Annotated in this window: 88 protein-coding genes and 1 tRNA gene; 38 read left to right on the top strand and 51 right to left on the bottom strand. The window is 63.9% G+C overall.

Features of this window, described 5'->3' with window-relative positions:
- Positions 1 to 163: 163 nt before the first annotated feature.
- The 7 genes from ABID58_RS04380 to coxB all read right to left on the bottom strand — a co-directional run bounded on the left by ABID58_RS04380 (position 164) and on the right by coxB (position 5,435).
- The gene (locus ABID58_RS04380; RefSeq protein WP_354031652.1) at positions 164 to 385 is read right to left on the bottom strand and encodes a hypothetical protein; all 222 of its coding nucleotides are present in this window, start codon (positions 383 to 385) and stop codon (positions 164 to 166) included.
- Positions 386 to 572: 187 nt separating this feature from the next.
- Complete coding sequence (locus ABID58_RS04375) at positions 573 to 866, bottom strand: GYD domain-containing protein (protein WP_148755051.1); 294 nt, start codon at positions 864 to 866, stop codon at positions 573 to 575.
- Positions 867 to 900: 34 nt separating this feature from the next.
- Complete coding sequence (locus ABID58_RS04370) at positions 901 to 1,302, bottom strand: cytochrome C oxidase subunit IV family protein (RefSeq protein WP_354031651.1); 402 nt, start codon at positions 1,300 to 1,302, stop codon at positions 901 to 903.
- A 9-nt stretch (positions 1,303 to 1,311) separates the two neighbouring features.
- Positions 1,312 to 2,034: a heme-copper oxidase subunit III family protein gene (locus ABID58_RS04365; RefSeq protein ID WP_354031650.1), complete on the bottom strand. Its 723-nt coding sequence runs from the start codon at positions 2,032 to 2,034 to the stop codon at positions 1,312 to 1,314.
- Between the two features lie 16 nt (positions 2,035 to 2,050).
- Complete coding sequence (locus tag ABID58_RS04360; protein ID WP_148755049.1) at positions 2,051 to 2,755, bottom strand: cytochrome c oxidase subunit 3; 705 nt, start codon at positions 2,753 to 2,755, stop codon at positions 2,051 to 2,053.
- Positions 2,752 to 4,527 carry a cbb3-type cytochrome c oxidase subunit I gene (locus tag ABID58_RS04355; RefSeq protein ID WP_354031649.1) on the bottom strand — a complete coding sequence of 592 codons (1,776 nt, stop codon included), beginning with the start codon at positions 4,525 to 4,527 and terminating at the stop codon, positions 2,752 to 2,754. The genes ABID58_RS04360 and ABID58_RS04355 overlap by 4 nt, the downstream gene beginning before the upstream one ends.
- Before the next feature lie 74 nt (positions 4,528 to 4,601).
- Positions 4,602 to 5,435: a cytochrome c oxidase subunit II gene (coxB, locus tag ABID58_RS04350; RefSeq protein WP_354031648.1), complete on the bottom strand. Its 834-nt coding sequence runs from the start codon at positions 5,433 to 5,435 to the stop codon at positions 4,602 to 4,604.
- Positions 5,436 to 5,996: 561 nt separating this feature from the next.
- On the opposite strand from coxB, the gene ABID58_RS04345 reads away from it, so the two are divergent.
- Positions 5,997 to 6,893, top strand: a complete 897-nt coding sequence (locus ABID58_RS04345; RefSeq protein ID WP_148755046.1) for a DUF2189 domain-containing protein — start codon at positions 5,997 to 5,999, stop codon at positions 6,891 to 6,893.
- A gap of 124 nt (positions 6,894 to 7,017) precedes the next feature.
- Here ABID58_RS04345 and ABID58_RS04340 read toward each other — a convergent pair whose 3' ends face one another.
- Positions 7,018 to 7,794 (bottom strand): cyclase family protein, encoded by a 777-nt coding sequence (locus ABID58_RS04340; protein ID WP_354031647.1) that lies wholly within the window; start codon positions 7,792 to 7,794, stop codon positions 7,018 to 7,020.
- Positions 7,795 to 7,841: 47 nt separating this feature from the next.
- Positions 7,842 to 8,831, bottom strand: coding sequence for a fumarylacetoacetate hydrolase family protein (locus ABID58_RS04335; protein WP_354031646.1), 990 nt, complete (start codon positions 8,829 to 8,831; stop codon positions 7,842 to 7,844).
- Between the two features lie 102 nt (positions 8,832 to 8,933).
- On the opposite strand from ABID58_RS04335, the gene ABID58_RS04330 reads away from it, so the two are divergent.
- Genes ABID58_RS04330 through ABID58_RS04310 form a run of 5 tightly spaced genes read left to right on the top strand, consistent with a single transcriptional unit; the run spans position 8,934 to position 12,925 of the window.
- Positions 8,934 to 9,881 (top strand): ABC transporter substrate-binding protein, encoded by a 948-nt coding sequence (locus ABID58_RS04330; protein ID WP_502916379.1) that lies wholly within the window; start codon positions 8,934 to 8,936, stop codon positions 9,879 to 9,881.
- Between the two features lie 11 nt (positions 9,882 to 9,892).
- Entirely contained in the window at positions 9,893 to 10,597 is a 705-nt protein-coding gene (locus tag ABID58_RS04325) for a GntR family transcriptional regulator (protein WP_148755043.1), read from the top strand.
- Positions 10,594 to 11,400, top strand: coding sequence for an ABC transporter ATP-binding protein (locus ABID58_RS04320; RefSeq protein WP_148755042.1), 807 nt, complete (start codon positions 10,594 to 10,596; stop codon positions 11,398 to 11,400). The genes ABID58_RS04325 and ABID58_RS04320 overlap by 4 nt, the downstream gene beginning before the upstream one ends.
- Positions 11,397 to 12,161 carry an ABC transporter permease gene (locus ABID58_RS04315; protein ID WP_354031645.1) on the top strand — a complete coding sequence of 255 codons (765 nt, stop codon included), beginning with the start codon at positions 11,397 to 11,399 and terminating at the stop codon, positions 12,159 to 12,161. Before ABID58_RS04320 ends, ABID58_RS04315 begins: the two co-directional genes overlap by 4 nt.
- Positions 12,158 to 12,925, top strand: coding sequence for an ABC transporter permease (locus ABID58_RS04310; RefSeq protein ID WP_354031644.1), 768 nt, complete (start codon positions 12,158 to 12,160; stop codon positions 12,923 to 12,925). The genes ABID58_RS04315 and ABID58_RS04310 overlap by 4 nt, the downstream gene beginning before the upstream one ends.
- Positions 12,926 to 13,003: 78 nt before the next feature.
- On the opposite strand, the gene ABID58_RS04305 is transcribed toward ABID58_RS04310, so the two are convergent.
- A tRNA-Met gene (locus tag ABID58_RS04305) sits at positions 13,004 to 13,080 on the bottom strand.
- 379 nt (positions 13,081 to 13,459) lie between these two features.
- Between ABID58_RS04305 and ABID58_RS04300 the strand changes: the two genes are divergently transcribed.
- From ABID58_RS04300 to ABID58_RS04285, 4 genes are all read left to right on the top strand, one after another.
- The gene (locus ABID58_RS04300; protein ID WP_502916378.1) at positions 13,460 to 14,836 is read left to right on the top strand and encodes a coniferyl aldehyde dehydrogenase; all 1,377 of its coding nucleotides are present in this window, start codon (positions 13,460 to 13,462) and stop codon (positions 14,834 to 14,836) included.
- Between the two features lie 119 nt (positions 14,837 to 14,955).
- A complete protein-coding gene (locus ABID58_RS04295) occupies positions 14,956 to 16,554 on the top strand; it encodes a GMC family oxidoreductase (protein ID WP_354031642.1) in 1,599 nt (532 codons plus the stop codon).
- Positions 16,555 to 16,737: 183 nt separating this feature from the next.
- Positions 16,738 to 17,250: a CvpA family protein gene (locus tag ABID58_RS04290; protein WP_148755038.1), complete on the top strand. Its 513-nt coding sequence runs from the start codon at positions 16,738 to 16,740 to the stop codon at positions 17,248 to 17,250.
- 176 nt (positions 17,251 to 17,426) lie between these two features.
- Positions 17,427 to 18,209 carry an SDR family oxidoreductase gene (locus tag ABID58_RS04285; RefSeq protein WP_354031641.1) on the top strand — a complete coding sequence of 261 codons (783 nt, stop codon included), beginning with the start codon at positions 17,427 to 17,429 and terminating at the stop codon, positions 18,207 to 18,209.
- A 95-nt stretch (positions 18,210 to 18,304) separates the two neighbouring features.
- Here ABID58_RS04285 and ABID58_RS04280 read toward each other — a convergent pair whose 3' ends face one another.
- A complete protein-coding gene (locus ABID58_RS04280; RefSeq protein WP_148755036.1) occupies positions 18,305 to 18,781 on the bottom strand; it encodes a DUF3775 domain-containing protein in 477 nt (158 codons plus the stop codon).
- 249 nt (positions 18,782 to 19,030) lie between these two features.
- On the opposite strand from ABID58_RS04280, the gene ABID58_RS04275 reads away from it, so the two are divergent.
- From ABID58_RS04275 to ABID58_RS04240, 8 genes are all read left to right on the top strand, one after another.
- Positions 19,031 to 19,873 (top strand): fumarylacetoacetate hydrolase family protein, encoded by an 843-nt coding sequence (locus ABID58_RS04275; RefSeq protein ID WP_354031640.1) that lies wholly within the window; start codon positions 19,031 to 19,033, stop codon positions 19,871 to 19,873.
- Between the two features lie 139 nt (positions 19,874 to 20,012).
- Positions 20,013 to 20,624 carry a glutathione S-transferase family protein gene (locus tag ABID58_RS04270; protein ID WP_354031639.1) on the top strand — a complete coding sequence of 204 codons (612 nt, stop codon included), beginning with the start codon at positions 20,013 to 20,015 and terminating at the stop codon, positions 20,622 to 20,624.
- 23 nt (positions 20,625 to 20,647) lie between these two features.
- Positions 20,648 to 21,829, top strand: coding sequence for a serine hydrolase domain-containing protein (locus ABID58_RS04265; RefSeq protein ID WP_354031638.1), 1,182 nt, complete (start codon positions 20,648 to 20,650; stop codon positions 21,827 to 21,829).
- Between the two features lie 43 nt (positions 21,830 to 21,872).
- A complete protein-coding gene (locus ABID58_RS04260; protein WP_354031637.1) occupies positions 21,873 to 22,742 on the top strand; it encodes an MBL fold metallo-hydrolase in 870 nt (289 codons plus the stop codon).
- 125 nt (positions 22,743 to 22,867) lie between these two features.
- Entirely contained in the window at positions 22,868 to 24,016 is a 1,149-nt protein-coding gene (locus ABID58_RS04255; protein WP_354031636.1) for an alpha/beta hydrolase, read from the top strand.
- Positions 24,017 to 24,081: 65 nt separating this feature from the next.
- The gene (gene mbfA, locus ABID58_RS04250; RefSeq protein ID WP_148755054.1) at positions 24,082 to 25,053 is read left to right on the top strand and encodes an iron exporter MbfA; all 972 of its coding nucleotides are present in this window, start codon (positions 24,082 to 24,084) and stop codon (positions 25,051 to 25,053) included.
- Positions 25,054 to 25,153: 100 nt separating this feature from the next.
- Positions 25,154 to 26,626 carry an amidase gene (locus ABID58_RS04245; protein WP_354031635.1) on the top strand — a complete coding sequence of 491 codons (1,473 nt, stop codon included), beginning with the start codon at positions 25,154 to 25,156 and terminating at the stop codon, positions 26,624 to 26,626.
- 125 nt (positions 26,627 to 26,751) lie between these two features.
- Positions 26,752 to 27,105 (top strand): nuclear transport factor 2 family protein, encoded by a 354-nt coding sequence (locus ABID58_RS04240; RefSeq protein WP_354031634.1) that lies wholly within the window; start codon positions 26,752 to 26,754, stop codon positions 27,103 to 27,105.
- Positions 27,106 to 27,250: 145 nt separating this feature from the next.
- Here the strand turns inward: ABID58_RS04240 and ABID58_RS04235 are convergent, their stop codons facing one another.
- Positions 27,251 to 28,339 (bottom strand): Zn-dependent alcohol dehydrogenase, encoded by a 1,089-nt coding sequence (locus ABID58_RS04235; RefSeq protein WP_148755028.1) that lies wholly within the window; start codon positions 28,337 to 28,339, stop codon positions 27,251 to 27,253.
- A 45-nt stretch (positions 28,340 to 28,384) separates the two neighbouring features.
- Complete coding sequence (locus tag ABID58_RS04230) at positions 28,385 to 30,169, bottom strand: acyl-CoA dehydrogenase family protein (RefSeq protein ID WP_354031633.1); 1,785 nt, start codon at positions 30,167 to 30,169, stop codon at positions 28,385 to 28,387.
- A gap of 223 nt (positions 30,170 to 30,392) precedes the next feature.
- Between ABID58_RS04230 and ABID58_RS04225 the strand changes: the two genes are divergently transcribed.
- A complete protein-coding gene (locus ABID58_RS04225; RefSeq protein ID WP_148755025.1) occupies positions 30,393 to 31,094 on the top strand; it encodes an SDR family NAD(P)-dependent oxidoreductase in 702 nt (233 codons plus the stop codon).
- 116 nt (positions 31,095 to 31,210) lie between these two features.
- The gene (locus ABID58_RS04220) at positions 31,211 to 32,041 is read left to right on the top strand and encodes an enoyl-CoA hydratase (protein ID WP_354031632.1); all 831 of its coding nucleotides are present in this window, start codon (positions 31,211 to 31,213) and stop codon (positions 32,039 to 32,041) included.
- An 85-nt stretch (positions 32,042 to 32,126) separates the two neighbouring features.
- Here ABID58_RS04220 and ABID58_RS04215 read toward each other — a convergent pair whose 3' ends face one another.
- Both ABID58_RS04215 and ABID58_RS04210 read right to left on the bottom strand, forming a co-directional pair.
- Entirely contained in the window at positions 32,127 to 32,750 is a 624-nt protein-coding gene (locus tag ABID58_RS04215; protein WP_354031631.1) for a GNAT family N-acetyltransferase, read from the bottom strand.
- A gap of 69 nt (positions 32,751 to 32,819) precedes the next feature.
- On the bottom strand, positions 32,820 to 33,023 hold the full coding sequence (locus ABID58_RS04210) for a DUF1127 domain-containing protein (RefSeq protein WP_148755021.1): 204 nt from the start codon (positions 33,021 to 33,023) through the stop codon (positions 32,820 to 32,822).
- 110 nt (positions 33,024 to 33,133) lie between these two features.
- Here ABID58_RS04210 and ABID58_RS04205 point away from each other — a divergent pair, with 110 nt between their 5' ends.
- Together ABID58_RS04205 and ABID58_RS04200 are read left to right on the top strand one after the other, a co-directional pair.
- Entirely contained in the window at positions 33,134 to 34,033 is a 900-nt protein-coding gene (locus tag ABID58_RS04205; protein ID WP_354031630.1) for a transcriptional regulator GcvA, read from the top strand.
- Between the two features lie 145 nt (positions 34,034 to 34,178).
- The gene (locus ABID58_RS04200) at positions 34,179 to 35,510 is read left to right on the top strand and encodes an MFS transporter (RefSeq protein ID WP_148755017.1); all 1,332 of its coding nucleotides are present in this window, start codon (positions 34,179 to 34,181) and stop codon (positions 35,508 to 35,510) included.
- A gap of 114 nt (positions 35,511 to 35,624) precedes the next feature.
- Here the strand turns inward: ABID58_RS04200 and ABID58_RS04195 are convergent, their stop codons facing one another.
- The 3 genes from ABID58_RS04195 to ABID58_RS04185 are packed head-to-tail and all read right to left on the bottom strand — an operon-like array spanning position 35,625 to position 38,231.
- A complete protein-coding gene (locus tag ABID58_RS04195; RefSeq protein WP_148755016.1) occupies positions 35,625 to 36,038 on the bottom strand; it encodes a Rieske (2Fe-2S) protein in 414 nt (137 codons plus the stop codon).
- On the bottom strand, positions 36,038 to 37,147 hold the full coding sequence (locus ABID58_RS04190) for an amidohydrolase family protein (RefSeq protein ID WP_148755014.1): 1,110 nt from the start codon (positions 37,145 to 37,147) through the stop codon (positions 36,038 to 36,040). The genes ABID58_RS04195 and ABID58_RS04190 overlap by 1 nt, the downstream gene beginning before the upstream one ends.
- 25 nt (positions 37,148 to 37,172) lie before the next feature.
- Complete coding sequence (locus ABID58_RS04185; protein ID WP_148755013.1) at positions 37,173 to 38,231, bottom strand: amidohydrolase family protein; 1,059 nt, start codon at positions 38,229 to 38,231, stop codon at positions 37,173 to 37,175.
- A 170-nt stretch (positions 38,232 to 38,401) separates the two neighbouring features.
- Here ABID58_RS04185 and ABID58_RS04180 point away from each other — a divergent pair, with 170 nt between their 5' ends.
- Positions 38,402 to 38,884 (top strand): CinA family protein, encoded by a 483-nt coding sequence (locus ABID58_RS04180; RefSeq protein WP_354031629.1) that lies wholly within the window; start codon positions 38,402 to 38,404, stop codon positions 38,882 to 38,884.
- A 165-nt stretch (positions 38,885 to 39,049) separates the two neighbouring features.
- Here the strand turns inward: ABID58_RS04180 and ABID58_RS04175 are convergent, their stop codons facing one another.
- The 17 genes from ABID58_RS04175 to ABID58_RS04095 all read right to left on the bottom strand — a co-directional run bounded on the left by ABID58_RS04175 (position 39,050) and on the right by ABID58_RS04095 (position 60,723).
- Positions 39,050 to 39,325: a DUF1488 family protein gene (locus ABID58_RS04175; RefSeq protein ID WP_187435295.1), complete on the bottom strand. Its 276-nt coding sequence runs from the start codon at positions 39,323 to 39,325 to the stop codon at positions 39,050 to 39,052.
- 86 nt (positions 39,326 to 39,411) lie between these two features.
- Positions 39,412 to 40,029: a tetratricopeptide repeat protein gene (locus ABID58_RS04170; RefSeq protein ID WP_148755008.1), complete on the bottom strand. Its 618-nt coding sequence runs from the start codon at positions 40,027 to 40,029 to the stop codon at positions 39,412 to 39,414.
- 155 nt (positions 40,030 to 40,184) lie between these two features.
- A complete protein-coding gene (locus tag ABID58_RS04165) occupies positions 40,185 to 41,654 on the bottom strand; it encodes an AMP nucleosidase (protein ID WP_354031628.1) in 1,470 nt (489 codons plus the stop codon).
- 212 nt (positions 41,655 to 41,866) lie between these two features.
- A complete protein-coding gene (locus ABID58_RS04160; protein ID WP_354031627.1) occupies positions 41,867 to 43,201 on the bottom strand; it encodes an HlyD family type I secretion periplasmic adaptor subunit in 1,335 nt (444 codons plus the stop codon).
- Positions 43,198 to 44,946 (bottom strand): type I secretion system permease/ATPase, encoded by a 1,749-nt coding sequence (locus ABID58_RS04155; RefSeq protein WP_354031626.1) that lies wholly within the window; start codon positions 44,944 to 44,946, stop codon positions 43,198 to 43,200. Before ABID58_RS04155 ends, ABID58_RS04160 begins: the two co-directional genes overlap by 4 nt.
- A 271-nt stretch (positions 44,947 to 45,217) precedes the next feature.
- On the bottom strand, positions 45,218 to 45,487 hold the full coding sequence (locus ABID58_RS04150; protein ID WP_148755003.1) for a GlsB/YeaQ/YmgE family stress response membrane protein: 270 nt from the start codon (positions 45,485 to 45,487) through the stop codon (positions 45,218 to 45,220).
- Positions 45,488 to 45,726: 239 nt separating this feature from the next.
- Positions 45,727 to 46,404 carry a hypothetical protein gene (locus ABID58_RS04145; protein WP_354031625.1) on the bottom strand — a complete coding sequence of 226 codons (678 nt, stop codon included), beginning with the start codon at positions 46,402 to 46,404 and terminating at the stop codon, positions 45,727 to 45,729.
- 34 nt (positions 46,405 to 46,438) lie between these two features.
- Entirely contained in the window at positions 46,439 to 47,017 is a 579-nt protein-coding gene (locus tag ABID58_RS04140; protein ID WP_354031624.1) for an invasion associated locus B family protein, read from the bottom strand.
- Complete coding sequence (locus ABID58_RS04135; protein WP_354031623.1) at positions 47,014 to 51,201, bottom strand: beta strand repeat-containing protein; 4,188 nt, start codon at positions 51,199 to 51,201, stop codon at positions 47,014 to 47,016. The genes ABID58_RS04140 and ABID58_RS04135 overlap by 4 nt, the downstream gene beginning before the upstream one ends.
- 322 nt (positions 51,202 to 51,523) lie before the next feature.
- A complete protein-coding gene (locus tag ABID58_RS04130) occupies positions 51,524 to 52,402 on the bottom strand; it encodes a helix-turn-helix domain-containing protein (protein ID WP_354031622.1) in 879 nt (292 codons plus the stop codon).
- An 820-nt stretch (positions 52,403 to 53,222) separates the two neighbouring features.
- Positions 53,223 to 54,197 carry an ABC transporter ATP-binding protein gene (locus ABID58_RS04125; RefSeq protein WP_354031621.1) on the bottom strand — a complete coding sequence of 325 codons (975 nt, stop codon included), beginning with the start codon at positions 54,195 to 54,197 and terminating at the stop codon, positions 53,223 to 53,225.
- A complete protein-coding gene (locus tag ABID58_RS04120; RefSeq protein WP_354031620.1) occupies positions 54,194 to 55,609 on the bottom strand; it encodes an amidase in 1,416 nt (471 codons plus the stop codon). The genes ABID58_RS04125 and ABID58_RS04120 overlap by 4 nt, the downstream gene beginning before the upstream one ends.
- Positions 55,606 to 55,803: a hypothetical protein gene (locus ABID58_RS04115; protein ID WP_148754995.1), complete on the bottom strand. Its 198-nt coding sequence runs from the start codon at positions 55,801 to 55,803 to the stop codon at positions 55,606 to 55,608. The genes ABID58_RS04120 and ABID58_RS04115 overlap by 4 nt, the downstream gene beginning before the upstream one ends.
- Positions 55,804 to 55,814: 11 nt before the next feature.
- Positions 55,815 to 56,861 (bottom strand): ABC transporter ATP-binding protein, encoded by a 1,047-nt coding sequence (locus tag ABID58_RS04110; RefSeq protein WP_354031619.1) that lies wholly within the window; start codon positions 56,859 to 56,861, stop codon positions 55,815 to 55,817.
- A 195-nt stretch (positions 56,862 to 57,056) separates the two neighbouring features.
- A complete protein-coding gene (locus tag ABID58_RS04105) occupies positions 57,057 to 57,959 on the bottom strand; it encodes an ABC transporter permease (RefSeq protein ID WP_354031618.1) in 903 nt (300 codons plus the stop codon).
- A 5-nt stretch (positions 57,960 to 57,964) separates the two neighbouring features.
- Entirely contained in the window at positions 57,965 to 58,918 is a 954-nt protein-coding gene (locus ABID58_RS04100; protein WP_354031617.1) for an ABC transporter permease, read from the bottom strand.
- A gap of 146 nt (positions 58,919 to 59,064) precedes the next feature.
- A complete protein-coding gene (locus ABID58_RS04095) occupies positions 59,065 to 60,723 on the bottom strand; it encodes an ABC transporter substrate-binding protein (protein WP_354031616.1) in 1,659 nt (552 codons plus the stop codon).
- 213 nt (positions 60,724 to 60,936) lie between these two features.
- Here ABID58_RS04095 and ABID58_RS04090 point away from each other — a divergent pair, with 213 nt between their 5' ends.
- Positions 60,937 to 62,532 carry an ABC transporter substrate-binding protein gene (locus ABID58_RS04090; RefSeq protein ID WP_354031615.1) on the top strand — a complete coding sequence of 532 codons (1,596 nt, stop codon included), beginning with the start codon at positions 60,937 to 60,939 and terminating at the stop codon, positions 62,530 to 62,532.
- Between the two features lie 207 nt (positions 62,533 to 62,739).
- Here the strand turns inward: ABID58_RS04090 and ABID58_RS04085 are convergent, their stop codons facing one another.
- Positions 62,740 to 64,971: a CHASE2 domain-containing protein gene (locus ABID58_RS04085; RefSeq protein WP_354031614.1), complete on the bottom strand. Its 2,232-nt coding sequence runs from the start codon at positions 64,969 to 64,971 to the stop codon at positions 62,740 to 62,742.
- Between ABID58_RS04085 and ABID58_RS04080 the strand changes: the two genes are divergently transcribed.
- Positions 64,970 to 65,140 carry a hypothetical protein gene (locus ABID58_RS04080; protein WP_354031613.1) on the top strand — a complete coding sequence of 57 codons (171 nt, stop codon included), beginning with the start codon at positions 64,970 to 64,972 and terminating at the stop codon, positions 65,138 to 65,140. The two genes, ABID58_RS04085 and ABID58_RS04080, sit on opposite strands and share 2 nt — an antisense overlap.
- On the opposite strand, the gene ABID58_RS04075 is transcribed toward ABID58_RS04080, so the two are convergent.
- A complete protein-coding gene (locus ABID58_RS04075; protein ID WP_502916375.1) occupies positions 65,133 to 72,608 on the bottom strand; it encodes a VCBS domain-containing protein in 7,476 nt (2,491 codons plus the stop codon). The genes ABID58_RS04080 and ABID58_RS04075 overlap by 8 nt on opposite strands.
- Positions 72,609 to 73,227: 619 nt before the next feature.
- Here ABID58_RS04075 and ABID58_RS04070 point away from each other — a divergent pair.
- Both ABID58_RS04070 and ABID58_RS04065 read left to right on the top strand, forming a co-directional pair.
- Positions 73,228 to 73,980, top strand: coding sequence for a transglutaminase-like cysteine peptidase (locus tag ABID58_RS04070; RefSeq protein ID WP_354031611.1), 753 nt, complete (start codon positions 73,228 to 73,230; stop codon positions 73,978 to 73,980).
- 86 nt (positions 73,981 to 74,066) lie between these two features.
- The gene (locus ABID58_RS04065; protein WP_354031610.1) at positions 74,067 to 75,209 is read left to right on the top strand and encodes a lysozyme inhibitor LprI family protein; all 1,143 of its coding nucleotides are present in this window, start codon (positions 74,067 to 74,069) and stop codon (positions 75,207 to 75,209) included.
- Positions 75,210 to 75,369: 160 nt separating this feature from the next.
- Here the strand turns inward: ABID58_RS04065 and ABID58_RS04060 are convergent, their stop codons facing one another.
- The 6 genes from ABID58_RS04060 to ABID58_RS04035 form a co-directional block, all read right to left on the bottom strand.
- On the bottom strand, positions 75,370 to 76,569 hold the full coding sequence (locus ABID58_RS04060; protein ID WP_148755911.1) for an ABC transporter substrate-binding protein: 1,200 nt from the start codon (positions 76,567 to 76,569) through the stop codon (positions 75,370 to 75,372).
- A gap of 74 nt (positions 76,570 to 76,643) precedes the next feature.
- The gene (locus ABID58_RS04055; protein ID WP_354031609.1) at positions 76,644 to 78,482 is read right to left on the bottom strand and encodes an AMP-dependent synthetase/ligase; all 1,839 of its coding nucleotides are present in this window, start codon (positions 78,480 to 78,482) and stop codon (positions 76,644 to 76,646) included.
- Between the two features lie 49 nt (positions 78,483 to 78,531).
- Positions 78,532 to 79,320 carry an ABC transporter ATP-binding protein gene (locus tag ABID58_RS04050; protein WP_148755913.1) on the bottom strand — a complete coding sequence of 263 codons (789 nt, stop codon included), beginning with the start codon at positions 79,318 to 79,320 and terminating at the stop codon, positions 78,532 to 78,534.
- A 3-nt stretch (positions 79,321 to 79,323) separates the two neighbouring features.
- Positions 79,324 to 80,082, bottom strand: coding sequence for an ABC transporter ATP-binding protein (locus ABID58_RS04045; RefSeq protein WP_354031608.1), 759 nt, complete (start codon positions 80,080 to 80,082; stop codon positions 79,324 to 79,326).
- On the bottom strand, positions 80,079 to 81,230 hold the full coding sequence (locus tag ABID58_RS04040; protein WP_354031607.1) for a branched-chain amino acid ABC transporter permease: 1,152 nt from the start codon (positions 81,228 to 81,230) through the stop codon (positions 80,079 to 80,081). Before ABID58_RS04040 ends, ABID58_RS04045 begins: the two co-directional genes overlap by 4 nt.
- Before the next feature lie 4 nt (positions 81,231 to 81,234).
- The gene (locus ABID58_RS04035) at positions 81,235 to 82,110 is read right to left on the bottom strand and encodes a branched-chain amino acid ABC transporter permease (protein WP_148755916.1); all 876 of its coding nucleotides are present in this window, start codon (positions 82,108 to 82,110) and stop codon (positions 81,235 to 81,237) included.
- Positions 82,111 to 82,384: 274 nt separating this feature from the next.
- Between ABID58_RS04035 and ABID58_RS04030 the strand changes: the two genes are divergently transcribed.
- From ABID58_RS04030 to ABID58_RS04000, 7 genes are all read left to right on the top strand, one after another.
- Entirely contained in the window at positions 82,385 to 83,134 is a 750-nt protein-coding gene (locus ABID58_RS04030) for an ABC transporter ATP-binding protein (RefSeq protein WP_354031678.1), read from the top strand.
- Positions 83,131 to 84,657 (top strand): permease, encoded by a 1,527-nt coding sequence (locus tag ABID58_RS04025; protein WP_354031606.1) that lies wholly within the window; start codon positions 83,131 to 83,133, stop codon positions 84,655 to 84,657. Before ABID58_RS04030 ends, ABID58_RS04025 begins: the two co-directional genes overlap by 4 nt.
- Before the next feature lie 65 nt (positions 84,658 to 84,722).
- A complete protein-coding gene (locus ABID58_RS04020) occupies positions 84,723 to 84,977 on the top strand; it encodes an AbrB/MazE/SpoVT family DNA-binding domain-containing protein (protein WP_354031605.1) in 255 nt (84 codons plus the stop codon).
- A complete protein-coding gene (locus ABID58_RS04015; protein WP_354031604.1) occupies positions 84,974 to 85,378 on the top strand; it encodes a type II toxin-antitoxin system VapC family toxin in 405 nt (134 codons plus the stop codon). The genes ABID58_RS04020 and ABID58_RS04015 overlap by 4 nt, the downstream gene beginning before the upstream one ends.
- A gap of 59 nt (positions 85,379 to 85,437) precedes the next feature.
- A complete protein-coding gene (locus ABID58_RS04010) occupies positions 85,438 to 86,253 on the top strand; it encodes an MBL fold metallo-hydrolase (protein ID WP_354031603.1) in 816 nt (271 codons plus the stop codon).
- A gap of 66 nt (positions 86,254 to 86,319) precedes the next feature.
- Positions 86,320 to 86,841: a hypothetical protein gene (locus ABID58_RS04005; RefSeq protein WP_354031602.1), complete on the top strand. Its 522-nt coding sequence runs from the start codon at positions 86,320 to 86,322 to the stop codon at positions 86,839 to 86,841.
- 246 nt (positions 86,842 to 87,087) lie between these two features.
- A complete protein-coding gene (locus tag ABID58_RS04000) occupies positions 87,088 to 88,140 on the top strand; it encodes an amidohydrolase family protein (protein WP_354031601.1) in 1,053 nt (350 codons plus the stop codon).
- Positions 88,141 to 88,214: 74 nt separating this feature from the next.
- Here ABID58_RS04000 and ABID58_RS03995 read toward each other — a convergent pair whose 3' ends face one another.
- Positions 88,215 to 88,670, bottom strand: coding sequence for a cupin domain-containing protein (locus tag ABID58_RS03995; protein ID WP_354031600.1), 456 nt, complete (start codon positions 88,668 to 88,670; stop codon positions 88,215 to 88,217).
- Positions 88,671 to 88,906: 236 nt separating this feature from the next.
- Here ABID58_RS03995 and ABID58_RS03990 point away from each other — a divergent pair, with 236 nt between their 5' ends.
- On the top strand, positions 88,907 to 89,461 hold the full coding sequence (locus tag ABID58_RS03990; RefSeq protein WP_354031599.1) for a hypothetical protein: 555 nt from the start codon (positions 88,907 to 88,909) through the stop codon (positions 89,459 to 89,461).
- Between the two features lie 10 nt (positions 89,462 to 89,471).
- Here the strand turns inward: ABID58_RS03990 and ABID58_RS03985 are convergent, their stop codons facing one another.
- Both ABID58_RS03985 and pcaB read right to left on the bottom strand, forming a co-directional pair.
- Positions 89,472 to 90,728 (bottom strand): aminopeptidase, encoded by a 1,257-nt coding sequence (locus ABID58_RS03985; protein WP_148755924.1) that lies wholly within the window; start codon positions 90,726 to 90,728, stop codon positions 89,472 to 89,474.
- Positions 90,729 to 90,839: 111 nt separating this feature from the next.
- A complete protein-coding gene (gene pcaB / locus ABID58_RS03980; protein WP_354031598.1) occupies positions 90,840 to 92,201 on the bottom strand; it encodes a 3-carboxy-cis,cis-muconate cycloisomerase in 1,362 nt (453 codons plus the stop codon).
- Positions 92,202 to 92,611: 410 nt separating this feature from the next.
- Here pcaB and ABID58_RS03975 point away from each other — a divergent pair, with 410 nt between their 5' ends.
- Entirely contained in the window at positions 92,612 to 94,171 is a 1,560-nt protein-coding gene (locus ABID58_RS03975) for a winged helix-turn-helix domain-containing tetratricopeptide repeat protein (protein WP_354031597.1), read from the top strand.
- A gap of 181 nt (positions 94,172 to 94,352) precedes the next feature.
- Here ABID58_RS03975 and ABID58_RS03970 read toward each other — a convergent pair whose 3' ends face one another.
- Together ABID58_RS03970 and mddA are read right to left on the bottom strand one after the other, a co-directional pair.
- Positions 94,353 to 94,775, bottom strand: a complete 423-nt coding sequence (locus ABID58_RS03970; protein WP_148754365.1) for a GFA family protein — start codon at positions 94,773 to 94,775, stop codon at positions 94,353 to 94,355.
- A 106-nt stretch (positions 94,776 to 94,881) separates the two neighbouring features.
- Positions 94,882 to 95,670, bottom strand: coding sequence for a methanethiol S-methyltransferase (gene mddA, locus ABID58_RS03965; RefSeq protein ID WP_354031596.1), 789 nt, complete (start codon positions 95,668 to 95,670; stop codon positions 94,882 to 94,884).
- A 134-nt stretch (positions 95,671 to 95,804) separates the two neighbouring features.
- Between mddA and ABID58_RS03960 the strand changes: the two genes are divergently transcribed.
- Positions 95,805 to 97,355 carry a winged helix-turn-helix domain-containing protein gene (locus tag ABID58_RS03960; protein WP_354031595.1) on the top strand — a complete coding sequence of 517 codons (1,551 nt, stop codon included), beginning with the start codon at positions 95,805 to 95,807 and terminating at the stop codon, positions 97,353 to 97,355.
- A gap of 20 nt (positions 97,356 to 97,375) precedes the next feature.
- Here the strand turns inward: ABID58_RS03960 and ABID58_RS03955 are convergent, their stop codons facing one another.
- From ABID58_RS03955 to ABID58_RS03945, 3 genes are all read right to left on the bottom strand, one after another.
- Positions 97,376 to 97,957 carry a DUF2147 domain-containing protein gene (locus tag ABID58_RS03955; RefSeq protein ID WP_148754368.1) on the bottom strand — a complete coding sequence of 194 codons (582 nt, stop codon included), beginning with the start codon at positions 97,955 to 97,957 and terminating at the stop codon, positions 97,376 to 97,378.
- Positions 97,958 to 97,989: 32 nt separating this feature from the next.
- The gene (locus tag ABID58_RS03950) at positions 97,990 to 98,652 is read right to left on the bottom strand and encodes a DUF3313 domain-containing protein (RefSeq protein ID WP_354031594.1); all 663 of its coding nucleotides are present in this window, start codon (positions 98,650 to 98,652) and stop codon (positions 97,990 to 97,992) included.
- A 253-nt stretch (positions 98,653 to 98,905) separates the two neighbouring features.
- Positions 98,906 to 99,574: a TetR/AcrR family transcriptional regulator gene (locus ABID58_RS03945; RefSeq protein ID WP_354031593.1), complete on the bottom strand. Its 669-nt coding sequence runs from the start codon at positions 99,572 to 99,574 to the stop codon at positions 98,906 to 98,908.
- A gap of 216 nt (positions 99,575 to 99,790) precedes the next feature.
- Between ABID58_RS03945 and ABID58_RS03940 the strand changes: the two genes are divergently transcribed.
- Positions 99,791 to 101,341: an ABC transporter substrate-binding protein gene (locus ABID58_RS03940; protein WP_354031592.1), complete on the top strand. Its 1,551-nt coding sequence runs from the start codon at positions 99,791 to 99,793 to the stop codon at positions 101,339 to 101,341.
- Positions 101,342 to 101,465: the final 124 nt, after the last annotated feature.

Here is a 101,465-nt window from a genome sequence, read left to right as displayed (position 1 = left end):
CTGAAAGCGACCAGCGAAAGATTTGGCAGCTTGCGCTGCCAAAAAAAATGCGCTCGTCATCTTGACGACCGGCCGGCTAATGGGTGTCACCGTAATTGCGTAATTGCAATGGACTTCCGGCGTGCACCGTACGGGATTTGTGGCGTTGACCGCGATGGCGTGCTCATCCACCCGGTTCCGGCGGCCTCTCTCGTCGAAGGACGTCCTCGGCGAAGGCATGTGAGGGATGACGGGTGTCGCCACGCCGGTTTTGCGGGCGTACGTACATGATGACCGCTTCCGGAAACTCTGCCTTCACCTTCAGCGCGGCGGCGAGCGCGTCCTGTGCATCCAGGACGACATGGTCTGCCTTTCCTTCCAGCTTGAGCCCAACAGTAAATTGCATCCACAAACCTCCACGCCTTGAACCTCCACGCCTTACGCCGTTGCGGCGTCCTTCCGAAGCTCTTCCGGCCGGCACGGTCCCGGGCCAGAGCTTTTTCCGTTCCGATAGAATCGTAACGGAAGCTCTAGTTTTTTGTTTTGACGCGTTTTCTTCACGCGAACCGGTATCCACTTCGCTGGAAAACGCTCTAGCCCAGCGAGTTGATGATTTCCCGGTAGGCGGCTTCGGGAAACGCCTTCAGCGTGCGCGTCCGGACGTTCCCCTGCATCCCCAGCTGCAGGCTGAAGCGCGCCGCGACGGCGTCGTCCGGGGCTTCCAGGATGACGACCATGTCATAGTCACCCATGGTCAGGTAGAAGGATTTGATCTCGCCGCTCATGTCCTTGAGAGCTTTCTTCGCAGCGTCCAGACGGCGTGGCGAGTCCTTCGCCTTCAGGATGCCTTGCTCGGTCCAATTTGCAAGCATGACGTAGGTGGTCATGGCCGTCCTCCTTCTGGCACGAAAGCAATGGTAGCTACGCCGTTGGGGCGAAAAACAAGACCCGGAGCAGATGCGTGTAGTCGGCTTCGAACACCATGATCGCCACGAAGACCAGCACCAGCACCGGCGGCAGCAGGATCGCGTAGGCCAAGGCCAGCCGCTCCCAGGCCATGTGCATGAAGACCGCAACGATCAGGCCAGCCTTCAACACCATGAACAGCAGGATCAGCGACCACCGGAGATGGCCATGGAGGCCGAAATAGTCGACGAGATAGGAGCAGGTGCTGAGAACGAACAACCATCCCCAGACCACGAGGTAAAGCTTGATCGGATGCTGCTGGCCCTTTGTCTGCGTGGTTCCTGATGCAAGTGCGTCATGCACGTGAGCTTGCGGCGTGTGTTGCTGCGCTTCCAGATGTACCGCGACGTTTGTCATGCTGCGACCTCACCAGAGATAAAAAAGCGCAAAGATGAACACCCACACCAGATCGACGAAGTGCCAGTACAGGCCGGTGATCTCGACGATCTCGTAATGCCCCTTCCGGCTCGTGAAAAAGCCGCGCCTCTCGACATCGAAGTCCCCGCGCCAGACCTTTCGCGCAATGGCGATCAGGAAGATCACGCCGATCGTCACGTGGGTGCCGTGGAAGCCGGTGATCATGAAAAAGCTCGATCCAAACTGCTCCGCACCCCACGGGTTGCCCCAGGGCCGCACGCCCTCCCTGATCAGCTTGGTCCATTCGAACGCCTGCATTCCGACGAAGGTTGCGCCGAATGCCGCTGTGGCCAGCATCAAGGCTGCCGTTTTCACGCGATCGCGGCGGTAACCGAAATTGACCGCCATCGCCATCGTCCCGCTGCTGCTGATCAGGATGAAGGTCATGATCGCGATCAGGATGAGCGGGATTTTCTTGTCCCCGATCGTGAGGGCGAAGACCTCGCTGGGGTTGGGCCACGGCACGGTCGTGGTCATTCGCGTCGTCATGTACGACAGCAGGAAGCAGCTGAAGATGAAGGTGTCGCTGAGCAGGAAGATCCACATCATGGCCTTCCCCCAGGAGACGTTCTTGAAGGCGCGCTGATCCGAGGACCAATCGGCGGCGATGCCTCGCCAACCTGCAGGCTGCGCCGGCGGTTCTACGTTGTTGATCAGCGCCGTTTCTGCCATCTGGTCTTTGCCTTCCCTAGCTCAGCAACTGGCGACAGATGTCGACGAAATTGTCTGTCCAGCCCGTCAGCAAGCCGAGCAGGACCAGCCAGACCACCAGCAGGAAGTGCCAGTAGATCGTGCAGAGTTCCACGCTCAGGCGAATTTGGCTCGCCTCGGCGCCACGTAATACCTTGGCCGTCGTTCTGCCGAGGGCCACCAGGCCGCCCATCAGATGCAGCCCGTGCACCGCGGTGATCAGGTAGAAGAACGAATTGGCTGGATTGGACGCGAGGAAGTACCCGGCGGCACTCAGCTGGCGCCACGCCAGCAGTTGCCCGACAAGGAATGTAATGGCGAACGCTCCACCGGCACACAGGCCGACGCTTGTGACGTCGATGTCGTCGCGGCGCGCGGCCATATACGCCCATTGCAGTGCCACACTGCTCAAGACCAGGACGCCGGTGTTGAACCACAACAGTACCGGCACCGGCAGCGTACGCCAGTCCACCAGGTTCATCCGCATCGAGTAAGCGCTGATGAAGAGCGCGAACAGCGAGCCGACGACGGCAAGAAACACGCCCAACCCGATCTTCGCCGGCGGCAGGGACGAGGTGCTCTGCTCGCGAAGATCGACGATCAGCCCTTCCTCCAGCCAGGGCTTGGCTGTCAGCCGTTGTTGCGAGAGCCACCATCCCGCAATTGCGGCTATTCCGGCCATGAACAGGATGATGGCGCTCATGCGTGGGCCCCTTGCGCCGACAATCCGGCCGGCGGTTCATTCTGCGCCACGAAATCCCTGGCGGCGCCGGGGACGCTGTAATCGTAGGCCCAGCGATAGACGATCGGAAGCTCCTTGCCCCAGTTGCCGTGCCCCGGCGGGGTTTCCGGCGTTTGCCATTCCAGCGACGCGGCGCCCCAGGGATTGCCGCCCGCCTCTTTTCCTTTGAGCAGGCTCCAGATCAGGTTGAACAGGAACACGAGCTGGGCGAAGCCGACGATCAGGGCCGCCACGCTCATGAACGCATTGAGGTCATGGGCGGATGCCGGAACGAAGGCCGTTTCGCCGATGTCATGATAGCGGCGGGGCATACCCAACAGGCCAAGATAGTGCATGGGGAAGAAAATCGCATAGGCGCCGAGGAACGAGACCCAGAAGTGGAATCGTCCGAGCACCTCATTGAGCATTCGTCCGGTGACCTTCGGGTACCAATGATAGATTCCGCCGAACACGGCCATGATCGGCGCAATGCCCATCACCATGTGAAAGTGGGCGACAACGAACATCGTGTCCGACAACGGAACGTCTACGACCACGTTGCCGAGAAACAGGCCAGTCAGGCCGCCGTTCACGAAGGTGATGATGAAGGCCAGCGCGAACAGCATCGGGATGGTGAGATGAATGTCGCCGCGCCAAAGGGTCAGCACCCAATTGTAAACCTTGATCGCGGTCGGGATCGCGATGATGAGCGTCGTGGTGGCGAAGAAGAACCCGAAATACGGGTGCATCCCGCTCACATACATATGGTGCGCCCACACGACGAAGCTGAGGGCGCCGATTGCCACGATCGCCCAGACCATCATGCGATAGCCGAAGATGTTCTTCCGGGCATGGACGCTGATCAGATCGGAAATGATGCCGAAGGCCGGCAACGCCACGATGTAGACTTCAGGATGCCCGAAGAACCAGAACAGATGCTGGAACAGGATCGGGCTGCCGCCGCCATATTTCGTCAGCGTGCCCATCTCGACCAGCGTGGGCATGAAGAAGCTGGTTCCCAGCAGGCGGTCGAGCAGCAACATCACCGAGGCGACGAACAGCGCCGGAAAGGCCAGCAGCGCCATGACGGTGGCCGTGAAGATGCCCCATACCGTCAAGGGCAAACGCATCAACGTCATGCCGCGCGTGCGCGCCTGCAGCACGGTCACCACGTAATTCAGCCCGCCCATGGTGAAGCCGATGATGAACAGGATCAGGGAGGCCAGCATGAGAACGATGCCCCAGTCCTGCCCGGGAGTACCGGAGAGAATCGCCTGCGGCGGGTACAGCGTCCAGCCGGCGCCGGTGGGCCCGCCGGGCACGAAAAAGGTCGAGACCAGCACCATGACCGCGAGCAGGTAGACCCAGTAGCTCAGCATGTTCACATAGGGGAACACCATGTCCCGCGCGCCGACCATCAGCGGGATGAGATAGTTGCCGAAGCCGCCGAGAAACAGCGCGGTGAGAAGATAGATCACCATGATCATGCCGTGCATGGTGATGAACTGGAGATACTGGTTCGGATCGATGAACGAAAACGTGCCGGGGAATCCGAGTTGCAGCCGCATCAGCCATGACAGCACCAGCGCAACCATTCCAATGGACATCGCCGTGATCGAGTACTGGATGGCGATGATCTTGGCATCCTGCGAAAAGACGTACCTCGTCCACCAGCTTCTCGGATGATAGAGCTCGACCTCGCCCACTTCGGCGGGCGGGATGCCTGCGACTGTGTCAAACGGGACATCGACCATCGGAATTCCCTCCTTGGTCTCTCTCTTCAGCGAAGAGTTCGCCCTCTGCTATGCGGCGCTCCTCGCCGATATTTTCATTCGCTCTCTTTCGTGTAAGCCGCTTTCGCGACATCACGCTGCCCGGAGAGCTCGGCGAACGAGTGCTGCTTCTCCAGCCACGCGTGATAGTCTTTCTCTTCCTCGACGATAACCTTGCTCCGCATCTGCGCGTGCGCGGCACCGCAGAGCTCCGCGCAGAGAACGTCGAATGTTCCGGTGCGCGTTGGCGTGAACCAGTAATACGTGACCGAGCCCGGTATCATGTCCATCTTCGCCCGAAACTCGGGCACATAGAAATCATGCAGGACGTCAATCGAGCGGAGCAACACCTTCACCGGTTTCCCAAGCGGCAGGTGCAAGTCGTCATTTTGAATGACGACATCGTCTTGGCCGGCGGGATCGTCGGGATTCAACCCCATGGGATTTTCGGCACTGACATTGCGGGCATCGGAAGTCCCGAGCCGGCCGTCCTTTCCGGGAAGCCGATAGCTCCATTGCCATTGCTGTCCCATGACCTCGACCTCGGTCGCATTGGCCGGAACCGTGACGAACTGGTGCCAGACGACCAGGCCGGGTGCGAGCATGGCGGCGACGCCGATTGCAGTCCCGACGCTGAGCCACCATTCGAGCCTCTTGTTTTCGGGATTGTAGGCTGCGCGCCGTCCCTCCGTGTGTCGAAAGCGGAAGACGCAATAGGCCATGAATGCGACGACCGCGAAGAAAACCGCGCCGGTGATCCAGAATGTCAGGGTGATGGTGTCGTCGATGTAGCGCCAGTTTGAGGCGAGCGGGGTCCACCACCACGGGCTGAAAATGTGAAACAGCACCGAGGCGATTGCGACCAACAGCAGTATGATTGCTACAGCCATCCCTCATGCATCCTTGCCGCTAAAGGCTGTGGATACGAACCAGAGGGCGGAGCTCACGTCTGTCGCGATGGCGAAATCACATCCGCCTTCGTCGTGCCTCTTGCCTCGCCCATTCAACCGGTCGCGATGTCAACGCTTGACACAGAGGACAGTCACGACCGCAATCTCGTCGGAGCTGAAGGCGTTCAGTGTCTTTAGCATGATACCCGTCGAGCCCGGCGTCAATAGAGTCAATAGAGGAGTATGCCTCGCATTTGTCTCGCGTGCGCTGGCCCGAATGCAACGCAAGCCGGAGCACCTGCAGGCACCACCCGTCGATGATGCACTGCAGCAGATTGGTTTTTGTGCGGAAGCACAATTCACTCAACTGCGGACGCTACTTGCTTCTATCGCATATCGCGCTAACTTCAGCGTACCGGTCGCGACAGATGTCGTCCGGCAAAGCTCCTTCACGTTGAACCTGATTTGCCGGGATCGATCGCGATTTTCGCGCACGAGACGGATGCGCGTGTTTTAAGTGCGCACCGTTCCCCTGCGATCAGAAGCAAGGAGATCGGCGCCATGACCACGGTATTCGCAAGACCCAAACTGCAAGTGTTTGGCGTCTCTACCCCCTTCGTCGTTCGCAAGATCAGCCTTTCCGATTTGGGCAATGCGCTACGCCTGGGCTGGGAAGACTTCAACGCCGTCCCAACTCACGCCATCGTCCTGTGCGTGATTTATCCCGTCCTCGGACTTGTCCTGTTCAGACTTGTCATCGGCTATTCGGTGCTGCCGCTACTGTTTCCGCTGGCCGCGGGCTTTACGCTGATCGGTCCGTTTGCCGCGCTCGGCCTCTACGAGCTCAGCCGCCGCCGCGAGCGCGGAGAGCAAGCCGCAGCGTGGGACGCCATGCAGGTGCTGCGCGCGCCATCTTTCGGCGCCATGCTCGAACTCGGCGTCCTCCTGCTGGTTCTGTTCGGGGTCTGGATCGGCGCCGCGAACGCGATCTACGTTGCAACCTTCGGCCACGCTCCGGCTGCAAGCATCCCCGACTTCGCAACGCGTGTTTTGACGACGCCGGAAGGATGGTCGCTCATCATCGTCGGCTGCGGCGTCGGCTTCCTGTTCGCCGTCGTGGCCCTGTGCGTCAGCGTTGTGTCGTTTCCGCTGATGCTCGACCGGCATGCGACTGCGATCGACGCAATCCGGACGTCGCTGCGGGCCGTGAGGGAGAATCCAGTTCCAATGGCGGCTTGGGGTCTGGTAGTTGCGGCATTGCTGGCGATCGGCTCGCTACCGTTCTTCGTCGGTCTCGCCGTCGTTCTGCCCGTGCTCGGTCATGCCACCTGGCATCTTTATCGGAAGGTGGTCGAGCCCGATCCAAACCCGCCGGAAGAACAGCCCCGCCCACCGATAGGACACCGCTATGCGGCGGATTTCCCGGCCTCACTCTTCCCGTGGAGCCGCGAACGCTAGCCGGAGGCAGCAACGAACGGTCGCACCATCACCGTGCTCGAGGAGGCGAGGCGGCGCCAGGCTGAGCGCGTTGCCTCCAGAACAAAAATGGCACGCGTGATGGGAGCTATTTTCGTATCGGAGCCTAGCTCTCCAAAATCGCGACCGCTCGCGTCCATCCTGCCGAGGCTCGCTCGATTTTCACGGGGAAGCATGACACCTTGAAGCCGGTCGACGGCAGCAACTCGAGATTGTGCAGCTTCTCGAGATGGCAATAGCCAATATGGCGGCCGGCCTTGTGGCCTTCCCATATCAGGCTGGCGTCCCTCGTCTCGGCGTATTTCTTCGCGGTATGAACGAACGGCGCGTCCCAGCTCCAGCCGTCGATGCCGGTCAATCGCACACCGCGCTCGAGCAGGTACATGGTTGCTTCATAGCCCATCCCGCAGCCCGACGTGACGTAGTCCTGCCGGCCATATTTGACGCCGGCGCTGGTGTTGACCACGACGATCTCCAACGGCTTCAGCTCATGGCCGATGCGCTTCAGCTCAGCCTCGACATCCTTGGCGGTTGCGACATAGCCGTCGGGCAGGTGCCGGAAGTCGAGCTTCACGCCGGGCTGGAAGCACCATTCCAGCGGCACCTCGTCGATGGTCCAGGAACGCTCGCCGCGATTCATGGTCGGGTGGAAATGCCAGGGGGCGTCGAGATGCGTGCCGTTGTGGGTCGAGAGGCTGACCTGTTCCACCGCCCAGCCTTGCCCGTCCGGCAGATCCTCGGCCTTCAGTCCGTCGAAGAACTGCAGCATGCGCGGCAGGCCCTGCCGGTGGTCGATATACTGGATCGTCGGATGATTGCCGGGCGGGTCGGCCGGCACATCGTTTTGGAGGGGGACGGAGATGTCGATCAGCTTGCTCGTCATGGCGCTTCCTCGTTGACTGTTTTGGTTGGCGGCCTTCAGGCGTCCCTTCAGACTTCCTGCCGCTCGACGCGGTTCTTCAAAATACCGATCTTCTCGACCTCGAGCTCGATCGTATCGCCATGCTCGAGAAACCATCCGAGCTCGAGGCCGCAGCCATTGCCGACCGTGCCGGAGCCGATGAATTCGCCGGGCATCAGCGTCTCGTCCTGGGTGACATGGGCGATGATCTCCTCGAAGGAAAACAGCATGCCCTCGGTCACGCCTTTCGAACGGGTCTCGCCGTTGACGCGCGCTTCCATCTTCAAATGATAGGGATCGCCGATCTCGTCCGGCGTCACGATCCAGGGACCCATCACGTTGCCGCCGTCGAAGCTCTTGCCCTTGGCCGGGCCGAGCCGTCCCTCCATCTCGATACGCTGCGCGTCGCGCGCGGAGAAATCGTTGAAGATGGTGTAGCCGAAGATGTGATCCTTCGCCTTCGCGGCGGAGATGTTCGCGCCCTTGTTTTTGGTGATGATCCCGAATTCGAGCTCGTAGTCCATGACCTTGCTGTAGCGCGGCCATTTCACCGTGGTGTTGGTGCCGCGGACGCTGAAGCGGTTGGTGATGTAGAAGATCGGCTGCTTGCGATAGACCTCGGGCAACTCGCCGAGCGGCTCGGCGTCGATGCGCGCCAATTCCGCCATGTCCCCCTTGGCGCGCGCCGCGAGCTTCCGCTGCCCGCGTGGCGCCTGGAGGATATGCAGCGCAAACGACATGCCGTCGCGCATCTGTCGCGGCTCCGGCACCGGAGCGAGAATGTCGACGGCAGCGACCGCCGCTGACAGCGTCGCGTCCTGGCCGTGCTTGTCGAGCAGGGCCCGGGCCCGATCGAGCGCGCGCGGCCCGGCGTCGATCAATGCCAGCATCGAGCCGAAGGCCGGATCGGCTTGGCCGTCCCGCGCGGCGGCGGCGGCGAGGTCGAACAGCTGGCTATCATTGGCGTGGACGGCTCCGATTTTCTCCTGACCGGCAGATCTGAACGTTGCGAGCTTCACCTTGGGTACCCCTTGCTATCGTCAAGAATATATGATCAGATAAAATATCGATAAACAAGACTGAAAAATACAAATCGGGAGAGGGCGGTGAGGCGAAAGAAAATAAGGGAGACGTTGACCGGTCTCGCGCTCGGCCTCGGAGTGGGCCTTGGACTGTTTGTTGCCTTGACGGGACCAGCGCTTGCGCAGGCCAAGATCCAGATCGGCTGCACCGCAACCTCCGACTGCGCCTCGGCCATGGTCGCGGTCGACGAAGGCATCTTCAAGAAGCATGGGCTGGACGTCGAGATGACGCCGATCGCGATCAACTCCAACATCCCGGCCGCGATCCTGTCGAACTCGATTCAGGTCGGCGGCCCCACCTCCACCGTCTTCCTCCAGGCCGTCGACGGCGGCCTCGACCTCGTCGCGATCGCCGGTGCCTCGGTCATGAACCCGACCTCGAACACCGCGATCGCCGCCTTCGTCCGCAACGGCGTCACCATCAAGGAGCCGAAGGATTTCGTCGGCAAGAAGGTCGGCGCGCCCGGCCTGAATGCCTTTCTCCATGTGCTGTTCGTGAAATGGCTGGTGGAGAAAGGCGTCGCCCCCAAAAGCGTCAATTTCGTCGAAGTCACCTTCCCGACCATGGCCGACATCATCAAGTCCGGCGGCGTCGATGCGGTGCTCACCGCCGAGCCGTTCGTCACGCGCATGACCAATGCGGGGATCGGTTCGGTCGGCGCGCGGTACGGCGCCGAGCTCGGCCGCACCGACCCGATCATCTTCTATGCCGCGGCGCGCGACTGGGCGGAGAAGAATGTGGCGACGGTAAAGAAGTTCCGCGAAGCCATCGCGGAGGCTGCTGCAATCGTCAACAGCGATCGCGACAAGGCCTCCAACTCGATCGCCAAGTTCACGAAGCAACCACTCGAGCTCGTCAAGGCGACACCGCCGAACCAGTCCGAGCCGAATCTCAAGCCGGAAAACCTCGCCTGGTGGATCGACGTGATGTCGTCGCAGAAGATGCTGCAATCGAAACTCGACACCGCGAAACTGGTGCTGAACTGAGGACATTGGCGATGCCTGCCCCCGAGCGCACTCTCGAACGTCCTCCGGCGGAGGCCGGCACCTTGAGCGAGCGCGCCGCGAACCTCATCGAGCAGGACATCCTTGCCGGAGATCTCGCACCGGGATCGCGGCTCGGCATCGTCGATCTCGTGCAGCGCTACGAGATCGGCGCCACCCCCCTGCGCGAAGGCTTGTCTCGGCTGATGTCACGCGGCCTGATCGTCGGCATCGGCCAGCGCGGCTTTCGTGTCGCCGAAGTCAGCCACGACGATCTCGCCGATATCACCTGCATGCGGACGGCGGTCGAAATCGAGGCCGTCAGGCTCGCCATCCTCCACGGCGACGTCGCCTGGGAGGCCGGCATCGTTAGCGCGCTGCATCAGATGCGGCGGCATATCGAGCGCACCGGCAATGAATTCCGCGAGGGCGCGGCCGATTTCGATCGGCTGCACAAGGGCTTTCATACCGCCCTGCTCGCGGCCTGCGGCTCACGGCGCATGCTGGCCGCCCATTCCGACCTCTACGACCAGGCCTATCGCTACCGCCGCATCATGATGCGTGCCATCGACAGCGGCGAGGAGTTCATACGGAGCCACCAGATGCTCGCCGACCGCGTGCTCGCCCGCGACCTTGCCGCCGCGCAAGGGATGCTGGCGGCGCATCTGCACTCGACCATCAATTTCGTCTATCCGCCGACAAGCGGGGAGCAATCATGAGTGTCGTTGCCAGGCTCGACGAGGCGCGCGCGGCGCGACGGCAAAAAGCGCTGATCGCGTTCAACGCCACGACGCTGCGGCTCGGCGGCAAGACCATCATCGAGAACCTCGATCTGGAGGTGCGGCCGGGCGAATTCCTCTGCATCGTCGGCGCCTCCGGCTGCGGCAAGACCACAGCGCTGCGGCTCGCCGCGGGCCTCTATGGCCCGACGAGCGGCGCAGTGACCTTCGACGGCGAGCCGATCACCGGGCCGCGCCGCGAGGTCGCGATTGTTTTCCAGGATTACGGCAAGGCGCTGCTGCCGTGGCGGACCGCGGCCGGCAACATCTCGCTGGCGCTGGAAGCCTCTCGTGTGCCGGCACGCGAGCGCAGCTCGCGCATCGAGGCGCTGCTGCGCAAGGTCGGCTTGCCCGGCCACGCTGACAAATATCCGACCGAAATGTCGGGCGGCATGCAGCAGCGCCTGCAGATCGCGCGCTGCCTTGCACAGGAGCCGACGACGCTGCTGATGGATGAACCGTTCGGCGCGCTGGATGCGATGACGCGCCAGGGGCTGCAGGACGAGGTCCTGTCGCTGACGCAAACGAGCCAAACGACCGTGATCTTCGTGACCCACGATCTCGACGAGGCGATCTACCTCGGCGACCGCATCGTCGGCCTGCTGCCGCATCCGGGCCGGATCGGCATCGAGCTCGCCGTCGACCTGCCGCGCCCTCGCGACCAGTTGGCCACCCGTGAGCATCCGGAATTCCTGCGGCTGCGCCGGCAATTGTTCGACTTCATCAAGGCGACCGAACATTGAGCCTCGACCGCGCCAGGCCCTTGCTGCTGCCGCTGGCTCTCATGCTGGCGTTCGAGCTCTGGGCGCGCCTCACCCAGCTGCAGAGCGACAGCCTGGCCCCGCCCAGCGCGATCCTCGCGGCGCTGGCCGGGGCGCTTGCCGATCTCTCGATTCCGATCGCGACCCGCGACACGCTGTTCGCCGCCTTTTCCGGACTGGCGATCGGCAGTGCCATCGGGCTTTCGCTCGGTATTACCTTCGGCATCTCGCGCCCCCTCGACCGCCTGATGGAGGTGACGGTCGAGGCAATCCGCCCAATTCCCTCGATCGCGCTGCTGCCGATCACGCTGATCGCGCTGGGCTTCGGCTACCGGATGGAGATCGTGATCGTGGCGTTCGCCTGCATCTGGCCGATGCTGATCATGACGCGCAGCGCAGTGCGCAGCATCGAGCCGCGATTGATCGAAGTGTCGCGGGCCCTGCGGCTGAGCGCGACGCAACGGATCGCGAAGATCGTGATCCCGGCCGCACTGCCGCGGATCTTTGTCGCCTTTCGCCTGTCGGCTGGTATCGCCCTGATCGTCGCCGTCACCGTCGAGATCGCCATCAATCCGATCGGCCTCGGCGCCGGCATCATGCTGGCGCAGCAGGCGCTACGCGCCGACCTGATGCTCGCCTATCTGCTTTGGATCGGCGTGATCGGCTACGCGCTGAACATGCTGTTGATTGCGGCCCAGCGCCGCCTGTTCGGCCGCGCCGCGCTCGCCGGAGACAATCCATGAACCGCGCCGCGATCCTCTGGCGTGTCGCAAGCATCCTCGTCGCGGCCGGCTTCATCGCGGCGTGGCAGCTCATCGCCAATCTGCGGCTGGTCTCACCGGTGTTCCTGCCTGGTCCGGACCGGGCCTGGGCTGCCCTGGTGCGCGGCTTTTCGAGCGGCGATCTCGCAAGCAAGCTCATCGGCACGCTCGAACACATGGCCTATGGCTGGCTCGCCGCCTCGATCGCCGGCATTGCGCTCGGCGCGCTAGTCGGATCGTCAAGGATGATGCGCGCCTATGTCGCGCCGTCGCTGGAATTTTTGCGGCCCCTGCCGGTCTCCGCGATCATCCCGGTCGCGATCGCGATGCTCGGGCTGACGCAAGGCATGGCGCTGTTCGTCATCGCCTTCGGCGCGATCTGGCCGATCATGCTCGCAACCATCCACGGCTTTGCCGCGGTCGAGCCGCGGCTCTATGAGGTCGCCCGCTCGCTGCAGATGTCGCGCGCCGCCGTCATCGGCAAGATCGCCCTGCCCTCGGCATTGCCCGACATCCTCGCGGGCATGCGGCTCAGCCTGACGGTCGCGCTGATCCTCTCGGTGGTCTGCGAGATCCTGGCCGGACTCGACGGCCTTGGTCAGTGGGTCCTGCTCTCGGCACGTGCGTTCCGATCCGCCGACCTCTTCGCCGGCGTCATTCTGCTCGGTGCGACCGGATATTTGACGTCGATTGCGGTGTCGCTCGTCGAGCAGCGACTGCTCGCCTGGCAGACTGCGGCCCGATAGCGTGGCGATCACATCGCCAGACAAAAACGGCCCGCGTGATGCGGGCCATTTTCGTATCGAAACCGGTCATTCCGAATTTGGTTGCGGGGATAGGATTTGAACCTATGACCTTCAGGTTATGAGCCTGACGAGCTACCGGGCTGCTCCACCCCGCGTTAAACCGTTGCTTTGCCTTCGTGAAAATGCCGGGGACGGCGGATCAGGGCCGACGCTGCTCGCGTGGCTTGCTTCTCCCGTCCCGAAGGCTTCCTTGGAAGGCAACCCCGGGCAAAGCCCGTCGGGTGCAGGGGGTATGTACCAACCCGAACCGCCTTTGGAAAGGGCCGAGGGGACGTTTTTTTCGACTTTATGACAGGTCGCGGGCGCGGATTCCGGCCGGTTTGCCACGCACTTGCCAGAAGTTCCACAAACGGCCAGCTTGCGGCAACAAAACAGGGGCGAAACGCCGATTTGGGGAGGACCGCCTTGAACAATACGTTGGATCGCCCCCTGGTGAGCGCCCCGCTGGCGGCGCTCACGGACAGCTTCCAGGCCATGATCGCGCGGTCACGGGCCGAGCCGGCGCCTGACCTCGCCGCACGGCTCGACCGGCTGGCGCGGCTGCGCGCCGTCATCGCTGACAACGAGGAGCGCTTCCGGCAGGCGATCTCGGCCGATTTCGGCCACCGCTCGGCGGTCGAGACTGATATCGCCGAGACGATGATGTTGCTCTCCGAGATCCGGCACGCGACAAGACATTTGAAAGGCTGGATGACGCCGCAGCGCGTCGCGACAGCGCTGCAATTCCTCCCCGCGCGCAACCGGCTGATGCCGCAGCCGCTCGGCGTCATCGGCATCATCGCGCCCTGGAATTATCCGCTGCAGCTGACGCTCGCACCCGCGATCGGCGCCATCGCCGCCGGCAACCGCGTCATCATCAAGCCGAGCGAGCTCGTAGCCCATTTCTCCGCGCTGTTGAAGGAGGCGGTCGCCGAGAGGTTCGATTCGACCGAGTTGCTGGTCACCGGGGTCGAGGACGAGATCGCAAAGGGTTTTGCGACGCTGCCATTCGATCACCTCGTCTTCACCGGCTCGACCCGGGTCGGGCGGCTGGTCGCGGAGGCGGCGGGGCGCAATCTGACGCCTGTCACGCTCGAGCTCGGCGGCAAGTCGCCGGCGATCGTCGATGTCTCCGCCGATCTCGACGAGGCGGCCGAGCGCATCGCCTACGGAAAACTGCTCAACGCCGGGCAGACCTGCATCGCGCCGGATTATGTGCTGGTGCCGGAGGGCGCATTGCAGGCATTCGCCGAGAAGGTGCGCACGCAGATGCGGCGCATGTTCGGCACCGATCCTGTCAACAGGGACTACACCTCGATCGTTTCCGACCGGCACTATGCACGGCTCGAAGCGCTGGTCGCGGATGCCGCGCAGCGTGGCGCAAAGATTCTGCAGCCGGCCAGGGCCGACGACCCCAACTGGAAGGCGCACCGCAAATTCCCGCCGACGCTGATCGTTGGCGCGACCGAGGAGATGGCGGCGATGCAGGAGGAGATCTTTGGCCCGGTGCTGCCAGTGCTCGGCATTCGCGATCCGGCCGACGCGATCGCCTTCGTCAACCGCCGCGACCGGCCGCTCGCGCTCTACTGGTTCGGCAGGGATCGCGACGCGCGCGACGAGGTTTTGGCGCGCACCGTCTCCGGCGGCGTCACCATCAACGACTGCCTGTTTCACTTCGCGCAAATCAACCAGCCGATGGGCGGCGTCGGCGCATCCGGCACCGGCGCCTATCACGGCGAATGGGGCTTTCGCAGCTTCAGCAAGCTGAAGCCGGTGTTTTATCGCTCAAAATTCAACCGTCTCGCCGATCTCCATCCGCCCTATGGCGGCAAGATCGCGCGGCTGGAGAAGATGATGCGGTTCATGTCGTAGCTTCCCGTCATTGCGAGCAAAGCGAAGCAATCCAGACTGCCGCCGCGGAGGGATTCTGGATTGCTTCGCTGCGCTCGCAATGACGACAACAACAAAAACCATTACTTGGGGAAACATCAGTGACTGACACATTCGATTTCGTCGTCGTGGGCGCGGGCTCCGGTGGTTGCGCCGTGGCGGGGCGGCTGTCGGAGGATGCGGCGACATCCGTGGCGCTGCTCGATGCCGGCGGACGGAACGACAGTTGGCGGATCACCACGCCCTTCGGGCTCGCTCTGCCGCACAAGGCGGCCAATTGGGCCTTCGACACGGTGCCGCAGAAGGGATTGAACGGCCGTATCGGCTATCAGCCGCGCGGCAAGGGCCTCGGCGGCTCCTCGGCGATCAACGCCATGGTCTACATCCGCGGCCACAAATGGGACTACGACCACTGGGCCTCGCTCGGCAATGCCGGCTGGTCGTATGCGGACGTGCTGCCCTATTTCAAGCGCTCGGAGAACAATTCCGATTTCGACGGCGAATATCACGGCAAGGGCGGCCCGCTGCATGTCAACAGGTTGCGATCGGACAATCCGATCCATGAGATTTTCCATCAGGCCGCACGCGAGGCACAGTTCCGTATCCGCGAGGACTTCAATGAAGAGGACCACGAAGGGCTCGGCAGCTACCAGGTGACGCAGCACAGGGGCGAGCGCTGGAGCGCGGCGCGCGCCTATCTGCAGCCCCACATCGACAAGCGCGCGAATCTGCGCGTCGAGACGGCGGCGCATGCGACGAAAATCCTGTTCGAAGGCGGACGCGCGGTCGGCATCGAATATGTGCAGGGCAAGCAGACGAAACAGCTGCGCGCGCGCCGCGAGGTGATCCTCGCCTCCGGCGCCTTCCAGTCACCGCAATTGCTGATGCTGTCGGGCATCGGCGACGGCGAGGCGCTTGGCGCGCACGGCATCGGCGTCGTGCATCATTTGCCGGGCGTCGGGCGCAATCTGCAGGACCATCCGGATTTCGTGTTCGTCTACGCCTCCGACTATCCGCACTTCGTTCACTCGTCGCTCGGACGGTTGCCGTCCCTGCTCCGCGCCATACAGCGGTACCGCAGGGAGCGACGTGGCCTGATGACCACCAATTTCGCCGAGTGCGGCGGCTTCCTGAAGACGCAGGCCGATCTCGACGTGCCGGATATCCAGCTGCACTTCATCATCGCGATGCTCGACGACCACGGCCGCAAGAAGCACAAGGAGGCAGGTTTCTCGTGTCACGTCTGCCTGTTGCGGCCGAAGAGCCGCGGCAGCGTCTGGCTGAAAAGCGCCGATCCGCTGGCGGCGCCGATGATCGATCCGAACTTTCTGGGCGAGGCGGAGGATCTCGAGACCATGGTCGCGGGCTTCAAGACCACGCGGCGGCTGATGGAGACGCCTGCGATGCGCGCCTTGCAGAAGCAGGACATGTTCACGTCCGACGTGAGAACGGACGACGACATCCGCGCCATCCTGCGCAATCGCGTCGACACGGTCTACCACCCCGTCGGCACCTGCAAGATGGGCACGGACGCAATGGCCGTGGTCGATCCGAAGCTGAAGGTGCACGGTGTGGACGGCCTGCGTGTCGTCGATGCCTCGATCATGCCGACGCTGATCGGCGGCAACACCAATGCGCCGGCCATCATCATCGGGGAAAAGGCGGCGGATATGATCAGGAGCGAGGTGCGGGTGAGTTAGCGACGCAATCTCCACTTGGTCGTCCCGGCGACAGCGGAAAGGACGATTTCTTCACTCACCTTGAATAAGCCTGAAATGGACGCCCCCTTAGCTGCTGGAGCGAAAAGATACAGACGATTTTAGCGATCTGAAACCGGAACGACCGGTTCGGCGTTCATTCGTTCCATCGGCAGGGTTGCGCTCATGAATAGCTTCGATTTCGCGGTCTATGCGGCGCTCGCACTCGCGATCGGCTTTGGCTTCAGGACCGGCTTGCTCCGCAGCGCCATGACCATTCTCGCCTATCTCCTGGCGGCCCCCATCGCGGTTTCGCTGATGCCGATGATCGCGCCGCAGATCACGGGCAATCCGAATGCGCCGCAATTCCAGAACTGGATCTGGTTGTTCGGCATCTTTCTGGTGGTCGGCATGTTGCTCGGATATATCGGCCGTTTCGTGCTTGAGGACACGGTCGGCGACGCCGGCATCGGCGACCGCCTCGGCGGCGCCGCGCTCGGCGCCGTCCGGGTCGGCCTTGTCGCCACCACGCTGGTGCTGGTGTTCGACCAGATCGTGCCGGCCAACCGCCAGCCGCCCTTCCTGGCCGGCTCGCATCTGCGGCCGCTGTTCTCGGCGGTCGGGCAGATGGGCTTCAAGTCGCTGCCGCCGGAGGCCGCCGCCGCGATCGACCGCCTCAAGCAGGAGCGGCGCATCTGACTGTTTGGGCATGATCTTTTCGGAAAACCGCTACACACTTTTCCGGATCATGCCCGTTTGCATCGCCGCAGCCCGCGCCATGCATTTTGATGCGGGCACGTCCCTTATCAGCGGCATCACTCTTGGCTAGAGTGCCGCCCGTCCAAAAACCTGCCTGACATTACGGGAGTGAAACAGTGGATCTTGGGATCAAAGGTCGCCGCGCCATCGTCTGCGCATCCAGCAAGGGCCTGGGGCGCGCTTGCGCCATCTCGCTGGCCGAAGCCGGCGTTGACGTCACGCTGACCGCGCGCGGCGCCGAGGCGCTGAAGAAGACGGCCGACGACATCCGCAAGGCCTATCCCGCCGTGAAGGTCACCGAGATCGTCGGCGACATCACGACGCCTGCGGGGCGCGAAGCCGTGCTGAAGGCCTGCCCCGAGCCGGACATTCTCATCAACAATGCCGGCGGCCCGCCGCCCGGCGATTTCCGCAACTGGACCCGCGACGACTGGATCAAGGCGATCGACGCCAACATGCTCACGCCGATCGAGCTGATCAAGTCGACCGTCGACGGCATGATGGCGCGCAAGTTCGGCCGCATCGTCAACATCACCTCGGCCGCGGTGAAGGCGCCGATCGACATCCTCGGCCTCTCCAACGGCGCGCGCGCCGGCCTCACCGGCTTCATCGCCGGCCTGTCGCGCAAGACCGTGATCAACAACGTCACCATCAACGGCCTGCTGCCGGGCCCGTTCGAGACCGATCGCCTGACCGGCACCGCGAAGGCCGAGGCCGACAAGCGCGGCACGACGCCCGAGCAGGTCCTGGCCGAGCGCGCCAAGCTCAACCCGGCCGGCCGCTTCGGCCAGCCCGACGAGTTCGGCTATGCCTGCGCCTTCCTTTGCGGCGCCAAGGCCGGCTTCATCACCGGCCAGAACATTCTGCTCGATGGTGGTGCGTTCCCGGGAACGCTGTGAGAGCGGTCATCTCGCCTGCGATAGTGGGGAGAGTCCAGCCATGACGATGCGGGAGCTTCAGCGCCCAAGCGCGAGTCATGTGTTATCGAGGATCATCACCGCCGTTTGGTGATCTCGTCCTCGTCCCGCTCGCTGGGATCAGAGGAATCTGCGGTGAGCTGCTCGTCGGTCCAGTCGATGCCGAATGCGTCGAGCCCGTCGGCGAGCAGATCGCCCAGCATCGGCTCGCCGAGCAGGTATTGCACCGTTTCACGGCGCGGGCTGCGATACTCGGACCGTGCCTCCACAGCACGGGCGCGCAAATCGTCCCAATCATCGATCGCGCCGTCGCCGCGACCGAGCCAGGTCAGCGCGACGAGATCGAGCTGCTCGTCCTCGTTCAAGGCAATCATGAAGCCGCCGAGCTCGTTGCGGACCGGATCGGAGCCGTTGTCCTTCAGGACGTCGACTGCGTCGTCATCGGTCGGGTTCGAGCCCGAATCCGGATCGGTATCCGCCTCCTTGACGTCGAATTCGCGGGCCTTTTCGATGATGAAGGCGACCTTCTCGGCGGAAATGGCAAGCTCTGGCATGGGCTCCCCTTTGGCTCGTCCTGGGTTCCGCGATAACGCCGCACCGCTCCAGATGATCCATTGCGCCTGATGGCGGAAACTCGCATCAGCGAAAGAATTGGTGGGCACGGCGCTTCGCGCCTTTGCCCCACCCTACGATCACCCGAATTGAGGGGCTGCAATGCGCCCCGTTTTGAGCGGTTGAATTTCCCGCCGCGCTGTTCCATGAAGCTATTTAACCGATCAGTCCATCCCAAGGGAGAAACGAGAATGAAGCTTGTTCGTTACGGCGAGAAGGGTGCGGAAAAGCCCGGCCTGATCGACAAATCCGGCCAGTTGCGCGACCTGTCGGCGCATGTGAAGGACCTGACCGGCGAGGCCTATTCGCCAGAGTCGCTGCAGAAGCTCGCCGCCATCGATCCCGCCTCGCTGCCCGCCGTCTCGGGCAAGCCGCGGTTCGGCGCGCCCGTCACCGGCATCTCGAAGTTCGTCGCGATCGGCCTCAACTACAGCGACCACGCCAAGGAGACCGGCGCCGCCATTCCGAGCGAGCCGATCATCTTCATGAAGGCCAACACCTCGCTGTCCGGTCCGAACGATAAGGTCGAGAAGCCGCGCGGCTCGACCAAGCTCGACTGGGAAGTCGAGATCGCCGCGATCATCGGTACCCGGGCAAAATACGTCTCGGAAGCCGATGCACTGAACCACGTCGCCGGCTATTGCGTCTGCAACGACGTCTCCGAGCGCAACTTCCAGACCGAGCGCCTGGGTCAGTGGACCAAGGGCAAGTCGCACGACACGTTCGGCCCGGTCGGTCCCTGGCTCGCCACCAAGGACGAGATCAAGGACGTGCAGAACCTGTCGATGTGGCTCGACGTCAACGGCCAGCGGCGCCAGGCCGGCTCGACCAAGACCATGATCTTCTCGATGGCCAAGTGCATCTCCTATGTCTCGCAGTTCATGACGCTGCTGCCGGGCGACATCATCACGACAGGCACCCCGCCCGGCGTCGGCCTCGGCATGAAGCCGCCGACCTTCCTCAATGTCGGCGACGTCATCACGCTCGGCATCGAAGGCCTCGGCGAGCAGCGCCAGGAGATCGTTGCGGCGTAAGCCGCGCCGTCGCCATACCGTCATTGCGAGGAGCGAAGCGACGAAGCAATCCAGGCTGTCTCCGAGGAAGCAGTCTGGATTGCTTCGCTTCGCTCGCAATGACGGAAACCAATTGCCGGTCTCCCGTAGGACATTTCCGATGAAACTCTCCTTCTCCGCCGCCTCGCCGTTCGCCCGCAAGGTGCGCATTGCTGCGATCGAGCTTGGGCTGATCGACAAGATCGAATTCACGCCCGCAACGGTCGCGCCCGGCACGGCCAACGAGGACTATTCGCGCATCACGCCGCTGAAGAAGCTGCCGGTGCTGATCACTGATGACGGCGACGTCATCCTGGATTCCTATGTCATCGTCGAATATCTCAACGAGATGGCCGGCGGCAGCCTGATCCCGGATTACGGTCCGCGGCGCTGGAAGGCCAAGACCAATCACTCGCTGATCAACGGCATGCTCGATTCCATGCTGCTGTGCCGCTACGAGAAGATGGTGCGGCCGCAGGGCCTGCAATGGCAGGCGTGGTCGGACGATCACTGGAACCGGGCCTGGACCGGCATGGCGCGTTTCGAGAACATGCCTGACGTGCTGAACGGCCCGTTCGACATCTCGCAGATCGGCCTCGTTTGCGTGCTCGGCTACGCCGACTTCCGCTTCGCCGATTGCGGCTGGCGCAAGGCCTATCCGAAGCTCGATGCCTTCCATCAGAAGATGCTGGAGCGGCCGTCGGTGAAGATCTCGGTGCCGCCAGCGGCGTAGCGGGATATGCCTGGAGAATGACGATGCGCGATCAATTCTCCCGGTTCACAATTCTCGGCGCGGGCCTTGTGCTCGCGCTCTCCATCTCAGCCACCAATCTACGGGCCGAGCCTGGACAACAAGGCCAAGCCTGTGGAGCGCCGTCATCGATCGACGATGGCTGGGAGATCGCCTCGCCCGACAGTCTCGGCATGGATGGCGCGCAACTCTGCGGCATCGCTGCACGGCTCAAACAACGCGCGACCTCGGTCCATTCGGTTGTCGTCGTGCGCCACGGCAAGCTCGTCTTCGAGCAGTATTTCCCCGGCTACGACCAACCCTGGGGGCAAACGGAAGGCCAGCACGAATTCACCGCGACGACGAAGCACGACATGCGTTCGGCATCGAAGAGTGTCGTTTCGACGCTCGTCGGCATTGCGATCGATCGCAAGCTGATCGAAGGCGTTGATGAACCTGTGCTCAAATTCTTCCCCGACCGTCAGGCGATGAAGCAGCCGGGCTGGGAGGCCATTAAGCTGCGCCATCTGCTGACGATGTCCTCGGGGATGAAATGGGACGAAGCGCGGGCCTGGACCGATCCGAACAACGACGAGCCGCATCTCACGTTTGAAGCCGATCCGATCGGCTATGTGCTCGCAAGGCCGGTCGCTGCACCGCCGGATGTGCTCTGGACCTATAATGGCGGCGGGACTGAACTGCTCGGCAACATCCTCGAGCGCGTCTCGGGCAAGCCGCTGGAGGCGTTTGCCCGCGAGGTGCTGTTCCAGCCGCTTGGGATCACCGATCTCGAGTGGAAGGCCTATAAGAACGGCAAGATTGCAGCGGCCGCGGGCCTGCGCTTGCGGCCGCGCGATGCGGCGAAGATCGGCCAGCTCGTGCTCAATCGCGGCCAGTGGAACGGCCAACAAGTTGTCTCGGCCGACTGGATCGCGCAATCGATCACGCCGCGCTTCCAGGCGATCGGCTATTTCGGCGGCACGCTGTTCTACGGCTATCAATGGTGGATGGGCCGCTCGCTGGCCGGCAGCAAGGAAATCAAATGGGTTGCCGCCTTCGGCTGGGGCGGCCAGCGCATCTTCATCGTGCCCGAGCTAGATCTCGTCATGATGACCACCGCTGCCCAATACGGCCAGCCCAAGGAAGGGCTCGCCGCGATCGACATCCTCTCCAACATCGTCATTCCATCCGTGCGCGACGCACGCTGAGTGCAAGAGAAACGAATAAGGGAAGCGAACAAGGGAAGCGAGCATGAGCCTGAAATTCACCGTCGGCGATCTCACCATCCATCGCGTCATCGAGCAGGAAGCGCCCTTCTTCCCGGCGCTGGACTTCATGCCCGGCCTGACGCCGGAGGTGCTGGCCGAGAACCGGGCGTGGATGCGGCAAGCCAAGGCGCTCGACGACCGGGACACGCTGATCCTGTGTTTCCAGTCTTACGTGATCAAGACGCCGCATCACACCATTCTGGTCGACAGCTGCATCGGCAACGACAAGCCGCGGCCACAGCGGCCGGCATGGAACATGAAGACCGACGACAACTATCAACGCGGGCTCGCCGCGGCGGGCGTCTCCGTCGACGACATCGACTTCGTGATGTGCACGCATCTGCATGTCGACCACGTCGGCTGGAATACGCGGCTGGAGAACGGCCGCTGGGTGCCGACGTTCCCCAAAGCGCGCTATGTGTTCGCCAAGCAGGAATACGACCATTGGTTCGCGGAGAATGCGAAGACGGAGATTCCGCCCTTTGCCGACAGCGTGCTGCCGGTGGTCGAGGCCAAGCGCCACGAGCTGGTCAGCAACGATCACCAGATCGGCGATCACGTCCGCATCGTGCCGACGCCGGGCCATACGCCCGGCCACATCGCCGTCGCGATGGGCCGCGGCAGGGACGACGCGGTATTCTCCGGCGATCTCATGCACTCGCCGCTGCAGACACTCTATCCGGAGCTGTCGATCAAGTTCGACGTCGATCCGGCCAAGGCGGCCACGACGCGGCGAAGCTTCCTGGAACGCTATTGCGACACCGAGACGCTGTGCTGCACCGCGCATTTTCCCTCGCCGTCGGTGGGGAAGATCAGGCGCAAGGGTAGCGGCTTCGTGTGTGCGGCGGTGTGATTGGGCTGACGCCGTATGGTGGGCAAAGCGTGCCCACCATGCCAAATGCGCCAGGGAATGGTGAGCACGGCGCGCGAAGTGCGCGCCTTTGCCCACTCTACGATTCCACCCGCGTGGAGAAAGCAATGACAGCACTTCCCGACATTCCCCTCCCCGCCGGCATCCGCTCGCGATATGTCGACGGCATCAACGGCTTGCGGATGCATGTGCTCGAGGCTGGCTTCGAGACCAGGGGCCGTCCCTGCATCCTGCTGCTGCACGGGTTTCCCGAGCTCGCGTTCTCCTGGCGCAAGGTGATGCCGGCGCTCAGCGAGGCCGGCTATCACGTGCTCGCGCCCGACCAGCGCGGCTATGGCCGCACGACCGGGTGGACCGCGGATTACGACGGCGATCTCACCCCATTCTCTCTTCTCAACCTCGTCCAAGATGCGCTCGCCCTGGTGTCGGCGTTCGGCTACAGGCAGGTCGATCTCGCCGGACACGATTTCGGCAGCCCGGTCGCGGCGTGGTGCGCGCTGATCCGGCCCGACGTGTTTCGTTCGGTGACGTTGATGAGCGCGCCGTTCGGCGGAGCGCCGGCGTTGCCGTTCAACACGGTCGATGGTCCCGCGAAGCCACCGGTCGAAGATCCCGTGCATCGCGAACTCGCCGGGCTGCCGCGCCCGCGCATCCACTATCAATGGTACTATGCGACGCGCGCCGCCAACGCCGACATGCAGCACGCGCCGCAAGGCGTGCATGATTTTCTGCGCGCCTATTATCATCACAAGAGCGCGGACTGGATCGACAACAAGCCATATCCGCTGAAATCATGGTCGGCAGGCGAGCTTGCCAAGCTGCCGACCTATTACGTGATGAACCTCGGTGAGACCATGGCCGAGACGGTCGCGAAGGAGATGCCGTCGCCGGCCGCGATCGCCGCCAATCAATGGCTGCCAGACAGCGACCTCGCCTATTACAGCGCCGAATATGCCCGCACCGGATTCCAGGGCGGCCTGCAATGGTATCGCTACGGCACGTCAGGCTTGCTCAACAACGAGATGCAGCTGTTCTCGGGCCGCAGGATCGACGTGCCCGCGTGCTTCATCTCGGGCAAGCAGGATTGGGGCACTTATCAGCGCCCCGGCGTGTTCGAGGCAATGCAGGGGCGCGGCTGCACGAAGATGCTCGGTTGCCATCTCGTCGACGGTGCCGGCCATTGGGTGCAGCAGGAGCAGCCCGCCGAGGTCAGCCGGCTGCTGCTCGACTTCCTCGAAAAGGCCCGCGCCGCATGATTTGACCCGGGAACCGCGTCGCATTATATAGTTTAGAATAGTTCTAAACTAATGGGACAGGCCGCGTGAAGAATTTTGCCGATCTGACCGAGCGCGAGGTGCTTGCGGTCGCGATCTCCTCAGAGGAGGAGGACAGCCGCATTTACATGTCCTTCGCCGAGGATCTCCGGGAACGCTATCCGGATACGGCCAAGATCTTCGAGGAGATGGCGGAAGAGGAGCGCGGCCATCGCCACATGCTGCTGGAGATGTACGAGCAGCGCTTCGGTCCTCATTTGCCTCCGATCCGCCGCGAGGACGTCAAGGGATTCCTGCGCCGCCGCCCAGTCTGGCTCACCAAGAACCTCTCGCTCGACACCATCCGCAAGGAGGTCGAGACCATGGAGATGCAGGCCGAGCGGTTTTACGTGAAGGCGGCCGAACAGGCGCAGGATACCGGGGTGCGCCGCCTGCTCGGCGATCTCGCCGAAGCCGAGAAAGGTCATGAAGAGACCGCGGCAAAGCTGGCGGACCAGATCCTCAAGCCCGGCGTGCGCGCCGAGGAAGACCGCACGCGGCGGCGGATGTTCGTGCTGCAATATGTGCAGCCGGGCCTCGCCGGCTTGATGGACGGCTCGGTCTCGACGCTGGCGCCGCTGTTCGCGGCGGCCTTCGCCACGCACCAGAACTGGCAGACGTTCCTGGTTGGCCTCGCCGCCTCGATCGGCGCCGGCATCAGCATGGGATTTGCCGAAGCGCTGTCCGACGACGGCTCGCTGACGGGCCGGGGCTCGCCCTGGCTGCGCGGCATCACCTGCGGCGCGATGACGACGCTCGGCGGGCTCGGTCATACCATGCCCTATCTCGTGCCGGACGCATGGCCCAACGCATTCTGGATCGCGACCGCGATCGCCGGCATCGTCGTGTTCTTCGAACTCTGGGCGATCGCCTTCATCCGCGCGCGCTACATGGATACGCCGTTCCTCCAGGCCGTATTCCAGATCGTGCTCGGCGGCGCCATCGTGCTGGCGGTGGGGATCTTGATCGGGGCGGCATAGCAGCCTCGGCATTCCCTCGCATGGCAATCGCGATCAAACGGCGGTTGCGGCGTTCGGCCAAACTGCGCATCATCCCTTCAGTGAAGCGCAGGAGCATGTCGTGGCGAAATCGGAATGGAGTTACAAGAGCGCGGTCGAGCTGTCGGCCGCATTGGCGGCGAAGAAGGTCTCCGCCGTCGAGCTCACGCAGGACGCGATCGACCGCATCGAACGGCACGACGGCAAGGTCAACGCGATCTGCGTCCGCGATTTCGAGCGCGCGCTGAGCGCCGCGCGTGATGCGGATGCGGCCCTGGCTCGCGGCGAGCGCAAGCCGCTGCTCGGCCTGCCGATGACGGTGAAGGAATCCTACAACATCGCCGGCCTGCCGACGACCTGGGGCATTCCCGCGCAGAAGGACTTCATTGCCAAGGAAGACGCGCTGCCGGTGACGCGGGTGAAGGACGCTGGCACTGTCATCGTCGGCAAGACCAACGTGCCGCTCGGCCTCGGCGACTGGCAAAGCTACAACGACATCTACGGCACCACCAACAACCCCTACGATCTCGGCCGCACGCCGGGCGGTTCGTCCGGCGGCTCCTCGGCGGCCCTCGCCGCAGGCTACGGCCCGCTCTCCATCGGCTCCGATATCGGCGGCTCGCTGCGCGTGCCGGCCTTCCATTGCGGCGTCTACGCACACAAGCCGACCTTCAACCTCGTCGCCATGCGTGGCCACACGCCGCCGCCGCTGCCACCGTTGCCATTCGAGCGTGACCTCTCGGTGATCGGCCCGATGGCACGCAGCGCCGCCGATCTGTCGCTGGTGCTCGACGTGATGGCCGGGCCCGATCCGATCGATGCAGGCTTCGCCTATCGGCTCGAATTGCCGGCGGCACGGCACATCGCCTTCAGGGATTTCCGCGTGCTGGTGATCGACACCGATCCGGTGCTGCCGACCGGCACCGCCGTGCGCGGCACCATCAACACGCTCGCCGATAACCTCGCCAAATCAGGCGTCAAGATCGAACGCAGCAGTCCGCTGCTGCCGGATTTTGCGGCCTCGACGCGGCTCTATATGCGCATGCTGATGTCGTTCCTCGCCGCAAGTTTTGCGCCCGACATCTATGCCGGCGCCAAGGCGGCGGCAGCCGCGCTGCCCGAGGGCGACAACAGCCTCGCCGCCGAGCGGCTGCGCGGCATCGCACTCAGCCATCGCGACTGGCAGATGGCGAACGGCGGACGCACCCGGTTGCGCGCGCAATGGCGCGAGCTGTTCAAGACGTTCGACGCCGTGATCTGTCCGGTGATGCCGACCGCCGCCTATCCCCACGACCATTCGCCGGATCAGGAAACCCGCCGCATCACAATCGACGGCAAGGAGCACGTCTATCCCGACCAGCTCGCCTGGCCCGGCATCGCCACGCTGCCCGGCCTGCCCTCGACCGCGATCCCGACCGGCTTCGCGCCGGATGGGCTGCCGGTCGGCGTCCAGATCGTCGGCCCATGGCTCGAGGACCGCACGCCGCTGAAGCTGGCCGAGCTGATCGAGCGCGAGTTCGGCGGGTTCGTGCCGCCGAAGATGTTTGATGATTGATGCCGCCGCGTCATTGCGAGGAGCCCTTGCGACGAAGCAATCCCGTCCGCATCTGCGGAAACATTTCTGGATTGCTTCGCTGCTCTCGCAATGACGGAGTAGATAACTGAGGACGGATAAATATCATGAGCCAGGACCTCGAACAGCTCACCGCACTCAACCGTGACTATGTCGCATCTGTGCAGAACTGCGACGTCAAACGCTTCGACGAGATCCTGGCGCCGGAGTTTTACTGCTCCAATCCGGACAAGACGCTGGTCGACCGCACCGGCTTCCTGGAGCAGACCGCGCGGCCGGTCGCGATCCGCGATCTGCATGCGTTTGACGTCATCATTCGCATCATGGGCGACTTCGCGATCATTCACGCGGCAACGAGCTACACCACCGCGGATGGTCAGCAGGCGACCGGGCGCTACACCGATTGCTGGGCGAAGAAGAACGGCAAGTGGCTCGCGGTGTCTGCGCACGTGTCGCGGTGAGCGGCCCGCATCGCCGCCCCACTCTCCGCCGTCATGCCCCACGAAGGCGGGGCATCCAGTACGCCGCGGCGTCTCGGTTTAGCAACGACGGTCTCTGGAATACTGGATCGCCCGGTCAAGCCGGGCGATGACAGCGTAATCGGCGCTAGCTATCAAACACAATCACGCTGCGCAGCGTCTTGCCGGCTTTCATGTTGGCAAAGCCCTCGTTGATCTCGGACAGCTTCAGCTTGGCCGAGATCCAGTCTTCCAAATGCAGCCGGCCGCGCAGGTAGAAATCGACCAGACGCGGCATGTCGACGCGGAAATGGTTCGAGCCCATTGACGAGCCCTGGATCCGGCGTTCGCGCAGGAAGTCAAAACCGTGCAGCTCGATCTTCTGGCCGAACGGGATCATGCCGACGATCGTGGCGGTGCCGCCGGAAGCGAGCATGCCGAACGCCTGCTCCGCGGTTTCCTTGCGGCCGAGCACCTCGAAGGAATGATGGACGCCGCCATTGGTGAGGTCGCGGACCTGCTTCACGACGTCGCCGTCGGCGGGGTTGACGATGTCGGTGGCGCCGAGCTTGGTCGCGAGTTGGAGCTTTGCCGGATTGGTGTCGATGGCGATGATGCGGCCGGCACCGGCGATCTGCGCACCGTTGATGGCGGCCATGCCGACACCGCCGCAGCCGATCACGGCGACGGTTTCGCCGGCCGTCACCTTCGCCGTGTTCACCACCGCGCCGTAGCCGGTGATGACACCGCAGCCGATCAGCGCGGCGAGATCGAGCGGCATCTCCTTGCGGATTTTGACGATCGCGTTCTCGTGCACCAGCATCTGCTCGGCGAAGGAGGAGAGGTTGAGGAACTGGTGCAGCTTCTCGGGCTTCGACCATTGCATGCGATTGGAGACGCCCGGCAGCAGCTTCACCGTGGTGTCAGTGCAGAGCACCGTGCGCCCCGTGGCGCAATTGTCGCAGGTGCCGCAGAACACGGATAGGCACGTGACGACGTGGTCGCCCGGCTTCACATAGGTGACGTCGGAGCCGACCTGCTCGACAATGCCGGCGGACTCGTGTCCGAGCACCGCGGGCAGCGGATGCGGGTAGAGGCCTTCCATGAAGTGCAGATCGGAGTGGCAGAGCCCGGCGACTGACGTGCGGATCAGAACTTCGCGTGGGCCGGGCTTCGGCAGGCTGACATCCTCGATGACCAGCGGCTTGTTGACTTCATGGAGGACGGCGGCCTTCATCGAGCACTCCCTATCGCGTTTTTTGATTTGATCGTGGCCCGCAGCCTACGCTGCCAGAACCAGTTCGCCAACCTCGCTCATGCCGGCGTCGCGGTCACCGAGCAGAAGTGCTGCGATCTTGGCCTGCGTGGCATTTTCCGTCAGCCGGAACGGATCGCCCGGCACGACGCGATGGTCGATCACCAGCCGCGACAGCAGCAGCCGGCGCGCGTCGCCGCGCATGTCGTGGATGCGGTGCGCCTCCCAGGCGAGCGCAACGGCGCTTGCGACGTGATAGAGCAGGCTCGTTGCGCGCCGCGCATCGGCCTCGTTCTCTGACTTGCCTGCGACCTCGCGCGCGAAGCCGACGGCGCGCTCGACGAGGCCGCGCAAATTGTCGCGCCAGGCCTGCGGCACCGAGGCGCTATCGTCGAGGCGTGCGTGCAGATCCGCATTCAGCGCGGATTCTGCGCCGTGGCGGCCAACGGCACGCCTCAACGCATCGATGGCGACGATGTTGCCGGTGCCTTCCCAGACGGAGCCGAGATGCGCATCGCGCAGCAGGCGCGGCGTGGCGAATTCCTCGATATAGCCGATGCCGCCGCGCATCTCGAGCGCGTCGCCACAGACTTTTCGCGCATCGCGCGTAGCGCGGAATTTCAGGGTCGGGGTCAGAATGCGCAGCAGCGCCGCCGCATCCTGGCTGCCGGCTTCCGCACGATCGAGCGCATCGGCGGTGAGAAAGCTCATCGACAGCGCCTGCTCGACCGGCAGCATGATTTTCAGCATCTGCCGTCGGCCGAGCGGCAGGTCGATGATGCGGTTGCCGAACACCACGCGGTTCTTCGCCACGGCAAGCGCGTCATGGTAGGCGCGGCGCATCAGCGCGGCCGATTTAACGCCGTTTGAAAGCCGCGACGAGTTCACCATCTCGGCCATCTGCACAAAACCGCGGTCGAGCTTGCCGACCGCGTACGCAATCGCGCCTTCGAGCTTGATCTCGCCGGAGGCCATCGAGCGGGTGCCGAGCTTGTCCTTGAGACGCACGATCCGGTAGTGGTTCTGCGAGCCGTCGTCGAGGAAGCGCGGCATCAGGAACAGGCCGACACCGCGCGTGCCGGGGCCGGCGCCTTCGGGGCGCGCCAGCAGCATCACGACTTTCGCGTCTGCATTCGAGCAGAACCATTTTTCGCCGGTGAGGCGCCAATGGTCGCCCTCCTGCACCGCGCGCGTGGTCAGCGTGCCGACATCGGAGCCGCCTTCCTTCTCGGTCATGAACTGGCCGCCTTGCGTCAGCTTGCTCATGTCGGTCGAGGTTAGGCCGTCCAGATATTTTGCTTTCAGCGCGTCGCTGCCGAAATTCGCCAGCAGCTTTGCACAGCCGTCCGTGACGTTGATCGGGCAGCCCATGCCGAATTCGGCCTGGTTGAACAGGAAGGTGAAGGCGTGCTTGGCCACCACAGGATATTTGTCCGGCCAGCCCATGATGCCCTTGCGGATCGACAGCGCGTGGATACCGAATTCGCCGAAGGCAGCGTTCTCCAGCTCGCGATAGGCCGGGTGATATTCGATCCACTGCACGTCGCGGCCGAACTTGTCGCGCTGGTGCAGCAGCGGCGTGTGTCGGTCGGCGAGCCGCGCACAATCGTCGAGATGGCCGCCGGCGAGCTCACCGAGGCGATCGAGATGCGGCTCGATGTGGCGGAATAGCGTCTCCGGCAAATGGATGCGCAGGAGGTCCGTCAGCGCCTGATCGGCGCGGTAGAAATTCATGCCAGTGGTATCGGGCGCCAGCAGGCCGGGTGGTGCGGCCGTGACATTATTTGGCTGCGCTGTGGCCGGCTTGTGCATGATCGTCCTCTTCGTTTCCGCCCGGCGCCAAATTCTTATCGCTTGCCGCTTGGGATGATGTCGATCATGCTCCCATCGCGAGAGGCGATAAAGCCGCAAATTGTCAGGGAGGCATGATCGCCGTGAAGGAGCAATTCGCTCTGCGGAATTGTGATCGAGCCGGCTGGTTGTCCGCGCGGCGGATGCATAGATCAGCGGCGTCCCGTCCCCGAGAGATCACGCCATGGAACATCCGAAATACAAGATCGCCCTCATCGTCGGCGCCGGCGAAGGCCTGAGCGCCTCGCTGGCACGGCTGCTGTCCGCGCAAGGCATTCGCGTCGCGCTTGCCGCGCGAAAGATCGAGAAGTTAGGCGCGCTCTGCAGCCAGACCGGCGCGAAGGCCTATGCCTGCAACGCCACCGAGCCTGAGGAGGTCGAACGCCTGTTCGGTCTGGTCGAGCGCGAGATCGGCACGCCGGATCTCGTCGTCTACAATGCCTCTGGCCGCGCGCGTGGCACTTTTGTCGATCTCGTCCCGGCGGATGTCGCGAATGCGATCGCGGTCAGCGCCTATGGCGGCTTCCTGGTGGCCCAGCAGGCGGCCAGGCGCATGGTACCAAGCAAGCATGGCGCGATCCTGTTCACCGGTGCTTCGGCCAGCGTCAAGGGCTACGCGCAATCCGCTCCGTTCGCGATGGGCAAGTTCGCGCTGCGCGGGCTGGCGCAGAGCATGGCGCGCGAATTGTCGCCGCAAGGCATCCATGTCGCGCATTTCGTCATCGACGGCGGCATCAAGAGCGCTGCGCGCACCGAGCCGGCCGACAAGCCGGATTCGATGCTCGATCCCGATGCGATCGCGGAGAGCTACTGGAACGTGCTGCAGCAGCCGCGCAGCGCCTGGAGTTGGGAGCTGGAGCTGCGGCCCTGGGTGGAGAAGTTTTGAATCGAGTTGCCGTAGGGTGGGCAAAGGCGCGTAGCGCCGTGCCCACCATCGATAACGAGAACAACAAATGGTGGGCACGCTTCGCTTTGCCCACCCTACAAGAGTAGGGAGCGACCATGACCACGGAAACCACCGTCGACACCGGCACCAGTGAACTGCTCTGCGTCATTCGCGACCGCGTCGCCGTCATTACGCTGAACCGGCCGGAGGCGCGCAACTCGCTGTCGGACACGCTGACGCCGGCGCTGCGCACGATGATCCGGACCTGCGGCGAGAACCCCGATGTCGGCGCGCTGCTCATTACCGGCGCCGGCGAAGCCTTCTGTGCCGGCGGCGACGTCAAGGGCATGGGCGCGCATCGTGATCCCAAAAAGCTGGAAATGTCGCTTGAGGACCGCGTCGCCGATCTCCAGGAGCGGCAGCGGCTGCTCACGGGAGCACTGGTGTCGGTGCGCAAGCCGACCATCGCCGCACTCCCTGGCCCCGCGGTCGGCGCCGGGCTTGCGCTCGCTATGGCCTGCGACGTCCGCATCGCCGCACAATCGGCCTTCGTCGCCACCGGCTATGCCCGCATCGCGCTTTCCGGCGATTACGGCATCGCCTGGCTGTTGACGCGGCTGGTCGGCACCGCGCGGGCGCGCGAGCTGCTGTTCACCGGCGATCGCGTCGACGCCGCGCGCGCCGAGGCCATCGGCCTCGTCAACCGCGTCGTGCCTGACGACAAGCTGCAAGCCGAGGCCTTCGCCCTGGCAAAATCGCTCGCCGAAGGTCCGCGGCTGGCGCTGCGCTACATGAAGGACAATCTCGACGAGGCCCTGCTGTTCGATTTCGAAACCGCCCGCGATCACGAGGCCGAGCGCCTGATCCGCCTCACCACGACCGCCGATCACAAGGAGGCGGTGCAGGCGTTCATCGAGAAGCGCAAGGCGGTGTTCACGGGGAAGTAGGCGCCTCAATCACAGCGACGCGTTTTGCGTGAGGGGCAAAAAAAAGCCCGGCTCAGATTTGACTTGAGCCGGGCCCGGAGTGGTGTCAGGCCGAGGCTGAGGGGCTATCGGCCTGACGGGAAAGTGCGGCGAGACGCCAGCTGGCGCAGGGAATGTCCTTCGGCGCGACGTGGATCTCCTTGTCGAAACGCACCAGCTTCCAGTCGTCAGGATGACTGACGAAGGCGAAACCGGATTTGCGCGCGAGCGAGATCATGGTCTGGTTGGAGCGCAGCGTATCGCCGAAGATGTGCTCGGCGCCAAGCGAGGCGGCGCGGCATTCGAGGTTCTTCAGAAGCGCGGTGGCAATGCCGTGGCCCTGCCAGCGATCGTCGACCGAGAGGCCGAACTCCAGCGTCGAGGTCTCGACATGCAAGGCGTAGCGCGCCTCGGCAACGATGGTCTCGAAGCCGTCGACCATCCTGGTCGCGACCACGGTAAATCGTTCGCGCTCGCCGACCTGAAGGAAGTCATTCAGCAGCCCCTTCGGCAGTTCGCTGAGCGCGCCGAAGAAACGGTTGTAACGGGAGCGGGTCGAGAGCGAGCGGAAATAGTGCTGGAGCTCCTCGGTGTCGCGCGGCTCGACGTAGCGCACGTTGATTGCGTCGCCCTGCCGGGTGCGCAGCACGTCCGAATATTGCTTCAGATCTTCAAGCCGGAGGGTGCTCATGACACGTGCCCTAGAGAAGGAGGGACCGCCGGCGCCCCTGTGATCAGGCGGCGCCGGCCTGGCGGCCTATCAGGCCCGCCAGAAGGGTTTCTCAGCCTCAAAGGCGATATCGCTCCAGGACAGGCCGACGTCGTGGAGATCGCGGGCGGTCCAGTTGCTCAGTTCGCGACGGGTCCGGTAACGCTCGTGCCAGACATGGAGTGTTTCGCCGATCTGGTAGAGCAGCCCAGGCGCATGATGATTTGTCATCGAATTGTCAGTGCAGGTAGACATTTTCAGCTCCTCGAGCTAAATTTGGACCGAATATCCTCCTGCGCGCGTGCTTCGACAAACGACAATTTGTACCTCTTCGCATGAAATAAGCTCATGCATCATGCTGCCAAATGACTGCCAGATTGCCCTCCCTGAACGGATTGCGGGCGTTTGAGGCCGCCGCGCGCCATCTCAGCTTCACGCTGGCGGCAAGCGAGCTGAATGTGACACAGACCGCTATCAGCCATCAGATCCGCCGGCTCGAGGACGAGCTCGGCATCCGCCTGTTCATCCGGCAGAACCGCGCGCTGGCGCTGACGCCGGAGGCGCGCGACTACCTGCCCGGCGTCCGCGCCGCCTTCAACGACCTCCGGCTTGCGACCGACCGGCTGCTGCGCAAGGACGACGACAAGGTGCTGACGGTCTCGACACTGGCCTCGCTGGCGGCAAAATGGCTGCTGCCGCGGCTGACCGATTTCCAGGAGACACATCCCGGCATCGACGTGCACATCACCACCTCGACCAGTCTCGTCGATTTCCAGCGCGACGATGTCGACGCCGCAATCCGTTATGGCCGCGGCCAATGGCCGGGCCTGCGCGCCGACTGGCTGATGGCGGACGAGCTGTTCCCGGTGTGCAGCCCCTCGCTGCTGCGCGGCGACAAGCCGCTGCGCCAGCCGGAGGATTTGCGGGGTTATCCCCTGCTGCACACATCCAACGCCAACAGCGACGACTGGCGGCTGTGGCTGACGGCGGCGGGCCTCCCGGCCGACATCGCCAGGCAGCCCGGCATCACCTTCGACATGATCTTCATGACCATCCAGGCCGCGATCGACGGCATCGGCGTGGCGATGGGGCGGACCTCCTATGTCAGCGACGACATCGCCAAGGGCCGGCTCGTGGTCCCCTTCAAGATCGCGCTGCCGGCGGATGCGGGCTTCTATCTGGTCTCGCCGGAGGGCCGCCGCGAGGCGCCGAAGCTCGCCGCGTTTCGCCAGTGGATGATCGCTGCAACGCAGAATAAAGCCTGAAAAATCATCAGCTTCCGCAGCAAATTCAGTTGACTCGCAACGCCTCGCGCGAGATGGGGTAAGACAGATTGTCACAGCAACGATCTGTCGCCTTGCCGTGAAAATGAGTTCCGGTCCGGCCACGTCTTCCAGGGGAGTAACGTCAATGGCTGGACCAGCAGCATCAACCAATCCGCCCGAGATCAAATCGCGCATCGGCGCGATTCTGCGCGCAACGAGCGGCAATTTCCTCGAACAGTTCGACTTCTTCCTGTTCGGCTTCTATGCCGCCGCGATCGGCAAGGCGTTCTTCCCCTCCACCAACGAGACCGCGTCACTGCTCAACACCTTTGGCGTGTTCTGGCTCGGCGCGCTGATGCGCCCGGTCGGCGCGATCGTGCTCGGCGCCTACATCGACCGCATCGGCCGCCGTCAGGGCCTGATCGTGACGCTCGCTATCATGGCGATCGGCACGGTCGTGATCGCATTCTGCCCGAGCTACGCCACGATCGGCATCGCAGCGCCTGTGATCGTCCTGGTCGGACGCCTGCTGCAGGGCTTCTCCGCCGGCGTCGAGCTCGGCGGCGTGTCGGTCTACCTCGCGGAAATCTCCACGCCCGGCAACCGCGGCTTCTACACCTCGTTCCAGTCCTCGAGCCAGCAGGTCGCGATCTTCGTGGCGTCGATCCTCGGCTATCTCCTCTCCGAGGTGATGCCGGCTGACACGGTCGCAGCCTGGGGCTGGCGCATTCCCTTCTTCGTCGGTTGCATGATCATTCCGCTGATCTTCTTCCTGCGGCGCACGCTGGAGGAAACGCCCGCCTTCCTCGCCATGAAGAAGCATCCGACGGCGAACGAGGTGTTCGCCTCCGCGCTCGCCAACTGGCGCATCGTCATCCTCGGCATGATGATCGCGGTCCTGACCACGACGACGTTCTACTTCGTCACCGTGTACACGCCGACCTTCGGCAAGACCGTGCTGAAGCTGTCGTCGCAGGATGCGCTGCTGGTCACGTTGCTGGTCGCAGTCACGAATTTCATCTGGAATCCGGTCGGCGGCGCGCTGTCCGACCGGATCGGCCGCAAGCCGGTGCTGCTCGGCATCGCCACACTGGCGCTGCTCACCGCCTATCCGGCACTGAGCTGGCTGGTGGCGGCGCCGACCTTCGGCAAGCTGCTCGCGGTCGAGATGATGTTCTCGTTCTATTTCGGCATGTACAGCGGCACGATGCTCGGTGCTCTCGTCGAGATCGTGCCGGCACACGTCCGCACCACCTGCTTCTCGCTCGCCTTCGCGCTCGCCGCCGCGCTGTTCGGTACCTTCACGCCGTTCGCCTCGACCTTGCTGATCGACTACACCGGCAACAAGGCATCGCCCGGTCTTTGGCTGATGTTTGCGGCCGCGCTTGGTATCATTGCCGCGTCGATCGTCTATCGCGGCGGCCGCCAGGCGGTGACGACGTATGATACGGCGGCGGAGCCGGTGGCGGGTCATTGATGGTCATTCCGGGGCGCGCGTAGCGCGAGCCCGGAATCCATTTCTCCGAGCATTCCTGACGCACGATGGATTCCGGGCTCGGTCCTACGGACCGCCCCGGAATGACAGTGGGGGCTACAGCTCCACCACCACGTAATCGCTCTCGACCTTCACCGTGATCGTCTCGGCGACATACGGCCCCTTCACCACGCTCGCACCGGGCTCGACATGGGCCGGATAGGCCTTCGCGCGGAAGCGGCGGGGGTCGCAATAGGATTGGCCGGTGCGGATGTCGAACTCCCAGCCGTGCCAGGGGCAGCGGATGATCTCGCCGAGTTTCGTATATTCGATCTCGCCGGGATCCCTGGACTGCGCGAGCCCGATCAGCGGGCCCTCGCACAGCGCCGCGCCCTGATGCGGGCAGCGGTTCATCAGGCCGAAATACTCGCCCTTGACGTTGAAGACCGCGATCGGCCGTCCCTCGATCTCCAGGAATTTTCGCGTGCCCGGCGGAAGCTCATCGACCGCGGCAATCACATGCCTCGCCATCAACTGATTCCGTAGAGCTTCCGGGCATTGCCCAGATAGAACGCCTCGCGGTTGGTGTCGCTGACGCCCGCCGGTAAGACACGCGACGGCTCGTCATAATCCCAATGCGGATAGTCGGTCGCGAACAGCAGCCGGTCCCAACCGAGCCAGTTGATGACGTCGAGCAGATCCTCGCGCCGCTCCGGATCTTCCATCGGCTGCGTGGTCCACCACACCTGCTCGCGGATATATTCCGACGGCGGCCGTTTTACGTGCGGCACCTCGCTGCGCAGCCGCTGCCACGCCTTATCGAGCCGCCAGGCCAGTGACGGTGCCCAGCCAAAGCCGGCTTCGATCATCACCATCTTTAGTTTCGGGAAGCGCTCGAACACGCCTTCCAGCACGAGGCTGGCCAGTGCCGATTGCTGGCACTGCGAGTGGCCCACCATCTCCTCGATGTAATAGGACGGCCAGCCCGATGGCGTGATCGGGTTGCCGCCGAAGCCGAAGGCATGGACGCCGACAGGAAGGCCGGCCTCTTCCGCGGCCTGATAGATCGGCCAGTAGCGGCGCTGACCGAGCGGCTCGACATTGCGGCTGAGCAGCAGCACCTGCACAAAGTTCTTGTCACCGGCGCGCTCGCGAATCTCGGCAGCGGCCGACAGGCCATCCTCATTGCCGACGACGATCGACGCCTTCAGCCGCTTGTCCTTGCTGGTCCATTTGTCGATCTGCCAGTCGTTGATGGCCGAGCAGAGCGCGGCCGAGAGGTCGTGATTGCGGATGCCTTGCCCGGTATTGAGCGGATTGAGCACGCCGAGTTGCACGTTGTTGGGATCGAGCAGTTGCTTCTGCATGAAGGACAGCGAGGAGCCCTGCGGGCCGCCCTCCGGCGGATAGGCATCGCGGCGCGAGGCATTGGGCTGCGCCTTCGGATAGGGCGGGCCTTCCATCATGCCCTGATAGGCATGAACGCCGTAGATCTCGAGGTGATGCTGCCAGCGTTTGGCCAGATAGGGATAGAGCTCGGTCCGGGTCGCGCGCGCCGGATGGATGTCGCAGTCGGCTATCGCGGTCTTCGTCGTCGGGGGGGAAGCGGCCTCTAGGCTCTCGCGGAACTGGATATTCATCGCCTTGCCTCCTTTGGCAGCGGGCTCACGTCAGGCGGGGATAGGTTGCATGCGGATTGTCGATCATGATCTTGCGCACGAGATCGGGGGACAGACCTTGAGGCAGCGCGTCCAGGCCATCGAACTGCCAGTGCGGATAGTCGGTGGAGAATAGGACCAATTCGTCGGACTGCATATGCTCAAACAGGCGAATTAATGTCGCTTCGTCCGGCGGCGCATCAAATGGCTGTAACGAGAAGCGGATGTTGCTGCGCACAATTTCCAGCGGCGCACGATCGACCCAGGGCGTCTCCATCCGTACCCCGCGCCAGAACTTGTGCAGGCGCCAGAGAAAGGGCGAGATCCAGGAGACGCCGGACTCCAGCATCACCATCTTCAGCCGCGGATATTTGGCGAAAACGCCCTCGACGATCAGGCTGGTGAGCTGGGTCTGAAACGCCTGGGCCTGACCGACATAATCCTCGATGTGATAGGAACCCCACCCCACCGCGGTCGGCGGATTGTGATAGGCGGAACCGGCGTGGATCCCGACCGGAAGGTCGTGTCGTTCCGCCGCCTCATAGATCGGCCACAGCGCGCGCTTGCCGAGCGGCGTGTCGCCCATCACCAGCATCAGCACCTGCACGAAGCGCTTGTCCTGCGCGCAGCGCTCGATCTCGGCGACTGCCTTCTCGACGCTTTGTGTCGGGATCACGATCGAGCCGCGCAGCCGGGAATCGCGATCGAGCCATTCCTTCGCGAGCCATTCGTTCAGCGCGCGGCAGAACGCGGCCTGCAAATCTTCCGAGAACACCATCTGCACGCCGTAAAGCGGGTTGCAGATGGCATACGTCAGCCGGAACGGATCGAGCACATGCCGCTGCATGTCCTCCAGGCTTTCGCCCGGCTTGCCATTCTCGGGACGCCAATCGGGCCGCGCCACGATCGGCGAGTTTTTCGGGTAGGATTGCGAGACGAGATCGACCATGCCGCGCGTCGTCACCTGATCGCGCCAATAGTCGTTCAGGTACGGCAGCAGGCTGGTCAGATGCGGCACGGCCGGATGCACGTCGCAATCCACCCCGCCGGCGATCAGGGACGCCATGACGCCTCTCTTCTCACGTTTCCTCGTCGTGTCTTGTCGCGGGCGGCGCTTGGCCGCTTCGCCTTGTCCGCCATTCAAGCAGGCCTGCCCTCCGCCCGCAACTCGGCCAAGGCTTCTGTCATATGCTAGGAAGGCTGGGCTCGGTTGCGAAGGAATAAGGGATGATAGTGATGAACGAGCTCGTCGGCATTGCGGAACAGGTCGCAGGCAAACTGGTCGCGCGCAAGCAGACCATTGCGGTCGCGGAATCCTCGACCGGCGGCCTGATCGCAGCGAGCCTGCTCGCGGTGCCCGGCGCCTCTGCCTATTTCCTCGGCAGCGCAGTGGTCTACACCCGCGATGCCAGGCGCGTACTGATGGATATTTCGGACGAAGGAATGAAGGGCTTTCGTTCCTCCTCGGAGCCCTACGCGAAACTTCTGGCCGAACAGATGCGCGGCCGCTTCAGCTCCGACTGGGGCCTGTCCGAGACCGGCGCAGCCGGCCCCACCGGCAACCGCTATGGCGACGCTGCCGGCCATAGCTGCATGGCGGTCGCGGGGCCGGCAGCTGAGGTGATGACGCTGGAGACGGGCAGCAGCGACCGGTTCGCCAACATGCAGCTGTTCGCGGCGACGGCGCTGAAGTTGTTGCTGAAGAAGCTGGAGGGATAGCTGCCTAGCCGTGCGAGTGAGAATTGAACAGTATCGCCACAAGCACCGCTGTCATGCCCGCGAAGGCGGGGCATCCAGTACTCCGCGGCCCATCGATTCAATCACGACGGTCTCGGAGTACTGGATCGCCCGCCTTCGCGGGCGATGACACCGGAGTAAGCGACCTCACCTTCCCAAATGCCGCGTAAAAATCCGCACCACATAGCCCTTGAATCGCGGTGCCTCGTCGTAAAGCTCTGAGGCCAACCGCTCGATCGTCTCGCGCAGCGACATGAACTGCGCCTGGCGGGCGCTGCTTTCGGTACCCTGCATGCCCGCAAGCTCGTCCATCGCGGCATCGCTGATCTGGCAATGCACGACGTCGCCGTCATTCGTCATGGTGAAGCGGAAAGCCAGACGTTCGAGGTCGTGGCCGATGATCCTGTCGCGCGCCAGCGGCATCCAATTGTCCCGTTCGCACCCCCGAACGGGACAATGCAAAAAATCCGGCGGCTTGTCACCTTGGCCGCAAGAAGAACCGCGGCTCTCTAATAGACGAGCGCAGTCCCGGTCGGCTTCTCCAGCGCCGTGGCCAACGATTTGTACTCCTCGCAGTCCGTCCCGCAGATGGCTGCAATCCGGCTCAGATGATAGAGCGCCTGCTCGCGGTTGCCTCGCTCGAGCTGCCACAGCCCGTAATACTGCCACGTCAGGACGTGGTTCGGATCCGCCTTCAGCGCGCGCTCGTACCAGACCTGCGACTGCTCGTAGTCGCCAAGCTTGCGGTAGGAGTAGCCGATGAGGTTGGCGACGTTCGGATGGTCGTCATGGCCAAGCGATTTCAATTGCGCGATCGCGCTCGCATAGTCATTGCGCTCGTAGATGGTGTCATAAGCCACGCGGTAGCCGGTCGCGAATGCGGGATCGTCGATGCTGGACTGGTTGTTGGGTTTCCTGTTCTTTTGTGTGGCCTTTGTTCCCGGCCGCTTCGGATAGGTCGGTTGGGCTGTGCTCGGAGCTGAATAGGTGCTCGCAAAAGGATCCATGCCTCCGCCTCCGCCGCCTCCGCCACCGCCCCCTCCACCACCTCCTGCGGCATATGCCGGGGAAGCCAGCAGTGCCGCAAACGTTCCCAGAGTAACGAACCTGATCATCGTTCCGATCATTTCTGTCTCCTGTCTCGATCCAAGCGGCCCCGGACCAATTGATAACCCTGCGTTGGCTTCGATATTCCGTGGCGCAGTGTTAACGGAGACGTCGACGCTCGTAAGACAGCTCCCCTGTCCTTCCAGGAGAGCTAAGTGCTCTACTGATAAGCGCTCTACTGAAACGCGACTTCGGCAAAGCTGCGCAGCTTGCGCGAATGCAAGCGCTCCGACTCCTGCTGCTTCAGTCGTTCCAGCGCCTTGAGACCGATCTCAAGATGCTGGCCGACGCGGCGGCGGTAGAATTCGCTGGCCATGCCGGCGAGCTTGATCTCGCCATGCAGCGGCTTGTCGGAGACGCAGAGCAGCGTGCCATAGGGCACGCGGAAGCGGTAACCGTTGGCCGCGATCGCGGCCGATTCCATGTCGAGCGCGACTGCGCGCGATTGCGACATGCGGCGAATGACCTCGGGCCCTGATATCTCCCAATTGCGGTTGTCGACGCTGGCGACCGTGCCCGTGCGCATCAGGCGCTTGAGCTCGAAACCTTCCAGGCCGGTGACGTCCTCGACCGCCTGCTCCAGAGCGACTTGCATCTCGGCCAGTGCCGGGATCGGCACCCACAGCGGCAGCTCGCGATCGAGCACGTGGTCCTCGCGCACATAGCCATGCGCCAGCACGTAGTCGCCGAGCCGCTGGGTGTTGCGCAAGCCGGCGCAATGCCCGAGCATCAGCCAAGCATGCGGCCGCAGCACCGCGACGTGATCGGTGACGTTGCGCGCGTTGGACGGACCGGTGCCGATGTTGATCAGGGTGATGCCGCGATAATCGGGCGCGACCAGATGGAAGGCCGGCATCTGTGGCGTGCGCGTAGGCGCGTCTCCGGTGGTCGCCCCGCCAGCACGCGTGATGACGTTGCCCGGCGCAACAAAGGCTTCGAGCCCGGCCTCACCGGACTGAAGCCGCTGCTGACACATCTGCGCGAAGGCATCGACATAGAACTGGTAGTTGGTGAAAATGACAAAGTTCTGGAAATGCTCGGGATCGGTGCCGGTGTAGTGATAGAGCCGGCGCAGCGAGTAGTCGACGCGGGCAGCGCGGAACAGCGACAGCGGCTCGGGCGCACCCGGCTGAAGCTCGAACGTGCCGTCGGCGATCGAATCGTCCATGGCGGCGAGATCAGGCACGTCGAACGCATCGCGCAGCGAGCGCGTAACCGGCGAATTCTCGCTGGTGCTGATGGCGGCTTCGATATTGATGTCGCGGCGATAGGCGAAGTGGATCGGGATCGGCTCATTGGACTCGCCGATCTCGACGGGAACGCCGTGGTTCTGGATCAGGAGGCCGATCTGCTCCGTGAGATAAGCGCGGAACAGATCCGGCCGCGTCACGCTGGTCTCGTGCACGCCGGGTCTGGCGACGAAGCCATAGGAGAGACGCGAGTCCAACCGCGCATACGTCGCGGTGGTGAGGCGGACGAAAGGATAATAGGCGCGCACCCGCATCGTGATCGCCTCGCCTGAGACATAGGCTTCGAACCGGTCGCGCAGGAACTTTGTGTTGCGCTCGTAGATCTCTTCGAGACGGGCGACGGCAGGGCCGGCGTCGGTGAAGGATTTTGTGGTGATGGAGGGCGGGGTCTGCATGGTTCGACGCGGGGTTGTTTGGCGCATGCCGCATTATAGCAAGATTGCAGTCTCGTAGGGTGGGCAAAGCGAAGCGTGCCCACCATCATCATTGCTGCGTGAAAATGGTGGGCACGGCGCGTTGCGCCTTTGCCCACCCTACGAGACCGAGACTGCCGCTCGAGATCCCGGATGCGCGCCAAGCGCGCTCCGGGATGACGCGCTTTCGCGCGTCACTTCTCGCGGAACGCCCGCATGAACTGATCGTGCAACGGCTTCAAGAGGTACGACAGCATGGTGCGATCGCCGGTCTGGACGAAAGCTTCCACCGGCATGCCGGGGATCAGCTTGGAGTCGCCGAGCTTGGCGACCTCTTCCGCCGACAGCGAGACGCGGATGGTATAATAGCTCTGGCCGGTGCGCTGGTCGGTGGTCACGTCGGGCGAGACGCGGCTGACGACGCCGGTGAGCTCGGGCGTGGTGCGCTGGTTGAAGGCGGAGAGGCGCAGCAGCGTCTTCTGGCCGATCTGGAGCTTGTCGATATCGACCGGGTTGACCTTCGCCTCGACCTGGAGGTCGTCGGCCTGCGGCACGATCAGCATGAGCGCATCGCCGGCAGTGACGACGCCGCCGACGGTGTGCACCGTCGATTGCAGCACCATGCCGTCCTGCGGCGCGCGAATGTCGACACGACGGAGCTGGTCTTCGGCCGCGACCTTGCGCTCGATCAGCTCGCCGCTCTTGTCGTTGGTCTCGCGCAGATCCTTGGAGACCTCGCTCACCATGTCCTTGTCGACCTGGATGATCTGAAGCTCGGTCTCGGTGATCTTGCCTTTGGCCTGCGCCCGTGAGGCGATGTACTGCGCGCGCTCGCCGTTGAGGCGGGCCGAGTCGCGCTCGAGCGTGGTCAGGCGCGAGATCTGCACCAGGTGCTTGTCATAGAGATCGCGCACGCCGATCAGCTCCTGCTGCACCAGCGAGATCTCTTTGTCCTTGGCTTTCTCCTGCGCGGAAAGACCCTCAATCTCCTCGTTGAGCTGCTGGATGCGCTCGCGGAGCTGGGCCTTCTGGCCGGCACGGCCGTTGACACGGACGTCGAACAACTTGGTTTCGGCAGAGAGCAGCGCCTTGACGTCGGGATCGTCGCCGCGATCGAGCAGCGATGGCGGGAATTCGATCTTGTCGAGACCGCGCTGCTCGGCCTGCAGCCGTGCCGCACGGGCCAGCGCGGCGTCGAGATTCTTGGTGACGATGGCGAGGTTGGCCTTGGTGACGGTGTCGTCGAGCCGCACCACGACGTCGCCGGCCTTGACCACGTCGCCGTCGCGGGCGCGCACCTCGCCGACCACGCCGCCGGTCGGGTGCTGCACCTTCTTGACGTTGGATTCGACCACGATCTGGCCCGGCGCGATCAACGCGCCGGAGATCTGCACCATGGAGGCCCAACCGCCGAGGCCGATGGCCAGGACCAGCACGATCGAGATTCCGAGGATCAGGTGAAACCGGATCGACTCCCGCACCGTCCTGGTCGCGGCGGGCTTTGTCCCGCCGACCGTCATCGTGCTCATGGTTTGGCCACTCCGCCTTCGCTGACGATCTTGATCGGCGCCGGCGGCGCGACGCGGGGCTGGAGCACCTGGGCGAGCACTTTCTCCTTCGGACCGAAGGCCTGCATGCGGCCGTCGCGAAGGACTAGTACCTGGTCGACCGCCTCGACGCCGATGGGCCGGTGCGCCACCACGATGACGATGGCGCCGCGCTCGCGCGCGCTGCGGATCGCGCGGGTCAGCGCCTCGTCGCCTTCGGTGTCGAGATTGGAGTTCGGCTCGTCCAGCACGATCAGGAACGGATTGCCGTAGAGCGCGCGCGCCAGCGCCACGCGCTGCGCCTGGCCTGCGGACAGCGACGTGCCCTGCTCGCCGACTTGCGTATTGTAGCCCTCGCGCATCTTGATGATCATCTCGTGTACGCCGGCTTCCTTGGCCGCGGAGATGATGCCGTCGGACGTCGCCTCCGGATCAAAACGGCCGATGTTCTGCGCGATGGTGCCGCCGAACAGCTCGACGTCCTGCGGCAGATAGCCGATGTGACGGCCGAGCACGTCGGACGACCATTGGTCGAGCGCCGCGCCGTCAAGCCGGACCTTGCCGCGGACCGGATACCAGACGCCGACGAGTGCGCGGATCAGCGAGGATTTGCCGGAGCCGCTCGGCCCGATCACGCCGAGGCCGTTGCCGGCCTCGAGCACAAAATTGACGTCCTGGACGATAAGGCGCTGGTCGCCTGGAGCAACCATCGCCACGCCTTCGACCGAGAGGCGGCTGGTGGGTGCCTGCAACTGGGTCGGCGTCGCCTGCGCCGGCATCTGTTCCAGGAGGCGGCTGAGGCGGTGCCAGCTCTGGCGTGCCGCGACGAAGGATTTCCAATGCGCGATCGCGAGATCGACCGGCGCCAGCGCGCGGGCCGAGAGGATCGAGCCCGCAATGATGATGCCGGCGGTCGCCTCCTGATGGATGACGAGATAGGCGCCGACCGCGAGCACCGCCGATTGCAGCATCATGCGCAGCACTTTTGCGACGGCGCCCAGGCCGCCGGCGACGTCGCTCGCACGCTGATTGCCGGCGAGGTATTTTTCGTTGGCCTCGCTCCAGCGCGCGTTCAGCCGGCCGGCCATGCCCATCGACACCAGCACCTCGGCATTGCGGCGGCTCGACTGGGCGAGATCGTTGCGCTGGGCGGCAAGGCCCATCGCATCCTTCGCCGGCTGGCGGGACAGGAACTCGGTGACCAGCGTCAGCCCGACCAGGATGATGGCGCCGACCAAGGCGGTCACGCCGATCATGACGTGGAAGGCGAAGCAGATGGCGAGATAGAGCGGCAGCCAGGGCAGGTCGAAGAACGCGCTCGGGCCCATGCCGCCGAGGAACGAGCGGACATTGTCGAGATCGCGCAGCGGCTGCAGCCCCTCGTTGCGGCTGCCCACCAGCAGCGGCAGACGTACGATGGTGTCGAACACGCGTTTGTTCAGGGCCTCGTCGAGCGCGGTTCCGACCCGTCCCAGGATGCGGCTGCGGATCATGTCGAGCACGCCCTGCGCCATATAGAGACCGCCGGCGAGTACGATCAGGCCGACGAGGGTTGGAATGCTGCGGCTCGGCAGCACCCGGTCGTAGACCTCCAGCATGAAGATCGACCCGGTCAGATAGAGCAGGTTGATCATGCAGCTCATGAAACCGACGCCGATGAACGCCGTGCGGCAGGCACGCAGCGCGTCACCGAGCTCTGAACGGCGGAGGCCGGGAACGGCTGCCATCAATCTGATCTCTTTCGGGTAATGGGGCAAACCCCCTGATTTCCAGAGTCCTGATTACAAAAACAAATCGAGGCGTACGCGCCCCGGATTAATATCGGGTTCTCCCCGCATGCAGTGCAATCGAATTAATCCGGGCCTCGCCACATCTACCCAGGACGGCCCAATCCGCAAGTCCCGTATTTCACAGTCTTTGCGGCTTTTTATAGCAAAGACAAGCGCCTCTCCCCAAAGCGCACGGGGAGAAGCGCTTGGTTCCGATCGATCGAACCGGTTAGAGCCGGCCGCCGCCGCGCACCAGCCGCACCACCAGCAGCAGGATGATGGCGCCGATGGCGGAATAGATGATCTCCGAGACCAGTCCGAGGCCGAGATGGATGCCGAGCTTCGGGAACAGGAACGTCGCGACGAACGCACCGGCGATGCCGATCACGATGTCGCCGATGATGCCGAACCCGCTTCCTCGCACGACCTTGCCGGCGAGCCAGCCGGCAACCAGGCCGACAAACAGGATGACGATGAGGCTTTGGCCAGAAATATACATAAGTTGAAGTCCCTCTCCGTGAACGGGCCCATGGAACCGGAACCGGGATGAATGGGGTCTGAATGGTGTTCCCGGAGGGACCGCTCAGACAGGAATCGCGAAAACAACCCCATGCACAGTAGAATGAGCGCGGCCGAAATGGCCCCGGCGAATCGCCATAACCCCATGCCGACGCGACTGATTTTTGTCATGAGGAGCAATCGCTCCTGACATCGGCACGTGCCCCGATTTGGCGGCGGCTACCCGGCTACGCGCAGTGTCGTTACCGCAACACAGGCGTTGCCGAAAGGAACGAGCACCACTTGCGCACCGTTCGGCAGCGCGATCGTCGCGAGACCACCGAGCGCGCCGTTGTGACCGTTGAGCTTGGCGAGCTCGTCGGCAACGATCGAGCAGCTCTCCGTCCGGGGCGTCACCCGCACCAGATTGCCTTCGCAGGACGCTCCGACCGGTGCAGCAAACACGACACCAGCGGCCCGCTGATTGGTGTTGCCCTGGGTGGCCTGGTCGGGCGCAAGCGCGACCAGCGCCTGTACTGAATGCGAATTGCCGGCCTTGGCGTCCCACTGCGACTGCGCGGTGTAGTTGGAGTTCGTCGCGAGACCGCGGCCGAGCGTCCCAAACAGATTGGCGCATGTCACGATGTTGCCCTGCCGCGCATGATCGTCGAACACGGTCGGTTGCTGCCCCGCCTGCTGCGGCGGAGCGGATGCTGCGGCAGCCGGCGCCGTCTGCGTCTCCTGCGGACGCGGCTTGCGTGGTTGCGGCTTCGCGGCGGGCTTCTTGGCCGGCGCCGGAGCTCCGAGCTGCAACGGTATAGGCTGCGCCTCGGCAGGCTGGACCTGCTGGGCATATCCCACCACAGCGGCCGCACCGAGCGCTGCCATGACGACAGCCACGAAAATCAGGGTCGGCATTTTCAGTCGCATCGGCGTATTCATCCTCCTTGTATCATTTCAGTTTCGCCAATACGCCGGACAACCCATCCAGCGGCGCCTCCAGTACGATCGGCCCTCCTTGCGGAAGCTGAAAGGACACACGGCACAGCGTCGCCGCGCGGATGTGGCGCCTGAGCACGTCGCCGATCGCAACCGTGGCGAAGCAGAAATTGGCGTCGCAGTGATCGGTCTGGGCGACGATTCGGTCCGGGCTATCGCCCATCGCGAGCTCGACATGCGTGCCGACCCCCGCAGCTGCGGGAATGCGCATCGTCATCAGCGGCTTGCCGTCGGCGGTCGCAATCAGCGACCAATTGAAGGCGACCGTGCCCTGCGCGTTGACGATTGATTGCGTAACGTTGCAGACGCGACGCCTGGATTTGAGGCTCTCGTCGCAAATCAAGGTCCAGTTCCTGAACGGCTGAATCATCCGCCTGAACTCGCCGAGCGTCTCACCCTCCGGCACCACGACATCCGAAGGCTTCACGGCGTAAGCCGATGGCGGTGCGGGCTGCGCGGATGCGCTCACCGCCGCCTGAAGCCAGATCACCAGAGCCAGGCACGCCAGCCGCCGCGTCGAGGTCAGGGTCAATTGAGCGTCAGGCTCACGCCGGCGCTGACGCCCCAGTCGCCCCCGGCGGTGGTCGCCGCCGCGTTGCTGCGCAGCCGGCCGTTCTCGCTGGTGTAGCCAATGCCGAAGGCCAGCGCGCCCTGGCTGCGCCAGATGCCGCCACCCGCCGATGCGCTCACCTTGCCGGGGCGGTCGTCATAACGCAGCGACGCGGCGGCCATGCCGATAGCGGCCGCACGCCAGGCGTCCTGCCGTACCTCGCCGATCCGGCCGTTGAGCTGCTCGAAGGCGCTGTTGAGCTGGTTGAGGTTGACCGCATCGGTGCCGGCGACACCCGCCGCCACATTGCTGATCGTCACCGGCGCGCCGCTGCCGCTGTTCAGCGTCAGCTTGTTGGTGGTGTTGCCGGCGCCGTCGGTGTCGTAGCGGATCGAGCTCGACGCCACCGCCTGGAGCTGGCTGACGTTGACCGCGTCGGTCGCGGCCGAGCCTGCGGCAACATTGGTGAGGCGGCGTTCGGCCCCGGACGAGCCGACCGACACTTCGCCGGTCGCCACCCCCGCAACGCTCTTGCCGACAACGGGCGTATAGGCCGCATCGCTCAGATTGGCCGTGGTGGTCGCGTTCGCACCGAGCGCCAGCGAGTTGGCCTGCGTCGCCTTGGCGCCGACGCCAATCGCGACCGAATTGTCCGCCGATGCGGCGGAGCCGTTGCCCATCGAGATCGCATTGGCCCCGCTTGCGACCGATTGCGGGCCGATCGCGACGCTCTCGGCACCGGCCGCAGTGGAATCCGCGGCCGTCGAATTGGCGTGGAAATATTTGACGCCACCACCGCCGCTGCTGATGTTGCTGACGGTGGTGTAAAGGCCGTCCAGCGCGACGTTGGTGGCCCAGAGCTGCGAGCCGTTGATCGCGTCGGTCGAGGTCGAGGTGATCTGTCCCGCCGCGACGTTGGTGACGGTGCGCTCCGAACCGGCGCCGCCGACGCTGACGGTCGATGTCGGCGCCGTGCCGGCGAAGTTGTAAGTGGTGCCGCCGATCGTCGTGCTCGTGGTCTTGACCACCGTCGAGGTGGTCGAATTGGCGCCGAGCGCGACGTCCCCGGCCTGCGCCGTCGCCTTGGCGTTCGGACCGAGCGCAACGCTGGTCGGGTTGGACGTCTGGGATCCCGCGCCGATCGACACCGATTGGACGCCGTTGGCCTGCGCATTGGTTCCGAACGCAATCGAATCGGCGAAGCTGGACAGCGAATTCTGGCCGATCGCGATGCCGCCGGGTGCGGTCTGCTGCACGGTCGCGCCGAAGCCCATGCCGATGCCGTTGTCGCCATTGACCACGGTCTGCGGGCCCACCGCGACCGAATTGTTGCCGACCGCCAGCGAGTCGGCGAGCGTCGAGTTGGCGTGGAAATATCTCGTGGTCGTGGTCGCGAACGAGGTCAGTGCACCGGTCAGCTGCCGCACGGTGACGGCATCGCTGCTCTGGGTGCCGTCGGCCACGTCAGTGATCTGCCGATAGCTCGTCGCATTGCCGACCGAAACCGCGCCGAGCAGCGCGAGATCGGTGGTGTTGTAGGGGATGATGGTGCCGCCGATCGTGCCGGAAGTCGGCGCGACCGCGCGGTTGGATATCGACCCCGAGCCGATCGCCACGCCATCGGCAACCGTGGCCTGGGTGTTGAAGCCCAGCGCAGTCGCTCCCGCAGCGCTCGCCGACGCCGCAACGCCGGCAGCCATCGAATTGGTCCCAGTCGCGCCGTTATTGTTGTAGTTGGCCTGCTGGGTGCCGCCGTCGTTGACACCATAATAATGCGTCAGGCCGTTGCTGACGACGGTCGAGAGGCTGTCGATCGCGGAGGTAGCGGCCCACAGCTGCGAGCCGTTGATCGCGTCGGTCGAGCCGTTGCTGATCCGGCCCGCCGCGACATTGGTGATGGTGCGCTCGTTTCCGACCGTGCCGACGCTGACCGTCGAAAGCGGATTCGTGCCGGCGAAGGCGTAATTGGTGCCGCCGATGTTGACGCCGGGCGTGCCGACCGCCGTGGTGGTCTGGCTGCCCGAGCCGAGCGCGATATCGTTGGCTTTCGCGGCGGTCGCGCCGTTGCCGATCGAGACCGAGCCGCTGCCGGTGGCGGTCGAGACCGGTCCGATCGCAACCGAGTTGGTCCCCGCCGCGGACGAATCCGCCAGCGTCGAATTGGCGTGGAAATACTTGATGCCGCCACCGGTGTTGATGTTGTTGACGGTGGTGGCGAGGCCGTCGACGGCCTGGTTGGTGGCCCAGAGCTGCGAGCCGTTGATCGCGTCGGTTGAAGAGTTACTGATCCGGCCCGCCGCGACATTGGTGATGGTGCGCTCGGCGCCAAGCGCACCGACGCTGACCGTCGAGTTCGGCGTCGTGCCGGCGAAGCTGTAGGTGGTGCCGTTGATCACGGTGTTCGGCGTGCCGACCGCCACAGCGGTGACGCTGCCGGAGCCGAGCGCGACATCGCCGGATTTTGCCGCCGCCGTTGCGCCGTCACCCAGCGCGATATTGCCCGCAAGACCGGCCGCGCCCGCCGTGGAGCCGTTGCCCAGCGCCACGGAGCCCTGACCGATCGCCTTGTTGTTGTTGCCGATCGCGACGGCGCCGGCGGCCTGATTGGCGGCGGTGGCGGTCGCGGTGCCGTCACTATTGGCGATGTTGTTTGCACCGCCGGTGAAGGCGCCCGTGCCGCTGGCGTAACTCGGATCGCCGATCGTCACGGCGCCGTTGCCATAGGCGACGTTGTTCGCGCCGATGGAGACCGCCTGGCCGCCGGTCGCCACAGCATTGGTGCCCAGGGCGACCGCGTTGGCGGAACTAGCCGCGGCATTGTTGCCGATGGCAATAGCGCTGGCCGCCGACGCATTGGCCTGAAATCCCGCGGCAAAGGCATTGACGGCGCCGGCGACGGCGCTAACGCCCGTGGCGATCGAATTAGCACCACTCGACGCCGCGTTGTTACCGATCGCGACGCCGCCTGTCGCCGCGTTGTTGACGATTGCGCCCGATCCGATTGCGACCGAGCCCCCGGAGCTCAGCGCCTGCGCCTGATTACCCAGGGCAACGCCGAAATTTCCTGACGCCGTGGCGAGATTGCCGGCCGCCAGTGAGCTGGTACCCGACGCGACCGACTGGACGCCAACCGCGGCGGCGTTGCCGCCGCTCGCGTTGGCAAGGTATCCAAGGGATGCGCTGCCGACCGCGGAGGCTTTCGCCCCGTTACCGATGGCGGTGGCTTGATTTGCTGACGCTGCGGCGGACGTACCTAACGCACTGGCTCCCGTCCCCGTTGCGGATGCGCTCGAACCGACGCTGGTCGACCACGCGCCCGTCGCGGTGGCGGTTGTGCCGAGCGCAACTGCCTCGAACGTGAAGCCGCTCGGCGCGGTCCCGCTGGCGTTGGCATTCACGCCGATGGCGATCGGAGAACCGCCACCGGTTCCGGCGCTTGCTTTGGAGCCGACCCCGATGGCCGTGCCCGAACCGTTCGAAGATGAGGCGGTGGAGGACAATCCAATCGCGATCGAGGCACCACCGGAAGCATTGGCCGACGAACCCAAGGCAAGGGAACTTGCCCCACTTGCCGTGGTGTTGACACCGAAGGCGCTCGATCCGTCCGCAGTGGCGTGCGCGTTTCCGCCGACCGCGAGGGCATTGACGCCGGTCGCGTTTGCAAAGACACCCATGCCGATCGCATTGAGCCCATTCACAGAGTTGGCGTAGCCCACGATGATCGAACCATCGCCGGTTGCGCTGTTCGCATCGCCGAGCGCCAGCGAGTTCTGGCCATTCGCAGTGGTGCTAGTGCCGATGGCGGTCGCATTGGCACCGGCTGCGTGGGCGCCGCAACCAAGAGCAGTGCTGCCTGCGGTTGCAGCAGTGGGACTGGTGCAGTTGGCGGGGTTGCTCAAGACCCCATTGCCGATGGCAACCTGGGCAAGCGCCGCCTGGGGAGCCATGACCGCCACCACGACAAGCATCGCACCGACCGTTGCTCCCGCCGTCAGCATCCCAAGCCGCGGCCCGTTGCGCTTCACCCTGAGCGCCCGACGCAGCACCGCCCTTAGCCGGCGCAGCAATGAATAGCTGCTCGCATCATCTGATGCGACCCAGTTCCGGACGCAGCCGGCGCGCTCTTGAAGCTTCAGCGATTCGGTTGAGTTGCGTGCGACAGCCATGGTGCGCCCCCTTGTGACAGCTTGTCCAACGCGAGGGTCGCCGCACCGAAGCGCGGATCTGTCGGACACACATCATCGACGTGTGAAAATGATCGCGCATCGCGCGATCACCATCCGGTCCTGGCCGATGGCATATCAAGCTAAACGAGCGCATCTTGCCACCCAGCGCTCGCCCGGCTGCCATCAAGTTGCCCCCGAGTCGTCATGGTAGAAAAGGATAGACACAATTGGGTCAACGTCACTCGGCAGCGCGTCCAAATAGCTGGCAGATCGTCTCACAAGTTGAACGATCAGCACGGAACCCGCGCGATCTCATCACAATTCAACCCGCAATTGATCCGCCGCGCGCCCGTTCGCGCGCCACGCGCGGGCTGACGCCGAATTCACGTCGGAAGGCGCGCGTGAAATCCGACGCCTGCTTGAAGCCGTGGCGATAGGCGATCTCCTGCACCCGTTTGTCCGCGCTTGCGACCAGTTCCGCATGCGCGGCACGCAGACGCCTGCGCATGATGTAGCCGGCCACCCCGCCGGCGCTTTCGAAGGCACGGTAGAGGTTCGAGCGCGAGACCCGCAATTGTTCCGCCACGCGATTCGGCGTGAGGTCAAACTCGCCCAGATGCGCCTCAATATACTCGCGGGCGCGCTCGAACAGGATCGATTCGATGGCGCCTCGCCCCTGCTCCAGCCTGGTGCCGGACAGCTCGATACATGCGGCGATCATGCTCGCCGTCGCGCGTCCAGCCTGCCTCAACTCGTCAGATGACATCTGGATGACACGCATTTCGAGCCGATCCAGATAATCGGCCAGCAGCTCGATCAGATTGCCGGTCAGGATGGTGTTGCAAACGCTGTCGATCTGCTCCGCCACGCGCTCGAATGCGTCCCGCCGCAAGCCAATCACCAGACTCTCATAATCCGAGATGCGGCCGCGGAAGTCGTCGTCGAGCGAAATGATGAACATCGCTCCAGGCCCGGCATGGATTTGCCGCTCGCCGGTCTCGAACCAGGCTTCTCCCGAGCGCACACGGAACAACCACCAGATATCGACCGGGGATGGCGCGAAAACGCGCGCGAAGGTTTGAGCCGTAAACCGTCCGGACGTAAACACGACATCTGCCATGTTGCAGGTCAGGTATTCGACCTCGAATCCCCGTGCGGGATCGTGGCCTTCCGGTGGCGCGACATCGAGCAACGAGGCCATGCGCGTTTTCCAGACGTCAAACTGTTCCGGCGCAGGATAGGGCCGGGTCGAGAACAGCCGCGGCGGCGCTGGCGCTCTATCCCTGACATCCCGGGGCTCGCGTGGCAGGGGAACTGGTTCCAGGAGCCTTGCTGCGCTCGACGGCCTGCGATCATCTTGTTGCATGTATTTTCGCCTCCGCTGCGCGACCAACGTCGGCCAAACGGAAGCGTATTCCCCAAGGTTGTGTCGCCTGCGTCTGACAGGCCGGCGAACTTCAGCGAGATAAGATAAAGGAGCGGCATCCCATGTGGGACATCACCTGCTTACGCCGGACGCTCCAGATAGGGCCGATGCAGGTTCCTGCCGCAGTCGCGCCCCACATGGCATTCATCATGATCGCGTCGTTGCCCTACCCGCTCGGAAGCTTCGTCACCGATTCGTCTGGCTGATCTAGAGAACAATCTGGGCGAGAGCCAGAGGGGCGGCAACGCGCATCGTGAAGAAACTCAAAATTGACTTCATGCGATGCCGTTGGGCAACGTATCCTCGTGCGATCTTCCTAAAATTTTCTCGATTCAGCGCAGAGACCAAAAGCATGGTGCCACAGAGGAACGACCTCAGCACGATCGGTGGTGGCGAAATCCACGCAAGCGATCTCGTTGTCGACGCGTGAGTACATTTGCCTATTGATGCGGCAATCCATCGCATCGCGCACGCGAAACCAATCCGTGCGACGCGCATGCCGCATGATGCGGCATTCATAGACAATTCCCCCGTCCGCTTCAGTTCGCCACGAATACTCTGTCGGCCAGTCGACTACGGCCGGAGCAACAGCTTGCTAGGACGCAACCACCGCCTCCGCCAGCACGCACCGTGCCGCTCGGCCCGGCGCAACCTCCACATTCGCCGGCAATTGCGCGATGCAGCGCGGCTGCGCCACGGCGCAGCGGGGGGCGAAGGAGCAGTTGTGGGGCATTTCGGCCAGCGATGGCGGGGTGCCGGGGATGGTCTCGAGACGCTGCCCCCGCTTGGCGCCGTGGATGGTCGAGGCGAGCAGGCCCTTGGCATAGGGATGGACCGGGGAGCGGACGATGTCGCGCAGGCTGCCCTGCTCCACGATCTGGCCGGCATACATCACCGCGACGCGGTCGCAGATCTCGATAGCGACGCCGATGTCGTGGGTGACGAAGATGACGGACATGCCGAACTCGCGTTGCAGCTCGCGCAGCAGCAGCAGGATCTGGATCTGCACGGTGGCATCGAGCGCCGTGGTCGGCTCGTCCGCGAGCAAAATCTTCGGACGGCAGGCGAGCGCCAGCGCGATCATCGCACGCTGGCGCATGCCGCCGGACATTTCGTGCGGATAGGCATCGAGCCGCCGCTTGGCAGACGGGATGCGCACGACCTCGAGCATCTCGAGCGCACGCGCCGTGCCCTCCGCATACGACTTGCCCTCGTGGCGCACGACGCTCTCGGCGATCTGCGCGCCGATGGTGTAGACCGGGTCGAGCGCCAGTGCCGGCTCCTGAAAGATCATCGAGACGGTCTGGCCGCGGAACGACGACAGCTCCTCGTCGTTCATCGCGAGCACGTCGCGGCCCATGACGTTGACCTTGCCGGAAATCTGCGTGCGCTTCTTCGGCAACAGCCGCATCAACGCGCGCAGCGTCACGCTCTTGCCCGAACCGGATTCGCCGAGCAGGCCCAGCACCTCGCCGTCGCCGAGCGAGAGATTGAGATCGTTCACGGCATAGACCGTGCGCTCGCCGGTGAAGCGGATGTTGAGGCCTGATATCTCGACGAGCTTTGTCATGACGGCAGCTTGGGGACCCGGTCGTGGTAGTCGGTGACGCGCTGGAAGGCGGCGCCGATGGTCAGCAAAGTCGCTTCATCGAAGGAGCGGCCGATCAGCTGCATGCCGACAGGCAGGCCGCTTTTGGTGAACCCGGAGGGAACGGTGAGCGACGGCAAGCCCAAAAAATTTACCGGACGGGTGAACAGCGTCAGCCGCTGCAGCAGCGCCGGCGCGTTCGGCCCGCCGCCGACGTCGCTCTCCTCGATGGTCGGTGCAGGCACCGGAGATGCCGGTGCGATGATCGCATCCACGCCTGCGGCCGCGGCATTGTGGGCGGCGAGTGCCGGGCCGCGCCAGCGCATCGCCTCGAGATAGGTGATGGCGGGCACGGCGAGACCGTTCTGCAGCCGCATCAGCACCTGCGGACCATAATCCTGCGGACGTTCGATCATCCAGCGCTTGTGGAAGGCGGCAGCTTCCGCCGCGAGCACGAGCTGGCTTGCGGCGGACAATTGCCGCTGATCCGGAAGCTCGACTGTGAGGATGTCGGCGCCCTCGCGCTTGAGCACCGCGATGGTCTCGTCCAGCACGCGCGCGACCTCACTGTCGAGATCGTCGACATAGAACGAGGCGGGCACGCCGATCTTGAGGCCCTTCAGCGAGCCTTTGGTTGCCGCGACATAGTCCGACAGCGGCTCGTGGCTTGCGGTCGAATCCTCGGGGTCGGGACCGGCCATCAGCGCCAGCAGCAGCGCGCAGTCCTCAGTGGTGCGCGCGAGCGGGCCGACGGTGTCGAGCGATTGCGACAGCGGCATCGCGCCGGCGCGGCTGACGCGGCCGACGGTGGTCTTCAGACCGGTGACACCGCAGAAATGCGCGGGCATACGGATCGAGCCGCCGGTGTCGGAGCCCAGCGCCGCATAGGTCAGCCGCGCTGCGACCGACGAGCCGGAGCCTGACGACGAACCACCGGTGATATGCGCGACGTTCCAGGGATTGCGCACCGGGCCGTAATGGGCGTTGTGGCCGGTCGGGCCATAGGCGAACTCGGCCAGATGCAGCGTGCCGAGGCGAATCTGGCCGGCGTCCTTCAATCGCTGCAAGGCGGTGGACGTCACGGTCGGCACGAAATCGCGGCGGATCAGCGAGCCGCAGGTCGAGACGTGGCCTGCATCGTAATACATGTCCTTGTGCGCGAGCGGAACGCCATGCAAGGGACCTCGGAGCTCGCCTTTGGCGAGCGCGGCGTCGGCGGCATCGGCCGCCTTCAACGCAGCTTCGGACTCGATCGACATGAAGGCGTTGAGATGCGGCTGCCACTGCGCGATGCGATGCAGCAGCGCGCGCGTCACCTCATGCGAGGACACCTGCTTCATCGCGATCGCGCGCGCGACCTCGGTGAGCGTCATCAAGGCAGGCTCGGTGCTCATTTCGACACCTTCTGCGTCTGCGCGAGCGGATAGAGCGCGGGCTCGAGGTCGAACGGCAACGTGCCGGCGATGGCGGCAAAGCCTTCGAAGGCCGGTCCAATGGAATTGGAGATGCGCGTCGCGATCTCGTCGTTCACGGGAATACCGGCGACTTGTGCCGTCGCCTGGATCTCTTTTGTCGTCGGTCTCGTCATGCGGTTTCCTCTCAGGGCGCGCGGCTATGGCCTGAACCCGGAATCGCCATGTAGCACGCGGCCTCGTGGCCCATATTATCCAGCGCGGTGAGCTTTGGTGCAGCAATTGCGCAGAGCGGCTCCGCAAACGCACAACGGGTGTGGAAGCGGCAGCCCGCGGGCGGATCGATCGGATTGGGTGGATCGCCCGTGATCGGCGGCTGCTCGGTGCGCCTATCGGGATCGGAGGACGGCATCGCGGCCAGCAGCGCGCGCGTATAGGGATGCGCGGGCGCGTCCCAGACCTGGTCGACGGGGCCGAGCTCGACCACCTCGCCGAGATACATCACCAGCACGCGGTCGCTGATGTAGCGGACGACGTTGAGGTCGTGGCTGATGAAGAGATAGGTCAGGCCGAACTCGCGCTTGAGATCGGCCAGCAGGTTAAGCACCTGCGCCTCGACGGATTTATCGAGCGCGGAGACGGCTTCATCCAGAATCACGAGCCGCGGCGAGAGTGCGAGCGCGCGGGCGATGTTGACGCGCTGGCGCTGGCCGCCGGAGATCTCGTGCGGATAGCGGTTGGCGAAATTTGCGGGCACCAGGCCGACTTTGCCGAGCAGCTCGCGCGCCAGCGCACGCGCGGTGCCATCGGCCATGCCATGGACCTTGGGGCCGAACGCGATCGATTCCTCGATGGTCAGGCGCGGATTGAGCGAGGCGTAGGAATCCTGGAACACCATCTGCATGCCGCGGCGGAGCTCGCGCAGCGACAGCGACTGCCCGACGGACATGCCGTCATAGATGATGTCGCCGGCATCGCGCGGCATCAGATGCATCAAGAGGCGCGCGGTGGTCGACTTGCCGCAACCGGACTCGCCGACGATGCCGACGGTCTCGCCCTTGGCGATGGAGAAGGAGACATTGTCGACGGCGCGCACGGTACGTTTCGGGGCGAACAGCCCACCACGTACCGGAAAATGCTTGGTCAGGCCATTGACCTGGAGCAACGGCTGCGCGACGCCGCCGACGTCCTCGACCGGCTCCAGCATGGCAACGGAGGTGCTGGTGTCGCTCATGCCCGCGGCCTCCTGCCTCTCCCCGTCGGAGCAAGGCCATCACATATGGCCCGTACTAAAGCCTCCACGCCGTCATGGCCGGGCTTGTCCCGGCCATCCACGCCTTGCCACACGGGACGAAGAACGTGGGTGCCCGGGACAAGCCCGGGCATGACGACCTCCCATGCCGCGCCATTGCTCTTCTGCATCATCATCTCAGTTCCTGATGTCCATGGCGCTGCGCAGGCCGTCCGAAAGCAGGTTGAAGCAGATCGAGACCGCGAAGATCATCGCGCCGGGCAATGCCGCAACCCAGGGATTGACGTAGATCGCGGTGCGGAGCGTGTTCAGCATCAGGCCCCATTCCGGCTCCGGCGGTTTTGTACCGAGGCCGAGGAAGGATAAGCCTGCCGCCAAAATCATCGAGACCGAGATCAGGCTGGTGGCATAGACGAAGATCGAGCCCAGCACGTTGCCGAGGATGTGCACGCGCATGATGGTGAAGGGCCTGGCGCCGGAGGCGCGCGCGGCTTCGACGAAATCCATGTTGCGCACGCCGGTGGTGACGCTCTCGGCGACACGGGTGATCTGCGGCACGAACACGACGGTCAACGACACGATGGAATTGAGGATGCCGGCACCGAGCGCGCCGGAGATCGCGATCGCCAGCAGCACGGAGGGGAAGGCGTAGAACACATCGATCGTGCGCATGATCGCGGTGTTGAGCTTGCCGCCGACATAGCCGGCGACAAGCCCGAGCGAAGTCCCGATGCCAAAGGCGAGGATGACAGGCAAAATGCCGATCACCAGCGACAGCCGCCCGCCATAGATCAACCGGGCCAGCATGTCGCGGCCGAGCTCGTCGGTGCCGAGCGGATAGCCTGCCGTGCCGATGTGGCGCAGGCGGCGGATCATCGAGCCCTTGTAGGGATCTTCGAGTCCAAGCCAGGGCGCGAGAATGGCGGAGACGAAGATCAGCAGCAACACCAGCGCGCAGGCCATGCTGACCTTGTCGCGCAGGATGCGCCGGCCGACGGTCGCCCAGTAGCCGCGCGCCTTGGTCGCGGGCGCGGCCTGAAGCGCGGCGTCGCTGGTCGCGGACAACGGAAGCTCGCTCATCGCCGCTAGCCCCGCTTGATGCGCGGATCGATCACGGCTTGCGCGATGTCGACCAGCAGATTGAGGAAGACGAAGAACAGGGCCAGAACCAGGATCGTGCCTTGCAACAGCGGCAGGTCGCGCTGGAAGATCGCGGAGTTGAGCAGAAAGCCCGAACCCGGCCAGGAGAATACGGTCTCGATCAGGATCGAGCCACCAAGCATGTAGCCAAGCTGAAGTCCCATCACGGCGAGCGCGGTCGGCGCGGCATTCTTGATGACGTGGCGGAACACGCCGGTTTCGTGCAGGCCTTTGGCGCGCAATGCCTCGACGAAATCCTGCGAAAGGATATCGCCGGTGAGCGCGCGCACGGTGCGGGTGACGATGCCCATCGGAATCACCGAGGTCGTGATCGCCGGCAGCACGAGATATTTCAGGTGCGCCCAATCCCAGGCCCAGGAGCTAGAGCCGTTCGGCCCGGCGCCGACCGCGGGCAGCCAGTTCAGCTCCACCGAGAAGATGATGACGAGCACCATGCCGAGCCAGTAATGCGGCACCGAGACGCCGGCGATGGCAAAGGAGGTCGCGAGCTTGTCGATCCAGGTCTCGCGGAAATAGCCGGCGATCAGGCCGAGCAGGACGCCCATGGTGAAGCCGATGATGGCGGCCGCAATCGCAAGCGTGACGGTGTTGCCGACCGCGCGCATGACCTCGGCGAGCACGGGACGGCCCGTCGCAATGGAATTGCCGAGGTCGCCATGCAGCGCGCGCAGCAGCCACAGGCCGAACTGCACCGGCAGCGGACGGTCAAAGCCGTAGGCGGCGCGCAGCTGCGCCGCGAGCTCCTGCGAGGCATCGGCCGGCAGCACCGCGACCAGCGGATCGCCCGGCGTGATATGCACGAGCAGAAAGCACACCAGCGCCACGCTGATGACGATCGGGATGACATAGACGATGCGTCTGGCGATGTAGGCGAGCACGTCGGGTTTACTCAGGTTGGCGCGTAGATGCCGTCATGGCCGGGCTTGTCCCGGCCATCCACGTTCTTCTCTTTAGAAAGACGAAGCAAGAAAGACGTGGATGCCCGGGTCAAGCCCGGGCATGACGGATAGATAGAGTGATCACCTCACGGCGTCATCGAGATCGGCGAGAAGTCGATGAACCAGCTCTTCGGCTGGATCACACCTGTCACTTTCGGGCTCATGGCGCGCGGGCCGACGTCGTGGGCGACGTAGAGGAAGGCTGCATCGTCGACGGAGGCTGCGTGCAGCTCGGCGAGCGCGGCGTCACGCGCGGCTGGATCAAACGTCTGCCGCGCCTTCTTCACCAGCTCGTCGAACTTGGGATTGTTGATAAAACCCCAATTGTTCGAGACCGGCGGCGCCATCGACGACTGCAGGAAACGCACCAGCGCGAAGAACGGGTCCATCGCCGCATAGGTGACGTTGGTCGCGTTCGAGCCGTTGGCGCTGGGATCCTTGACACCGCGCCGCCAATTGGAGAACAGCGTATTCCACTCGATGACGTCGAGCTGCACGTCGAAATAGCATTCGGCAAGTGCCTGCTGGAGATATTCGTTCATCGGCAGCGGCTGCATCTGGCCCGAGCCGGAGGTCGAGGTCTGGATCTTGACCGCCAGCTTCTTGTTCGGACCGAAGCCTGCCTCCTGCATCAGCTTTTGCGCTGCCGGCTTGTCATACTTGATCTCGAAGGTCGGCTTGCCGCGCCAGGGATGACCGGGCTCGAAGGTGCCGGTCGCCGGCACCATGAGACCCGCAAGCAGCCCGTCCTTGAGCCCTTCACGATCGACGCAGAGATTGGCGGCCTTGCGGACGCGAATGTCGTTCCAGGGCGAGCCCTCTACGCGCGAGAACTGCCACGGCCAGACATGCGGCTGCTCGTTGGCGTAGAGCTTGAAGCCGCGCTGCTTGAGCTCGGGCAGCGCATCCGGCGCCGGTGCCTCGACCCAGTCGACCTGTCCGGAGAGCAGCGCCGCAGTGCGCGCATTCGCCTCCGGCATCGGCAAGAGCAGCATCTTGTCGACCTTGGGCACGCGGGCCTTGTCCCAATAGTCCGCATTCTTCACCAGCTCGAGCCGCTCGCGCGGCGTGAAGCTCGCCATCTTCCACGGGCCGGTGCCCGCGGCGTCCTTGGCAAAGGCAGTCCAGGCGGCCTGCGACTTCGCCTTGGCGTCGGCGCCTTCGGCCTTGTCGTAGAAGTGCTGCCACTTTGCCGGGCTCGCCATGAACAGGTTGGTGAGGTTGATCGGCAGAAAGCTGTCGGGCTCCTTGGTGGTGAGCTCGACCGTCATGTCGTCGATCTTCCTGGCGGATACGAGCGTCGGCATCCGCGTGGCGGTGGCACCGACCTGGCTCGGATCGAATTGCGGCGCGTCCTGCTTCAGGACCTTGTCGACGTTCCAGACCACCGCGTCGGCGTTGAACGGCGTGCCATCATGGAAGGTGACGCCGGGGCGCAGCTTGAAGGTCCATTTGGTCTTGTCGGCATCGTCGACCTTCCACTCGGTGGCGAGGCCGGGGATCACCACGCTGGCCTTGTCGGCGGAGGAGAGATCCCAGCCCGTGAGCGCGTCATACATGGTGACGCCAGTGAAGCGATTGCCTTCAAAACCCTGATCGGGCTGACCGAGCGTGCGCGGAATATCGGCAGCCGTCATGCCGATGCGCAGCACGGTTTCGGCGCTGGCCGCGCGCGGCCACGCAGCCGCAGTCGTCAGGGCCAGCGCCGCAATCAGCGCCGCGCGTGTCGTCGTCTTGATAAGCATTACCTCAGTCCTTTTGCGGCTTTCGATGATTAATTTTGATGCAAACGTATGCAATGGCTATGCCAATGGGGAAACTTATTCTGCAAATTGCCCCTGCGACGACAAGTCCTTGTGATCGAGCAGCCATGGAGGCATCGCACTGCCTATTCTGGCATCAAGATTGCACGTTTGGCTCCGAATTCTCCCATGAATTTTCCCTTGGAGCTTTGGGCCATGCGTATCCGATTATCGACTTGTCTCGCCGTGCTTGTGCTGGCGTCATTCGCAATCCCGGCGCGCGCTGAAACGGTGGTGCGCTACGGCATCTCCATGGCGGATATTCCGCTGACAACGGGTCAGCCCGATCGCGGCGCCGGCGCCTATCAGTTCACCGCCTATACGATCTACGATCCGCTGGTTGCGTGGGAAATGGATGTTGCCGACCGTCCCGGCAAGCTGGTGCCGGGACTCGCGACGGAATGGAAGGTCGACGATGCCGACAAGACCAAATGGCGCTTCGCGCTCCGTAGGGGCGTCAAGTTTCACGACGGCAGCGAATTCAACGCCGATGCGGTGATCTGGAATCTCGACAAGGTGCTCAACGACAAGGCGCCGCAATTCGACAAGCGGCAGAGCGCGCAGGTGAAGACGCGGCTGCCTTCGGTGGCGAGCTACGCCAAGATCGACGATTCCACAGTGGAGATCACCACCAAGAAGGTCGATTCCTTCTTCCCCTATCAGATGCTGTGGTTCCTGGTCTCGAGCCCCGCGCAATACGAGAAGCTCGGCAAGGATTGGGACAAGTTCGCCAGCCAGCCCTCCGGCACCGGCCCGTTCAAATTGACAAAACTGGTGCCGCGCGAGCTCGCCGAGCTCAGCAAGAATCCGGACTATTGGAACACGAAGCGCATTCCCAAGGTCGACAAGATCGTGCTGGTGCCGATGCCGGAAGCGCTGACCCGCACCAACGCGCTGCTCGCAGGGCAAGTCGACCTGATCGAGACGCCGGCGCCCGATGCCGTGCCGCAGCTGAAAGCGGCCGGCATGAAGATCGTCGACAACGTCACGCCGCATGTGTGGAATTATCATCTGAGCGTGCTGCCGGGCTCGCCCTGGACCGACATCCGCTTGCGCAAGGCGCTCAACCTCGCGATCAACCGCGACGAGGTCGTCGGCCTGATGAATGGGCTGGCCAAACCCGCCAAGGGCCAGGTCGATCCGTCGAGCCCGTGGTTCGGCAAGCCGAGCTTCGACATCAAGTATGATCTTGCGGCTGCCAAGAAGCTGGTCGAGGAGGCCGGCTACCCCAAGGCGAAGCCGCTGAAAGCCACCTTCATCATCGCGCAGGGCGGCACCGGCCAGATGCTGTCGCTGCCGATGAACGAGTTCCTGCAGCAAAGCTTCAAGGAGATCGGCATCGACATCGACTTCAAGGTGGTCGAGCTCGAGACGCTCTATACGCACTGGCGCAAGGGCGCGGCCGACGAGATCAACGCCGGCATCACCGCCAACAACATCGCCTATGTCACCTCGGACCCGCTCTACGCCATCGTCCGCTTCTTCGCCTCCGACCAGATCGCACCGGTCGGCGTCAACTGGGGCGGCTACAAGAACCCTGAAGTCGACGCGCTGATCAACGAGGCCAAGCAGACCTTCGACACCGCCAAGCAGGACGATCTGATCGCGCAGGCGCACGCCCTGATCGTCGACGATGCCGCGCTGGTCTGGGTCGTCCACGACACCAACCCGCACGCGCTGTCGCCGAAGGTGAAGCAGTTCGTCCAGGCGCAGCACTGGTTCCAGGACCTGACGACGATCGGGGTGGAGTGAGACGGCGCGCGCCTCATGAACGCGGTCGTGTCGGCCTTCGCCGGGACGACCGCCGTGAGCTATTGCGCGCAAACGCCTCAACAGTCTCGTCATTGCGAGCGGAGCGAAGCAATCCAGAATTGCATCCGCGGAGACACTCTGGATTGCTTCGCTCCGCTCGCAATGACGGAGTGTATGGGCGACCACGGAGCCCACACACTCGCAGCCCTACTTCGTCAGCAGCGCAAACGCTCCCGTCCAGCCTTCCGGCGGCGGATCGATCTTGAAATCCTTGATGCGCGCCTCGTACAGCTTGAACAGCTTTTCCAGCGTGTCGGCGTCCTCGCTGCGGCGGCCGCGCTCGATGGCCTCGAGTGCGCCGTGCCAGTCGCGGTTGCGGTAGCAGCCGAGCATCTCGATGGTGATGTTGCGCAGGCGCTGGAACGCGGCCGACTGCATCACGTCCTCGCGGCCGGCGATGGCATAGATCACCTCCGGCTCGCTCTTGCCCTTGACCATGATGAAGTCGAGCTCGAGGATCGCAAACTTGTCCTTGGCGGCGAGCGCCGTGCGGGAGCCGACGATGATCGGAAAACCGTATTCCTTGGTCTGGCCTTCCAGGCGTGACGCCAGGTTCACGCTGTCGCCGAGTACCGAATAGTTCTTCTTCAGGTCGGAGCCCATGTTGCCGACCACGCCGATGCCGGTGTTGAGACCGATGCCCACGTTGAGCGGGATATAGACGTGGCCGCCCTCGGCGGCTTCTTGCTCGCGCTCCTTGTTGACCACGTCGATCTTCTCGAGCATCTGGATCGCGGCCTCGCAGGCGTTGACCTGGTGCTCGGCATCGTCGAGCGGCGCATTCCAGAATGCCATGATGGCATCGCCCATGTATTTGTCGACGTAACCCTTCTCTTCGATGATCACGTCGGTGAGCGGCGTCAGGAAGCGGTTCATCAGCGTGATCAGGCCCTGCGGATCGTGCTTGTAGCTTTCCGAGATGGAGGTGAAGCCGCGCACGTCGGAAAACATGATCGTCAGCTCGCGCTCCTCGCCGCCGAGCACGACTTTCTCCGGCGATTGCGCGAGCTGCTCGACCAGCACGGGCGACATGTATTGCGCGAATATGCCGCGGATCTGCACGCGCTGCCGCTGCTCGCGCACGAAGCTCGAGAAGATGAACGTCAGGTAGATCGCGGTGGTCGACAGCAGCGGATAGGTGAAGTCGATGAGGTAGCGGTATTTCCAGTAGAAGAACCAGGACGTGCCGACCAGGATGGCGGCGAACATCGCGCCCGCGATCACCAGCCGGACGGGGCCGAGATTCGGGGTAAAGATGATGACGAGGACGCCGATGATCGTCGCAGTGATCAATTCGACACCGAGCGCGTAGTTCGGCCGGGAGATCGCCGCGCCAGTCAGCACGCTTTCGAGCACCTGGGCGTGAATCTCGACACCCGGCATGGCCCGCGACACCGGCGTGGTCTTGATGTCGTTCAGGCCGACCGCGGAGGTGCCGATCAGCACCAGCTTGCCATTGATCTTGCTCGGCGGCACCGTGTTGTCGAGGACGTCGGCCGCCGACACGTAGATCGAGGGATCTTGGCGGGCATAGTGCACCCAGAGTTGACCGTTCTCGTCGGTCGGGATCTCGACGCCCTTGAGGCGGATGGCGCGGATGCCGGTCTTGTCGGTGCGAACCAGCAGAGTGGGCGTCCCCGTGACGACCCGCAGGATCTCAAGGCTGAGCGAGGGCATGATGTTGCCCTGGGCGAGCATGATCATCGGCACGCGCCGGATCAGGCCGTCGCGCTCGGTTGGAATACTGAACAGGCCGCGCCCCACTGCGACTTTCTCGATGACAGGCACGTTGCGAAGCAGACCGGGGAATTCGAACAGGAAGCGTTCGGCGTTTTCTTCGCCGACCGTAGCCACACCGGTGAAGGGCAGCGTTTTGTCGACCTCAGACGTGACCTTCTGCTGCCCCGTCTCGCCCAGCACCACGCGCGAGCGCTTGATCGCTTCCGAGAGGATCTGGTCGTTGCTCGGCAGCTCGCGCAGCTTGGTGCGGGTGGCGTCGTCCAGATAACGCATCTGGTTTGCGACCAGATCCGGATTGAGCCGGTCTGCTTCCGAGAACACCACGTCGAAGCCGATCACCACTGCGCCGTTGCTGGTGAGGTTGACGATCATGTCCGCGATCCGCGTCCGCGACCACGGCCATTGGCCAAACCTGGCGAGACTCTTGTCGTCGATGTCGACGATGGTGACCGGCCGCACCGTCTTGTGACGGGGATCGACCAGCTGGAACAGGTCGAAGGTGCGCAGCCGCAATTCCTGCACCGGCGGCGGATCCCAGACGCGCAAGCCCGCAAAGACGATCAGCAGCGCAAGGCACACCAGCCGCGCAAAGCCGAACTTTCGCGCGAACCACCGTCGCAGGATTTTGAGACGTTTCATGTCAGTCGAGCTTCCTGCCGCGCATCACGTCTTCAAGGCCGATCATGGGGCCTCGGCGCGCGATTGGCTATTCCCCAGGACGAAGGATTATGGATTTTTTGCCGCGGTCAAGATGTGCGTTCATCGCCCGCAAGCCGGCCGCACGCCGGAGGCGGCACCCGTCAGGTGATATGGAAGATGAAATCGCTGGCCTTGAGTGTCGCGGTCATGCTCTTCAGCAACAGCTGCTCATGCTCGGTGACCGAACTATCGCCCGCGCCGATCTGCTGCTGCCACGCAACCAACGTTTCGCCGTTCTGCTGGGTGATGCTGAGGTTGCCGATGGAGCTGACGCCCGAGAACTGGCGCAGGTCGATCCTGTCCACGCCTTCGATGAAATCGGTGATGGTGTGCGCGTAGTCGGCCACGGGATGCCCCTCGTCGTCATACCCGGCCGAGCCCGGCGCGAAGACGAACTGGTCCTTGCCGCCGCCACCGGACAGCGTGTCGCCGGTCGTCGTCGCGAAGATGACGTCCTTGCCGCTGGTGCCGTTCAGCGTGACGCCATGGCTGGCGTCGCCCTCGTTGAAGATGAAGTTGACGGTGTCGGAGAGACCGGTGGTCTTGTCCGTCACCGTCAGCGTGATCTGGTCGGCGTCCGGCGGCGTTTCGCCGGCACTGTAGGTGACACCGTTCTCGAAGGCCGTATTGATGTCGTCGAGCGTGCCGCAACTCGGTGACAGATCGACACTGCTGCCCGGCGCATGCGCGGTGACTGCCGTGACCTTAAACTCGTCCGTCGACGCGCCGGAATCGGTGTCGGTGACCGAGAGATTGGTGATGGTGTCTGTGCCGAGTTCTCGATCATGCGAGACGTAGAAATGGTCGGTGTCGATGACAGGCCCGCCTGCGGGCGCGCCGTCGACCTTGACGGCGACATCGTTGGTGAACGTCTCGGTGTCGCTTAGCGGCCCTGAGAGACCGGTCGCCCGATCGACCACGGTGCCGCTCACATGCAGGCTGAACTCGCCGGCGTAATCGGTTGGCGTCGTCAGGGTCAGCGCGGACGTGCCGAGCGAGGCGATATCCGGCGCACTGACCAGCCAGTGGCCGGCTTCGTCGCCGATTCCGGCCTGCCCGACCGAGAACGTCGTTCCGTCCGGGAAGCCGGACAGGTCGAGCGCCATGTGCTCCGACCCGTCGGTATCGGTGACGGCGGTGAGGCTCGGAAGAGCGATCGCCGTGCCGTGTTCGCCCTCGAAAGCATTGGAGATCGTGACATTGCTGACGGTCGCGTCGTGCTGGCCGTCGTTGGCCTCACGGTTGGTGATGGTGACGAGATTGCCGGCGGCATAGTCGGTGAAATCGGATGTGAAGGTGCCGACGGTCTGGCCCGTGCTGTGATCGACGATCACCACGGTCTGATGTGAGCCGTCGTCGGTAATGGTCGCGTCGTAGACGGTGCCCTGGCTGAGGCTCGCCGAGAGGTTGACGTTCGCGCCCGTGGCATTGTTGGTGATAATCAGGCCATTGCCCCAGCCGAACATGAAGGACAGACCGTTGGCCGGTGAGCCGTACGTGCCGGTCGTCCCGTCGGTGCCATCGGTGACCGCGACATAGGGACCGACCCCGTCGTCGAGGCTGAAGCTCAGGCTGGCATGCAGCGGCGTGGCGGCCGTCGGGGTAAAGCCGGAGGTCGTCTCCAGGTAGCCGTGATCGTGCAGGACCACGCCATTGGCGGTCGGCGTGACCGACGCATCGTCGTCGGTGCCGGGCACCGACGGCAGCACGACGTTCCAATGGGAGTTGTCAATGCTGATGCCGGTCAGGCTGTCGGCAAGGTAATTCACCGCCAGCGCCTCGAACGCCGGCGGATCGGCGACCGGTGCGACTTCGGTGTTGAGCGTGGCCGCCGTGGTGGACACGCTGGAGCCAACCGCGGCGATGTCGATCGAAACCGGGCTAAGGCCGCTGCTGCCACCATTATACGTGTCGTCCAGCGCATGCACATCGAGACCGCCAGGCACGCCGCTGTAGTTTGCGGCCGGCACGAAACGGATCAGCGCGTCGGTGGCGAGCACAAGGGCGCTGGTGTCGCTGACGCCGGAGATGTCGATCCACTGATTGCTGCCGGCAACTTCGTATTGCCAGACGCCCTGCGATTCGTCGGCATGGTCGGCGGTAACTGCGACAGCCTTGAGGTTCGCACCGGCATCAGCGTCGTGAAAACCGGTTGTGAAAAGCGCGCCCACGGTGGATCCGGCCGGGGCCACAGCATCCTCGCTGACCGCATCGAGCGTCGCGTTCGAGATCGTCGGCACGTCGTTGGCACCGGTCACGTTCACGGTGAATGTCGCCGTGCCGGTCGCGCCATGCGCGTCCGTGGTCTGGACCGTAAACGTATCGGCATAGGGTCCGGCCGACAGCGCGTTGATCGCGGCCGCGTCGGGGGCGTAGTCGTACGTGCCGTCGGCGTTCACCGTCAGCGAGCCGTAATGGCCCGCCACGGAGCCATGATTGTCGGCGCCGACCGCCGAATAGACCAGCGTCGCCGTTTCACCGTTATCCACATCGGCCCCGGCCAGCGTGCCGGTGAGATCGGAGAAGGTGTCGGTCGCAGCCGTGTCCGTGAGCGCTCCAGCGGTGACGTCGGCCAATGTCGGCGCGTCGTTTGTACCTGTGATGGTGACGGTGACGTCCTGCGAGACGTGCGCGCCGTGATTGTCGGTGAAGGCGACGGTGTAGACCTGAGTGATAGTCTGGCCCTGGGCGAGCGACTGCAGCGTCGGGTCGCTGTCGTCGAGCGAGAAATGCCAACCCAGCGTCGCGCCATTGCTGGCGTCGCTATTCGATTCGGTCACCGACGGATCGATCGTGAAGCTGCCGATATGCGAGTTGCTGTCAAAGTCCGGCAGCGCCGAGCTGAGGGACGACGACTTGAACACCGCCGCCGCAGTGTGCGTATCGATCAGGTCGATGTCCTGGATCGCAAGCGTGCCGTCGATCGACAGCGTCGCGCTCGCATCCTCGGTCACCGCGCCCTCGGCCGCTGCCTCGCCGCTCGTGATCGTCGGCGCGTCGTTGGCACCGTTGATCGTGACGGTGACGTCCTGCGAGACGTGCGCGCCATGATCGTCCGTGAAGGTGACGGTATAGACCTCGGTGATCGACTGGCCCTGGGCCAGCGATTGCAGCACGGCGCTATTGTTGTTGAGACTAAAGTGCCAGCCCAGCGTCGCGCTGTTGTCGGTGTCGGCGCTGAACTCGGTCACCGAAGAGTCGATCGTGAAAGTGCCGAGCGAAGTACCGTCGCTGAAGCCGGGCAGATGCGCGCTCGATGTCGACGACTTGAACACGGCCTCCGCTGTGTGTGTGTCGATCAGGTCGAGGTCCTGGATCGCAAGCGTGCCGTCGATCGACAGCGTCGCGCTATCATCCTCGGTCACCGCGCCCTCTGCCGCTGCCTCGCCGCTCGTGATCGTCGGCGCGTCGTTGGCGCCGTTGATCGTGACGGTGACGTCGTGCGAGACGTGCGCGCCATGATCGTCCGTGATGGTGACGGTGTAGACCTCGGTGATCGACTGGCCCTGGGCCAGCGATTGCAGCACTGCGCTATTGTCGGCGAGGCTGAAGTGCCAGCACAGTGTCGCACTGTTGTCGGCGTCGGTGCTGAACTCGGTCACCGCCGAGTCGATCGTGAAGGTGCCGAGCGAGGTACCGTCGCTGAAGCCAGGCAGATGCGCATCCGATGTCGCCGACTTGAACGCTGCCGTTGCCGTATGGGTATCGATCAGGTCGAGGTCCTGGATCGCCAGTGTCCCGCCAACCAGCAGCGTCAACCCCGTATCTTCGGTCACCGCGCCCTTTGCCGCCGCCTCGCTATTCGTAACGGTCGGAACGTCATTGGTGCCTGTGATCGTGACCGTGACGTCTTTGCTGACCGTCGCACCCTGATTGTCGGTGAAGGTGACGGTGTAGACCTGGGTGATAGTCTGCCCTTCGGCCAGCGACTGCAGCACCGGGTCGTTGTCGGCGAGGCTGAAGTGCCAGCCCAGCGTCGCGCCATTGTTGGTGTCGCTGCTGGACTCGGTGACCGACGGGTCGATCGTGAAGGTGCCGATGTTCGTGGTGCCTTCGGTGAAGCCCGGCAGATGCGCGCTCGATGCCGACGACTTGAACACCGCCGCCGCCGTGTGGGTGTCGATCAGGTCGAGATCCTGGATCGCCAGCGTGCCGCCGGTCGACAGCGTCGGCGTAGCGGCATCCTCGGTGACGCCGCCCGTTGCGTCGGCGTTGCTGCTCGTGATGGTCGGCGTGTCGTTGGTGCCGATGATGGTGACCGTCACGTCCTGACTGACCGTCGCACCGTGATTGTCGGTGAAGGTGACGGTGTAGACCTGGGTGATGGCCTGCCCTTCGGCCAGCGACTGCAGCACCGGGTCGTTGTCCGCGAGGCTGAAGTGCCAGCCCAGCGTCGCACCGTTGCTGGTGTCGGTGCTGGACTCGGTCACCGACGGGTCGATCGTGAAGGTGCCGATGTTCGTGGCGCCCTCGGTGAAGCCTGGCAGATGCGCGCTCGATGCCGACGACTTGAACACCGCCTGCGCGGTGTGGGTGTCGATCAGGTCGAGATCCTGGATCGCCAGCGTGCCGCCGGTCGACAGCGTCGGCGTAGCGGCATCCTCGGTCACCGAGCCCGCCGCGGCCGCAGCATTGCTGGTGATGGTCGGCGTGTCGTTGGTGCCGGTGATGGTGACGGTGACGTCCTGGGTCACCGTCGCACCGTGATTGTCGGTGAAGGTGACGGTGTAGACCTGGGTAATGGTCTCGCCCTGGGCCAGCGACTGCAGCACCGGGTCGTTGTCCGCGAGGCTGAAGTGCCAGCCCAGCGTCGCGCCATTGTTGGTGTCGCTGCTGGACTCGGTCACCGACGGGTCGATCGTGAAGGTGCCGATGTTCGTGGCGCCCTCAGTGAAGCCCGGCAGATGCGCGCTCGATGCCGACGACTTGAACACCGCCGCCGCCGTGTGGGTGTCGATCAGGTCGAGATCCTGGATCGCCAGCGTGCCGCCGCTCGACAGCGTCGGCGTAGCGGCGTCCTCGGTCACGCCGCCCGTTGCGTCGGCGTTGCTGCTCGTGATGGTGGGAACGTCGTTGGTGCCAGTGATCGTGACCGTGACGTCCTGGGTGACCGTTCCTCCGTGATGATCGTCGACGGTGACGGTGTAGATCTGGGTAATGGTCTGGCCTTCGGCCAGCGACTGCAGCACCGGATTGCTGTCATCGAGCGTGAAGCTCCACCCCAGGGAGCCGACCGTGCTGACACCGGGGCTCTCGCTCACCGCGGTGAGGGCGAACGCGCCGATCTGCGAGGTGCCTTCGCTGAAACCGGGCAGATGCGCGCTTGACGTCGTGGACTTCAGAACGAAACCCGCGGTGTGCGTGTCGGTGAGGTCGGGATCGTTGAAGGTAATGGTGCCGCCCGCCAATAGCGTAGCCGCCGCATCTTCCTTCACCGCACCGGTCACAGTCGTTAATGCCCCGACGATCGTCGGCACGTCGTTGGTGCCCTCGACGCTGACGTCAGCGCCATTGATGGAGACGGTGATCGGCGTGCTGACGACCCCACCGTGCCCGTCATCGACCTGGATCACGTAATTGAGGACCAACGTCTCGCCGTCTGCGAGGAAATCGAAAAGGTGGTCAGTGACGCTGTAGGTCCAGGTGGCCGAGCCGTTATTGGCATTTCCCGCGCCCTGCACCACGCTGAGCGGAACCTCGACGGCAGCGATCGCGGCTTTCTGCTCAGGCGTCAACGTCGCCGTGACATCGTTGCCATGCGCGTCGAGATATTTGAACGGATGGGCGGACGAGAGCGCCGCGCTCACGATCGGCCGATCTGTCAAATCGACGTCGGTGAAGGTGACGGCGCCCGTGATAGTGTCCAGAGCCTCGTTGCCGGTCCCGACCTTCTCGATGACGGTTCCACCAGACGTCGCGATGGTGGGCTTGTCGTTGGTGCCCGTGATCGAAATGGTGATCGGGATAAACGTGGTTTCAGGGTTGACCGAGAAATTGTTGTCGATGCGCACCATGTAGGTCAGCGTCAACGTCTCGCCGGCGGCCAGGAAGTCGAAGACGTGGTCGGGCATCGTGTAGGTCCAGACCGCGGAACCGTTGTTGTTGTTGGCCCCGTCGGCGACGACGCCGATCTGGATCTGCGTCGCTGCGATGTCCTGCTTCTGCAGTGCGGTGAGCGAGCCGGTGACATCCTGCTGGCCAGCGTTCTCGTAAACGAAGTTCGGCGCTTGAGCGAGATTCACCGAAACCGTCGGCCGGTCGCCGAGATTGAGATCGACGAAAGTAATCCGGCCGGACACCGTGTCAGCACCCACGGTGTCGCCGGTTGTGTCTGCGTGATCGGCGGTCGCGTTCGCGTGCTCTTTCAGCGAGAACGATGACGTGACATTGCCGTTGGCATCGAGGCTGCGCGCCTGTGGCGGCCCGGGAAAACGATCGGCCCCCTTGTCCGTCCCGCCTTGCCCAGAGCCGCTACCATTGTTGACCGTGTTGGTGAAGGTCGCGGTCGCTGTCGCACCGGTGTCCGTCTTGATAAATACGATGTTGCCGTTCTGCGTGATGCTGTCGGTGAAGTTCGTGGTCAGCTTGGTGTTGGTGTTGTTGTCCGTGAACTTCAGCGTGAACACGTCCGTGATCAGCTTCTGCACGTCCGGCGACAGCAGCCCGTTGGTGATTGAGACGTTGCCGCCGCTGATCTGGATCATCTGGCCGGCCTGGTTGACCGTCGCGATCGGCAGCAGCGTCAGCTTGTCGAACAGGATGTAGGAGCCGGTGGTGCCGTTCGGCTCGACCAGCACCTGGAAGTTCGCCTGCGGCTGCGGATCGCCGCCGCCCGAGGGAACGACGAAATTGATCTCGGTCAGCACGGCCGTGCCACGGATGCCCATGGTGGCGACCGGCGTGTCGATCTTCATGTCGCCGTGCTTGGCGGTCTCGCCGGCGACGAAGGTGATGGTGCCCGCGACCAGGCTGAGCAGCGAGGAATTGTTCGACCCGTTGGGGTCGTAGACCATCTCGTTCAGCACCATCCGCGCGTTGGAGGACAGGCCGAACACGGTGCCGTCGATGAAGGTGACGCCAAGCGTCGAATCCGAACCGGTCGAGACCACGTCGCCCTTCTCGACGTTGTCGCCGTTGTTCAGGATGACCGAGACGCCGTTGCGGATCGCGGTCGCGCTGCCGGTCAGCTTGGTGACGTGGCCGATGACCTGCGCCGCGGCGGCACCGGGCGCGGCCTGCGCATACTGGACGTGACCCGTAAGCGCGTTGACGATGTCGCCGGTGAGATGGGCGCCGTCGGGCGAGGCGATCGCCGCGCGCTTGTCGCCCCTGAAATAATCGTGAACGACGAACTCATGGCCGTCGTGCGACAGCACGAGATCAACACCCGTACGCTTGAACTCGCCGTTGAAGATCAGGTTGGGGTCGGGAATGACGACCGCGCCTTCGGGCACGTGGCCATGCCCCGTGGCGGTAAAGGATTTGGCGGTAAAGGAATCGACGTGATGGGAGGCGGGCGAACGGGAACCCTGGCTATCCAAGGAGAGCGCGCCGTCAAATTTGCCAGCGTAATTCAATCGGGCACCGTAAAAAGGGTTAAAATCTAAGTAAGTATCGAGCGCCTAAGCTTGCATAGCATTACCAAGTCCTTAGCGAAACCATCTATTGCTTGTGTGATTTCGCATCACTTGGCTGCCGGCGACTATGCCTACGGCGACATCGATGGATAAGGCGAAGTATTTTTTCGAATATTTTGAAGTCGAATCCGGCTTATTGCGCACATTTCCAGTCGTCCAAAGTAATCGGTCGTACAGATCCGACGCCAGATACTTGTGTCATCTTTTCTTCGTGGTGCCCCGCAACATCCTGCGGCAAATACGGAGTTAAATCTGTGATCCAACTAACAGAGCCCGTGAAATAGCGGGCCGTTAGCCATAGGTGCAGAATCGGGCCACCCACAACTTCTGCCTGCAGTTTAATCGATTTCGCGATAGCGAGGCTCCTCTTAGCCGGCAAATCGTAAAATTTTACGCAAGTTGGGCAGGCCCGGTTCAGCCTGCCCCTTGGTTTTGGCGTCCCGCCCAAGCGCGTTAAGCAGAACAAAACGGCCCAGCTCGCACTATCTCCGCGAAAGCAACAAGCCCGGCACGTCAAGGTCGAGGGGGACCTGGCGAAGCCCGGATAAGGGGATGTCAGATGGAGACCGCTGCTCGCTCGCGCGCCTGGCGCGCTATCGTTGTCCTGTGCGGATTGATCCTGCTCGGGTCGGCTGCCGACCTTCGTGCCGGCACATTGCTGTCGCCCGGCGCAGGCGTGCTCGTGCGCAAATCTGCCGAGCCGTTCGGCGTGTTCGCCTTCGCCATTTCCACCGGTGGCCTGCGGCAGAAATGGTTCGCGTTGAAGGAGAAGCTCGACGACGACATGGTGCAGCTCGCGCTGTGCGATGGCGACCGCGACAATTGCGCCTCGCCCGCGGCGCTGAAGCTGCTCGCCATCATCGATCAGGCCCGCACCCGCGACGGCCGCGCGTTGATCGGCGAGACCAACCGCGCCATCAACCTCGCCATCCGCTCCGAAAATGATGGTGCCGAGGACATCTGGAGCTCGCCGCTCGAGACCTTCCAGCGCGGCGCCGGCGATTGCGAGGATTACGCCATCGCCAAGCTGGCCGCGCTGCGGCTTGCCGGCGTCGCCGCGGAGGACCTCCGCCTCGTTGTGGTGCGCGACACCCGCAACGGTGAAGGCCATGCGGTTGCCTCGGCAAAGCTCGACGGCCACTGGCTGATGCTGGACAACCGCCGCATGGCGATGGTCGAGGATGACGACGCGCGCAACTACCAGCCGCTCTATGTGCTCTCCCAATCCGCCGTGCTGAAATATGCCGGCGAACCCGTGCGGGGCGAGAGTCAGCGGGTGTCGATGGTGTCGGCCGAGGCCGACGCGCGCTGATCTTGCTGTAACTCCCCGCCACAAACCCATTTCGCCGCACGATCCGAGACGCTAGCATGGCCTTGGCCAGGCTGGGGGCAATTGGAATGCGGTTGATCGTGCTGAGTGTGCTTGCACGGCTGGCGTTGCCGGCAATGCTGGCATTGCCGGTCGCGCCAGGCTTTGCGCAATCCGGCCCATCCGACCGCTCCGTTGCCGACAGGCTGCCGCTGTTTGCCAGGAATAACTGCCAGCAGATCCGCGACCCCGGCAATCAATTGTTCTGCGGTGATGCCGAACTGTCTGTCGCCGCCGAGAAGCTCAACGCCGCCATCGAGGCGCGGCTCGCCCGCCTGCCCGATCGCCTGCCTGCAATCGAGGAGAATGCGATCTGGATCCGCCAGCGCAATCTCGGTTGCGGCATCGTCGGCCAGACCGCGATCCACGCCGACGATTTCGACCGGGTGAAGGCCTGCCTTCTCAAGGTGACGGAGGAACGGGCCGCGATCGTGCGAGATCCGGATTTCGACTGCCTTGCGGCCAACACCGCCGCCGGCGCGCTGATCTGCGCGGATCCATCGCTGGCGCTCACCGAGACCGAGCTCAACAGCCAGGTGCTTGGCCTGATCGGCAAGCTGGACCCGACCGCGGCGCGCTTTGCCTTCGCCGAATACGGTCGCTGGACGCGAGAGCGCGATCGCAAGTGCAATCTGGTCGGGAAGGAGAACGTGCCACCTCAGGAGCTTGGCTCCGCGGAAGATTGCCTCGCCGACCATCTGAAGCGCAGGACCGACGAGATCGCGGCCGCCAGGGGCGATCCGAAGAAGGTGTTCGGCCGGCAGGTCGCAGCCAGGGAGCCCGACACCGATGCCGTCGATTTCTGCGCCGCGCGCATCCACGCCGCCAATTCGTGCGGCAATTTCCTCCGCATCAACCGCGTCGACGCCATCGACAGCCAGGTGACCGGTCAGGAGGCGCAGGTCACGGGCGAGATCGAGATGGTCGTGCTGGCGCCGTTCACCACCTGTAGCAAGGTCGCCTCGACCTGCACCGGCACCTGCTGGGACGCCAGCACCGGCCGTCCGCAAGCAGGAGCCACCAACAAGGAGCGCTCCGCAGCAGCGTTCAATGTCACGCGCCGCCTGAGGATCCAGCGGACCTTTGCCTTCGTGAAAGCTGCCGACGGCTGGCGTTGCCGCGAGGACGAGCTGGCGCCGGTGAACTCGGGCACTGCGGGCGGGGGATCGTAGTTGCTTTCCTCTCCCTCTCCCCGCTCTTGGCGGGGAGAGGGCCGGGGTGAGGGGCTGCCTCCGCGATCACGGCGAGAGCTGGACTCGCGGAGAGCCCCCTCACCCGGAATTTGCTCTCGCAAATTCCGGCCTCTCCCCGCAAGCGGAGAGAGGCGAGAGATCAAAACATCAGATTGTCCTTCACCAGCACCCAGCGGCCACCCTTGACCTGCTGCACCTGGGTGATGGTGTTGGCGAGGTGGTCGGTCTTGGAGAATTTGGTCGGCGGTGAGTTGAAGATGTCGAGGAATTTGTCACCGGACTCGAGCGAGTCCAGCATCTTCTGTCCAGTCAGATCCTTGCCGGCCTTGTCGGCATAGAACGCAAACGTCATCACCGCGTTGTAGCCGATGATCGCCTGCGTGTTGGCGTCGGTGTTGAACATCTTCTTGTAGTTGATCAGCCAGTCGTGGACCTTGCCCTTGGCAGTGTCCTCATAGGGAATCTCGAAGCCCGAGGCCGCATAGAGTCCCTCGACCGCCTCCTTGCCCAGCGTCGGGACCTCCAGCACGTTGGTCGGCGTGGCGCCGAGGAAGGTGACGTCCCAGCCGAGCTTCCTGGCTTCACCCATCGCGCCGATGGTCTCGCGGATCACGGTGCCGAGCACGACGAGATCGCAGCCGTCGGACTTCATCTTGGCCACTTGCGCGCTGAAATCGGACGCGCCGCGCTTGTAGCTCGTGATCGAGGCGGGCTGCATCTTCATCGCAGCAAGCTGCTGGTTGAAGCCGTCGAGCACATTCTTTCCGTACTCGTCGTCCTGATGCATGATGCAGGGCTTCTGAAAACCTTTCCACTCCACCATGTATTTCAGCGCGGCGCGGGTGCTCTCGACGTAAGGCAGCAGGTTATTGAACTTGAGCCGCTCCTGCGGCTTGGCCGGATCGAACTTGAAGGTGAACTCGGCAGCCGTCAGCGGAAACAGCTGGGGCACGCCGGCGTCGAACAGGATGTCCTGCGCGGCGAGCACCGTCGGCGAGCCCATCGGACCGATCATCGCGAAGATCTTGTCGCGCTCGACCATTTTCTGCGAGGCGAGCACCGCCTTCTTCGGATCGTAGCCATTGTCTTCAAGGATCATCTTGATCTTGCGCCCCTGGATGCCGCCGGCCGCATTGATCTCCTCGACCGCCATCTTCATGCCGTTGGAGACCGGCACGCCCCAGACCTTGATCGGGCCCGACAAATCCTGATGAGTGCCGATGACGATCTCGCCCGCCGAGATGCCCTCATTGGTGACCTTGGTTTGCGCTAGGGACGGCTGACAGGTGAGCGCGAGCGCGCCCACAGCAAGGCCGAACGCCTTCAACGATTTCGACATTGACGTCTCCTCTCCTTGGGCCCGTATGATGCGAAGGGCGGGGCCATCATTCCTTCGCTGATTTTCTTTGCGCACTAAGCCACCGCGCGCGCGAGATACATTGCGTCGATCTCTGCGGCGTAGCGCTTGTTCACGAAATTGCGTTTCAGCTTCATGGTTGGCGTCAGCTCCTCGTCCTCCGGGGTGAGCTGGCGTTCGATCAGGTGGAATTTCTTGATGGTCTCGGCGCGCGCGACGTTCGCGTTGACGCCTTCAATCTCGTGCCAGATCAGGTTCTGGATCTCGCTGGCCCGGCACAGGCTGGCGTAATTGGTGAAAGGGATGTCGTGATCCTGGGCGAATTTCTCGACATTCTCCTGGTCGATCATCACAAGGCAGGTGAGATAGGGCCGCTTGTCGCCGATCACGACGGCGTCGGAGATGTAGGGCGAGAATTTGAGCTGGTTCTCGATCTCCGACGGCGTGATGTTCTTGCCGCCGGAGGTGATGATGATGTCCTTCATCCGGTCGGTGATGCGGACGAAGCCCTCATGGTCGATCGTGCCGACGTCGCCCGTGTGCAGCCAGCCGCGGTGGTCGATGGTCTCGGCCGTCTTCTCGGGCTGGTTCAGATAGCCCATGAACAGGAAGTCGCCTTTGATCAGGATCTCGCCGTCGGGCGACAGCGCGACCTCGCCCCAAGGCACCGCCGTGCCGACCGAGCCGAGCTTGATGCGCGACCCCGGCATCATGGTCGCAACCCCGCAATTCTCGGTCTGGCCGTAGACCTCGTGGATGTCGATGCCGAGCGCGAGATACCAGCGGATCAGATCCGGTGCGATCGGCGCCGCGCCGGTGAAGGCGATACGGCAACGGTCGAGCCCGATCATGCGGCGGATGTTGCGAAAGGCGAGCTGGTAAGCGACGAGGTTGGCGAGATGCAGCACCAGCGACGGCGCCTTGCCCTCGATCCGGCAATCGACCATGCGATAGCCGATCCCGATGGCGCGGCGATAGACCCATTGCTGGAGCGGCGTCGCGTCCTTCAGCGCGATGGTGATGACCGAATAGAATTTCTCCCAGATGCGCGGCACGGCGAGGAACACGGTCGGCTGCACCTCGCGCAGATTGTCCGGCACGGTCTCCGGACTCTCGGCAAAGTTCATCACCGAGCCGAGCGCGACCGAGATGTAATAGCCGCCGATGCGCTCGGCGACGTGGCAGAGCGGCAGGAAGATCAGCCGATCCTCGTCCTCGCGCGCCGGAATGAAGTCGTTGGCATGCCGCATCTGGTGCGTGACGCTGCGGTTGGCATGCATGGCGCCCTTGGGCGGGCCTGTCGTGCCGGACGTATAGACGAGGATGGCCAAATCGCCGGCGCTGCGGCAACTGATCATCTCCTGCCACAGCGCCTCGCGGCCGACCATGTGGTTGCGGCCGAGCGCGCGAAACTCGTCGAGCGACATCACCATGTCGTCGGAGAAGCCGCTGAGGCCCTCCATGTCGAACACGACGATCCGTTGCAGGCTGGGGCAGCGTGCGCGGCAGCCGAGGATCTTGTCGAGCTGCTCCTCGTCCTCGGCGAAGATCACCCGCGTCGCGGAATCGTTGAGGAGATATTCGACCTGGGCCGACGCGTCGGTCGGATAGATGCCGGAGGAGACACCGCCGGCGCACAGGATTCCCATGTCGGCATGGACCCATTCGGGCACGGCGTTGGCGACGATGGAGCCGACGTCGCCGGGCCTGAAGCCGATCGCGTGAAGGCCGTAGGCGATCTCCTTGGAGATCTGCAGCCATTCGCGCCAGCTCGTCGGCTGCCAGATGCCGAATGTCTTCTCACGGATCGCGGGCCTGTCGCCGCGCACCTCTGCTGCGCGCAGGAAACTTCTCGCGATCGTATCAGCGACCGTCAGCACCGCCGGTCGGGCCATGCGCGTCTCCTCGGTTGTCGCCTTAACGCAAACGCTTCATCGCCAAGTATCATCGCCAGGTCTTCTTCTTTTTCCAGCGCCGCTCGCCTCGTGCGCCGGCTTCCTTGGCGCCAAGGTAGAATTCCTGGATGTCCTGGGAATGCATCAAGCGGTCGCAACTGTCGTTCATCACGACGCGCCCGATCTCCAGCACGTAACCATAGTGCGCCGTCTCCAGCGCCACGCGCGCATTCTGCTCGACCAGCAGGATCGACATGCCCTGCTCCTCGTTGACGCGGCGGATGATGGTGAAGATCTCCCTCACCAGGATCGGCGACAGGCCGAGCGACGGCTCGTCGAGCAGCAACAGCGTCGGCCGGTTCATCAGCGCGCGGCCGATCGCGAGCATCTGCTGCTCGCCGCCCGAGAGCTGGCCGGCCGGCTGGTTGATGCGCTCCTTAAGCCGTGGGAAGTATCCGTAGACCCGCTCGAGATCCTCGGCGACGCCGTCGCTATCCCGGCGCGGATAGGCGCCCATCATCAAATTCTCGCGCACCGAGAGGAACGGGAACACCTCGCGCCCTTCCGGCACATGACTGAGGCCGAGGCGAACGATGCGATCGGCCTCCATGCGCTGGATTGGCTTGCCCATGAACTCGATCGAGCCCTTTTGCGGATCGAGAATGCCCGAGATGGTCTTCAGCACCGTGGTCTTGCCGGCACCGTTGGCGCCCAGCAGCGTGACGATGCGTCCGCGCGGCACTTCGAGCGAGATGCCGCGGATCGCCATGATCGGCCCGTAATAGCTCTCGATGTTGGAGAGCTTCAGGATGATGTCGGGTGCCGGGGTCGCATCCATGCATCAGGCTCCCAGATACGCGGCGACGACATCGGGGTGCTGCTGAACTTCAATGGGCGAGCCCATCGCCAGCACGCGGCCGTAGTTCAGCGCGATGACGCGGTCCGAGACGCGGTTGACCAGCGACATGTCGTGCTCGACCATCAGCACGGTCACGCCGAGCTCGCTTTTCATGTCGCGGATCCAGAACGACATGTCGTCGGTCTCCTCGAGGTTGAGGCCGGAGGACGGCTCGTCGAGCAGGATCAGCTTCGGCTCCGAGCAGAGCGCGCGCGCGAGCTCGATCACCTTGCGCACGCCGTAGGGCAGGCCCGAGATCAATTTGTCACGATACGGCTCGAGATCGAGGAACTCGATGACCTGCTCGACCCGGCGGCGGTGCACCTTCTCGTTGGCACGCACGCTCGGCAGGAACAGCAATTCCTGCCAGAGCTGCGTGGTGGAATGGCGGTGGCGCCCGACCAGAAGGTTGGACAGCACCGTCGCATTCTCGAACAGCTCGATGTTCTGGAAGGTGCGCGCGATGCCGAGTCTTGCGATATCGTAAGGCGGCTCTTCCGTGATGTCGTGGTCCTCGAAGAAGATGCGGCCCGAGGTCGGCCGGTAGATGCGCGAGATCAGATTGAAGATCGAGCTCTTGCCCGCACCGTTTGGTCCGATGATCGAGAGGATCTCGCCCTTCTCGACCGCAAACGAGACCGCATCGACGGCCTTGAGGCCTCCGAAATGCAGCGACAGGTTCTCGGCGCGGAAATAGCTCATCGGTTGCGCTCCGACTTCACGTAAATCTTCTGCCGCTTGAAGGTGGCGCGCTTGTAGAGCGGGAACAGCTGGAAAAAGAGCTTGATCTTGAGCCAGCGGCCGTAGATGCCGAGCGGCTCGAACAGCACGAACAGCATGATAATGATGCCGTAGATCGCGCCCTTCAGCCCGTTCAGCGAGGCAAAGGCCGCGACCTTGGACTGGACATTCGCCACGGTCGCCGTGCCCGCGCCGAACATCGCGGCGATACCGGCGATGATGCCGGGCATGTCGTCCTTGAGGTAGGTCAGGAACGGATCGAGCATCACGATGAAGATCGCGCCCAGCACGGCGCCGTGCAGGCTGAAGGTACCGCCGATCAGGATCACGATGATGAACTCGATCGAGAGCTGCAGCGTGAACATCTCCGGCGAGATGAAGGAGAGCTTGTGCGCGAACAGCACCCCGGCAAAGCCGGTAATCGCCGCCGAGATAGCAAAGGATTTGACTTTGTAGAGCGCGACGTTGACGCCCATGCTGCGCGCCGCGGTCTCTGAGTCCCGGATCGCGACGAAGGCGCGCCCCGTCGGCGAGCGCAGCAGATTGAGCGTGCCGACGATGGTCAGCACCAGCACCGCGAGGCAGAGGAAATAGAAGGTCGGACTGTCGCGCGAGACCGTCGCGCCGAGCAGCGACAGCGCCTTGACCCGCATGCCCTCATTGCCGTTGGTGACGCTCTCCCAGCGCGCCAGAATCTCCTCGACGATGAAAGCGAAGGAGATCGTGGCGATGACGAGATAGATGCCCTGCAGTCGCAGCGCCGGAAAGCCGACCAGCGCGCCGATACAGCCGGTCAGGACGCCTGCGGCGAGGAAGTAGACTGGAAACGGCACATTATATTTCTGGAGGTAAGCGGCCGTGTAGGCGCCGATCGCGAGGAACGCTGCATGCCCGAGCGAGGCCTGCCCGGTAAAGCCGGTCAGGATCATCAGCGCCACGCCGACGGTCGCATAGATGCAGACGAACACGAGCTGGCTCATCAGATAGCTGGAGAGCACGTAAGGCGCGATCAGCAGCACGGCGAGCAAGAGGCCATAGGAGACCACGTAGCCGGAATGCGGGAAGAGCTTGATGTCGTCCTCATAGTCGGTCTTGAACAGGAAGCGCATGCGCTCAGACCTTCTTGCGGGCGTGAAGGCCGAACAGGCCTTCGGGCTTCAGCAGCAGCACGGCCAGCAGCACGATGTAGGGCGCGACGTCCTTCCAGCCCTCCGCCAGATAGAAGCCGGCCATGCTCTCGATCACGCCGATCAGCACGCCACCGACGACGGCGCCGGGGATCGAGCCGAAGCCGCCGAGCACCGCGGCCGGAAACGCCTTCAGCCCGAGCACGAGGCCGACATTGGAGTGGATGAAGGTGATCGGCGCCAGCAGCACGCCGGCGCAGGTCGCCACCGCCGCGCTGATCGCCCAGACGATCGAGACCACGCGCTTGACCGGAATGCCCATGTAGTACGCCGCCAGCATGTTCTCGGAGCTTGCGCGCATCGCGGTGCCGAGCGTGGTCTTGTTGAAGAACAGCCAGAGCAGCGCGCACAGGATGATCGTCGCTGCGATCACCGAGAGCTTGTCATGGGCGAGCACCAGCGAGCCGATGCGCAGTACGCCCTGGCTGAACGGCGTCTCGATCTTGAAATCGTCGGTGCCCCAGATCATCCCGGCGACCGAGCGCAGGAAGTAGCCGAGGCCGATGGTAGCCATGATGATGGAGAATTGCGGATAGCCGAGGATCGGCCGCACCACGATCCGCTCCGCCAGCATGCCGAACAGCGCCATTGCGGCCACCGCACCGGCGAAGCCGATCCAGTAGTTCAGGCCCATCATGCCGATGAAGGTGAAGGCGAAGAAGCCGCCCAGCATCATCAGATCGCCCTGGGCGAAATTGACGACCTCGGTGGCCTTGTAGACGAGCACGAACCCTAGTGCGATCAGGCCGTAGACACAGCCGAGCGCAACACCGCTGACCAGCTGCTGAACGAAATCCAGCATCGCCGCGTCCTCCCGATGCAACCAGCGGTTCTTGACGACCGCCTTGCCGCATCTTGTGTCCAGCCGCTGCGCAGTCGTTTCGCCGCGTCAGCCGCCATTTGTCCCGGCGCCAATTCAGCCTGAACCGCCAAGCCCTGTCAACAAACGGTGACTTGCCCTTAGTCCAAGCCTTGGTCCAAGGCGGATGCCGGATTTTGCGGCAGCGCGATTCACCGTGCCGAAACATCTTCGGGTCATGGTCGCGACCGATGCAAAACCGGATGGTGTGGCCGTCATGAAGCCGGACAGCTCGGCACTCGAAGTCTTGGGGTTAACGAAGCGTTTTGACCGTTTGGCGGTCGATAGCCTCGATCTCACCATCCATGCCGGCGAATTCTATGCGCTGGTCGGCCCCAACGGCGCCGGCAAGACCACCACTTTGCGCATGGTTGCAGGCCTGCTGCGGCCCGATGACGGCGGCGTTTCGATCTTCGGCATCGATGCGCTTCAAAATCCCGTCGCGGCCAAGCAGGTGATGGCCTGGGTCTCCGACGAGCCCATGATCTATGACAAGCTCACCCCGCTCGAATATCTCGAATTCGTCGCCGGCCTCTGGGGCATCGCGCCGTCCGTTTCGAAACCAGTCGCCGAGGAGCTCCTGAACTCGCTCGGGCTCGAACCGCACCGGCACGAACGCTGCGAGGGATTTTCCAAGGGCATGCGCCAGAAGGTGGCGCTTGCCGGTGCGCTGGTGCACGATCCCCGCCTCATCATTCTCGACGAGCCGCTGACCGGGCTGGATGCCGTCTCCGCCCGCCATGTGAAGGGCCTGTTGAGCGAGCGCGTCCGTGCCGGCTGCACCATCATCATGACCACGCATATTCTGGAGGTCGCCGAGCGCATGGCCGACCGCATCGGCGTGATCGCGGCGGGCCGCTTGGTCGCCGAGGGCACGCTCACCGAATTGCGCCAGCAGAACGGCCATGCCGACACCAGCCTCGAAGATCTCTTCATCGCACTGGTGACGCTGCAGGAAGCCGCATGAGCTCGGCGACCGCTCTTTCGTGGTTTGCCCGTCACGAGCTTCGGCTCGCCTGGCGCGAATGGTTCGCCATGATGACGGGTGGCCGGCGCAGGCGCGCCCGTGCCGCTGTGATCGGCCTGCTGTTCTTCGCCGCACTGCTGCACGTGCCAGCCTGGGCCGTGATCGGCCGCTTCGCCAATTTGCAACTGCCGCTCGACAAATCCTCGCTGATCGTGATCTCGGCCACGATCTTTCTGGCCTGGACCTTGATGCTGTCGCAAGCGATCGAATCGGTGACGCGGGTGTTCTATGCCCGCGCCGATCTCGACCTCATCATGTCCTCACCGGCGACACTGGCCAATCTGTTCTCGGTGCGCATCGCCGCGATCGCGCTCACCGTCACGGCAATGGCGCTGTTGTTCTCGACGCCGTTCATCGACGTGCTGGTGATCGGCGGCGGGCCGCGCTGGCTCGCGGCCTTCGGCGTGGTCGTCGCGATGGGCCTGTCGTCGGCGGCGGTCGCGATCGCCGTCACCATCCTGCTGTTTCGCCTGATCGGCCCGGCGCGCACGCGCTTCGTGGCCCAGATCCTGGCTGCGATCATCGGCGCGGGCTTCGTCATCGCGCTGCAGGTCGCGGCGATCATCTCCTACGGCACGCTGTCGCGCTTCACCATCCTGACGTCGGGCACGCTCGCCGCCCACGCGCCCGACGTCGACAGCATCTGGTGGTGGCCGGCGCGGGCGACCATGGGCGACGGCGAGGCGCTGCTGCTCCTCCTCGCACTCGGGCTGGTGCTGCTCGGATGCGTGATGGCGGTCTTCTCGGGTCGCTTCGCCGACACCGCGATCGACGCTGCCGCCTATGGCACATCCAGCCGTAAGCGCGCGAAGGAACGTCCGTTCCGCGGCGGATCCCGCCAGCAGGCGCTGCGACGCAAGGAGTTCGTGCTGCTCTGGCGCGATCCCTGGCTGATCTCGCAGACCCTGATGCAGCTGCTCTATCTGGTGCCGCCGGCGCTGCTGCTGTGGCGCAGCTTTGCCGACAGCTCAGCGGCGCTGACGCTCATCTCGCCCGTCATCGTGATGGCCGCGGGTCAGCTTGCCGGCGGGCTCGCCTGGCTGACGATCTCCGGCGAGGACGCGCCCGATCTGGTCGCGACCGCGCCGCTGACGCCCACAAGCGTCATCCGCGCCAAGATCGAAGTGGTGCTGATCGCGATCGCCGTCATCTTCAGCCCGCTGGTGGCGGCGCTGGTTTTCGCCTCGCCGTTCCAGGCTGCGATCACGGCCGCCACGATCATCATCAGTGCGGCCTCCGCCACCGCGATCCAGCTCTGGTTCCGGATCCAGGCCCGGCGCAGCCAGTTCCGCCGCCGCCAGACGTCTTCGCGGCTTGCGACCTTCGCCGAGGCCTTCTCCTCGATCGGCTGGGCCGCCACCGCCGCGCTGCTGCTCACGCTGCCGACCGCCGGCATCGTCAGCGGACTGATCACCGCGGGCCTGGTGGCGATGACCTGGAGGTTCAGCCCAAGGCGGGAGTGAGGGACGCCCCTTGAAAGTAAGGATGAATTGCCTTACTTGTTGATCTCAAGGATTGAGGGATTCCCATGAGCACGCTCACCGTCACGGCAAAGGGGCAGGTTACGCTGCGGAAAGACCTCCTGGACCACCTCGGTGTGCATCCCGGCGACAAGATCTCGATTGAAAAGCTCCCCGGAGGACGAGTTGAGGTGAAGGCAGCTCGGCCCACCGGAAAGATTTCGGACGCCTTCGGCTTCCTGAAAGGAAAAACGAACGGTCGATCGCTGTCTATCGAGGAGATGAACGAGATCATTGCTGACGGCTGGGCCGGCAAGAGATGAAGATAACACCCGACACCAACGTCCTGGTACGGGTTCTGGTCGGGGATAATGCCGAACAGAGCAAGGCCGCCGAAGCCCTTCTCAAGAAAGCAGACGTAGTGGCCATCTCGATCTCCGCATTGTGCGAATTGGTCTGGGTCCTCTCGCGAGGCTACAAAACCTCCGCTGTGAATATCGCGGCTTCGATCCGGCACTTGATCAATGCCTCCAATGCGGTCGTGGACCGGCCGACAGCCGAAGCAGGATTGGCGCTCCTCGATGCCGGGGGCGATTTCGCAGATGGCGTCATCGCCCACGAAGGCAACTGGCTTGGAGCCGATACTTTCATGTCCTTCGACAAGAAGGCCGTGAAACTGATTGAGGCAAGCGGTGGATTGGCGCGGCTGGCCGGCACCACATGACGCGAGGATAATTCGTAGGTACACTCAGCAGATCGTCGATGAACGGCGGGCGGTTCTGCATGTTTCGGCCATGGCTGACGGCTTTTGCGTTTCTCGGCTGGCTGGCTACACCTGCCCTCGCCCAGCAGCCACCTCAACGCAGCGAGTGCCTGGCGATGGCGAATGCCGCGCCCCGCGCCACGCCGGTCGCCTTCCGGCAGGCAGCCGCCGCGGCCGAGGTCGAGATCACCTATGCCGGCCACTCCACCTATTTCATCGACACGCCGGGCGGGGTGCGCATCGCGACCGATTATAGCGGCGCCTATCAGGTCGGCCGGCTGCCCGATGTCGTCACCATGAACCGGGCCCACAGCACCCACTATTCGCTCAATCCCGACAAGCGCATTCCCCACGTGCTGCATGGCTGGGGCGAGGACGGCAAGCCCGCGGTTGTTTCGGAACGCATCGGCGATACTTTCATCCGCAATGTCACCACCGACATCCGCCGCTATTTCGGCGACGATTCCGGCACCGATATGATCCGCGACGGCAACTCGATCTTCATCTTCGAGGTCGCGGGCCTCTGCATCGGCCATCTCGGCCATTTGCACCACAAGCTCGACGACAGCCATTTCGCCCAGATCGGGCGGCTCGACATCGTGATGGTGCCGATCGACGGTACCTACACCATGTCGCTCGACGGCGTCTCGGAGATCACCAAGCGTTTGCGCGCCTCCGTGGTACTGCCGATGCACCGCTTCGCCACCCCGCTCGACGAGTTCATGCGCCTGATCGGGCGACAGTTCGAGATCGACCGCCGCACCGAGCGTTCGTTGCGGATATCGCGGGATACTCTGCCGACGACGCCGACGGTGATCATCCTCGACGGGGTCTGACGCCGCAATTTTCTCCAAGCCGGCTGTGGTGCGTTAGTGCTGATCTCCTTGCAACAGGAGATCGACATGGCCGACTTTGCGAGATTTTTGCACGCGGACGGACCCAACCCCGAGCACGCGGCGGCGCTTCAGCTCTATGGCCGCTTCGTCGGTGATTGGGATGCCGAGATCACCGCCCACGGCGCAGACGGAACGAAACACATCGCACCCGGCGAGATCCATTTTGGCTGGGTGCTGGAGGGCCGCGCCATCCAGGACGTCTGGATCATTCCCCGCCCCGCGGGCGCGCCGGCCTTCCCGGTCGCCGGCAATTGGTACGGCACGACGCTGCGGGTCTACGATCCCTCCATTTCCGCTTGGCGGATTTCCTGGTTCGATCCGGGCCGGAGCGTGTTCCGCCAACAGATCGGCCGCCCGCACGGTGAGGACATTGTGCAGGAAGGCACGACCGAAGCCGGCGACCTGACGCGCTGGAGTTTTACCGAGATCACCGTTGATTCCTTCCACTGGCTCGGTGAGGTCAAGCCTGCCACCGCTGCCGATTGGAGGCTGGTGGTCGACGTAAGGGCGACGCGGCGGGAGGACTAAGGCCGGATCGATTTTCGCATCGATGAAGCCTCGAACTCGCCGCACAGCGCCGGGTGAGCGACTATCTGGGGGACTGGCCCACTCTGGAGAGACCCTCTCCGCAGCCCTCTCCCGCAAGCGAACCGCAAGCGGGAGAGGGAGCGCACCTCCTCCGCCGCTGCCATGGTGCTCTGAGCAACACGCGCTGCTGCGTGACGAGATCAGGTGCTAGGCTCCCGCCATAAAAAACAGAGGGAGCGAACGTCGATGGCTGCAAGCGGTCTGCCTGCCAACACCAGCGGGCTATTCGTCGAGCCGCGCGAGGACTGGCTCGCGCTATATCAGGAGGAGATCATTGATCCCTCGCGGCCGATCGTCGATCCGCATCATCATCTCTGGAATCGCGGCCATCGCTATCTGATCGAGGAGATGGCCGCCGACATCGCCTCCGGCCACAACATCATCGCCACCGTCTATGTCGACTGCCGCTCGATGTATCGCGCGCATGGGCCCGAGGCGTTTCGGCCCGTGGGCGAAGTCGAGTTCGCCAACGGCGTCGCCGCGATGAGCGCGAGCGGTGGTTACGGCAAGGCCGCGATCTGCGCCGGCATCGTCAGCCACGTGAATCTGCTGCTCGGCGATGCGGCCAAGCCCGTGCTGGAGGCGGAGATCGCCGCCGGCAATGGCCGCTTCCGCGGCATCCGGCATTCATCCGCCTGGGACGAGGACCCCGTTGTCGCCGGCATGTATGCGAACCGGCCGAAGGGACTGTTGCAGGACCCGACTTTCCGCAAGGGATTTGCCTGCCTTGCGCGCCTGAACCTCAGCTTCGATGCCTGGCTGTTTCATCCGCAGATCGGCGAGTTGACCGAGCTGGCGCGCGCCTTTCCGAACACCAAAATCGTGCTCGACCATTGCGGCGGGCCGGCCGGGGTCGGCCGCTTTGCGGGACGACGCGAGGAGGTGTTTCCGCAGTGGCGCGCCTCGATCCAGGAGATCGCGAAATGCGAGAACGTGGTGGTGAAGCTCGGCGGGCTCGCGATGTGCCTGCTCGGTTACGACTTCCATCTGCGCGCCAAACCGCCGTCATCCGAGGAACTCGCCGCGGCGTGGAAGCCTTATGTCGAAACCTGCATCGAGGCATTCGGGCCGAAGCGCGCGATGTTCGAAAGCAATTTCCCGCCGGACAAGGGCCAGTGCAGCTATCAGGTGATCTTCAACGCGTTCAAGCGCATCGCGGCACCCCTGAGCGAAGCGGAGAAGACGGCGCTGTTCTCGCAGACCGCGACCGACGTCTACCGGCTCGAACTGCCGTCATGACGCGAAAGAGGGGCCGGGATGTTGGTCCCGCCCCCTCTTCCGTCGTGGCCGCTGGGAAGCGTCCTTGAATGAGATTAGCCGGCGCCCATCAGTGTCGCGGGACGGCGCTCGCCGGGCGAGAGGAACATGCGCTTCAGCTTGTTGACGGCGCGGATCATGAAGCCGATCACGGCCGGATTGGTCTTGCGGCAGAAGGCGATCTTCTTGACGTGGCCTTCGACATGCCATTTGGCATGCGCGCCATCGCGGAAGAAGACGACGTCGCCGACGCCGTAGCGCTTCGGCGGCATGCCGTCGCTTTCGAGCACGATCGAGCCTTCCAGGATCATGATCGTCTCGTCGAAATCATAGTACCAGTTGAAACGGCCTTCGGTGCAGGACCAGATGATGGTCGAGGAGGTGCCGTCGGAGCTGGTCGACAGGATGTGCGAGCGCGAGACCGGGTTGCCCTCGATGATCCAGGCCGGCTCGATCGGCCGCAGCTCCAGATCCACATTGCAACTACCGATTTCAATCAATGCCCGCGACATCTGCTTCCCCTGGAGGTAGAATATGATTAACCGGGTTTAAATCCCGGCTTGTTTCGAATGACCTCGGGACGCTAGTAGCCAGTTTTTAATTCTTCCTTACGCAGGCCCCGATAATCAGCCGCAAGTTGCAGATGCGAAGCGGTTAACGTCGAGATTTCCGTGCAAATTCGTGCACATGAACCCATCTTTCCCGGGGTGCGACAAATTGCGCGAAGCGACTTGGAAGGAGCCCATCGATGCCCCTGACCCCAGAGGTTCTGACTGCCCAAGGCGAGGTCGTCGCCTGGCTTGGCAGCCTCGATGTCTCGTTCGCGACGGACGAGGAGCCCTGGTTCACGATCGACGGCGTCGAAAGCCCCCGGCAGATCGGCAGTGACGGCTCAGGCGGCGCCTTCATACTGCTGCCGCCGCAGAATGTACTCTACGTCTCATCGGAAGGACGCGCGGGCGTTATCGCAGACAGTTTCGACGCGTTCATCCAACTCGTCGTCGCCCGCCCCTATTGGCTCGACATCCTCAAATTCTCCGCCGGCGGCGATCTCCAGGAAATGCGGCGTGCCGCGGACGCGCTGGAGGCGACACTCGACGACGAGGACGACGTCAACGAGGCGAGAGAGGAGATCCGCTCCGCGCTCGACCTGCCGGAGGCGAGCGATCCGGTCGGCGCACTCTACGAGGCCGTCGCGGCTTCCGACGCCATCGTGCGGGCCACCGACGGGAGCCCGTTCACGACGCTGTTCAACCGCTTCAGCATCGACAGCAACCCGATGCTGCGCAACGCGGCAGCGTGAGCGGAAAGCCCTACTTCGCCCACTCGCCCTTGCGGAACACCGGGACCTTGCTGCCGTCGGCCAGAATGCCGTCGATGTCGGTCTCGGCCGAGCCGATCATCCAGTCGATATGGATCAGGCTCTGGTTGCCACCTTGCGCGGCGATCTGCTGCGGGGTGAGCTGCGCGCCGTTGACGAAGCACTTCGAGTAGCACTGGCCGAGCGCGATGTGGGACGCAGCGTTCTCGTCGAACAGCGTGTTGTAGAACAACAGCCCGCTCTGCGAGATCGGCGAGGAATGCGGCACCAGCGCCACTTCGCCGAGCCGGCGTGCGCCCTCGTCGGTGTCGAGCACCTTGTTCAGCACCTCCGCGCCGCGCGAAGCCTTGGCGTCGACGATCCTGCCGTCCTCGAAGCGCACCGCGATGTTGTCGATCAGCGTGCCCTGGTAAGACAGCGGCTTCGAGCTCACGACATGGCCATAGACCCGCCGGCAATGCGGCGTGGTGAAGACCTCTTCGGTCGGAATGTTGGCATTGCAGCTGATGCCGTTCTTGGAGAGCGAGGCACCGCCCTCCCATTCATGGCCATCAGCCAGGCCGATGGTGAGGTCGGTGCCCGGCCCTGAATATTGCAGTGCGCGGAAGCGCTGGCCGTTGAGCCAGTTGGTGCGCTCGCGCAGCACCGCATTATGACTCGCCCAATTGGCCGTAGCGTCCTCGCGATCGACGCGGGACGCCGCGAAGATCGCGTCCGCGAGCTTGCCGACCGCGACCTCTTCGGGATCGTTCGGGAAGACCTGCTTCGCCCAGGACGGGCTCGGATAGGCGATGATGTTCCAGTTGGTGTCGAAATTGACGATCTTTTCCAGCGCCGGCTGATACGCCATGGAATTGGCCTTGCTGGCGCGCGCGACCTTGGAAGCATCTTCGCCCGACAGCAGCATCGGATTGTCGCCGACAATGGCGAGACGCGCAGTGTTGTTCGAGAACGCCTTCGCCATGCCCTCGTAGAGCCAGTTGGCGGCGCGATCAAAGCTGTTGTCGTGGCCGTGGCGATAGCGCGCCAGCGTCATCTCTTCGTCGGAGAGGATCGGCGTCACGATGCCGGCGCCGGCCTTGTAGGCGTGCGCAGCGATGCGGCGAACCAGCGGCAGCGCGATCGCCGGCGCCGTCAAGAGAAGGTCTTGTCCCGGCCGCAAGCCCAGTCCCACCTTCACCGCCACCTCGGCCAGCCGGTCGAGTTTCACGGGGTCGATGGAAGTCACGGAATCGCGTTGATCGGTCATGCCGGGTCCCCTGTCGGAATCTCTCGTTCAATCTAAGTCTAGCATCTCAAGACACAAGTGTGCGAGCGTCTTGCGAGACGTGAAGATACGGAGTTTCACGCAGCTTGGTTTTCAACGCGTTGCCGATTTCAGCACCCGGTCGACCATATCAGGCGCCAGACCGAGGTAATTTTTCGGCGAAGTGAGGGCCTCGATGGTCGCGCGATCGATCTGGGCTGCGACGCGCGGATCGGCCGACAGCGCGTCGGCGAGGCTGATGGCCGTCTCGTTGGCGAGCAGGCAGGCGTCATAGACCACGTCGTGTGCATCCTGCCGGCCGATCTGCGGCGCCAGCCCCATCATGACCGCTTCGGCCACAATCAGACCGCGACTAAGGGCGAGGTTGTCGTTCATCTTTGCCTCGTCCACGATGAGGCCGGCGAGCGCGAACTTCGCCTGATGAAGGGAGCCTGCGGTCAGCACGAAACTTTCGGGGATCGCCATCCATTCGGCGTGCCACGGACCGGTGGCGCGCTCGAAATCCTGCACCATGGCATCCAGCATCAACCCGGCGTGCTGACGTACGGCCTTGGATGCGGCGAGCATCAGCTCCGAGGAGATCGGGTTGCGCTTCTGCGGCATGGTCGAGGAGGCACCGCGCCCCTTGACGAAGGGCTCGTAGACCTCGCCGAACTCGGTCGAGGCCATGATCATGATATCGAGCGCGATCTTGCCGAGCGAGCCGGTGACGAGCGCGAGGAAATTCACGGCTTCGGCGAAGCCGTCGCGCGCGACATGCCAGGTGGAGGCGGGAACGCCGAGCTTCAGCTCGGCGCAGAGCGCCTCCTGCACCTCGAACCCCTTGTCGCCCAGCGAGGCCAGCGTGCCGGCGGCGCCCGCAAACTGACCGACGAGAACCCGCGGCTTCAATTGCTCAAGACGCTCGGCATGGCGGTCGAACATCGCGAGCCAGATCGCGGTCTTGTAACCGAAGGTCACCGGCAGCGCCTGCTGCAGGTGGGTGCGGCCGGCCATCGGCGTGTCGCGATGGCGCTTGGAGAGATCGGCAAGGATTTTGCGCAGCTCGGCGATATCGCGCTCGACAATCTCCAGCCCCGCGCGCAATTGCAGCACCACGGCGGTGTCCATGATGTCCTGCGTGGTCGCGCCCCAATGCACATAGCGGCCGGCCTCGCCGCATTGCTTCACCATCTGATGCACCAACGGGAGGATCGGGTAACCGACGATGTCGGTCTCCTGCCGCAGCAGATCGAAGTCGAGCGCAGCGACATCGGTGCGCGCCGCGATCTGGTCGGCGGCCTCCTGCGGGATCACGCCGCATCGCGCCTCCGCCTTCGCCAGCGCCACCTCGATCTCGGCATAGCGCGCGACCAGCGCGACGTCGGAAAACACCTCGCGCATCGCAGGCGTGCCGAAGGCATCGCGAAACAGCACGGAGTCGAGCACGGTGGTCGAGGCGGGAAAAGCGGGCATGGGCGTTTCTTTGCGGCTGGCTTGGTTTATGTGGCGACAGCTTACGCAGGATATCCAGCGGAGCAATGAACATTCACTGTTGGACACACGGCCAATGTCGTCCCGACAAAAGCCAGCACATTGGTGAGATGTCGCGCTCGCTGTCTCAGCACCGTCATCCACACTGTCGCCGCGGCGGGATTCTGGATTGCTTCGCTGCGCTCGCAATGACGGCGACGCGAGTCGCATTCCTGTCCACACTTTAAGTGGTCACCTTCTAACTCAGGTTGCATTCCTCCGCGCAAATGGCATAGCAGCCATCTGGCCTCGCGGTGAACCGAACTGACCTTCCCGCGGACTCACAGACTTCAAGTCGAATCCCATTTGATTTCATTATTGCCTGATGTCGTTGTGAGGTCTGAGTTTTCGACGTGCAGTTTCTGTTCCAGGACCACCTTCTCGATACCGACCGGCGCGAGCTGAGTCGCGAGCAGGTTCCCGTGTCCGTGGAACCGCAGGTCTTCGACCTCGTGGTCCACCTGATGGAGAACCGCGACCGGGTCGTCAGCAAGGACGAGCTGATCGACAAGATCTGGCACGGCCGCAGCGTTTCCGAATCGACATTGACCAGCCGGATCAATGCCGCGCGCAAGGCGATCGGCGACAGCGGCGCGAACCAGGCGCTGATCCGCACCATCGCGCGCAAGGGCTTTCGCTTCGTCGGCGACGTCGAGACCAAGTCCGCCGCGGCAGCGATGGAACCGCGCCGCAGCGTCACAACGTCGCACGAGATACCTGCGCTGCCCGACCGCCCCGCGATCGCCGTGCTGCCCTTTACCAATATGAGCGGCGACCGCGAGCAGGACTATTTCTCCGACGGCATCAGCGAAGACATCATCACCGCATTGTCGAAGCTGCGCTGGTTCTTCGTCGTCGCGCGCAACTCCTCCTTCGTCTACAAGGGCCGCGCCGTGCATCTCCACGAGATCGCGCGCGAGCTCGGCGTACGCTACGTGCTCGAAGGCAGCGTGCGGCGAAGCGGCGATCGCGTGCGCATCTCCGCCCAGCTCAACGATGTCTCGACCGGCGGCCATCTCTGGGCCGAGCGCTACGACCGCGAGCTTGCCGACATCTTTGCCGTACAGGACGAGATCACCGAAGCCATCGTCGCCGCGATCGAGCCGCAGCTCTACGCCGCCGAAAATTTTCGCGCCCAGCAGAAGCCGCCGGGCAGCCTCGACGCCTGGGACTTCGTGATGCGCGCGCTGTCGCATTACTGGCACATCACGCGCGAGGACAATGCATCGGCGCAGGCGCTGCTCGAGCAGGCTATCGCGATCGACCCCGCCTATGGCAAGGCGCTGGGCCTGCTCGCCACCAGCCACATTTTTGGTGCGCATATGGGCTGGGCCGATATGGCCGCGACTGTCCCGGTTGCCGAACGCGCGGCGCTTGCCGCGGTCGAGGCCGATCGCGACGACGCCTGGGCCCATCACGGTCTCGCCTATGCCTATCTGTTCCGGCGTCGCTTCGACGACGCGCTGGCGGAATTCGAGCTGACGCTGACGCTCAATCCGAATTTCGCGATGGCCCACGCCTTCTACGGCGTCACGCTATGCTACGCCGGACGCTGGCAGGACGGCGATGCGGCTGCACGCCGCGCGCTACAGCTCAGCCCGCGCGATCCGCTTGCTGCGATCTATTGCGGCGTTGCCGGCTACGCCCAGTTCATCGGCCGCAATTACGAGGACGCCATGCAGATGGCGCGGGAATCGATGCGGCAGCGGGCCGATTTCGTCGGCGCGCATCGCGTGCTGACAGCGGCCGCCGGCATGTCCGGCGATCCCGCACTCGCCGCCTCCGCGCTGGAAGGATTGCGACGCACCCAGCCCGGCATCTCGCTCGCCTGGATCACGCGGGAGCTGCCGATGCTGCGGGAAGAGGACCGCGCGCATTATCTCGAAGGATTTCGGCGCGCGGGGATGAGGTAGATCCTTCTCTCCACAATGACGGTGCACCCTCGCCCCTTGTGGGAGAGGGTGGCTTCGATGCGTAGCATCGAAGCCGGGTGAGGGGTCTCTGTCCTCACGAGCAGTCTCGCGATTGGAGAAAACCCCTCATCCGGCGCTTCGCGCCACCTTCTCCCACAAGGGGAGAAGGGAAGAAGGCCCGCTACTCCTGCACCATCTCGCCGCTGCCGCCGAACTCGGCGGGAAAATCCTTCAGCTTGGGCAGGCCGTCGCGCATCGGCAGCACCGTCTCGGAATAGTTGACGTGGACGCCGGGCGTGAAGGCGAGCGTCGGGATGGTGGCGGTGAAGACGTCGATCAAATCGAGCGGCGGGTGGTTGGTCATGAGATGACCGCCGCACTTCCCGCAATATTTGCGCTGGCTGAGCGGCGTCTTGACGAAGGTCTCGACGTTCTGCGCGCCTTCGGTGATGCGCACGGCCTCCGGCTTCCACAGGCTGAAAGCGTTTACCGGTCCGCCCGACCACGAGCGGCAGGAACGGCAGTGACAATAGCCCATCGCCGCTGGTTCGCCCGTGACCTCGACCGTGACCGCGCCGCAGAAGCAGTGTCCGACATGTTTCATCTTGGTTGTCTCCTGAGGTGGAAATTGGGATTCAGATCCTTGGATAGCGAATGAAGTCCTGTCGCGCGTCCTCCGATCGGCGGACGCGCGACGGAACACACGGCGGCTAGACTGACCGGCGCCAGGGAATAAGCATCGACACCCGTTGTTTGTACTGCCGGTATTCGTCGCCAAAGAGATCGACGAGATCGTGCTCCTCCAGCGCGATGCCGACGAAGATGTAGGCCGTGGTCACGGCCGCGAACAGCAGATGGCCTGCGGTCATGGTCGGTGCCGCCCAGAAGGCGATGATAAAGCCGAGATAGATCGGGTGACGGACGAATTTGTAGAGCAGCGGCGTCTTGAACCGCGGCGGCGCGGCCTCCTTGCCGACGAGATGGTTGGTCACCTGATGCAATCCGAACAATTCGAAATGATTGATGATGAAGGTCGAGATGAACACCAGCACCCAGCCTGCGAACGACAGCGTGACCAGCGTCACGGCAAGATCCGGATCGGCGACGTCCCATATGACCGACGGCAACGGTCGCCACTGCCAGAACAGGAGGAGCAATGACAGGCTCGCCAACAGCACATAGGTCGAGCGCTCGACCGGCTTGGGGACGAATCGGGTCCACCACGCCTTGAAGCGCTGGCGCGCCATCACGCTGTGTTGAACGGCGAACAGCGTCATCAGCAGCAGATTGATGATCACGGCTTCGGCCGTCGGCGTGTCGGTGCCGGTGTCGATGGTCTTCGGCACCACCAGCCCCATCACAAAGCCGATCGCGTAGACAATCGTAACGAAAAACACGAGATACGCCGCAATTCCGTAAAGAAAGGCGATGAACTTGAAAACTCTCGAGCCCGAAACGTCGGGGCGCAGGGAATGAACCTGATGATCAATTTGAGTCATAAGCAGCTCCGTTGTGCCAAAACATCGGCACTTCATTGGTCGCTGCACCATGCCGCATCGGACGTGCCCTGACTTTCGCGGACGGTTGATTTTCGCCTGAGACGACTTTGATTTTTGCTTGAGACGACAGAAACGTGCGATTTCTCTTTGAAAACAATGTGCTCGACGGCAACCTGCGGGAGCTGACCTGCGGCGGGACGGCCATTCCGTTGCAGCCGCAAGTGTTCGATCTCCTGCTTTATCTGGTCGCGGAACGCGCGCGGGTGGTCAGCAAGGATGACCTGATCAGCCAGATCTGGAGCGATCGCATCGTCTCGGATTCCGCGCTGAACAGCCGGATCAACGCCGCGCGCAAGGCGCTGGGAGACGATGGAGCGACGCAGCGGCTGATCAAGACGATTCCACGCAAGGGCTTTCGTTTCGTCGGCGAAGTTCGGGAAGATCTGGCAGCAAAGCCTGTTCCGGCCGAGGTCGCACCGGGTTCCCCGCGCGTTGCCGCCGACCGTCCGGGCATCGCGGTGCTCGCCTTCGAGAACATGAGCGGTGATCCCGCCCAGGAATATTTCGGCGACGGAATCAGCGAGGACATCCTCACCGCGCTGTCGAAGCAGCGCTGGTTCATCGTGATCGCCCGCAACTCGTCCTTCACCTACAAGGGGCGCGCGGTCCACATCAAGCAGATCGCCGAGGAGCTCGGCGTCCGCTACATCGTCGAGGGCAGCGTGCGCAAGGTGGACAACCGCGTGCGCATCACCGCGCAGCTCAACGATGCCACCACCGGCGGGCATCTCTGGGCCGAGCGCTACGACCGCGAGCTGGTCGACGTCTTCGCCGTGCAGGATGAGATCACCGAGCGGATCGTCGCGGCGATCGAGCCGCAGATCCACGCCGCGGAGAATTTTCGTACGCATCGCAAGCCTCCATCGAGCCTTGATGCCTGGGACCTGCTGATGCAGGCGCTGTCGCATTACTGGCGGATAACGCCGCAGGACCACGCCGCGGCGCAGAAGCTGCTCGAGCGCGCAATCGCGATCGATCCGGATTACGGCCAGGCGCTGGCGGTGCTGGCGGCGAGCCACATGTTCGGCGTGCATCTGGGCTGGGCGGAGCTCGCCACGACGGCGCCGATCGCGGAGAGCGCCGCGCTCGCCGCGATGCGCTGCGACCACGAGAATGCCTGGGCCCATGCCGCGCTCGGCAGCGTCTGCTTCTCGACGAGCCGGCTTGCGGACGCGCTGTCCGAGTTCGAGCAGGCGCTCGCGCTCAACCCGAACTTCTCGCTGGCACAGGGCTATTACGCGCTGGCGCTGTCCTATGCCGGACGACCTAGCGACTCGTTCGAGGCGGCGCAAAAGGCGATCAGGCTCTCGCCGCGCGATCCGTCGCTGGCGATCTATTACGGCATCGCCGGCTATGCGCGCTTCACCGAGCGGCGGTATGACGAGGCGATCGCGCTCGCGCGCGAGGCGATCCGCCATCGCGGCGATCTCACCGGCGCCTATCGCGTGCTCGCCGTTTCCGCCGGCATGACCGGCGACGGCGCGCTCGCGGATATGGCGCTGGGAGAGCTGCGCCGCACCCAGCCCAACATCTCACTGCATTGGATCGCGACGCAACTGCCGTGGGCGAACGATGCGGATCGCGAACATTATCTGGAGGGGTTTCGGCGCGCGGGGTTGAGGTGATCGGCGCGACTGACGCGCGGCTATTTCGTTTTGGCTTCCGTCTTGACCTGTATCGGCTTCGGTGCGGGCGCGGCGGCCCACTCCTTGTCGGCGCGGGGGCCGTTGAGGTCGCCGGTCAGGCCGACCAGCTGGCCGGGCTGCACGTCGAGGGTCTGCTGCCAGGTCTGGGTCTGGCACAACAACTTGATCAGGCAGCCCTTGAGCTTGAGGCGGTCGGCGGACTCACGCCAGAGCGAGACCGAATAGAACTTGCCGTCCTCGGCATTGTAGATGTCGCCGGCGAACCGGCCATCGGACGTCGCCTGCAGGCCCATGATCAGCTGGTGGCCGAGCAGCGCGCGGGGGCGCTTGTCGGGGTCGGGATTTTCCTTGTCGCGGTGAGGCTGCCCGCGCTTGTCGGCCGGCTCCTTCATCCAGACGATGAAGCCGCAGATGCGGTCGCGCGTCGGTCCACATCGCTCCAGCCTGATACGCGCGCGACCGTCCTCGACGAGCCAGGTGCCGCTGGGATCATTGGGCGTGACGGCGCCGGCGCGGCCGCCGAGCACCATCATCACGACGGTGATGGCGACGCGCAGCACGAAGCGAAGGAGAAAGTTCATCAGCGGCACCTTTCGTTGGCTGGGTTTGAGCGTCAGTTGAGTTGTGCCATCAGCGCGTCGGCGCCCTTATCAAGGCCGGCGGTGGCGGCCGCGAGCGCGCCGACGCTGGCCTTGATGTCGTAGGCGCCGGGGTATTGCTTGGTGACGTAGGCGCTGATCAGGCGCGAGGTTGCGGCGTCGAAGATCTCGACGCCATAGATGACCGAGCCGGTCATCATTCCCTCGCCATCACGCGCGGCCTGCACGCCGTTGTAGACCGCGCCGGCCATGTCGAAACGCGAAAGCGTGCCGAGCACGGGCGTGTTGGTGACGGCGCCGGTGAGCGTGAGCCTGATCCGAAGCGTGTTCGGCCCGCGCTCACGCACCACGGCGAAGCGGCCTCGCAGCCGATCTGCGAAGCAGTTCTGCATGTAGGCGGCGAGTGTCGCCTTGTCCTTGTCGGAGATGTCGCCGAACTGATGGTCCTTGCCGCGGTAGACCACGACCGGATCGAGCATCACTTTATGATAAGCGTGCCAGTCGACCGGTGTGGAGTAGCGGTAGGGCACGCGGCCGGAGCTATCCGACTTGTCCGGGGCCATGTAGGCCGAGGACGCCATCTCCGAATAGGGCACGGGCGCAACCGAGGCGCAGCCGGCGACGGCCGCGCCAAGCACCAGCATTCCCAGACCGCGCAGGGCGATCGAGCGATCCATTGCAGAAACTCCTTTTGCGGCTCGTCGAAAGGCAAAGGCGACCGCAGCCGCGTGTGGGGCCAGACGCGGCTGCGGGGCTCACCATTGCCAACCCAAGGCATCGTCCAGGGCCAATTCAGAAGCCTGGGGCCGCCTCAGTGTTGTTATATATAAAACCGACCAGTTGGTTTGTAAACTGCGAAGATGACACCTGGCACATTTGGCCGCAGGCGCAGCTTTGGGCAGCGGCCGGTTGGAATTTGTTAATGATGAATCAGGCGCGTTTGCGCGGGGTTGCGGCCTTTGCCGCCGGTGCTGCGCCGGACTTTGCGGCGCGTGCCTTGGTCGGCTGTTCCTTGGCCGGCCGTTCCTTGGCCGGCTGCTCGACGCCGGCCCATTGCCCGTCGTCGAGCAGACGCGCAAACAGGCGATCATGCTCGTCCTTGCTGAGCGGCGACATGCCGAATAGCGAGCTCAAAAGCAGTCCACGGGCCGCAGCCCAGCGCAACAGCGCGAGATCGGGATCGGCGGACTCCGCCTTGATGGCCGCCACTCTCTTCATCTCCCGCTCACGCGGCAACATCATCAGGCCGGGGTTCTCGACCATGGCCGCAACGAGCGCCAGCGCGGCGGAATTCGGCGACGTGGCCGCTTCCCGCACGGTGGCGAGCTGGGTCGCCAAATTGGGATTTGCCGAGGTTGCGCTCACCTTCGCCATATAGCCGGTCGAGAATTCCTCGAAATGCTCCATCTGCCGCTCCAGCAGCGCCTTGAGCACAGCTTCCTTGGTGCGGAACTGGTGCATCACGCCGCCCTTGCTGAGACCACTCTCGCGCGCGATGGCATCGAGCGTCAGCCGGCCGGGCCCGTCGCGCGCAATGATCCTGATCGCCGCTTCGAGCGCAGCGTTGCGGGATCGTTCGGAGCGTGTGGCATTGTCCATGGCCGACTTGTCTCCGTGACAAGAACATGAATCAAGTGAAAACAGGACGCGCTGTACATTTTTTGTGCGAACACTGTCGAGACTTTCATCTTGCGGCGCCGAATGAGACTATGTGAGCCTCGATGGTGGATGGGGACTGGGATGGGCCGGCCGTCGCTTCGCGCGCGAGGACGTTGCGAAGCGTTTACGGCTGGTCTCGCTTGAGAAAGATACGACATGTCGAAACGAGTGTTGCTTGGTCTCCTGCTGGCTTGCGGGCTCACGGCCTCGGCGCTGGCGCAAGAGCCCAAAATGGGGGGCACGATCAATGCCGTGATCCAGCCCGAGCCGCCCGGCCTGATGCTTGCGATGATCCAGAACGGTCCGACCCAGATGGTATCGGGCAACATCTTCGAGGGCTTGCTGCGCTACAGCCCCAAGCTCGAGCCGGTTCCGGAGCTCGCCGAGAGCTGGAGCGTCAGCGAGGACGCCAAGACCTACACCTTCAAGCTCAGGAAGGGCGTCACCTGGCATGACGGCAAGCCTTTCACCGCGGCCGATGTGCTGTTCTCGGTCGAGATGCTGAAGCAGACCCATGCGCGTGCCCGCAACAACCTCGCGCAGGTCGACAAGGTCGAGGCGCCCGACGATTATACTGTCGTCTTCACGCTGAAGCAGCCGTTCGGCCCGTTCCTCGGCATCTTCGAGGTCGGCTCGATGCCGATGGTGCCGAAGCATCTCTATGACGGCACCGACTGGAAGACCAATCCCTACAACAACGCGCCGGTCGGCACCGGCCCCTTCATGTTCAAGGAATGGCAGAAGGGCTCGTTCATCCGGCTGGTCAAGAACCCGAATTACTACGAGAAGGGCAAACCCTATCTCGACGAGATCTACTGGCAGATCATCCCCGACGCCGCCGCGCGCTCGGTGGCCTATGAGACCGGCAAGGTCGACGTGCTGCCCGGAGGCTCGGTCGAGAATTTCGACGTGCCGCGGCTGTCCAAGCTGAAGGACACTTGCGTCACCGGCGCGGGCTGGGAGTTCTTCTCGCCGCTGGCCTGGCTGTGGCTGAACAACCGCCAGGGGCCGCTCGCCGACAAGCGGGTGCGGCAGGCGATCATGTATGCGATCGACCGCGATTTCGCCAAGGACGTGATCTGGAACGGGCTCGGCAAGGTCGCAACCGGTCCCTCGGCCTCGACCATCAAGTACTACACCGATGACGTGCCGAAATATCCGTACGATCCGGCCAAGGCCAAGGCGCTGTTGAAGGAAGCCGGCTACAAGGGCGAGAAGATCCGCCTGCTGCCGCTCGCCTATGGCGAGACCTGGCAGCGCTGGGGTGAAGCCGTAAAGCAGAACCTCATGGACGTCGGCATGAACATCGAGACGATCGCCACCGACGTTGCCGGCGGCAACCAGAAGATCGGCGACTGGGATTACGATATCGCCTTCACCTATCTCTACCAGTACGGCGATCCCGCACTCGGCGTCGGCCGCAACTACGTCTCAAGCGCCATCGCCAAGGGCCAGGTGTTCAACAATGTCGAGGGCTACTCCAATCCGGAGATCGACAAGCTGTTCGCCGATGGCGCGGTCGCAACGCCAGACTCCAAGCGCAAGGAGATCTACGAGAAGGCGCAGAAGATCCTGGTCGAGGATGTGCCGGTGGCCTGGATGCTCGAGCTGCAATTCCCGACCATCATGCGCTGCAAGGTCAAGAACCTGATCACCACCGGAATCGGGGTCAATGACGGCTTCAAGGACGCATGGCTCGACAAGTGAGTCCTGCCCTCTTCTTCACCTCTCCCCGCGTGCGGGGAGAGGTCGAATGTGCGCATAGCGCACATTCGGGTGAGGGGGAGTCTCCACGAGTCCAACTGCTGATACCCTCGCGGAGAGTCCCCCT

This window comes from Bradyrhizobium sp. S3.2.6 (genome assembly GCF_040546885.1).
Taxonomy (GTDB): Bacteria; Pseudomonadota; Alphaproteobacteria; order Rhizobiales; family Xanthobacteraceae; genus Bradyrhizobium; species Bradyrhizobium cytisi.
The sequence above is the reverse complement of the archived record's forward strand: the minus strand, read 5'-3'. Positions and strand labels throughout refer to the sequence as shown.

Bases quoted from the DNA above. Each gene is read 5' to 3' on its own strand.
- ABID58_RS04380 (WP_354031652.1), bottom strand. From the start codon at position 385: ATGCAATTTACTGTTGGGCTCAAGCTGGAAGGAAAGGCAGACCATGTC.
- ABID58_RS04375 (WP_148755051.1), bottom strand. From the start codon at position 866: ATGACCACCTACGTCATGCTTGCAAATTGGACCGAGCAAGGCATCCTG.
- ABID58_RS04370 (WP_354031651.1), bottom strand. From the start codon at position 1,302: ATGACAAACGTCGCGGTACATCTGGAAGCGCAGCAACACACGCCGCAA.
- ABID58_RS04365 (WP_354031650.1), bottom strand. From the start codon at position 2,034: ATGGCAGAAACGGCGCTGATCAACAACGTAGAACCGCCGGCGCAGCCT.
- ABID58_RS04360 (WP_148755049.1), bottom strand. From the start codon at position 2,755: ATGAGCGCCATCATCCTGTTCATGGCCGGAATAGCCGCAATTGCGGGA.
- ABID58_RS04355 (WP_354031649.1), bottom strand. From the start codon at position 4,527: ATGGTCGATGTCCCGTTTGACACAGTCGCAGGCATCCCGCCCGCCGAA.
- coxB (WP_354031648.1), bottom strand. From the start codon at position 5,435: ATGGCTGTAGCAATCATACTGCTGTTGGTCGCAATCGCCTCGGTGCTG.
- ABID58_RS04345 (WP_148755046.1), top strand. From the start codon at position 5,997: ATGACCACGGTATTCGCAAGACCCAAACTGCAAGTGTTTGGCGTCTCT.
- ABID58_RS04340 (WP_354031647.1), bottom strand. From the start codon at position 7,794: ATGACGAGCAAGCTGATCGACATCTCCGTCCCCCTCCAAAACGATGTG.
- ABID58_RS04325 (WP_148755043.1), top strand. From the start codon at position 9,893: ATGCCTGCCCCCGAGCGCACTCTCGAACGTCCTCCGGCGGAGGCCGGC.
- ABID58_RS04320 (WP_148755042.1), top strand. From the start codon at position 10,594: ATGAGTGTCGTTGCCAGGCTCGACGAGGCGCGCGCGGCGCGACGGCAA.
- ABID58_RS04310 (WP_354031644.1), top strand. From the start codon at position 12,158: ATGAACCGCGCCGCGATCCTCTGGCGTGTCGCAAGCATCCTCGTCGCG.
- ABID58_RS04300 (WP_502916378.1), top strand. From the start codon at position 13,460: ATGATCGCGCGGTCACGGGCCGAGCCGGCGCCTGACCTCGCCGCACGG.
- ABID58_RS04290 (WP_148755038.1), top strand. From the start codon at position 16,738: ATGAATAGCTTCGATTTCGCGGTCTATGCGGCGCTCGCACTCGCGATC.
- ABID58_RS04280 (WP_148755036.1), bottom strand. From the start codon at position 18,781: ATGCCAGAGCTTGCCATTTCCGCCGAGAAGGTCGCCTTCATCATCGAA.
- ABID58_RS04275 (WP_354031640.1), top strand. From the start codon at position 19,031: ATGAAGCTTGTTCGTTACGGCGAGAAGGGTGCGGAAAAGCCCGGCCTG.
- ABID58_RS04270 (WP_354031639.1), top strand. From the start codon at position 20,013: ATGAAACTCTCCTTCTCCGCCGCCTCGCCGTTCGCCCGCAAGGTGCGC.
- ABID58_RS04265 (WP_354031638.1), top strand. From the start codon at position 20,648: ATGCGCGATCAATTCTCCCGGTTCACAATTCTCGGCGCGGGCCTTGTG.
- ABID58_RS04260 (WP_354031637.1), top strand. From the start codon at position 21,873: ATGAGCCTGAAATTCACCGTCGGCGATCTCACCATCCATCGCGTCATC.
- ABID58_RS04255 (WP_354031636.1), top strand. From the start codon at position 22,868: ATGACAGCACTTCCCGACATTCCCCTCCCCGCCGGCATCCGCTCGCGA.
- ABID58_RS04240 (WP_354031634.1), top strand. From the start codon at position 26,752: ATGAGCCAGGACCTCGAACAGCTCACCGCACTCAACCGTGACTATGTC.
- ABID58_RS04235 (WP_148755028.1), bottom strand. From the start codon at position 28,339: ATGAAGGCCGCCGTCCTCCATGAAGTCAACAAGCCGCTGGTCATCGAG.
- ABID58_RS04230 (WP_354031633.1), bottom strand. From the start codon at position 30,169: ATGCACAAGCCGGCCACAGCGCAGCCAAATAATGTCACGGCCGCACCA.
- ABID58_RS04225 (WP_148755025.1), top strand. From the start codon at position 30,393: ATGGAACATCCGAAATACAAGATCGCCCTCATCGTCGGCGCCGGCGAA.
- ABID58_RS04220 (WP_354031632.1), top strand. From the start codon at position 31,211: ATGACCACGGAAACCACCGTCGACACCGGCACCAGTGAACTGCTCTGC.
- ABID58_RS04215 (WP_354031631.1), bottom strand. From the start codon at position 32,750: ATGAGCACCCTCCGGCTTGAAGATCTGAAGCAATATTCGGACGTGCTG.
- ABID58_RS04210 (WP_148755021.1), bottom strand. From the start codon at position 33,023: ATGTCTACCTGCACTGACAATTCGATGACAAATCATCATGCGCCTGGG.
- ABID58_RS04205 (WP_354031630.1), top strand. From the start codon at position 33,134: ATGACTGCCAGATTGCCCTCCCTGAACGGATTGCGGGCGTTTGAGGCC.
- ABID58_RS04200 (WP_148755017.1), top strand. From the start codon at position 34,179: ATGGCTGGACCAGCAGCATCAACCAATCCGCCCGAGATCAAATCGCGC.
- ABID58_RS04195 (WP_148755016.1), bottom strand. From the start codon at position 36,038: ATGGCGAGGCATGTGATTGCCGCGGTCGATGAGCTTCCGCCGGGCACG.
- ABID58_RS04190 (WP_148755014.1), bottom strand. From the start codon at position 37,147: ATGAATATCCAGTTCCGCGAGAGCCTAGAGGCCGCTTCCCCCCCGACG.
- ABID58_RS04185 (WP_148755013.1), bottom strand. From the start codon at position 38,231: ATGGCGTCCCTGATCGCCGGCGGGGTGGATTGCGACGTGCATCCGGCC.
- ABID58_RS04180 (WP_354031629.1), top strand. From the start codon at position 38,402: ATGAACGAGCTCGTCGGCATTGCGGAACAGGTCGCAGGCAAACTGGTC.
- ABID58_RS04175 (WP_187435295.1), bottom strand. From the start codon at position 39,325: ATGCCGCTGGCGCGCGACAGGATCATCGGCCACGACCTCGAACGTCTG.
- ABID58_RS04170 (WP_148755008.1), bottom strand. From the start codon at position 40,029: ATGATCGGAACGATGATCAGGTTCGTTACTCTGGGAACGTTTGCGGCA.
- ABID58_RS04165 (WP_354031628.1), bottom strand. From the start codon at position 41,654: ATGCAGACCCCGCCCTCCATCACCACAAAATCCTTCACCGACGCCGGC.
- ABID58_RS04160 (WP_354031627.1), bottom strand. From the start codon at position 43,201: ATGAGCACGATGACGGTCGGCGGGACAAAGCCCGCCGCGACCAGGACG.
- ABID58_RS04155 (WP_354031626.1), bottom strand. From the start codon at position 44,946: ATGGCAGCCGTTCCCGGCCTCCGCCGTTCAGAGCTCGGTGACGCGCTG.
- ABID58_RS04150 (WP_148755003.1), bottom strand. From the start codon at position 45,487: ATGTATATTTCTGGCCAAAGCCTCATCGTCATCCTGTTTGTCGGCCTG.
- ABID58_RS04145 (WP_354031625.1), bottom strand. From the start codon at position 46,404: ATGCCGACCCTGATTTTCGTGGCTGTCGTCATGGCAGCGCTCGGTGCG.
- ABID58_RS04135 (WP_354031623.1), bottom strand. From the start codon at position 51,201: ATGGCTGTCGCACGCAACTCAACCGAATCGCTGAAGCTTCAAGAGCGC.
- ABID58_RS04130 (WP_354031622.1), bottom strand. From the start codon at position 52,402: ATGGCCTCGTTGCTCGATGTCGCGCCACCGGAAGGCCACGATCCCGCA.
- ABID58_RS04125 (WP_354031621.1), bottom strand. From the start codon at position 54,197: ATGACAAAGCTCGTCGAGATATCAGGCCTCAACATCCGCTTCACCGGC.
- ABID58_RS04120 (WP_354031620.1), bottom strand. From the start codon at position 55,609: ATGAGCACCGAGCCTGCCTTGATGACGCTCACCGAGGTCGCGCGCGCG.
- ABID58_RS04115 (WP_148754995.1), bottom strand. From the start codon at position 55,803: ATGACGAGACCGACGACAAAAGAGATCCAGGCGACGGCACAAGTCGCC.
- ABID58_RS04110 (WP_354031619.1), bottom strand. From the start codon at position 56,861: ATGAGCGACACCAGCACCTCCGTTGCCATGCTGGAGCCGGTCGAGGAC.
- ABID58_RS04105 (WP_354031618.1), bottom strand. From the start codon at position 57,959: ATGAGCGAGCTTCCGTTGTCCGCGACCAGCGACGCCGCGCTTCAGGCC.
- ABID58_RS04095 (WP_354031616.1), bottom strand. From the start codon at position 60,723: ATGCTTATCAAGACGACGACACGCGCGGCGCTGATTGCGGCGCTGGCC.
- ABID58_RS04090 (WP_354031615.1), top strand. From the start codon at position 60,937: ATGCGTATCCGATTATCGACTTGTCTCGCCGTGCTTGTGCTGGCGTCA.
- ABID58_RS04080 (WP_354031613.1), top strand. From the start codon at position 64,970: ATGTCAGTCGAGCTTCCTGCCGCGCATCACGTCTTCAAGGCCGATCAT.
- ABID58_RS04085 (WP_354031614.1), bottom strand. From the start codon at position 64,971: ATGAAACGTCTCAAAATCCTGCGACGGTGGTTCGCGCGAAAGTTCGGC.
- ABID58_RS04070 (WP_354031611.1), top strand. From the start codon at position 73,228: ATGGAGACCGCTGCTCGCTCGCGCGCCTGGCGCGCTATCGTTGTCCTG.
- ABID58_RS04065 (WP_354031610.1), top strand. From the start codon at position 74,067: ATGCGGTTGATCGTGCTGAGTGTGCTTGCACGGCTGGCGTTGCCGGCA.
- ABID58_RS04060 (WP_148755911.1), bottom strand. From the start codon at position 76,569: ATGTCGAAATCGTTGAAGGCGTTCGGCCTTGCTGTGGGCGCGCTCGCG.
- ABID58_RS04055 (WP_354031609.1), bottom strand. From the start codon at position 78,482: ATGGCCCGACCGGCGGTGCTGACGGTCGCTGATACGATCGCGAGAAGT.
- ABID58_RS04050 (WP_148755913.1), bottom strand. From the start codon at position 79,320: ATGGATGCGACCCCGGCACCCGACATCATCCTGAAGCTCTCCAACATC.
- ABID58_RS04045 (WP_354031608.1), bottom strand. From the start codon at position 80,082: ATGAGCTATTTCCGCGCCGAGAACCTGTCGCTGCATTTCGGAGGCCTC.
- ABID58_RS04040 (WP_354031607.1), bottom strand. From the start codon at position 81,230: ATGCGCTTCCTGTTCAAGACCGACTATGAGGACGACATCAAGCTCTTC.
- ABID58_RS04035 (WP_148755916.1), bottom strand. From the start codon at position 82,110: ATGCTGGATTTCGTTCAGCAGCTGGTCAGCGGTGTTGCGCTCGGCTGT.
- ABID58_RS04030 (WP_354031678.1), top strand. From the start codon at position 82,385: ATGAAGCCGGACAGCTCGGCACTCGAAGTCTTGGGGTTAACGAAGCGT.
- ABID58_RS04025 (WP_354031606.1), top strand. From the start codon at position 83,131: ATGAGCTCGGCGACCGCTCTTTCGTGGTTTGCCCGTCACGAGCTTCGG.
- ABID58_RS04020 (WP_354031605.1), top strand. From the start codon at position 84,723: ATGAGCACGCTCACCGTCACGGCAAAGGGGCAGGTTACGCTGCGGAAA.
- ABID58_RS04015 (WP_354031604.1), top strand. From the start codon at position 84,974: ATGAAGATAACACCCGACACCAACGTCCTGGTACGGGTTCTGGTCGGG.
- ABID58_RS04010 (WP_354031603.1), top strand. From the start codon at position 85,438: ATGTTTCGGCCATGGCTGACGGCTTTTGCGTTTCTCGGCTGGCTGGCT.
- ABID58_RS04005 (WP_354031602.1), top strand. From the start codon at position 86,320: ATGGCCGACTTTGCGAGATTTTTGCACGCGGACGGACCCAACCCCGAG.
- ABID58_RS04000 (WP_354031601.1), top strand. From the start codon at position 87,088: ATGGCTGCAAGCGGTCTGCCTGCCAACACCAGCGGGCTATTCGTCGAG.
- ABID58_RS03995 (WP_354031600.1), bottom strand. From the start codon at position 88,670: ATGTCGCGGGCATTGATTGAAATCGGTAGTTGCAATGTGGATCTGGAG.
- ABID58_RS03990 (WP_354031599.1), top strand. From the start codon at position 88,907: ATGCCCCTGACCCCAGAGGTTCTGACTGCCCAAGGCGAGGTCGTCGCC.
- ABID58_RS03985 (WP_148755924.1), bottom strand. From the start codon at position 90,728: ATGACCGATCAACGCGATTCCGTGACTTCCATCGACCCCGTGAAACTC.
- pcaB (WP_354031598.1), bottom strand. From the start codon at position 92,201: ATGCCCGCTTTTCCCGCCTCGACCACCGTGCTCGACTCCGTGCTGTTT.
- ABID58_RS03970 (WP_148754365.1), bottom strand. From the start codon at position 94,775: ATGAAACATGTCGGACACTGCTTCTGCGGCGCGGTCACGGTCGAGGTC.
- mddA (WP_354031596.1), bottom strand. From the start codon at position 95,670: ATGACTCAAATTGATCATCAGGTTCATTCCCTGCGCCCCGACGTTTCG.
- ABID58_RS03955 (WP_148754368.1), bottom strand. From the start codon at position 97,957: ATGAACTTTCTCCTTCGCTTCGTGCTGCGCGTCGCCATCACCGTCGTG.
- ABID58_RS03950 (WP_354031594.1), bottom strand. From the start codon at position 98,652: ATGGATCGCTCGATCGCCCTGCGCGGTCTGGGAATGCTGGTGCTTGGC.
- ABID58_RS03945 (WP_354031593.1), bottom strand. From the start codon at position 99,574: ATGGACAATGCCACACGCTCCGAACGATCCCGCAACGCTGCGCTCGAA.
- ABID58_RS03940 (WP_354031592.1), top strand. From the start codon at position 99,791: ATGTCGAAACGAGTGTTGCTTGGTCTCCTGCTGGCTTGCGGGCTCACG.